This is a genomic window from Thalassococcus profundi, assembly GCF_003344785.1.
GTDB lineage: Bacteria > Pseudomonadota > Alphaproteobacteria > Rhodobacterales > Rhodobacteraceae > Puniceibacterium > Puniceibacterium profundi.
The window spans coordinates 1-98,362 of the sequence record NZ_QPMK01000018.1 but is presented as its reverse complement, the minus strand read 5'-3'; the positions used below and the strand labels follow the sequence as shown (position 1 = coordinate 98,362).

Annotated in this window: 97 protein-coding genes, 5 pseudogenes and 1 riboswitch; of the genes and pseudogenes, 66 read left to right on the top strand and 36 right to left on the bottom strand. The window is 66.2% G+C overall.

The window, feature by feature from the left end; all coding sequences use genetic code 11:
• The 4 genes from DU478_RS18815 to DU478_RS18800 all read left to right on the top strand — a co-directional run.
• A partial coding sequence (locus DU478_RS18815; RefSeq protein WP_114512501.1) for a formate--tetrahydrofolate ligase occupies positions 1 to 1,334 on the top strand: 1,334 nt, incomplete at its 5' end.
• Positions 1,335 to 1,702: 368 nt separating this feature from the next.
• Positions 1,703 to 2,605 (top strand): bifunctional methylenetetrahydrofolate dehydrogenase/methenyltetrahydrofolate cyclohydrolase FolD, encoded by a 903-nt coding sequence (gene folD, locus DU478_RS18810; RefSeq protein ID WP_114512500.1) that lies wholly within the window; start codon positions 1,703 to 1,705, stop codon positions 2,603 to 2,605.
• 110 nt (positions 2,606 to 2,715) lie between these two features.
• Positions 2,716 to 2,946 carry a type II toxin-antitoxin system CcdA family antitoxin gene (locus DU478_RS18805; RefSeq protein ID WP_114512499.1) on the top strand — a complete coding sequence of 77 codons (231 nt, stop codon included), beginning with the start codon at positions 2,716 to 2,718 and terminating at the stop codon, positions 2,944 to 2,946.
• Positions 2,947 to 2,967: 21 nt separating this feature from the next.
• On the top strand, positions 2,968 to 3,249 hold the full coding sequence (locus DU478_RS18800; RefSeq protein WP_147276385.1) for a CcdB family protein: 282 nt from the start codon (positions 2,968 to 2,970) through the stop codon (positions 3,247 to 3,249).
• 6 nt (positions 3,250 to 3,255) lie between these two features.
• Here DU478_RS18800 and DU478_RS18795 read toward each other — a convergent pair whose 3' ends face one another.
• Positions 3,256 to 5,982 (bottom strand): phosphoenolpyruvate carboxylase, encoded by a 2,727-nt coding sequence (locus tag DU478_RS18795; RefSeq protein ID WP_114512497.1) that lies wholly within the window; start codon positions 5,980 to 5,982, stop codon positions 3,256 to 3,258.
• 453 nt (positions 5,983 to 6,435) lie between these two features.
• On the bottom strand, positions 6,436 to 7,791 hold the full coding sequence (locus tag DU478_RS18790) for a formimidoylglutamate deiminase (protein WP_233501424.1): 1,356 nt from the start codon (positions 7,789 to 7,791) through the stop codon (positions 6,436 to 6,438).
• An 88-nt stretch (positions 7,792 to 7,879) separates the two neighbouring features.
• Between DU478_RS18790 and hutI the strand changes: the two genes are divergently transcribed.
• From hutI to hutU, 4 genes are read left to right on the top strand one after another with little or no spacing between them, the layout of a single operon-like run.
• Complete coding sequence (gene hutI / locus DU478_RS18785; protein ID WP_114512495.1) at positions 7,880 to 9,088, top strand: imidazolonepropionase; 1,209 nt, start codon at positions 7,880 to 7,882, stop codon at positions 9,086 to 9,088.
• Positions 9,085 to 10,623, top strand: a complete 1,539-nt coding sequence (gene hutH, locus DU478_RS18780) for a histidine ammonia-lyase (protein WP_114512494.1) — start codon at positions 9,085 to 9,087, stop codon at positions 10,621 to 10,623. Before hutI ends, hutH begins: the two co-directional genes overlap by 4 nt.
• A complete protein-coding gene (gene hutG / locus DU478_RS18775) occupies positions 10,620 to 11,417 on the top strand; it encodes an N-formylglutamate deformylase (protein WP_114512493.1) in 798 nt (265 codons plus the stop codon). Before hutH ends, hutG begins: the two co-directional genes overlap by 4 nt.
• Positions 11,417 to 13,081 carry a urocanate hydratase gene (gene hutU, locus DU478_RS18770; RefSeq protein ID WP_114512508.1) on the top strand — a complete coding sequence of 555 codons (1,665 nt, stop codon included), beginning with the start codon at positions 11,417 to 11,419 and terminating at the stop codon, positions 13,079 to 13,081. Before hutG ends, hutU begins: the two co-directional genes overlap by 1 nt.
• A gap of 40 nt (positions 13,082 to 13,121) precedes the next feature.
• On the opposite strand, the gene DU478_RS18765 is transcribed toward hutU, so the two are convergent.
• Positions 13,122 to 13,811, bottom strand: coding sequence for a GntR family transcriptional regulator (locus DU478_RS18765; RefSeq protein ID WP_114512492.1), 690 nt, complete (start codon positions 13,809 to 13,811; stop codon positions 13,122 to 13,124).
• A gap of 137 nt (positions 13,812 to 13,948) precedes the next feature.
• Between DU478_RS18765 and DU478_RS18760 the strand changes: the two genes are divergently transcribed.
• The 3 genes from DU478_RS18760 (at position 13,949) to DU478_RS18755 (ending at position 15,986) form a co-directional block, all read left to right on the top strand.
• Complete coding sequence (locus DU478_RS18760) at positions 13,949 to 14,905, top strand: ABC transporter permease (protein ID WP_114512491.1); 957 nt, start codon at positions 13,949 to 13,951, stop codon at positions 14,903 to 14,905.
• A 61-nt stretch (positions 14,906 to 14,966) separates the two neighbouring features.
• Positions 14,967 to 15,065, top strand: coding sequence for a hypothetical protein (locus DU478_RS23745; RefSeq protein ID WP_267897117.1), 99 nt, complete (start codon positions 14,967 to 14,969; stop codon positions 15,063 to 15,065).
• A 42-nt stretch (positions 15,066 to 15,107) separates the two neighbouring features.
• Positions 15,108 to 15,986: an ABC transporter permease subunit gene (locus DU478_RS18755; protein WP_199488375.1), complete on the top strand. Its 879-nt coding sequence runs from the start codon at positions 15,108 to 15,110 to the stop codon at positions 15,984 to 15,986.
• Positions 15,987 to 16,097: 111 nt separating this feature from the next.
• Here the strand turns inward: DU478_RS18755 and DU478_RS23590 are convergent.
• Positions 16,098 to 16,271, bottom strand: a pseudogene (locus tag DU478_RS23590) (alpha-ketoacid dehydrogenase subunit beta); the annotation flags it as partial.
• Between the two features lie 78 nt (positions 16,272 to 16,349).
• On the opposite strand from DU478_RS23590, the pseudogene DU478_RS18745 reads away from it, so the two are divergent.
• Positions 16,350 to 17,178, top strand: a pseudogene (locus tag DU478_RS18745) (transposase).
• A gap of 63 nt (positions 17,179 to 17,241) precedes the next feature.
• Here the strand turns inward: DU478_RS18745 and DU478_RS18740 are convergent.
• From DU478_RS18740 to DU478_RS18720, 5 genes and pseudogenes are all read right to left on the bottom strand, one after another.
• Positions 17,242 to 17,892 (bottom strand): energy-coupling factor ABC transporter ATP-binding protein, encoded by a 651-nt coding sequence (locus tag DU478_RS18740; RefSeq protein WP_114512490.1) that lies wholly within the window; start codon positions 17,890 to 17,892, stop codon positions 17,242 to 17,244.
• The gene (cbiQ, locus tag DU478_RS18735; protein WP_114512489.1) at positions 17,889 to 18,665 is read right to left on the bottom strand and encodes a cobalt ECF transporter T component CbiQ; all 777 of its coding nucleotides are present in this window, start codon (positions 18,663 to 18,665) and stop codon (positions 17,889 to 17,891) included. Before cbiQ ends, DU478_RS18740 begins: the two co-directional genes overlap by 4 nt.
• Positions 18,602 to 19,249, bottom strand: a pseudogene (locus tag DU478_RS18730) (cobalt ABC transporter permease). Before DU478_RS18730 ends, cbiQ begins: the two are co-directional and overlap by 64 nt.
• Positions 19,246 to 19,857, bottom strand: coding sequence for a cobalt transporter CbiM (gene cbiM, locus DU478_RS18725; protein WP_114512488.1), 612 nt, complete (start codon positions 19,855 to 19,857; stop codon positions 19,246 to 19,248). Before cbiM ends, DU478_RS18730 begins: the two are co-directional and overlap by 4 nt.
• Before the next feature lie 3 nt (positions 19,858 to 19,860).
• Entirely contained in the window at positions 19,861 to 20,646 is a 786-nt protein-coding gene (locus DU478_RS18720) for a DUF4198 domain-containing protein (protein ID WP_114512487.1), read from the bottom strand.
• Positions 20,647 to 20,777: 131 nt separating this feature from the next.
• A riboswitch (cobalamin riboswitch) is annotated at positions 20,778 to 20,976 on the bottom strand.
• A gap of 602 nt (positions 20,977 to 21,578) precedes the next feature.
• Between DU478_RS18720 and DU478_RS18715 the strand changes: the two genes are divergently transcribed.
• The gene (locus DU478_RS18715; protein ID WP_114512486.1) at positions 21,579 to 23,576 is read left to right on the top strand and encodes a TonB-dependent receptor domain-containing protein; all 1,998 of its coding nucleotides are present in this window, start codon (positions 21,579 to 21,581) and stop codon (positions 23,574 to 23,576) included.
• Between the two features lie 93 nt (positions 23,577 to 23,669).
• On the opposite strand, the gene DU478_RS18710 is transcribed toward DU478_RS18715, so the two are convergent.
• Positions 23,670 to 23,960, bottom strand: coding sequence for a DUF2218 domain-containing protein (locus tag DU478_RS18710; RefSeq protein WP_114512485.1), 291 nt, complete (start codon positions 23,958 to 23,960; stop codon positions 23,670 to 23,672).
• Between the two features lie 103 nt (positions 23,961 to 24,063).
• On the opposite strand from DU478_RS18710, the gene DU478_RS23405 reads away from it, so the two are divergent.
• From DU478_RS23405 to DU478_RS18665, 9 genes are all read left to right on the top strand, one after another.
• Positions 24,064 to 24,972 carry a siderophore ABC transporter substrate-binding protein gene (locus DU478_RS23405; RefSeq protein ID WP_114512484.1) on the top strand — a complete coding sequence of 303 codons (909 nt, stop codon included), beginning with the start codon at positions 24,064 to 24,066 and terminating at the stop codon, positions 24,970 to 24,972.
• A gap of 5 nt (positions 24,973 to 24,977) precedes the next feature.
• On the top strand, positions 24,978 to 25,922 hold the full coding sequence (locus DU478_RS23400) for an iron chelate uptake ABC transporter family permease subunit (RefSeq protein WP_114512483.1): 945 nt from the start codon (positions 24,978 to 24,980) through the stop codon (positions 25,920 to 25,922).
• Positions 25,915 to 26,859, top strand: coding sequence for an iron chelate uptake ABC transporter family permease subunit (locus DU478_RS18695; RefSeq protein WP_114512482.1), 945 nt, complete (start codon positions 25,915 to 25,917; stop codon positions 26,857 to 26,859). The genes DU478_RS23400 and DU478_RS18695 overlap by 8 nt, the downstream gene beginning before the upstream one ends.
• Positions 26,856 to 27,617 (top strand): ATP-binding cassette domain-containing protein, encoded by a 762-nt coding sequence (locus DU478_RS18690; RefSeq protein WP_114512481.1) that lies wholly within the window; start codon positions 26,856 to 26,858, stop codon positions 27,615 to 27,617. The genes DU478_RS18695 and DU478_RS18690 overlap by 4 nt, the downstream gene beginning before the upstream one ends.
• Positions 27,618 to 27,948: 331 nt before the next feature.
• A complete protein-coding gene (locus DU478_RS18685) occupies positions 27,949 to 28,386 on the top strand; it encodes a hypothetical protein (protein ID WP_114512480.1) in 438 nt (145 codons plus the stop codon).
• Positions 28,383 to 29,039, top strand: coding sequence for a MotA/TolQ/ExbB proton channel family protein (locus DU478_RS18680; RefSeq protein WP_114512479.1), 657 nt, complete (start codon positions 28,383 to 28,385; stop codon positions 29,037 to 29,039). The genes DU478_RS18685 and DU478_RS18680 overlap by 4 nt, the downstream gene beginning before the upstream one ends.
• Entirely contained in the window at positions 29,032 to 29,409 is a 378-nt protein-coding gene (locus DU478_RS18675; RefSeq protein ID WP_114512507.1) for a biopolymer transporter ExbD, read from the top strand. Before DU478_RS18680 ends, DU478_RS18675 begins: the two co-directional genes overlap by 8 nt.
• Positions 29,409 to 29,795, top strand: coding sequence for an ExbD/TolR family protein (locus DU478_RS18670; protein ID WP_114512478.1), 387 nt, complete (start codon positions 29,409 to 29,411; stop codon positions 29,793 to 29,795). Before DU478_RS18675 ends, DU478_RS18670 begins: the two co-directional genes overlap by 1 nt.
• Positions 29,792 to 30,904, top strand: a complete 1,113-nt coding sequence (locus DU478_RS18665; protein ID WP_114512477.1) for an energy transducer TonB family protein — start codon at positions 29,792 to 29,794, stop codon at positions 30,902 to 30,904. The genes DU478_RS18670 and DU478_RS18665 overlap by 4 nt, the downstream gene beginning before the upstream one ends.
• A 317-nt stretch (positions 30,905 to 31,221) precedes the next feature.
• Here the strand turns inward: DU478_RS18665 and DU478_RS22985 are convergent, their stop codons facing one another.
• The gene (locus tag DU478_RS22985; RefSeq protein ID WP_158545812.1) at positions 31,222 to 31,407 is read right to left on the bottom strand and encodes a hypothetical protein; all 186 of its coding nucleotides are present in this window, start codon (positions 31,405 to 31,407) and stop codon (positions 31,222 to 31,224) included.
• A 76-nt stretch (positions 31,408 to 31,483) separates the two neighbouring features.
• Positions 31,484 to 32,857 (bottom strand): aminotransferase class III-fold pyridoxal phosphate-dependent enzyme, encoded by a 1,374-nt coding sequence (locus tag DU478_RS18660; protein WP_114512476.1) that lies wholly within the window; start codon positions 32,855 to 32,857, stop codon positions 31,484 to 31,486.
• Positions 32,858 to 33,694: 837 nt separating this feature from the next.
• Here DU478_RS18660 and DU478_RS18655 point away from each other — a divergent pair.
• The 14 genes from DU478_RS18655 to DU478_RS18585 all read left to right on the top strand — a co-directional run bounded on the left by DU478_RS18655 (position 33,695) and on the right by DU478_RS18585 (position 50,539).
• Positions 33,695 to 34,048, top strand: coding sequence for a cupin domain-containing protein (locus tag DU478_RS18655; protein ID WP_114512475.1), 354 nt, complete (start codon positions 33,695 to 33,697; stop codon positions 34,046 to 34,048).
• Between the two features lie 86 nt (positions 34,049 to 34,134).
• On the top strand, positions 34,135 to 35,283 hold the full coding sequence (locus DU478_RS18650) for a DSD1 family PLP-dependent enzyme (protein WP_114512474.1): 1,149 nt from the start codon (positions 34,135 to 34,137) through the stop codon (positions 35,281 to 35,283).
• 485 nt (positions 35,284 to 35,768) lie between these two features.
• Positions 35,769 to 37,232 carry an aldehyde dehydrogenase family protein gene (locus DU478_RS18640; protein ID WP_114512472.1) on the top strand — a complete coding sequence of 488 codons (1,464 nt, stop codon included), beginning with the start codon at positions 35,769 to 35,771 and terminating at the stop codon, positions 37,230 to 37,232.
• Between the two features lie 578 nt (positions 37,233 to 37,810).
• Positions 37,811 to 38,107, top strand: coding sequence for a cupin domain-containing protein (locus DU478_RS18635; RefSeq protein WP_114512471.1), 297 nt, complete (start codon positions 37,811 to 37,813; stop codon positions 38,105 to 38,107).
• A 265-nt stretch (positions 38,108 to 38,372) separates the two neighbouring features.
• A complete protein-coding gene (locus DU478_RS18630; protein ID WP_114512470.1) occupies positions 38,373 to 40,100 on the top strand; it encodes a dipeptide ABC transporter ATP-binding protein in 1,728 nt (575 codons plus the stop codon).
• Entirely contained in the window at positions 40,097 to 41,764 is a 1,668-nt protein-coding gene (locus DU478_RS18625) for a peptide ABC transporter substrate-binding protein (RefSeq protein WP_114512469.1), read from the top strand. Before DU478_RS18630 ends, DU478_RS18625 begins: the two co-directional genes overlap by 4 nt.
• Positions 41,765 to 41,845: 81 nt before the next feature.
• Positions 41,846 to 42,796 (top strand): ABC transporter permease, encoded by a 951-nt coding sequence (locus DU478_RS18620; RefSeq protein WP_114512468.1) that lies wholly within the window; start codon positions 41,846 to 41,848, stop codon positions 42,794 to 42,796.
• Positions 42,797 to 42,817: 21 nt separating this feature from the next.
• Positions 42,818 to 43,699 (top strand): ABC transporter permease, encoded by an 882-nt coding sequence (locus DU478_RS18615; protein WP_114512467.1) that lies wholly within the window; start codon positions 42,818 to 42,820, stop codon positions 43,697 to 43,699.
• 8 nt (positions 43,700 to 43,707) lie between these two features.
• On the top strand, positions 43,708 to 45,018 hold the full coding sequence (locus DU478_RS18610; RefSeq protein WP_114512466.1) for an NAD(P)/FAD-dependent oxidoreductase: 1,311 nt from the start codon (positions 43,708 to 43,710) through the stop codon (positions 45,016 to 45,018).
• Positions 45,015 to 46,013 (top strand): ornithine cyclodeaminase family protein, encoded by a 999-nt coding sequence (locus tag DU478_RS18605; protein ID WP_114512465.1) that lies wholly within the window; start codon positions 45,015 to 45,017, stop codon positions 46,011 to 46,013. The genes DU478_RS18610 and DU478_RS18605 overlap by 4 nt, the downstream gene beginning before the upstream one ends.
• A 13-nt stretch (positions 46,014 to 46,026) precedes the next feature.
• The gene (locus DU478_RS18600) at positions 46,027 to 47,016 is read left to right on the top strand and encodes a threonine ammonia-lyase (protein WP_114512464.1); all 990 of its coding nucleotides are present in this window, start codon (positions 46,027 to 46,029) and stop codon (positions 47,014 to 47,016) included.
• Positions 47,013 to 48,110, top strand: coding sequence for a phosphotransferase (locus DU478_RS18595; RefSeq protein ID WP_114512463.1), 1,098 nt, complete (start codon positions 47,013 to 47,015; stop codon positions 48,108 to 48,110). Before DU478_RS18600 ends, DU478_RS18595 begins: the two co-directional genes overlap by 4 nt.
• Positions 48,110 to 49,444, top strand: coding sequence for an aspartate aminotransferase family protein (locus DU478_RS18590; protein ID WP_114512462.1), 1,335 nt, complete (start codon positions 48,110 to 48,112; stop codon positions 49,442 to 49,444). The genes DU478_RS18595 and DU478_RS18590 overlap by 1 nt, the downstream gene beginning before the upstream one ends.
• Positions 49,445 to 49,666: 222 nt before the next feature.
• Entirely contained in the window at positions 49,667 to 50,539 is an 873-nt protein-coding gene (locus DU478_RS18585) for a GNAT family N-acetyltransferase (protein WP_114512461.1), read from the top strand.
• Between the two features lie 114 nt (positions 50,540 to 50,653).
• Here the strand turns inward: DU478_RS18585 and DU478_RS18580 are convergent, their stop codons facing one another.
• Together DU478_RS18580 and DU478_RS18575 are read right to left on the bottom strand one after the other, a co-directional pair.
• Positions 50,654 to 51,943 carry an NAD(P)/FAD-dependent oxidoreductase gene (locus DU478_RS18580; RefSeq protein WP_114512460.1) on the bottom strand — a complete coding sequence of 430 codons (1,290 nt, stop codon included), beginning with the start codon at positions 51,941 to 51,943 and terminating at the stop codon, positions 50,654 to 50,656.
• A 3-nt stretch (positions 51,944 to 51,946) separates the two neighbouring features.
• Positions 51,947 to 52,612 carry a haloacid dehalogenase type II gene (locus DU478_RS18575; protein WP_114512459.1) on the bottom strand — a complete coding sequence of 222 codons (666 nt, stop codon included), beginning with the start codon at positions 52,610 to 52,612 and terminating at the stop codon, positions 51,947 to 51,949.
• A gap of 201 nt (positions 52,613 to 52,813) precedes the next feature.
• Here DU478_RS18575 and argE point away from each other — a divergent pair, with 201 nt between their 5' ends.
• The 3 genes from argE to DU478_RS18560 all read left to right on the top strand — a co-directional run bounded on the left by argE (position 52,814) and on the right by DU478_RS18560 (position 55,910).
• Entirely contained in the window at positions 52,814 to 53,938 is a 1,125-nt protein-coding gene (gene argE, locus DU478_RS18570; protein WP_233501421.1) for an acetylornithine deacetylase, read from the top strand.
• 122 nt (positions 53,939 to 54,060) lie between these two features.
• Complete coding sequence (locus DU478_RS18565; protein ID WP_158545811.1) at positions 54,061 to 54,897, top strand: GNAT family N-acetyltransferase; 837 nt, start codon at positions 54,061 to 54,063, stop codon at positions 54,895 to 54,897.
• 104 nt (positions 54,898 to 55,001) lie between these two features.
• The gene (locus DU478_RS18560; protein ID WP_114512457.1) at positions 55,002 to 55,910 is read left to right on the top strand and encodes a 2-hydroxyacid dehydrogenase; all 909 of its coding nucleotides are present in this window, start codon (positions 55,002 to 55,004) and stop codon (positions 55,908 to 55,910) included.
• Between the two features lie 2 nt (positions 55,911 to 55,912).
• Here the strand turns inward: DU478_RS18560 and DU478_RS18555 are convergent, their stop codons facing one another.
• Positions 55,913 to 56,407 (bottom strand): Lrp/AsnC family transcriptional regulator, encoded by a 495-nt coding sequence (locus tag DU478_RS18555; protein WP_114512456.1) that lies wholly within the window; start codon positions 56,405 to 56,407, stop codon positions 55,913 to 55,915.
• A 169-nt stretch (positions 56,408 to 56,576) separates the two neighbouring features.
• Here DU478_RS18555 and DU478_RS18550 point away from each other — a divergent pair, with 169 nt between their 5' ends.
• From DU478_RS18550 to DU478_RS18540, 3 genes are read left to right on the top strand one after another with little or no spacing between them, the layout of a single operon-like run.
• Positions 56,577 to 57,902 (top strand): NAD(P)/FAD-dependent oxidoreductase, encoded by a 1,326-nt coding sequence (locus DU478_RS18550; protein WP_114512505.1) that lies wholly within the window; start codon positions 56,577 to 56,579, stop codon positions 57,900 to 57,902.
• Between the two features lie 18 nt (positions 57,903 to 57,920).
• On the top strand, positions 57,921 to 58,973 hold the full coding sequence (locus DU478_RS18545) for a tartrate dehydrogenase (RefSeq protein ID WP_114512455.1): 1,053 nt from the start codon (positions 57,921 to 57,923) through the stop codon (positions 58,971 to 58,973).
• A complete protein-coding gene (locus DU478_RS18540; RefSeq protein ID WP_114512454.1) occupies positions 58,970 to 60,400 on the top strand; it encodes an NAD-dependent succinate-semialdehyde dehydrogenase in 1,431 nt (476 codons plus the stop codon). The genes DU478_RS18545 and DU478_RS18540 overlap by 4 nt, the downstream gene beginning before the upstream one ends.
• 85 nt (positions 60,401 to 60,485) lie before the next feature.
• Here the strand turns inward: DU478_RS18540 and DU478_RS18535 are convergent, their stop codons facing one another.
• Positions 60,486 to 61,280, bottom strand: a complete 795-nt coding sequence (locus DU478_RS18535) for an amidohydrolase family protein (RefSeq protein WP_114512453.1) — start codon at positions 61,278 to 61,280, stop codon at positions 60,486 to 60,488.
• 81 nt (positions 61,281 to 61,361) lie between these two features.
• Here DU478_RS18535 and DU478_RS18530 point away from each other — a divergent pair, with 81 nt between their 5' ends.
• The 4 genes and pseudogenes from DU478_RS18530 (at position 61,362) to DU478_RS18515 (ending at position 64,761) form a co-directional block, all read left to right on the top strand.
• The gene (locus tag DU478_RS18530) at positions 61,362 to 62,093 is read left to right on the top strand and encodes a GntR family transcriptional regulator (RefSeq protein WP_114512452.1); all 732 of its coding nucleotides are present in this window, start codon (positions 61,362 to 61,364) and stop codon (positions 62,091 to 62,093) included.
• A 33-nt stretch (positions 62,094 to 62,126) separates the two neighbouring features.
• Positions 62,127 to 63,077 (top strand): annotated as a pseudogene (locus tag DU478_RS23740) (tripartite tricarboxylate transporter substrate binding protein).
• Between the two features lie 3 nt (positions 63,078 to 63,080).
• Positions 63,081 to 63,530, top strand: a complete 450-nt coding sequence (locus tag DU478_RS18520) for a tripartite tricarboxylate transporter TctB family protein (protein WP_114512451.1) — start codon at positions 63,081 to 63,083, stop codon at positions 63,528 to 63,530.
• Between the two features lies 1 nt (position 63,531).
• Positions 63,532 to 64,761 (top strand): tripartite tricarboxylate transporter permease, encoded by a 1,230-nt coding sequence (locus DU478_RS18515; RefSeq protein ID WP_114512450.1) that lies wholly within the window; start codon positions 63,532 to 63,534, stop codon positions 64,759 to 64,761.
• 634 nt (positions 64,762 to 65,395) lie between these two features.
• Here DU478_RS18515 and repC read toward each other — a convergent pair.
• From repC to repA, 3 genes are all read right to left on the bottom strand, one after another.
• Positions 65,396 to 66,607, bottom strand: a complete 1,212-nt coding sequence (gene repC, locus DU478_RS18510) for a plasmid replication protein RepC (protein ID WP_114512449.1) — start codon at positions 66,605 to 66,607, stop codon at positions 65,396 to 65,398.
• Between the two features lie 182 nt (positions 66,608 to 66,789).
• Positions 66,790 to 67,788, bottom strand: coding sequence for a plasmid partitioning protein RepB (repB, locus tag DU478_RS18505; protein WP_114512448.1), 999 nt, complete (start codon positions 67,786 to 67,788; stop codon positions 66,790 to 66,792).
• The gene (gene repA, locus DU478_RS18500) at positions 67,785 to 68,972 is read right to left on the bottom strand and encodes a plasmid partitioning protein RepA (protein WP_114512447.1); all 1,188 of its coding nucleotides are present in this window, start codon (positions 68,970 to 68,972) and stop codon (positions 67,785 to 67,787) included. The genes repB and repA overlap by 4 nt, the downstream gene beginning before the upstream one ends.
• A gap of 217 nt (positions 68,973 to 69,189) precedes the next feature.
• Between repA and DU478_RS18495 the strand changes: the two genes are divergently transcribed.
• Positions 69,190 to 69,417 (top strand): AbrB/MazE/SpoVT family DNA-binding domain-containing protein, encoded by a 228-nt coding sequence (locus DU478_RS18495; protein ID WP_114512504.1) that lies wholly within the window; start codon positions 69,190 to 69,192, stop codon positions 69,415 to 69,417.
• On the top strand, positions 69,407 to 69,811 hold the full coding sequence (locus DU478_RS18490) for a PIN domain-containing protein (protein ID WP_114512446.1): 405 nt from the start codon (positions 69,407 to 69,409) through the stop codon (positions 69,809 to 69,811). Before DU478_RS18495 ends, DU478_RS18490 begins: the two co-directional genes overlap by 11 nt.
• Before the next feature lie 356 nt (positions 69,812 to 70,167).
• Here DU478_RS18490 and DU478_RS18485 read toward each other — a convergent pair whose 3' ends face one another.
• Positions 70,168 to 71,283, bottom strand: coding sequence for a tyrosine-type recombinase/integrase (locus tag DU478_RS18485; RefSeq protein ID WP_114512445.1), 1,116 nt, complete (start codon positions 71,281 to 71,283; stop codon positions 70,168 to 70,170).
• Positions 71,284 to 71,439: 156 nt separating this feature from the next.
• On the opposite strand from DU478_RS18485, the pseudogene DU478_RS18480 reads away from it, so the two are divergent.
• Positions 71,440 to 71,622: pseudogene (locus DU478_RS18480) on the top strand (DUF1403 family protein); the annotation flags it as partial.
• Between the two features lie 326 nt (positions 71,623 to 71,948).
• On the opposite strand, the gene cobS reads toward DU478_RS18480, so the two are convergent.
• The 14 genes from cobS to DU478_RS18420 all read right to left on the bottom strand — a co-directional run bounded on the left by cobS (position 71,949) and on the right by DU478_RS18420 (position 81,330).
• Complete coding sequence (gene cobS, locus DU478_RS18475; protein WP_114512444.1) at positions 71,949 to 72,692, bottom strand: adenosylcobinamide-GDP ribazoletransferase; 744 nt, start codon at positions 72,690 to 72,692, stop codon at positions 71,949 to 71,951.
• A gap of 176 nt (positions 72,693 to 72,868) precedes the next feature.
• Positions 72,869 to 73,042, bottom strand: a complete 174-nt coding sequence (locus DU478_RS23395; protein ID WP_233501418.1) for a tripartite tricarboxylate transporter substrate-binding protein — start codon at positions 73,040 to 73,042, stop codon at positions 72,869 to 72,871.
• On the bottom strand, positions 73,033 to 73,314 hold the full coding sequence (locus DU478_RS23390) for a type 2 periplasmic-binding domain-containing protein (RefSeq protein WP_233501416.1): 282 nt from the start codon (positions 73,312 to 73,314) through the stop codon (positions 73,033 to 73,035). Before DU478_RS23390 ends, DU478_RS23395 begins: the two co-directional genes overlap by 10 nt.
• Before the next feature lie 234 nt (positions 73,315 to 73,548).
• Positions 73,549 to 74,358, bottom strand: coding sequence for an Ldh family oxidoreductase (locus DU478_RS18465; RefSeq protein ID WP_233501415.1), 810 nt, complete (start codon positions 74,356 to 74,358; stop codon positions 73,549 to 73,551).
• Positions 74,345 to 74,782 carry an NAD(P)-dependent oxidoreductase gene (locus DU478_RS23385; protein ID WP_446307359.1) on the bottom strand — a complete coding sequence of 146 codons (438 nt, stop codon included), beginning with the start codon at positions 74,780 to 74,782 and terminating at the stop codon, positions 74,345 to 74,347. The genes DU478_RS18465 and DU478_RS23385 overlap by 14 nt, the downstream gene beginning before the upstream one ends.
• Positions 74,701 to 75,243, bottom strand: a complete 543-nt coding sequence (locus tag DU478_RS23805) for a hypothetical protein (RefSeq protein WP_446307333.1) — start codon at positions 75,241 to 75,243, stop codon at positions 74,701 to 74,703. Before DU478_RS23805 ends, DU478_RS23385 begins: the two co-directional genes overlap by 82 nt.
• A 26-nt stretch (positions 75,244 to 75,269) precedes the next feature.
• The gene (locus DU478_RS18455) at positions 75,270 to 75,767 is read right to left on the bottom strand and encodes a hypothetical protein (protein ID WP_325048107.1); all 498 of its coding nucleotides are present in this window, start codon (positions 75,765 to 75,767) and stop codon (positions 75,270 to 75,272) included.
• A gap of 13 nt (positions 75,768 to 75,780) precedes the next feature.
• Positions 75,781 to 76,905 (bottom strand): pyrroloquinoline quinone biosynthesis protein PqqE, encoded by a 1,125-nt coding sequence (gene pqqE, locus DU478_RS18450; protein ID WP_114512443.1) that lies wholly within the window; start codon positions 76,903 to 76,905, stop codon positions 75,781 to 75,783.
• A complete protein-coding gene (gene pqqD / locus DU478_RS18445; RefSeq protein ID WP_114512442.1) occupies positions 76,905 to 77,177 on the bottom strand; it encodes a pyrroloquinoline quinone biosynthesis peptide chaperone PqqD in 273 nt (90 codons plus the stop codon). Before pqqD ends, pqqE begins: the two co-directional genes overlap by 1 nt.
• Positions 77,177 to 77,926, bottom strand: coding sequence for a pyrroloquinoline-quinone synthase PqqC (pqqC, locus tag DU478_RS18440; protein WP_114512441.1), 750 nt, complete (start codon positions 77,924 to 77,926; stop codon positions 77,177 to 77,179). The genes pqqD and pqqC overlap by 1 nt, the downstream gene beginning before the upstream one ends.
• Positions 77,923 to 78,819, bottom strand: a complete 897-nt coding sequence (gene pqqB / locus DU478_RS18435) for a pyrroloquinoline quinone biosynthesis protein PqqB (RefSeq protein WP_114512440.1) — start codon at positions 78,817 to 78,819, stop codon at positions 77,923 to 77,925. Before pqqB ends, pqqC begins: the two co-directional genes overlap by 4 nt.
• A gap of 22 nt (positions 78,820 to 78,841) precedes the next feature.
• Positions 78,842 to 78,931, bottom strand: coding sequence for a pyrroloquinoline quinone precursor peptide PqqA (gene pqqA / locus DU478_RS18430; protein WP_114512439.1), 90 nt, complete (start codon positions 78,929 to 78,931; stop codon positions 78,842 to 78,844).
• Between the two features lie 113 nt (positions 78,932 to 79,044).
• Positions 79,045 to 79,734 carry a response regulator transcription factor gene (locus DU478_RS18425; protein WP_114512438.1) on the bottom strand — a complete coding sequence of 230 codons (690 nt, stop codon included), beginning with the start codon at positions 79,732 to 79,734 and terminating at the stop codon, positions 79,045 to 79,047.
• A gap of 9 nt (positions 79,735 to 79,743) precedes the next feature.
• Positions 79,744 to 81,330, bottom strand: a complete 1,587-nt coding sequence (locus tag DU478_RS18420; RefSeq protein WP_114512437.1) for a sensor histidine kinase — start codon at positions 81,328 to 81,330, stop codon at positions 79,744 to 79,746.
• A gap of 183 nt (positions 81,331 to 81,513) precedes the next feature.
• Between DU478_RS18420 and DU478_RS18415 the strand changes: the two genes are divergently transcribed.
• From DU478_RS18415 to DU478_RS18345, 15 genes are all read left to right on the top strand, one after another.
• Positions 81,514 to 81,717: a hypothetical protein gene (locus DU478_RS18415; RefSeq protein ID WP_114512436.1), complete on the top strand. Its 204-nt coding sequence runs from the start codon at positions 81,514 to 81,516 to the stop codon at positions 81,715 to 81,717.
• Positions 81,718 to 81,939: 222 nt separating this feature from the next.
• A complete protein-coding gene (locus DU478_RS18410) occupies positions 81,940 to 82,878 on the top strand; it encodes a hypothetical protein (RefSeq protein ID WP_114512435.1) in 939 nt (312 codons plus the stop codon).
• Between the two features lie 83 nt (positions 82,879 to 82,961).
• Positions 82,962 to 83,918, top strand: coding sequence for an AAA family ATPase (locus DU478_RS18405; protein WP_114512434.1), 957 nt, complete (start codon positions 82,962 to 82,964; stop codon positions 83,916 to 83,918).
• Positions 83,915 to 84,820, top strand: coding sequence for a DUF58 domain-containing protein (locus DU478_RS18400; protein WP_114512433.1), 906 nt, complete (start codon positions 83,915 to 83,917; stop codon positions 84,818 to 84,820). Before DU478_RS18405 ends, DU478_RS18400 begins: the two co-directional genes overlap by 4 nt.
• Positions 84,821 to 84,823: 3 nt before the next feature.
• Positions 84,824 to 85,168, top strand: coding sequence for a hypothetical protein (locus DU478_RS18395; protein WP_114512432.1), 345 nt, complete (start codon positions 84,824 to 84,826; stop codon positions 85,166 to 85,168).
• Positions 85,161 to 86,114 carry a VWA domain-containing protein gene (locus tag DU478_RS18390; protein WP_114512431.1) on the top strand — a complete coding sequence of 318 codons (954 nt, stop codon included), beginning with the start codon at positions 85,161 to 85,163 and terminating at the stop codon, positions 86,112 to 86,114. Before DU478_RS18395 ends, DU478_RS18390 begins: the two co-directional genes overlap by 8 nt.
• On the top strand, positions 86,111 to 87,013 hold the full coding sequence (locus DU478_RS18385) for a vWA domain-containing protein (RefSeq protein WP_114512430.1): 903 nt from the start codon (positions 86,111 to 86,113) through the stop codon (positions 87,011 to 87,013). Before DU478_RS18390 ends, DU478_RS18385 begins: the two co-directional genes overlap by 4 nt.
• The gene (locus tag DU478_RS18380; RefSeq protein WP_233501414.1) at positions 87,010 to 87,696 is read left to right on the top strand and encodes a hypothetical protein; all 687 of its coding nucleotides are present in this window, start codon (positions 87,010 to 87,012) and stop codon (positions 87,694 to 87,696) included. Before DU478_RS18385 ends, DU478_RS18380 begins: the two co-directional genes overlap by 4 nt.
• Positions 87,693 to 88,889 carry a BatD family protein gene (locus DU478_RS18375; RefSeq protein ID WP_114512428.1) on the top strand — a complete coding sequence of 399 codons (1,197 nt, stop codon included), beginning with the start codon at positions 87,693 to 87,695 and terminating at the stop codon, positions 88,887 to 88,889. Before DU478_RS18380 ends, DU478_RS18375 begins: the two co-directional genes overlap by 4 nt.
• 84 nt (positions 88,890 to 88,973) lie before the next feature.
• Positions 88,974 to 89,609 (top strand): S-(hydroxymethyl)glutathione synthase, encoded by a 636-nt coding sequence (gene gfa, locus DU478_RS18370; RefSeq protein ID WP_114512503.1) that lies wholly within the window; start codon positions 88,974 to 88,976, stop codon positions 89,607 to 89,609.
• A gap of 124 nt (positions 89,610 to 89,733) precedes the next feature.
• Positions 89,734 to 90,453: a response regulator gene (locus DU478_RS18365; RefSeq protein WP_114512427.1), complete on the top strand. Its 720-nt coding sequence runs from the start codon at positions 89,734 to 89,736 to the stop codon at positions 90,451 to 90,453.
• Positions 90,454 to 90,472: 19 nt separating this feature from the next.
• On the top strand, positions 90,473 to 91,630 hold the full coding sequence (locus DU478_RS18360) for an FIST N-terminal domain-containing protein (protein ID WP_114512426.1): 1,158 nt from the start codon (positions 90,473 to 90,475) through the stop codon (positions 91,628 to 91,630).
• The gene (locus DU478_RS18355) at positions 91,627 to 93,879 is read left to right on the top strand and encodes a PAS-domain containing protein (RefSeq protein ID WP_114512425.1); all 2,253 of its coding nucleotides are present in this window, start codon (positions 91,627 to 91,629) and stop codon (positions 93,877 to 93,879) included. The genes DU478_RS18360 and DU478_RS18355 overlap by 4 nt, the downstream gene beginning before the upstream one ends.
• A gap of 46 nt (positions 93,880 to 93,925) precedes the next feature.
• The gene (locus tag DU478_RS18350) at positions 93,926 to 94,576 is read left to right on the top strand and encodes a hypothetical protein (protein ID WP_114512424.1); all 651 of its coding nucleotides are present in this window, start codon (positions 93,926 to 93,928) and stop codon (positions 94,574 to 94,576) included.
• Positions 94,576 to 94,929 (top strand): hypothetical protein, encoded by a 354-nt coding sequence (locus DU478_RS18345; protein ID WP_114512502.1) that lies wholly within the window; start codon positions 94,576 to 94,578, stop codon positions 94,927 to 94,929. Before DU478_RS18350 ends, DU478_RS18345 begins: the two co-directional genes overlap by 1 nt.
• A gap of 165 nt (positions 94,930 to 95,094) precedes the next feature.
• On the opposite strand, the gene DU478_RS18340 is transcribed toward DU478_RS18345, so the two are convergent.
• A complete protein-coding gene (locus tag DU478_RS18340; RefSeq protein WP_114512423.1) occupies positions 95,095 to 95,907 on the bottom strand; it encodes a quinoprotein dehydrogenase-associated SoxYZ-like carrier in 813 nt (270 codons plus the stop codon).
• A 126-nt stretch (positions 95,908 to 96,033) separates the two neighbouring features.
• Between DU478_RS18340 and DU478_RS18335 the strand changes: the two genes are divergently transcribed.
• Positions 96,034 to 97,071 carry a quinoprotein relay system zinc metallohydrolase 2 gene (locus DU478_RS18335; RefSeq protein ID WP_114512422.1) on the top strand — a complete coding sequence of 346 codons (1,038 nt, stop codon included), beginning with the start codon at positions 96,034 to 96,036 and terminating at the stop codon, positions 97,069 to 97,071.
• Between the two features lie 4 nt (positions 97,072 to 97,075).
• Here the strand turns inward: DU478_RS18335 and DU478_RS18330 are convergent, their stop codons facing one another.
• Positions 97,076 to 97,690, bottom strand: a complete 615-nt coding sequence (locus DU478_RS18330) for a hypothetical protein (protein WP_114512421.1) — start codon at positions 97,688 to 97,690, stop codon at positions 97,076 to 97,078.
• 152 nt (positions 97,691 to 97,842) lie between these two features.
• Between DU478_RS18330 and DU478_RS18325 the strand changes: the two genes are divergently transcribed.
• Positions 97,843 to 98,362, top strand: a 520-nt coding sequence (locus tag DU478_RS18325) for an alcohol dehydrogenase catalytic domain-containing protein (RefSeq protein ID WP_158545810.1), incomplete at its 3' end; no start/stop codon positions are given.

Genomic DNA, 98,362 nt, shown 5'->3' with positions numbered 1-98,362 from the left:
ATGCGCAGGTGGTGCCGATGGAGGACATGAACCTGCATTTCACCGGCGATTTCCACGCCATCACCAGCGCGCACAGCCTTCTGAGCGCGATGATCGACAACCACATCTACTGGGGCAACGAGGCGCAGATCGATCAGCGCCGGGTCACTTGGCGCCGGGTCGTCGACATGAACGACCGCAGCTTGCGGCAGATCACCAGTTCCCTCGGCGGCGTCGCCAACGGCTTCCCGCGCGAGGACGGGTTCGACATCACCGTGGCCTCCGAGGTCATGGCGATCCTCTGCCTGGCGCGCGATCTCAAGGATCTCGAGCGTCGCCTGGGCGACATGATCGTCGCCTACCGCCGCGACAAGACGCCGGTCTTCTGCCGCGACATCAAGGCGGCGGGCGCGATGACGGTGCTGCTGAAGGACGCGATGCAGCCCAATCTCGTGCAGACGCTGGAAAACAACCCGGCCTTCGTGCACGGCGGTCCCTTCGCCAACATCGCGCACGGCTGCAACTCGGTCATCGCCACCACGACGGCGCTGAAGCTCGCCGATTACGTGGTGACCGAGGCGGGCTTCGGCGCCGACCTGGGCGCCGAGAAGTTCATGAACATCAAGTGCCGCAAGGCCGGGATTTCTCCGGATGCGGTGGTGATCGTGGCGACGGTGCGGGCGATGAAGATGAACGGCGGCGTCGCCAAGGCCGACCTCGGTGCCGAGAATGTGGAGGCGGTGCAGGCGGGCTGCCCGAACCTCGGACGGCACATCGCCAACGTGAAAAGCTTCGGCGTGCCGGTGATCGTGGGCATCAACCACTTCGCCGGGGACAGCGAGGCCGAGGTGCAGGCGGTGAAGGACTACGTGGCCGAGCAGGGGTCCGAGGCGGTGCTCTGCAAGCACTGGGCCGAGGGCGGCGCCGGCATCGAGGAGATGGCGCGCAAGGTGGCGGATCTCGCCGATTCGGGGGCGGCGCGGTTCCAGACGCTCTACCCGGACGAGATGCCGCTGTTCGAGAAGATCGAGGCGATCGCCAAGGGCATCTACCACGCCGACGGGGTGGATGCGGACGGCAAGATCAAGGCGCAGCTGAAGGACTGGGAAGAGCAGGGCTACGGCACGCTGCCGATCTGCGTGGCCAAGACGCAGTATTCCTTCACCACCGACCCCACCCGCCGCGGCGCGCCCACCGGCCACCGCCTGCCGGTGCGCGAGGTGCGGCTGTCGGCGGGGGCGGGGTTCATCGTGGCGATCTGCGGCGAGATCATGACCATGCCCGGCCTGCCTCGGGTCCCGGCATCCGAGAGCATCCGGCTCAACGACGAGGGGCTGATCGAAGGGCTGTTTTAAGGCGCCTTCGCGCACGAAGGCGCCGAACCGGACAGAGCGGGTTGGCAAAGCCAACCCGCGGAGTCCGGCCCGGTGGAAATGGGGCGGGGTGGAAAGACGCACCGGTCCCGCCACCCTGCGACACCCCGCCCGGCCGAGAGACCCCACGCCGAACCGCCGCGGCCCAAGGCCGCGCCGGTGCCTCCGGCGGAGGTTTTTCGAAACCGGAGAAGGGGCGGGGTCGGTCCTTTGATCCTTTCGTCCCGCGAAAGGTGGCGCGGTCGGGGGGATGCCCGGAACGGTCGCGGTCGGGGCAGCGATGGCGCTTCATGCGCGGATAGTTTGGAACCAGAGACGCCCGGCTTCGGGTGCAAGACAAGGAACGCGAGATGACAGCAACGATCATTGACGGCAAGGCCTTCGCCGCATCCGTCCGGGACAAGGTCGCGGCCCGTGTGGCCGAGATCAAGGAACAGAACGGCATCACCCCCGGCCTCGCCGTGGTGCTGGTGGGCGAGGACCCTGCGAGCCAGGTCTACGTCCGATCCAAGGGCAAGATGACCGTCGAGGTGGGCATGAATTCCTACGAGCACAAGCTCGATGCCGACACTTCGGAGGAAGACCTGCTGGCCATCGTCGAGAAGCTAAACAACGACCCGGCTGTGCATGGTATCCTGGTGCAGCTGCCGCTGCCCGATCACCTGAATTCGGACCTCATCATCAACGCCATCGATCCGGCGAAGGATGTCGACGGGTTTCATATCTCCAACGTCGGCCTGCTGGGCACGGGGCAGAAGAGCATGGTGCCCTGCACGCCTCTGGGGTCGCTGATGATGTTGCGCGATCATCACGGGTCGCTGTCGGGCATGAACGCCGTGGTGCTGGGCCGGTCGAACATCGTCGGCAAGCCGATGGCGCAGCTGCTGCTGGGCGACAGCTGCACCGTGACGATCGCGCATTCGCGCACCAAGGACCTCGCGGACGTGGTGCGTCGTGCCGATATCGTCGTGGCCGCCGTGGGCCGTCCGCAGATGGTGCCGGGCGACTGGATCAAGCCGGGGGCGACGGTGATCGACGTGGGCATCAACCGCATCGACGCGCCGGAGAAGGGCGAAGGCAAGACCCGGCTGGTGGGCGACGTGGATTACGACAGCTGCGCCGAGGTGGCGGGGGCGATCACCCCGGTGCCGGGCGGCGTCGGGCCGATGACCATCGCCTGCCTGCTGGCCAACACGCTGACCGCCTGCTGCCGGGCCAACGGGCTGGAAGAGCCCGAGGGGCTGACGGCCTGAGTCGTCGGCGCCGCCGCGACCGGGCGGCGCGCGTCCGCCCGACGTCGGGCCGCTGGACGCTGCCGCGAATATGCGGTAGGTTTATACCGCTAACTGACAGGACCCAGCCGATGCCGGACCGTGCGCGCAGCTCGACCAGCATGAGCCTCGACCGCTCCGTCCTCGACGAGGCGCGAGCGCTGGGGATCAACCTGTCCCGCGCGGCAGAGCAGGGGCTGGTCGCGGCGATCCGCGCCGAGCGCGCGCGGCGCTGGAGGGCCGAGAATGCCGCCGCCATCGACGCCTACAACGGCTTTGTCGAGGCAGGCGGCATCCCGCTCTCCGAACACCGGAAATTCTGAGATTTGGCGGCGCAGTACGACGTGTGCACCGCTCCGGGCGGCATCCGTGTCGTGGTGGTGCAAAGCGATCTGCTTGACGGGATGACGACGCGCGTGGTGATCCCGCTGTTGCCACCGGCCGCCGGTCTTGTCCCGATGATCCCGCTGAATCCGGTGCTGACATTGGGCACCGACCGGCTGGTGTTGATGCCGCAGCTTATGGCGACGCTGAGCCTGCGCGATCTGAGCCCGCCCGAGGCCTCGCTTGCGGTCTACCGGGACGAGATCACGCGGGCGCTGGACATGCTATTGTCCGGCATCTGAACGGCCTCAGCCGGTCCAGCCCAGGCCGCTGGAAATCACGTGGATCGACATCAGCAGCCCGTCGACATCCGTCGGATCAGCCTCGGCCGCGCCACCGGCCCCGCGCACCTTGTCCAGCAGGTCGATCTGCATCCGGTGCACGCCGTTCATCTGCGGGCGGATCGCCTCGGCCAAAGCGCGGAATTCGGGAAAGCGCGCGGCGAGGCTGCGTTCACCGGTGACCGACAGCAGCATGTTGCGGGTGAGGTCGTGCTCGGCCTCGATCTTGGCGAAGATCGCATCGCGATGCGCGCCGTCGCGCACGAGCCCGGCATAGGCACGGGCGATTTCCATATCCGCCTGGAACAGTACCTTTTCGGCTTCATCCACCACCAGCCGGAACAGCCGCGAGCGTTCGAACATGCGGCGCAAGAGGTCGAGCCCATCGTCGCCGCGCACCCTCGTGAAGGACGAAAGCGCCGAACCGATGCCGTACCAGCCGGTCATCATGTGTCGGTTCTGGCTCCAGGCAAAGACCCAGGGGATCGCGCGCAGGTCGCCCAGGTCGCGCGGCGCGGTGCCGAAACGCTTGGCGGGGCGCGACCCGATCTTGAGCAGGGCCAGTTCGTCGACGGGACTTGCCTCGTGGAAATAGTCGATGAAGCCGTCCGAGCCGACAAGATCGAGGTACTTGACCTGGCTGAGACCCGACAGTGCCTCGAGCGCCTCGTTGAACTCGGGCGCGTCGGAAGATTGCCGCGCTGTCGGGGATTCCAGCGTGTGGCGCAGCACGGCGGCAGCGAGGAATTCGAGGTTGCCGAGCGCGGTACCACGATTGGCGAACTTGGCCGAGACGATCTCGCCCTGTTCGGTGACGCGCAGGCGGCCGTCGACCGTGCCTTCGGGCTGGGCGGCGATCGCGCGGCCGGCGGGGGCGCCGCCGCGGCTGACCGACCCGCCGCGGCCGTGGAAGAAGCTCACCGAGATGCGGTGCTTCTGGCCGATGCGGCGCACGGCGGTCTGGGCCTTGGACAGCTCCCAGTTCGAGGTCAGGAATCCACCGTCCTTGTTGCTGTCGGAATAGCCCAGCATGATCTCCTGCACATCGCCGTTTTCGCGGATGGCGCGGCGGACGGTGCGGTTGGAAAACAGCGTTTCGAGAATGTCGGTCCCGGCGCGCAGGTCGTCGATGGTCTCGAGCAGCGGCACGACCTCGACCGGCAGGGGCGTGTCCTGGGCTGCGGCCTCGTCCGGCAGGGTCCAGCGCGCCAGCAGGTAGCAGGCCATGATGTCGGCCGCCGAGGTCGTCATCGACAGGATGAAGGCGCCGATGGCGCGGCGTTCGCGGGCGCGGGTTTCGGCCATGAGCGAAAAGAGGTCGAGCGTTTCCGCAGCCTCTGCCGGCAGCTCGCCCAGGGCGGTGCGGTCCAGCGGCGCGTCGTGCAGCAGGGCGTCGTTCAGGGCTGCGGACCATTCGGGCGTGTTTTCCTCGGGAACCGTATCGCCGCGTGCCTTGAGAACCGCGGCGACAGTGCGGTTGATGACTGTGGCGTTCTGGCGGATGTCCAGCGACACCGTGTGAAAGCCGAAGGTCTCGATCCGCCGCAGGAGCGGCCCGGTGCGGCGCGCGGCGGTCTGCATCGCGCCGACCTTTCGCAACGCTTCGTGCATGTGCGCCACCACCTGCCGGAACTCCTGCGCGTTGCGGAACGGCTGCGCCAGGGTCTTTTCGCCGCGATCCGCCGCCAGCGTCGCCTCGAGCCGCAAGAGCAGGGCCGTGGCGCACTGGCGAAACGGTTCGGCACTGTTGTGTTCGCGCGTGTGATCGGCGGCGGCAGCGCAGAGGTTCAGCTGGTTCGACACCTCGTTCAGGAAATCGTCCGGCACGTCGGCCACCGACAGGCTCAGCGACAGGTCGCGGCCCATCTCGGCCAGCGCCGTGCGATAAGAGGCGAGCGCGGCGCGGCGATACTCGGCCAGCGCGGCGCGGGTCACGTCGGCGGTGACATGCGGGTTGCCGTCGCGGTCGCCGCCGATCCAGCTCGAGAAGCGCAGGAACGGGCCAGGCGTCACGTCGGCGGGGAAGTCGCGCAGCGCGTGGGACAGCGTGTCGTGCAACGCGGGCACGGCGTTGTAGAGCACCTCGCCGAAGAAATAGAGCCCCCAGGCAACCTCTTGCGGGACGGTCGGTTTCTCCAGCCGCAATTCGCCGGTGAGCCAGAGCAGCTCGATCTCGGCGGTCAGCGCGTCGAGATAGGCCTGCTCTTCCCGCGGAGCCCAGTTGCGGCCGACGAGGTCGGTCAGCCGGCGATAGATGCGTCGGTGATTCTCCAGCACCGTGACGCGTTTGGTTTCGGTCGGGTGGGCGGTCATCGTCGGAACGACCCGCAGGCGGCGCAAAGTGTCGGAGACCTTTTCCGGATCGGCGCCGGAGCGGGCGGCCTGCGACAGCACCTCGGCGAAGGAGCCGTCGATATCGGCGGCCGATCCCGCGCGTTCGGCGGCGCGGCGGTTCTGCACGGCGTCGAATTCGCGTGCGATCGCCAGAAGCTGGTGCCATGTGCCCAGAACCTGCAGCGCGCCAAAGCGGTCTTCGGGCGCCACGCGGTCCAGCGTGCGCACCCCGTCGAGCAGTTGCACCACATCCGGGATCTGCTGCCGGGTCACCTGGATCAAACAGGATTTCAGCACCGCGCGCAGGTTCGAAAGATCGGGACGGTCGGCGATGTCGGGCAGTTGGCGTGTGACGAGCATGGAATGCGGCCTCCGGATTGGTTACCGCTATCATCCACGGGATCGCCCGAGTCCGACAGCACCGTCCGGCTAGGTTTCCTCCACCGTTCGTGGAGAATTTTCTTACCCGTTAGGGGATCGAAAGGTGGGCTGTTTCCACGACATTTCATCCCTGCCGTCGTGCCAGGCCGCTTCAGGATGCCGGTTCGGGTAAGCGCATCCCACCCCATCCGGGTCAGAAGGCGTGTAATCCGTCTTATGTAATGTGTAGCGTGTCGTGTTGCGGTCGATCCGGAACGCCTCTGCGGTGATCGGGCTGCGACACCCTGCGCCTTCATTCCGGTGCGCGCGACCTGTGCGATCCGTAACGAGGCGTTGGAGCGTCGCAGCTGAAGATCGGCTCATTACCAAGCACGCAGCCGTTCCGAAAAAGCGTTGCGCGAGCTCGCAAAGCAGGTCTGCGGGCTTCAGATCCTAGCTGTCCAGCAAATCCCGGATCGCCGCACGGTATGTCGAAAAGACGGCGTCACGTGCAACGTGCCGGCCGCCGGACACCATGTGCCGTCCGGCAGCCCAGACATCGGTCACAACGTCATCCTTGGCCGCGAAGGCGAACCCGTCGAGCAGGCTGTCACCGGACAAGGCGCAAAGCGCCGGCCTCTGGCTGTCGATGGCCACGAGGTCGGCCAGTTTGCCCGTCTCGATCAAACCGGCGTCACGGTTCAGGGCCTGTGCCCCGCCGCGCGCCGCCGTGGTGTAAAGGAACGCCCCCACGGAGCCTTGTCCGGCGGTCATCACGTTGCGGCTGGTGTCGCGCAGACGCTGAGAATATTCCAGCGTGCGCAGCTCTTCGGTCAGCGAAATGTTGATGTTCGAATCAGAGCCGATCCCGAACCGGCCCCCCGCGGCCGCATAGCCGGGGCCATTGAACGGCCCGTCGCCGAGGTTGGCTTCGGTGACGGGGCAAAGACCGGCCACCGCGCCCGACCGGGCCATGGCCTCGGTTTCCTCCGGCGTCATATGCGTCGCATGGATCAGGCACCAGCGCGTGTCGACAGGCTGGTTGTCGAGTAACCAGGCGACGGGCCGGGCGCCAAGCCAGGCCTCGATGTCGCGCACCTCCTGCGGCTGTTCTGCGATATGGATGTGGATGGGCCCCTGCCCCTGCGAGGCCACGATCCGGGCCAGGTCTTCGGGGCGTGTGGCGCGCAGGGAATGCGGCGCGATGCCGATGCGCGCGTCCGGCGGCAGGGCGCGCAGGGCCGACGCCGCAAGCTCGGTCAGGCGCGCGAAGCCGTCGACGTCATTGCCGAAGCGCCGCTGCCCGGCGGTCAAGTCGGCCTGTCCTGCCCCGCCATACGAGTAAAGCACGGGCAGATGGGTCAACCCGATCCCCGTTTGCGCGGCGGCGGCAAAGATCCGTTCCGAGAGTTCGGCGCGGTTATCGTAAGGCGCCCCGCCCGGCTGGTGATGGACGTAGTGAAATTCACCCACACTGGAAAAGCCCGCCTCCAGCATCTCGACATAGACCTGCGCGGCGATGGCTTCGATCTGGTCAGGCGTCATGCGGTCCATGAAGCGGTACATGAGGTCCCGCCAGGTCCAGAAACTGTCCCGGCCCGCCTGCCGAAATTCGGTCATGCCCGCCATGGCGCGCTGAAAGGCGTGGCTGTGCAGGTTGCCCAAAGCCGGCAGCAGCGTGTCGACGCGGCTGTCGCTCGTCTGCGGACCGGCATCCTTTTCGATGTGCATGATGGTTCCGGCGTCGACGGTCAGTCGGACATTGCCGGCCCAGCCCTCGTCCAAAAGGGCCTGCTTTGCATGTATCACGGCCTTATCTCCACGCTTATAGATTTTATGTCTAGACATATAGCCGAGCCGGCGCTAGGAGAAAAGCAGAATTTGGAGGGATGCCCGGATGCCGGACGCGATTCAGCTGATGACCAATCTGACCGCCGCCACACTGACCGGCGACACCCCCTACGGGCTGATCGAGGATGCGGCCATCGGGGTCGCGGACGGCAGGATCGCCTGGGTCGGACGGCGCGAAGACCTGCCGGAGGATTTGGCAGGCGGCACGTCTCGCGACATGGGCGGCCGCATGGTCACCCCGGGGCTGATCGACTGTCACACCCACCTTGTGCACGGCGGCAACCGCGCGGCCGAGTTCGAGATGCGACTGAACGGCGCCAGCTACGAAGAGGTGGCGCGGGCGGGCGGCGGCATCGTCTCGACCGTCCGGGCGACCCGCGAGGCCGGCGAAGAGGTGCTGCTGCGCGAGGCGCTGCGCCGCGCCGATGCGCTGATCGCCGAGGGGGTCACGACGCTGGAAATCAAGTCGGGCTATGGCCTCGACATCAAGACCGAGTTGCGGATGCTGCGCGTCGCGCGCGCGGTCATGGCGCACCGGCCGGTTCGGGTAAAGACGTCTTTCCTGGGCGCGCATGCCGTGCCGGCCGAGTACAAGGGCCGAGACGATGCCTATATCGACGAGGTTTGCATCCCCGCCCTGCGCGCCGCCCATGCCGAGGGTCTGGTCGACGCGGTCGACGGGTTTTGCGAGGGCATCGCCTTTTCCCCAGCCCAGATCGCCCGCGTCTTCGACGTGGCGCAGGAGCTGGGCCTGCCGGTCAAGCTGCACGCCGAACAGCTGTCGAACCTCGGCGGCGCGGCGATGGCGGCGGGATACGGCGCGCTCTCAGCCGATCACATCGAGCATCTCGACACCGCCGGCGTGGCCGCGATGGCCAAGGCCGGAACCGTGGCCGTGCTGCTGCCCGGCGCCTTCTACACGTTGCATGAAACGCAGATGCCGCCGGTGCAGGCACTGCGGGACCGCGGCGTGCCCATCGCCCTGGCCACCGATGCCAACCCCGGCTCCTCGCCGCTGACTTCGCTGCTGCTGACCATGAACATGGGCTGCACCCTCTTCCGCCTCACGCCCGAAGAGGCGCTGCGTGGTGTGACGGCCAACGCCGCCGGCGCTCTGGGCCTGTCCGACGTCGGCACGATTGCGGAGGGCCAGCGCGCCGAACTGGCGGTCTGGAACATCGCGCACCCGGCAGAACTGTCCTACCGCATCGGCTTCAACCCGCTGCACTCGCGCATCTTCGGAGACCTCGCATGACCGCTCTGACCCTGACCCCCGGCGCCGCCACGCTGGCCGACCTGGCCCGCGTCTATCGCGAAGAGGCGGCCGTCCGCCTCGATCCCGCCTGCCATGACGGCATCGCGCAGGCGGCGGCGCGGATAGATGCGGCGGCCAAGGGGGACACCGCCGTTTACGGGGTAAACACCGGCTTCGGCAAGCTGGCTTCGGTCAAGATCGCGGCCGCCGACACCGCGACGCTGCAGCGCAACCTCATCCTGTCCCATTGCTGCGGCGTGGGCGATCCGATCTCGCGGCGGCACGCGCGGCTGATGATGGCGCTCAAGCTGTTGTCGCTGGGGCGCGGTGCCTCGGGCGTGCGGCTGGAGCTGATCACGCTGATCGAAGAGATGCTGGCGCGCGGCGTGACGCCCGTGATCCCGGTGCAGGGATCGGTCGGGGCCTCGGGCGATCTGGCGCCGCTGGCGCATATGGCCGCGGTGATGATGGGCTATGCCGAAGCGGAATACGAGGGCGAGACGCTGCCGGGCGCAGAGGCGCTGAGCCGCGCCGGGCTGGCACCGGTGGAGCTGGGGGCAAAGGAAGGACTGGCACTGATCAACGGCACACAGTTCTCGACTGCCTTCGGGCTGGCCGGGCTGTTCGATGCCTGGTCGGCGATGCAGGCGGCGCTTGTGACCTCGGCCATGTCGACCGATGCGATCATGGGGTCGACCGCCCCGTTGCAGCCGGAAATCCACGCCCTGCGCGGCCATGCCGGGCAGATCGAAGCGGCGGCGGCCATGCGGGCTCTGCTCGATTCCAGCGAAATCCGCGAAAGCCACCGCGAAGGCGACACCCGCGTGCAGGACCCCTATTGCATCCGGTGCCAGCCGCAAGTCACCGGCGCGGCGACGGACATGCTGCGCATGGCGGGCCGCACGCTGGAGATCGAGGCCAACGCCGCCACCGACAATCCGCTGGTGCTGAGCGAGGCCGGGCTGATCGTCTCGGGCGGCAACTTCCATGCGGAGCCCGTGGGCTTTGCCGCCGACATGATCGCGCTGGCCGTGGCCGAGATCGGCGCCATTGCGCAGCGCCGTGTCGCGCTGATCGTGGACCCGACGCTGAGCTTCGACCTGCCGCCGTTCCTCACGCCCGATCCTGGGCTGAACTCGGGCCTGATGATCGCCGAGGTCACCACCGCCGCGCTGATGAGCGAGAACAAGCATCTCGCCAATCCCTGCGTGACGGATTCGACCCCCACCTCGGCCAATCAGGAGGACCATGTGAGCATGGCCGCCCACGGCGCCGTCCGGCTGGGCCGGATGGTCGCAAACCTCGAACGCATCCTCGGGGTGGAGCTGATGTGCGCCGGTCAGGGCATCGAGTTCCGCGCACCGCTGAAGACCAGCGCGCCGCTGGCCGCGGCCCTGGGCCGGCTGCGCGAGGCCGTGCCCTCGGTGGTCGAGGACCGCTACCTGGCTCCCGATCTGGAGCGCGCTGCCGCGCTCGTGAAAAGCGGCGCCCTGAACGAGGCGACTGGAGTCGACATGCCGGAGCTGAGCGCATGACCCCGGTCGAAGTAACCCAAGGCACCGGCCCCGTCGTTCTGGGCCTGCCGCACACCGGCACCTGGCTGCCCGACGAAGTCCTCGCCCAGCTTAAAGCGCGCGGGCGCGAGCTGGACGATACCGATTGGCATATCCACACGCTCTATGAGGGGCTGTTGCCCGGCGCGACCACGGTGCGCGCCGCCTTCCACCGCTATTTGATCGACGCCAACCGCGACCCTTCGGGGCAAAGCCTTTATCCCGGCCAGAACACCACGGGCCTCGTGCCGATGACCGATTTCGACGGCCATCCGATCTGGGAGAGCGAGCCGACGCCCGATGAGGTCGAGGCGCGGCGCGCCACCTACCACGCGGCCTATCACGCCGCCTTGTCAGCCGAACTGGAGCGGGTGCACGCCGCGCATGGCGTCGCGATCCTTTACGATTGCCATTCGATCCGCAGCCGTATCCCGTTTCTTTTCGATGGCGTCCTGCCGGATTTCAACATCGGCACCAACGGCGGCACGACCTGCGATCCGGCTGTAGAGGCGGCGGTGCGGGAGATCTGCGACCGGGCCGAAGGCTATACATCGGTTCTCAACGGACGCTTCAAGGGCGGCTGGACCACCCGGCACTATGGCCGACCGTCCGAGGGTTACCACGCCATCCAGATGGAGCTGGCGCAATCTGCCTACCTGACCGAGGAGGCCGCGCCGTGGGATCATGACCCGGCCAAATCCGACCGGCTGCGCCCCCACCTTTCCGACATTCTGACCACACTGGCCGATCTGGCCCCGACCCTTGGAGTCAAATGATGACCAATTCCCGCCACAACATCCGCGACGTCTATCCCGACACGGGAACCGAGATCACCGCCAAGAGCTGGCTGACTGAAGCACCGATGCGGATGCTGATGAACAACCTGCACCCGGATGTGGCCGAAAATCCGCATGAGCTTGTCGTCTACGGCGGCATCGGCCGCGCAGCGCGGACGTGGCAGGATTTCGACACCATCGTCGCCAGCCTGAAAGCGCTGGAAGACGACCAGACGCTGCTGGTCCAGTCCGGCAAGCCCGTGGGCGTCTTTCGCACCCACAAGGACGCGCCGCGCGTGCTGATCGCCAACTCCAACCTGGTACCGAACTGGGCCAATTGGAAGCATTTCAACGAGTTGGACCGCAAGGGTCTGGCCATGTACGGCCAGATGACCGCCGGGTCCTGGATCTATATCGGGTCGCAGGGGATCGTGCAGGGCACCTATGAAACCTTTGTCGAGGCCGGCCGCCAGCATTACGACGGCAGCCTCAACGGGCGCTGGATCCTGACCGGCGGGCTGGGTGGCATGGGCGGTGCGCAGCCACTGGCTGCCGTCATGTCCGGCGCTTGCTGTCTGGCGGTGGAATGCGACGAGACCCGCGCCGACTTCCGCCTGCGCACGCGCTATGTCGACGAAAAGACCCATTCCATCGACGAGGCGCTGGAGATGATCGCGCGCTGGACCAAGGCGGGCGAGGCAAAGTCGGTCGCGCTGATCGGCAACGCCGCGGACGTCTTCCCCGAATTGGTCAAGCGCGGCGTGCGCCCGGACATCGTCACCGACCAGACCTCGGCCCACGATCCGATCCACGGCTACCTGCCGCAGGGCTGGACCGTCGCGGAGTGGCGCGAGAAGCAGGAAAGCAACCCCGACGCGGTGGAAAAGGCCGCTCGCGCCTCGATGAAGGTGCATGTGGCGGCGATGGTGGATTTCTGGAACGCCGGCGTGCCGACGCTGGATTACGGCAACAACATCCGGCAGGTGGCACTGGAAGAGGGGCTGGAGAACGCCTTTGCCTTCCCCGGCTTCGTCCCCGCCTATATCCGCCCGCTGTTCTGCAAGGGGATCGGGCCGTTCCGCTGGGCCGCCCTGTCCGGGGACCCGGAAGATATCTACAAGACCGACGCCAAGGTGAAAGAACTGGTTGACGACCCGCATCTTCACAACTGGCTCGACATGGCCCGCGAGCGGATCAGCTTTCAGGGCCTGCCCGCGCGGATCTGCTGGGTCGGTCTGGGCGTGCGCCACAAGCTGGGCCTCGCCTTCAACGAGATGGTTCGAAACGGTGATCTGAAAGCCCCTGTCGTGATCGGCCGCGATCACCTCGACAGCGGCTCGGTCGCCTCGCCCAACCGCGAGACCGAGGCGATGCAGGACGGCTCGGATGCCGTGTCCGACTGGCCGCTGCTGAATGCGCTGCTGAACACCGCCTCCGGCGCGACATGGGTGTCGCTGCACCACGGCGGCGGCGTCGGCATGGGGTTCAGCCAGCATTCCGGCATGGTGATCTGCTGCGACGGAACCGAAGACGCCGACCGCCGGCTGGCCAATGTGCTGTGGAACGACCCCGCGACCGGAGTCATGCGCCACGCCGACGCGGGCTATGACATCGCAAAGGACTGCGCCAGAGAGCATGGTCTGAACCTGCCGGGCATCCTCTGACATTCGAATTGGCCTGCCGCGGCGCCCTTGCCGCGGCGGGTCAGTATTTGGTCGTCATCCTGTGGCCGCGCCGATACGTCAGCCTGACCAAGGTGATCGCCCGTTCCCTGAGCCAAGTCGTACGTTCGGTGCGGAACAGGGCATTTCCGGCAAAGCATCCCATGTGATCGGCAAGATCCTGGGTCGCCTCCACCGCCATGAAGCTGATTTCGGCATTGGAGAACGGGATCTCGGCGAGCAGCCATTCGTTCGGACCACTTGCGGAGAAGTCGGCCCTGAGCACCGACGGAACGACCTCGGGATTGATCCAACGCTCCTCATGCTGATACGGCATGCCGTCGGCCCAATGCATGCAGACCACGCGCACGACCTGTTGCCCCGGCGTCAGAGCAAGACGCCCGCGCAGCCAGTCCGGCACCTCCGCAACCGTCCTGTCGATCAGCGCATAGCGGTACTCCGCCCCCTGCGCCTCGATTTCTTCGCGCACGATCGGAATCGAAAAGCGGGCCTGCCGGATCGGTGCCTTGCGAACCCGCGTGCCCGCCTTGCGCTTGCGCTCGACGATCCCTTCGTCCGCCAGTTCGCGCATCGCCCGATTGACCGTGGCGCGGGCGCAGCCGTAGGTTTCCGCAAGGTCCATCTCGTTCGGCATCAGCGTGCCAGGAGCCATGACGCCGCGCGCGATCTGATCGAGAAGGTCCGCTTTGACATCCTTGAAGGTCACGGTCATTGGCGTTGTCCCTTTGTTTCTTCAGCCAATCTAACCAATAGACCAACCCAGCTATCCGAACTTCGGGTGTACAGGAGACTGTAGACCTCGATAATGGTATACATAATGAAATAAGAGTGGACAATAGGATCGAGCCCTTGTCGCCCATTCTCAAGATCATACTGTCCCGGCTCGGCATGGGGATCCTGACGCTGCTGATCGTCAGCGTGCTGATCTTTTCGGCCATCGAACTGCTGCCCGGCGACATCGCGACGGAAACGCTTGGACAATCGGCCACCGAGGAAACCATCGCCGCATTCAAGGAGCGTTTCAACCTGAACGGGCCGGTGCACATGCGCTACCTGGACTGGCTTGCCAACGCCGTTCAGGGCGATTTCGGCGTGTCGCTGTCCAACCAGCGACCGATCTCGGAACTGATTGCGCAACGCGCCGGGAACACCTTCTTTCTGGCCGGGTATGCCGCGCTGATCGCCGTGCCGATCGCCATCATCCTGGGGATGCTGGCGGCGCTCTACCGCAATTCGGCTTTTGACAAGACGGTCTCCGGCGCCACGCTCGCGGCGATCTCGTTCCCGGAATTCTTCGTCGCCTACATCCTGGTACTGCTGTTTTCGGTCATATTCGGCTGGTTCCCCAGCCTGGCCAGCGTCGATGCGTCGACGGGGCTCGGCGAACGGCTCTACCGCACCTTCCTGCCCGCCCTGACCCTGACCTTGATCGTGGTGGCGCATATGATGCGGATGACCCGCGCCGCGATCATCAACCTGCTGGCCCTTCCGTACATCGAGATGGCGCATCTCAAGGGCATGCGGCGCTGGCGGGTGATCTCTGTCCATGCCCTGCCGAACGCCGTCGCGCCGATCATCAACGTGGTGGCGCTGAACCTCGCCTATCTCGTCGTCGGCGTGGTGCTGGTCGAAGTGGTCTTCGTCTATCCGGGCCTCGGGCAGCTGCTGGTGGATGCGGTCTCGAACCGGGACATGCCGATCGTGCAGGCCGCCTGCCTGATCTTCGCCGCCACGTACATCCTGCTGAACATGGCCGCGGACATCCTGTCGATCATCGCCAACCCCCGCCTGCTCCACCCGAGGTAATCGCCGATGACGCTGTTCCTGAAAAAAACTCGGCGAGGCGCCGCTTTCGGCCTGGTTCGGCATCGTCATCGTGACGTTGATCGCCCTGATCGCCATCTTCGCACCGGTTCTTGCCCCCTACCCCGAATTCGAGGTGGTCGGCCCGCAGTACAGCCCCTGAGCCGCACCCTATTACCTGGGCACGGATGCGCTTGGCCGGGACGTGCTGTCGCGTATGATCTACGGTGCGCGCAATACCGTCGGGATCGCCCTGCTGACGACGGCACTCGCCTTTCTGCTGGGCGCGACCTTCGGCCTGCTGGCCGCGACCTTGGGCGGCTGGTTCGACATGATCGCCAGCCGGGCGGTCGATGTTCTGATGGCCATTCCGTCGCTGATCTTCGCGCTCCTGGTCCTGACGATCACCGGCACTTCCGTCAGTTCGCTGATCCTCGTTATTGCCGTTCTGGACAGCACCCAGGTCTTTCGCCTGTCCCGCACCGTCGCCCAGGGCATCGCCACGGCCCTGGCCACACTGGCCGTCCTCAGCATCCTGAAGTACCGCTCGCGCTACAAGGCCGCCATTCTCCTGCTCTTCGTCGCCCCCCTCTTCGTGGCCGACGTCCTGATGGGCATCTCGACGCTGATCCTGAACGGCCTGTTCCTCGACATCCCGGGCAACCTCTGGTCGGCGATCCTGGCCAATGCCGTGTGCGCCTTTACCTATGCCATGCTGATCATCGCCACCCGGCTATTTCGCTACAATTGGAAGCTCGACGACGCGGCCATGGTTTTCGGCGCGGGGCCGGTACGCACCTTCTTGGAGATCACCTTGCCCAACATCTGGCCGGCGCTGCTGGGCGCCTTCATCGTCACCTTCATCCTGTCGTTCAACAACCTGGACATCTCGTTTTACACGCTGGGCGCGGTACCCACGATGCCGTCCGTGGCCTGGGGCTCGCTGCGCTTCGGCATAAAGCCGGAACTCTACGCCATCGCTGCGCTGGTGAACGCGGGGGTTCTGTTCTGCCTCGCACTGATGTTCGCCCTGATGCGCACCGGCAAGGTCGGCTTCGGATACAAGGAGGGCCGGGACAGCTAGGTCGGAAGTGCGCCGCCATCCACATGAATGCACTGGCCGCCGGTGTTGCAGGCGCCAGGCGAACTGACAAGTACGACGAGCGCCGCCATGTCCGCGGTCTATTGCGTGCCTGGCGGCGGCCCGCATCCCTGTTCCGCCCATGGTGCGGATCACCATCGGCGTGCGTGCCCTGTCGCCGAACATGTAGCCGAACCTGGTTGCCTGGTGGTAGATCTGGTTCAGGCAGACGCCGATGAAATCGACGAACATCAGCTCGGCCACCGGATGGAGCCCGGTCAGCGCCGCTCCCGCCGCCGCACTGTTTGGCCAGCTGCCGGGTTCGTGGACACCGAGATAGGGTGTTCATGAAACTGGAGACTCTACATGACGAGAAGAACATTCAGCCGCGCGTTCAGGCAGGGAGCGGTAGGGTTGATGACGAAGCGTGGCGTCAGCACGGCGCAGGCTTCGAGGGATCTTGGAATACATGCCACTTTTCTTCTCCGTTGGGTTCGGGCATCTGAGACAGACGGGTCAGCTGCCTTCCCCGGTCACGGCAAGCTCACCCCGGAACGGGAAGAGCTCGGGAACCTGCGGCGCGAAGTGTCGAGACTGAAGGCGGAGCGGGACATTCCAAAAAAGGCCGCGGCCTACTTCGCCAGGGACCAGTTGTGATGTTTGGGTTTGTGGCGAAGCACCGAGGGGGCTGGCCGGTCAGTTGGATGTGTGACGCGCTCGGTGTGTGTCGGAGCGGTTTCCATGCCTGGCTGACGCGGGCACGCAGCGACCGGTCGATCCGCGACGAGGAGCTGTCGGCGGCGATCCGTGCGCGCTTTCTGCGATCGGACCCGACCCATGGTGCTCGACGGATCTGGCACGATCTTCTTGAAGAGGGCTATTCCTGCGGGTTGCATTGAGTCGAGCGATTGAACCCGCCCAATACACCAGCGAGCCGTTCCAAAGGCTGATGGCTGATCACGGCATCACCCGTTCAATGAGCCGATCGGGAAATGTCTGGGACAACGCCGCGATGGAGAGCTTCTTCTCTTCGCTGAAAACCGAACGGGTCAGGCGGAAAACCTACCGCACGAGGAAACAGGCACGCGCAGATGTCTTCGACTGCATTGAGCACTTCTACAATCTGCAGCGTCGGCCCTCGACCATCGGCTATCCAAGCCGCATCACGTTCGAGGAGAGAGCTGTGAAAGCTTAAACTGCCGTCCATGAAACAGGCAGCAGGCCATATCCCCCCAGGGGGGTTATCAAGTCAAGCCCGTCACGTCCGGATCAGACGCCCGTCCTGAACCTCCAGCCGGTCCGGGGCAAGCGCCTCGCGGAAGGCCGGCGAATGGCTGACCAGCAGGATGGCTTGCGGCAGGGACTGCAGGAAGTCCAGCAACCGCGCCTCGTTCTTCGTGTCCAGCGCATTTGTCGGCTCATCCAGCAGCAAGACGTCGGGAGCCATCGCCAGGACGGTGGCCAGTGTCACAAGCCGTTTTTCACCGCCCGAAAGCTTGTGCGTGATCCGATCCTTCAGGTGCAAAAGGTCCAGATCCCCCAGCACCCGGTCGACGATGGCCAAGGCCTCGTCCCGCGTCCTTCCAAGGTTCCGGGGGCCAAAGGCGATGTCCTCGGCGACGGTGGGACAAAAGAGCTGATCGTCGGGATCCTGGAAGACCAGTCCGACGCGCCGGCGCACCTCTTGGAAATCGGCCTCTGCGCGACGCGGCGCTCCGAATAGCGTCACGGTGCCCGATGTCGGACGCTGCAACCCCAGCGTGATCCGCAGCAGGGTGGACTTGCCCGATCCGTTCGGCCCGGTCAGCGCCAGCCTTTGCCCCGGCTTCAATTGCAGGTTTGCACCATTCAATACCGGCGGCTGACCCGGATAGGCGAAGCAGATGTCATGCAGAGCAATCAGCGTCATGACAGATCGAACGCCAGCAACGACAGGCAGATCGCCGACAGCCCGGCGGCAAAGACGATATCCGGCCGGGTCAGAGAATATTCCTGCAATAGAAGCATACGCCCGGTGTACCCCCGGCATTTCATCGCTCCCAGGATCCGCTCGGATCGTTCGATGGCCCTAACCAGCATCATCCCGACGAGATACCCGAAGCTGCGATAGGTGTGCCAATTGGTGCCGGGCCGAAACCCGCGCACCCTCATCGCGCCGCGCAGGCGCAGGTATTCCTCGCGCAGAACCTCGATGTAGCGCACCGTGAACATCAACAGATTTACAAGCGCTTCCGGGCAGCGCAGCCGGTGCAGCGCATGGCCCAGCGTCACCGATTCCATCGTGCCGACCAGCACCATCAGGGCAAGGATCACGGCGTTGGCCGTCAGGGCAATCTCGACCGCTTGCCAAAGCCCCTGCCAGGACGCCGCAAAGCCCCAAACGGTCAGAATGGGATCGCCCGGAATCGAGAACGGCAAGAGCACCAGCATAAGGACAATGAACCCGTCCATCATCGCCATACGCTTGAGGGTCTGGCGTGGCGGCAGGCCCGAGACCGCCATCAGGCTCAACGACACCGCCAAAGCTGCGGCCAGCGCGGCAATCGAGGACAAGGCCACGGTGACCACGCCGAACACACTGGCCATGACGATGCGCATGCGCGGATCGAGCGGAACGATCAGGCCGGATCGGCCGTCCCGCTCGGACAGCGTCTTTTCCCGGGGTCCCAGAGCGTGCGCCACCAGACGGCCAGCCTGCGCCGCGCGGCCAGATAAAAGCCCAGTCCGAACAACCCGACAATATAGCCGATCCCACCGAGGATTGTCTGGAAATCGTTGTGCTCGCGATAGGCGGCGATCTCCCGGCGGAGCGGGCGCATCTCGTCACGCACCGCTTGGGCAATGGCCTGGCGCTCCGCGTCGGTCAAGGCGGCGACAGTGATCCCGCCCTTGGCGGCGGGTTCGTCCGGGACCGGCTCGGGCGTGGCCGGGGTGGTTGAGGCGACGCCCATGATCCGCGCCACGTCCTCGGCAGGCATAAAGACCTCGGCCACGTGCCCCGCGCCCAGGTCGGCAAAGAAGGTATGCGCGACCGGCGCCGTCGGCGTGTAGACAAAGAAACCGTCGGCATCAGTCACCGCCCGGCCCAGTTCCGCGCCATCCGGCCCGGTGACAATCACCTACTGGTCCGTCGCCATGTCACCGTTGGAAAACCCGATCTCGCCTTCGATCGAACTCCCCGACGCGAAGACCCCGGCAATCAGCTTGTGCGCCATGGCGGGCAGCGGGGCGCAAAGAACCATCAGAATGAGGGTCAAACGTCTCATGCTGCGGTCTCCCTCGTGAAAAGCTCAGGTTTGACCTTGCGGGCCAGCAATACGGCAAAGCCGGTCAGAAAAGCCTCGATGACCATGACCGGGATATGTGCGAACAACACAAGCTTTGCGGCGGGCAGAAACTGGTCTCCGGACAAAGCCAGCGATGCACCGACCATGATCGTCGTTGCCGCGATCGCGAAGACGCCGCCAAGGCCACCCCAGACGGCACCCGCGACGGGCACTCCGCGCCCGATCATCGGACGGAAGAGCAGTCCGGCCATGACGGCCGGCAACGCGATGTTCAGGGTGTTGATCCCGAGCACCGTCAGCCCGCCGAAGCCGATGAAGACGGCCTGAAGCAGCAGCCCCACGAACAACGCCGGGAAAGCGGCCCAGCCGAGCAGAAGCCCGGCCAGACCGTTCAGAATCAGATGCACCGAAGTCGGGCCGATCGGCACATGGATCAGCGAGGCCACGAAAAAGCTGGCCGAGAGCACCCCGGCGGTCGGAATGCTCTCCAGGTCGAGCGATCTCAACCCCTTCGCAACGCCCCCGGCGGCAGCCAGCGCGCCGCCGATGACAACCGGGTTGGACAAGGCGCCGTCGACGATGTGCATGGATTATTCCATGTTCCAGGCGCGGATCCAGATCACCGCATCCTGGCTCAGCTCCTTGCCCTCATGTTCCGTCGCCGGGCCAGACCCCAAAGCCGCGAAGCCCCAGTAACCCGCCTTGGGTACGCCAAAGGTGAAGTAGCCATCGGCGTCAGACACGGCCACGACAGACCCGCCCGCCATGGGCGAAACGGTCGGCGCAGAGGATGCGGCGCTGTCCATGTCGGGCTCCGCCGCCATGTATTCGATCTCGATTTCTGCGCCGGCGACCGGTTCACCATTCGCGACCACCAGCCCGGTGAAGGTGCCACCTGCGATGACGTTGTAGGGCTTGTTGAGCGGGATGATCTCGGTCGGCAGACCAACGGAGTTCATCCAGTCGGTCGGCAGTTCGTTGCGGTTCAGGAAGGCCTTGGTGATCTGCTGGATATAGATATCCTCTGAGGCCTCGTAATAGGGGACCGGCACAGTCGCCAGCACGTAGTCGCCCGACCGCTTGACCGGAACGGACCCCTTGAAAGCCGCGCCCGAGTTTTCTCCGCCGGTGAATTCGACAGGCTCCAGAGTGCCTTTCAGATCCGTCTTTTCGCCATTATGGATCATGTAGAATTCTTCTGGCAGCTCGAGATCCATCACATGGCCATTTTCGAACGGGTGCCAGAAGATCAGCTTGACCGGAACATCGCCGGGAGCGTCGATCATCGTGTCCGTGGTGTATTCGAGCAGGAAGTGTGCCTGTGCCATCGCCGGAATGGCCAACGCGGCCGTGGCCGCCAAAAGCAGGTTTTTCATGGGTCTTCGTCCTAGTCCCGTCGTGCCAACCCCGGCACGAGTTGTCAGTTGACAACAGGACATGCGACACTAACCGACCAGTGGGACGATCAGGTCTGGCGCACACCCCGACGCCGTGGAATCACGCCATTTCCAAGGGCGCCTGTCCGGCAGGTTTCCTGAGTTGCGGGTCAAAGCGTGGGGCTGGCCTTCCCGGTTTCCCAGTGGCGTTTCAGCCTTGCTCACCGCCTACAGTTGCGGGGGCAGTTGCGGCATTGGGCCAAAAGACAGCCCGCACCGCATTCCCTATTTCTTTCGGGTCATCCCGAAACCAGACATGCGCGTTCGGTGCCAGACTTCGCGTATTGCTGTCAACGGAAACTCGAATCCGCCTCAGAAAAGCCGTCGCGCAAGCAGATCCATCGAAACCACAAGACCTGTATGACCGCCTTGCTCTCGGGATCGCGACAGGACGGTCGGAACGCGCCTGAAATCGCGACCGCCTCCGTTGCAATCGACATGGACATGGCGGCGGCTTCGATAACCGCACGCGGCGGAGCGCCCGGCCGACGCACCGCGCCCACGGGGATTTCCGCGTCGACGACAACGGCGCAGAGGGCAGCCGGCGGCTGGCCGAGCGGCCCGCGCCCGTGGGCTTGGCGGCCCTCGCAGCGGGAATCGTGACGCTCCCGCAACAGGCGGCGATCCGCGCGTGTCCGGGCATTGCATCTCCCGTATATCCGACGTTTTTTGTCAGGCGGACCCGGTTGCGCAATTGCTTTCGGACAGGACGCGCCTGAACGACCGGTCCACCCTGATCGTCGTCCCCGCCCGGAGCCGTTTCGGCCTCTGTCGAACCGACCGGACCCGCGAAGACGCTTTGCCCGGCCAAGGGCGCAAACGCCAGCCGACGTGCCAGCCAGAAAACTTCTGTTTCACTGAGAAGGAATGACATGCACAGGTCATCTCTGGCGGTTTCCGCCATCGCACTTCTGTCAGCAACCCAGGCCGCGGCCCAGGCCACCGGGCCGCTGGATATCGGCACCATCGTCCTGGGGTCTGATGCGACCACCGCCGAAGCCCTGGAGGGCGACGACCCTGCCGCCGGCGGCGCGGACATCGGCATCGACAACGAGGATCTGACGCGGATCAACCCAAGCGATCTGCAGGACGTCTTCAAGTCACAGCCGTCGATCCAGGTGGGCAGCTCGCTGCCGATCTCGCAGAAGATCTACGTGAACGGCGTCGAGGAAAACAATCTCAACGTCACCATCGACGGCGCGCGCCAGAACAACCGGATCTTCCACCACTCCGCGACCACCTATGTCGATCCGGAATTGCTCAAGGCGGTGCGGGTCGATCCGGGCGTTGCCCCCGCGGACGCGGGGCCGGGCGCGGTGGCAGGCGCCATCGCCTTCGAAACCAAGGATGTGGACGACCTGCTGCTGCCGGGCCGCGATGTCGGCGGGCGGGTGTCGAGCGAATACCAGAGCAACGGCGATACCTGGACCAACACGCTCGGTGTCTACGGCCGCAACGACGGTTTCGAATACCTGCTGTTCGGCAAGGCCGCAAACGGGGACGACCGTGAAGACGGCTCTGGCACGACCGTTCCCGGTTCGACCACGGCGCTGAGAAGTGGGCTGGCAAAGCTGGCGTATAACGGCGCTGACGGCAGCCGGATCGAATTTTCCTACGAAAGCGTTGAAGACGACGCCGACCGCAACGCCCGCGCCGACTTTGCCGGAATGCGCGGCGTCTACGACGAGCGCCGCTGGCGTTTGCGGCGCCAGAACGTCGTGCTGACCTTTACCGGCGGCAACACCTCCGAATTCTGGGATCCGACCTTTCAGCTGGCCTACAACAGGAACGAGATCGAAACCGGGCCCTGGTCGCGGGACCCCGGCACCTCGCTCGGCGAGACGACAAGCCTGACCGGCAAGGCGCAGAACCGGTTCAGCCTGGCCAATGGCACGATCACCGCCGGTCTCGATTTCTACATGGATGAAGTCAACTATGCCGAAAAGGGCAATCCGGCAGCCTATCGCGAGGAATCGGCGAACAACATCGGTCTCTTCGCCCAGGGCCGCTTTGACCTGACGGATCGCGCGCGCCTGTCGGCAGGGCTGCGGTACGATTACCAGACCTTCACCGGGACCGACGGCACGGACTATGCCAACGGCGGGTTTTCGGCGAACCTGGCCGGCGATTACGACGTGACGGATGCGGTCACGATCAGCGCCGGCGCGTCGCGCGTCTGGGGTGGGATCGCACTGGCGGAATCCTACCTGTTCTTCAGGGACTGGGATTATCCGGACAGCATCGAGCCTGTCACCTCGGACAACGCCTTCATCGCCGCGACTGCAGAGCTGGGCTCCGGTTTTTCGATCAAGGCCAAGCTCTTTGGGTCGAACATACGCAACGCGCGCACGCTGTTCGACGGTCCCGCATCCGAAAGCTTCGGGCTGGATGCCGGGGATACGTCCGACCTTGAAACGCGCGGCTTCGAGATCGGGGCAGGCTACACATGGGGCGCGGGCTTTGCCCGTATCGCCTATGCCGAAGTCGATGCCGAAATCGACGGGGTCGAGGCGGACAGCTACACAGGTCGCTACCTCACGACCCCGATCGGCAATACGATTGTCCTGGAAGCGGCGCACAGGTTCGACAATATCGGGCTGACCATCGGCGCCGACGCCCAGCACACAATGGGCCAGGAGATCGAGTATCTGGGGGCGCCGTCGGGCGAAACCGACGACTACACGGTCGTCAACGCCTTTGCGGAATGGACGCCGCGCCGGGTGGACGGCCTGACGATCCGCGCCGGTGTCACGAACCTCTTCGACGAGCAATATGCCGACAGCGCCACCTACGGGCAGGAGTTTGGAACGATCGACCCGCTTTACGAACCGGGCCGCTCCGTCACCCTTAAGGCGACATACCGGTTCTGATGACCGATGAGCGCCGCCCGATCCCCGAGGGACGGGCGGCGCGTGGACATGGTTGCGCCTGGCCCGTGTGTCGGACGGCGATCCCGGCCGCAGTCAGGTCCAAGACATGGTTGTGAAGTCTTCGCGGAACGCGAAGCGTTCCAGGTGGCTGTCGACGATGCGCTTGGCCTGGTCGAGCTCTTCGGCATCCGGCGCCATCACTTCGACCCGCAATTCGGAGGCATTGGCCCAAAGACGGCAGGGACCGGTCCCCAGGGCCACCTCGCCGCTGCGGTCATCGCAGCGCGCCTGGACCTTGTGGGCAAAGTGCTTGCAGAGTTGTTGCAGGTATTTGCTGGCATTCTCTGTCTCGAAGCGTCCGGTGGCCGCGAGTCCCGTTTGCATGATTCAATCCTTCGCGTTAAAGCTCGCAAATAGACTGACAAAAACACTCGGACATGTCCAGCCACGGTTAGCCACGGCCTGTCCCCGCATCCGGGAATGGATCATGAAAACGGCATTCGTGGCAGCTTTTCTGTCGTTTGCGCCGATTGCGGCGCTCTGTCAGACCGTGACGGTCGAGACATATGCAGGACCCGCAGAGGTGCCGCAGAGGCCCGAAACGGTGGTTGCGCTGGACCTTGCGGCCATAGACACGCTGCACGCTCTCGGCATCGCCATCGACGGCGTACCGGCCCTTGTGCCGCCGGCCTATCTGAGCGCCGCCATGGAGGGCGCGAGCCCGGTCGGCAGCCTGTTCGAGCCCGACTTCGAGGCGCTGGCGGCGATGGCGCCGGACCTGATCGTTGCGGGCGGCCGGTCGCAGCCGCAGATCGCGTCGCTGAGCCGGATCGCGCCCACCATCGACATGACGATCTGGGGCGACGACCTGATCGGTCAGGCCCGAGAGCGTGTCAGAGCCTACGGCGCGATCTTCGACCGTCGCGCCGAGGCCGACGCACTTCTGGCAAAGCTCGACGCTGCGTTGGTCCGGGCACGGGAGGCGATCGACGGCAAGGGCGACGCGCTGATCCTGCTGAGCAACGGCGGCACGGTGTCGGCCTATGGCGACGACAGCCGCTTTGGCTGGCTGCACCGGGCGCTGGACCTTCCCGAGGCGTATCCCGACATCACCGCAGAGACGCATGGCGAATCGGTGTCCTTCGAATTCATTGCCGAAACCGATCCCGATTGGCTGATCGTGATCGACCGCGGTGCCGCCATCGGCCAGGAGGGCGAGGCCGCGGCCGTAACGCTGGACAATCCGCTGGTCATGGGCACCAAGGAGGGCCGGGCCGGGCAGATCGTCTATCTCGACAGCGCGGCAATCTACCTGGCCGGCGGCGGCATCCAGTCCATGCAGATCCTGCTGGACCAGATTGCGCAGGCGTTTCAGGACGGCGCGTCGAAAGGGTGACGGTCGTGAGCGACACGCACCGGGGACTTGCCGTGCTCGTGCTGTTGTCAGCGGCGAGCCTTGCGGTCGGCGCCGCCGACCTTTGGGGCGGCGGTCTGGACACAGGACTGCTGCTCGCGGTCAGCCGGGTGCCGCGGACCTGCGCTGCGCTGTTGGCCGGCGCGGGATTGGCGCTGGCCGGCGTGGTGATCCAGCAGACGGTGCAGAACCGCCTGGTGGAGCCCGGTTTGACCGGCACGCCCGAGGCGGCGATGATCGGCCTGTTGGGCGTCACGCTCGCAGCGCCCGGGGCGGCGCTGCCGATCAAGATGGGTGCCGCGTCGGCGGCGGCGCTGGCCGGCACGGCGGGCTTTTTCCTGCTGGCGCGGCACGTCCCGCGGCGCGATCCGATGCTCCTGCCGCTGGTGGGGTTGATCTATGCCGGCATTCTGGGTGCCACCGCCTTGTGGATCGCCTGGAGCGCGGACCTGGTGCAGTTCATCGGCATCTGGCAGACGGGCGAGTTTTCGGGCGTGCTGCGCGGGCGCTACGAGTTCTTGTGGCTGATCGCGGCTCTGGCTGTGGCGCTGTACCTGCTGGCCGACCGGATCACGCTCCTCGGCCTTGGCGAGGATCGGGCGCGCAGCCTCGGGCTCGATTATCGCGGCACCGTTCTGGCGGGGCTTGCCATCGTGGCCCTGTCGGTGGCGGTAGTGGTCGTGACGGTGGGCGCGATGCCCTTTGTCGGTCTGGTTGTGCCCAATATCGTCTCGCGGTTTCGAGGCGACAACCTGCGGCGCAACCTGCCGCTGGTCGCAATGCTGGGCGGCAGCCTGGTGCTGGGCGCCGATGTGATCGGGCGGCTGGTGCGCTGGCCCTACGAAATCCCTGCGGCGACCGTCTTTTCCATCGTCGGCGCGGCGCTTTTTCTTTGGCTTCTGAATGCGAAGGGCGGGCGGTTGCGTGGCTGAACGGCGACTCATGGCGCTTGGAGGGCTGCTGGTCCTGGCAGTCGCGCTGTTCCTGCTCTGGGGGCTCAGAGCGCCGGTCGCGTTCATCCTGTCGCTGCGGTCAGAGAAACTGGCGGCGCTCGTTCTGGTGGGCGCGGCGACGGGGGCGGCAACGGTGATCTTCCAGACCATCGCCGCGAACCGGCTGCTGACCCCCGGAATCGTCGGCTTCGACGCGCTCTTCATCTTCATCCAGACGACGCTGGTGATGATCCTGGGCGGGGTGGGGTACGCTGACTTGCCGGAGACGCCGAAATTCCTCGCCGAGGCGGCCGGCCTGACGGCAGCGGCCATGGCGCTTTTCGGGGTGCTGTTCCGAAAGGGGGCGGAGGATGTGATCCGCATGATCCTGACCGGCGTGATCCTGGGCGCGCTGTTGCGCGGGCTGGCGGAATTCGTGCAGCGTCTGCTGGATCCGTCAGAATTTGCGGTCGTGCAACAGGCGAGCATCGCCAGCTTCAACAGCGTGGACGAGGGGCAGCTTGGCATCGCGGCGGTGGTGCTGGTGCTGGCGCTGCTGGCCGCGTGGCGGCTGGCACCGGCGCTTGATGTCGCGGGCCTTGGCCGGGCCAAGGCGCGGACGCTCGGGCTGCCGCATGACCGGCTGGTGCTGGCGGCCCTTGGCATCGTGGCGCTGCTGGTGTCGGTCTCGACGGCGCTGGTCGGTCCGATCACGTTCCTGGGGCTGCTTGCCGCGAGCCTCGCCCATGCCGCGCTGCGCGATTTCCGGCACACGGTCCTGATCCCTGCGGCGGCGCTGATCGGGGCGTCGATCCTGGTGGCGGGGCAGGCGGTGTTCGAGCGTGTGCTGGGGCTGCAATCGGCGCTGGCCATCGTGGTGGAGTTCGCCGGCGGGCTGCTGTTTCTGGCACTGGTTCTTGCGAGGCGAAGGACATGATCGAGGTTGAGAACCTGACCCTTGCGCGCGGCGGGGCCGCGGTGCTGCGCGACCTCACGTTCCGTATCCCCGCACGCGGGATCACGGCCGTCATCGGTCCGAACGGCGCGGGAAAATCGACCCTGCTGCACACGCTGGCAGGTCTGATGCGGCCCGATGCCGGGAGCGTAACGATCGCCGGCACGGACATCCACCGGGCGCGGGAGGACGAACGGGCCCTGATCCTGTCGCTTCTGACCCAGAGCGCGGGCACCGTCCCGCGTCTCAATGTGCGCGATCTGGTGGGTTTCGGACGCTGGCCGCATCACCGGGGCCGGCCGACGCAGGCGGACGCGCGGCTGACAGATGAGGTGCTGGAGCGGTTCGACCTGACCGACCTCGGTGGCCGAGAGGTCGAAGAGCTGTCGGGCGGGCAGAAGCAGAGGGCGTTCCTCGCCATGGCCTATGCGCAGGCGACGCCCTGGATGCTGCTGGACGAACCGCTGGCGGCGCTCGACCCGAAATACACCCGCGACATCATGGAGCGGCTGCGTGCCATCGCGTCCGACCCCGACGATCCACGCGGCGTGGTCCTGGTGCTGCACGACCTGTCGATCGCCGCAGACCATGCCGACTGGTGCGTGGCGTTGAAGGACGGTCGCCTGCATTGCGCCGGGCCCTGGCGCGACTCGATGACCTCCGACCGTTTGAGCGCGCTCTACGACACACCGCTACGGATGGTGTCGGTCGAAGGGCGGACGGTGGTCATGGATACCTGAGGGCTGCGGATGCACCGCGCGCTCGGCCGTCGGGTCATCGACGTGACACAGGTGCGGTGATGCTTTTGCACCCGTCCTGTTTCGGGCCGCAAATGGCGTCGGCAAGATCTGACAGACACGCCGTGTCGACCGCACCCGGTCTACGGCGGGCCTGTGTGCGGCGGCAGGACGGCCCACCGCTTTCCCCGACGGCGCTCTGTTGTCGACTATTTCAGTCAACAATCGTCTTGACCCCGGTGCCAGTGCTGGTAAATGCTTGGGTCGGCGCAGCCCGTCCTGGAAATGCCACGACCAGCCCCGCCTGTTTGTCCGACATCTGCAGGAGGTTCCGTTGCCCCGCCTTGCCCTTCTTCTCGCCGTGTGCGGCGGTCTCTCAATCGGCATCTCCGCCACGTCCCTTGCCGCTCAGGAAGACGCCACTGGCGCGCTCACCATCGAGCTGAACTCGGTCGAAGCGCAGGACACCGGCTGCCGGATGAGCTTTCTGGTTCTCAACGGCCACGAGAGCGATCTCAAGTCGGCGGTGTTCGAGGCGGTGCTCTTCGATGCGGCGGGCAGCGTCGACCGCCTGACGCTCTTCGATTTCGGCGCGCTGCCGGCGGGCCGTCCGCGGGTGCGGCAGTTCGTGGTGCCGCAGCTTGGCTGCGATCAACTTGGTCAGGTGCTGATCAACGGGGCGCAAAGCTGCGAGGCAGAAGAGGCCGCGCGCGATCTGTGCAGCGACGGTCTGATGCTGCGGTCGCGGATCGACGTCGAGGTGATCGGATGATCGGGACGGTATTCGACGCGCTGCGGCGCATTGCCGACCTGGGCGGGCCGGTCGTCCTTCTGCTGGTCGGGCTGTCCGTCGTCGTATCGACGGTGGCGGTCTACAAGCTTTGGCAGTTCGCCGCGGCGGGTGTCGGGCGGCACAGGGCGCTGAGCCGTGCCATCGTGGCCTGGGACGCCGGCGACCGCACCGAAGCCCGCGCAGAGCTTGACCGGTCCAAGAGCTACCTGCGCCCGGTGATCGACATGGCGATCTCGGGACAGACCGACGCCGCCCGTCTGGACGCCGAGGCCGAGACCCGCTTTGCACGGCTGGAACGCGGGTTTCGGGTGCTCGATTCGATTGCGCAGCTGGCGCCGTTGCTGGGGCTCTTCGGCACGGTTCTGGGGATGATCTCGGCGTTCCAGGCCCTGCAGGAAGCTGGCAGCCAGGTCGATCCCTCGATCCTGGCCGGGGGCATCTGGGTGGCGCTGCTGACGACGGCCGTGGGCCTGGCCGTTGCGATGCCTGCGGCACTGCTGCTGAGCTGGTTCGAAGCGCGGATGGACGCCGAGCGCGTGCTGGCCGGAAAGGCGCTGCGCACGATCCTGTCCCCGACCGGCGGCGCACGTCGCGCATCCGACGCCCGCGCGGTCGGTGGGCTGCATGCGTAAGCGCAGCCGCCGCAGACGCCTGTCGATGACATCGCTGATCGACGTCATCTTTCTGCTGCTGCTGTTCTTCATGCTGAGTTCCACCTTCACGCGCTTTGCCGAGGTCGAACTGTCGGCCGGGGGCGCGGGCGGGGCGGCTGCCCTGTCATCCGGCACGGCGCCGTTTTTCCTGCGGCTGAGCCAAGAAGGCGTGACCCTCAACGGGCGCGACGTCGCGTTGGCCGCCCTGCGCGACGGTATTGGCGACAATGATGCCCCGGTGGTGCTGGTGTCCGTGCGGCCTGCGGTCACGTCGCAGCGGCTGACCGACCTGCTGGTGGCGCTGCGGGCTGTGCCGGGTGCGCAGGTCACGGTACTGGCGCGGTCGTGATGCTGCGTGTCAGGCGGAAGTCCGAACGAGAGCCCACCACGGCGCTGATCAACATCGTGTTCCTGATGCTGATCTTCTTTCTCGTTGCCGGCACGCTGGCGGTTCCGCTGGACGGCGATCTGACCCTCGTGCGGACCGCCGAACTGGAGCGCACGGCGCCCGGAGACGCGCTGGTGGTGCATGCGGACGGACGGATGAGCTTTCGCGGGCAGGTTATCGGCGCACCCTCCGACTATCTGGCGCGGCTGGACGCAGAGAACCGCGAACGGGTGCGCATCGTGCCGGATGCGGAATTGCCGGCCATCGAGCTTGTGGCCATAGGCCGCGCGCTGCGCCGGGCCGGTGCAGAGGCCGTCGTGATCGTCACGGAAAGGGGGCTGGAATGATCGCGACATCCCGCCCGATGAAGCTTGCCGCGCTGATGATCGCCGGCAGCGCCCATGCGGCGCTGGCCCTGGCGCTGCTGTCGAGCGATCCGGTCGAGGTCGAAGGGGCTGCCGGTGGCGCCGACGTCATGCTGGGATCCTCCTTTGCGGACATGGTCGCCGGCGTGACGACAGCCGAATCGCCGCCCGACACGGCAGAGCCGGAAACGGCGACGGAAACCGCTCCCCCCGCCACCGTGGAAACCGCCCTGGACGTCCGGCCAGACCAAAGCCCCGCGCCGGAGCCAGAGATGGCAGAGCCGATCCAGGCGGACGCGACCGACCGGGCCGAAGCCGATGCGGCAGAGCGTGCCGATCCCGCAGAGCCCACCGCGCCCACGGGCATGGCCGTTCCGGCAGACCCGCAGAGCGCCGCGCCGATTGCCCCGCTTGAAAGCGCGGCCGCAGAGGCCCTCACCGCCCTGCCGGCGGCGCGTCCCGAGCCTCTGGAAGCGGCCCCGACCAGGGCCATAGCGACGAAGCCATCGCGCTCCGAAACCAGCGAACCGGATGTGGTCGCCGGGGAAGAGCCAGAGTTCGCCACGCCCGCGCGATCCTTGCGGCCCGCCGCGCGTAGTCCTGAATTCGAGGCGGCCATGCAGGCCGAGGCCGCCGCGCGCGCCGCAGAGCGGCAACGCCAGCGAGCCGCCGAGCAGCAGCGTCATCGCGCGGCCGAGCAGCAACCGCGCCCCACCCAAACGCGACAAGGCAATGCCAACCGCAACGCAAGTGCCGGCGCCGCCAGCGGGTCGCGGGCGGCCACGTCGCGGTCGAGCGGCTCGGGCGGTCGCGCGAACCAGGCCGGCAACGCCGCGGCAAGCAACTATCCGGGTGTCGTCATGGCCTGCCTGTCCCGCGCCGGACGGCCCAATGTGCGCGGCGGCGGCACGGCGCGGGTGTCCTTCAGCGTTTCCGGCAACGGGCGAATCACCGGTGTGGCGCTTGCACGGCGCTCGGGCAATGCCGCGCTCGACAATGCGGCGGTCCGTCTGATCGCCCGGGCGGGAACATGCCCGCCGCCACCGCCGGGCGCACAGCGCAGCTTTTCGATCGGGGTGCAGGCGCAGTGACGTCCGGGTCTGTGCAACGCCGCTCCATGGCGGGGCGTGGGCAAGCCTGAGCCTCCTTGCCTGTGAGGGTGATTTCGGACGTGCGGACTTGCCGTGGATGTCCGGATCATCGTCGAGACATCATTTAAGCACCTGACGACACGGACACCGCGATGCTGCCCCGAGTATGCAAGCGTATCGAGGTGCATCAACCCGCCCGACCGGCCCACGACGACGTCCCCAGCGTCGACGCGAGCGATGACCGCTATCGGACGCTTCTCCTGCCGAAAGGACGGGACAAGGCACAGGCCGATCCGCATCCCCTAAGGCGCGTAGCGTCAGGCTCGGCGAAGGCGGGTAGGTTCACGGTCGATGCGAGACCGGGCGTGTTCCGCGCCTTCGGCTTCGACGGCCATGGCTTCCAGCTCGCGCCGGGCGTGGGCGACGTGATGGTCGCGTTCATGGTCTCGGGCCGAGAACTCGTGCCGCTGGATCACGTCGGGGTCGACCGCTTTGCGGCCCATGCCGAGGCCGCTGCCGCCCACGTCTCCGGCACGGTCTGTAACCGTGTCGGACCCTTGCCGGGACAGACCCTGCCCGTCACGCCATGGCGGCGCGGACGTCCGGGTCCGCCAGCGTCTGGTCCAGTGTCAGGCGGGTCAGGTCCACGATCCGGTCGATTTCGTCGGTCGTGCAGCAGAGCGGCGGCGCATAGCCCAGCACGCCCTGCGTGAAGGCGCGGATGATGAGCCCGTTCTGCCACGCCCTGTCGAAGATCCGGGTGCCGGGCGCCGCCGCTGCGGGCAACGGCGTCTTCTTCGCCTTGTCGGTGACCAGTTCGACCGCCGCCAGCATGCCCCGGCCGCGCACCTCGCCCACCAGAGGATGATCCGCCAGGCCCTGCAGCCCCGCCATCAGCCGCGCGCCCATCGCCGCGCCATTCTCCAGCAGGCCGCCTTCGTAGAGATCGAGCGCCGCAAGCGCCACCGCCGCGCTGACCGGATGGGCGGAATAGGTCTGGCCGTGACCGACCATCGCCAGCCCGGCCCCGTCGGCGATGGTCTCGTAGACATGATCCGACAGAAAGGCCGCGGACATCGGCACATAGCCTGAGGTCAGGCCCTTGGCCGTGGTCATCATGTCGGGAACGATGCCCTCGTCTGCACAGGCGAACATCGGGCCGGTACGGCCGAAGGCGGTGATGACCTCGTCGGCGACAAAGAGGATGTCCATTTCCTTGCAGACCGCGTGCATGGCCGCGACCCAGCCCGGCGGCGGGACCAGAACGCCGCCGGAGCCCTGGATCGGTTCGAGGTAGAAGGCCGCCACGCGCTCTGCGCCGATCTCGGCAATCTTGCCGCGCAGATCCGCGACGGAAGCGGCGATGATGGCCTGGGCATCCTCCCCCACCGGATTGCGGTAGGGGTAATGCGAGGGGATCTTGTGCTGCCAGTCCAGCGGCACGCCGAAATTGGTGTGAAAGACCGGCAGCGCCGTCAGCCCGGATCCCACTGCCGAAGAACCGTGATAGCCCTGTGCCACCGAGATGAACTGGTCCCGCTCCGGCGCGCCCCTGGACTGCCAGTAGTGCCGGACGAAGCGGATCGTGCTGTCCACGGCATCCGATCCGCCGAGCCCGAAATAGACATGGTTCAGATCGCCCGGGGCGTGATCCGCCAGCCGCCCCGCCAGTCGTGCGGCGGATTCCGAGCCGAGCCCGAAATAGCCTGTCGCATAGGGCAACTCGCGCAGTTGGCGGGTGGCGGCCTCGATCAGGTGGTCCTGACCGTACCCGGCGTTCACGCACCAAAGTCCGGCAAATCCGTCCAGCAGGCAATGTCCCTCTGCGTCAATCACGGTCGCGCCCTTGGCCGACGCCAGAAAGCGCGCGCCTGCCTGTTCATGTGCGCGCCACGAAGCGAGGGGGTGGACGAGATGTCTCCGGTCGAGTTCGGCGATGGAATTGCTCAGCATGGTGTCCCTTTCTCTGTCAGCCGAAGGCCCGCATCCCGCGCAGACCGCCGCGGCCGCGCTTGGGCGCCGTTGCGGCCCGGCGGCTCTGACCCCAGCGCGCGCATTGCCGGCGGTGCAACGGCACCTCGGCCCTGCCGGGCCTCGGCGGTTCGGATATGGTCTGCCCCGGCGCGGGGTAGGATCGGGGTCATGGCAGGCCTCACGGATGATCTGCCGCCCATTTTCCCTCCTTGCGGAATTAGAAGTCGCTGGATGCGGCGGCCCAGCAGCAATCTTCGACCGTTGATGTGCCAGCCGGCGGCATGAAATAGGGCGCTGTCCTCCGCCGATCCCCGCTTGCCGATGAAATCGGGACGACGGAAAGCCTCGCCGGTCAGCCAGCCTCCCGCGTGAAGATGGAAAAGCGCGTGGTCTCAATCCTCGCCCCCGTCATCCCCGAAATCGGAGGGCCTCCCCCAACTTCCCCAGGTCGATTCAGGAAGAGAAGCCGGGGGTACGCTCTACCGCCTTCCGTCCCTTCACGCGCATCAGCCAGGGCGACAGCGGCAGTCCGGCCGCATCGGCAGGCCGGAAACCGGTGATCCGCCCCTTCGCTACGGCGGCACGACGGGACGACGGCAGCGCGACGAGCAACCGGTCATGCCCGGCTTCCCGGCCGGATCCGGTTGAAGATCCGGCCGTCGGGACACGACAGAGCTTTCGCGGTGGGCCGCGCATCAAATTCCGTCAGGTCCGGATGAAACCGCAGGGCCTGCGGCGCCGTCCCGAAGAATGGCGCCTTTGGTCTGCGCCGGGGCGGTAAGCTAAGGCCATCCCGTCCCTAAAGAGGCCATCTCAATGACGCTTATCGTTCCCCTTGAAACCAGTCCCGACTTCGAGCCGCGCAATGTATCGGCTCCCCCCGACCGCGTGCTGGCGGGTAGCCCGGTCTGCAAAGCCTGGGACCTCGACACATCGAAAGACGGCCTTGTGCGCACCGGCATCTTCACCGGGAGCGAGGGGACCAACAAGTCGATCAAGGGCGAAAAGTTCGAATTCTGCCACATCGTTGAAGGCGTCGTCGAAATCACCGAGGATGGCGGCGCGCCGACGGTGTTCCGCGCCGGCGACAGCTTTGTGATGAAACCGGGCTTCGTCGGTCAATGGCGGACAATCGAGCCCTGCAAGAAGATCTTCGTGATCGTCGAGTAAGCCCCCGGCGGCGCCCGCAGACGCCCCACCCTCTCGACCACCTTGGGCGGACGACGACGCAGATCAAGGCAACAGAGGACAGACGCATGCACGATCCGAACCCGGGCCTGGACCGGCTGACCACGCCCTGCCTGGTGCTGGACGAAGCGCGCATGACGCGCAACATCCGGCGGCTGGCAGCAAAGGCGGAGGCGCTCGGCGTCACGCTGCGCCCCCATCTCAAGACCGCGAAATCCGTCGACGTGGCGCGCCGCGTGCTGACGGGCGGGTCGGGCCCGGCGACGGTCTCCACCCTGGCCGAGGCCGAGGTCTTTGCCGCAGCCGGGGTGCAGGATATCCTCTATGCGGTGGGCATCGCGCCGCAGAAGCTGCCCCGCGTGCTGGAACTGCGCGCCCGCGGCTGCGCCCTTGTCATCCTGATCGACAGCCTTGCGCAGGCGCAGGCGGTTGCCGAAGCGGCGCAGGCCGCGGGCCAGCCGATCCCGGCACTGATCGAGATCGACAGCGATGGCCACCGCGGCGGCCTGCGGGCCGGCGATCCCGAACTGATCGAGATCGGCCGACGTCTGCACGACAGCGGCGCAGAGTTGCGCGGGGTCATGACCCATGCCGGCGAAAGCTACGGGGTCGATGGATCAGCCGCCCATGCCGTATTCGCGGGAAAGGAACGTGACGCGACCGTAGCCGCCGCCCGGGCGCTGCGCGAAGCCGGTCTGCCCTGCCCGGTCGTGAGCGTCGGATCGACGCCGACGGCCCATGCGGCCGAGGACCTTTCCGGCGTGACCGAACTGCGCGCCGGTGTCTACATGTTCTTCGATCTGGTGATGGCCGGCATCGGGGTCTGCGACACGAACGATATCGCGCTGTCGGTGCTGACCACGGTGATCGGCCATCAGCACGATCGCGGCTGGGTGCTGGTCGATGCGGGCTGGATGGCGATGTCGCGCGATCGCGGCACCGCGGCACAGACCGTCGATCAGGGCTATGGTGTGGCCTGCGATCTGGGCGGCAGGATCTACCCCGATCTGATCATGCGGCAGGCCAACCAGGAACACGGTATCCTGGCGCTGCGCCCCGGCTCGACCGAACGCCTGCCGAACCTGCCGGTCGGCACCCGGCTGCGGATCCTGCCGAACCATGCCTGCGCCACCGCCGCCCAGCACGACCGCTATCACGTCATCCCGGAAGACGGGTCGGGAGCCCTGATGGAATGGAACCGCTTTGGCGGCTGGTAGGTCATGCACCCCGACGGGGAAGGAGCTGCTCTCCTCGTCACCCGCAAACCGTCCGCCGACGCGATCCGCACAGCGCTGCGCGGCACCCATCACGACGGCGGTGGCTCGGTCTCGATGCCTTCTTCCGCCGAAGCCCGTCCATTCCTGCCAGAAAGGGTGAGGAATTCACTCGTTTATGCTGCGGACACCGAAAGCTTCCGCAAATTCGTTCTGTCGATGCCGCTAGCCTTGCAGGCAGGTCGAACGAGGAACCCCGATGGCACCCATCTCACCGATATCCATCGCGTCGACGGCTTCAGCAGCCTGACCAGCTGCGACATGTGCATCCGCAACAGGGTCCGGGTCGACCGCGGATACGAGCCGGCCAACCCTTTTTCGACGACGCCGATACGCGCCGCCTGGCCACCCTTGTCCGGCTGTAACGTCCCCATTCCGCTGCCTGTCCTCCCATCCGGTCGGCCGTGCAGCAAACGAAGGAGCCAATCATGAGCAACGCTGCCGAAATCGAAGCCGCCAAAGCGCGCTTGCATCAGTTCTACATCGACGGCGCCTGGGTCGATGCGTCGGGCGCGGAGCGGTCCGGTGTCGTCAATCCGGCGACCGAAGAGGTGATCGCAGAGGTTGCACTCGGCTCTGTCGAAGACACCGACAAGGCCGTTGCGGCGGCACGTGCGGCCTTTTCCGGATGGGCCGCGACAGCGCCCACGGAGCGCGCCGGGAAAATCGCGCGGCTGCGCGAGCTGATCCTTGAAAACACGGAAACGATCGCCCGCGCCATCACTGCCGAAATGGGGGCGGCGACGAGCTATGCGCAGGCCGCGCAGGTGCCGCTGGCCGCGGAACACCTGCGCGCCGCCTGTGAAGTCGTACGCGACTACCCATTCCTGACACGCCGGGGCCAGGCCGGCATCCTGCGCGAGCCCATCGGCGTCTGCGGCCTCATCACGCCCTGGAACTGGCCGCTCTACCAGATCACCGCCAAGGCGGGAGCGGCCCTGGCGGCGGGCTGCACGGTGGTGCTGAAGCCCAGCGAGCTTTCGCCGCTCAGCGCGGCGCTCTTCGCCGAGCTGGTCGATCGGGCGGGGTTTCCGGCGGGCGTGTTCAACCTTGTCAACGGAACCGGCCCCGTCGTGGGTGCGCGGCTGGCCGGACATCCCGATGTCGATATGGTCTCGATCACCGGATCGACCCGGGCCGGCGTCGCCGTGGCGCAGGCCGCGGCTCCCACGGTCAAGCGGGTCGCGCAGGAACTGGGGGGCAAGTCGCCCAATGTGATCCTGCCCGATGCCGACCTGTCGAAGGCGGTGCCGCCGGGCGTGGCCTCGGCGATGCGCAATGTCGGCCAGTCCTGCAGCGCGCCGACCCGGATGATCGTGCCCCGTGCCCGGCTGGCAGAGGTCGAGGCGCTGGCGGTCCGGGCGCTCGAGGACATGCGTGTCGGGGATCCGACCGATCCGGCAACCACGCACGGCCCCTCTGCGAACCGGACACAGTATGCCCGCGTCCAGACCATGATACAGACCGGCATCGACGAAGGTGCCAAGCTGCTGTCCGGCGGCCCCGGACGCCCCGAAGGTCTGATGCGCGGTTTCTTCTCCAGACCGACGATCTTTTCCGAGGTCGCCACCGATATGGCCGTCGCGCAGGAAGAGATCTTCGGCCCGGTACTGGTCATCCTGCCCTATGACGATGTCGAGGAGGCGATCGCCATCGCCAACGATACGGTCTTCGGGCTCGGGGCACAGGTCCAAGGTACGGACCTGGCACTGGTGCGCAGCACCGCGGCGCGCATCCGGGCGGGGCAGGTGCATCTGAACTACCCGGCCTGGGACCCGCATGTGCCCTTCGGCGGCTACAAGCAGTCCGGCAACGGGCGCGAATACGGCGTCGAGGGGCTGGAAGAATATCTCGAGACCAAGTCCATCCTCGGCTATTTCGACGGGGAATGACCGTATCAGCCAACGCATCGGCGCGACGTCCGCTGTTTTCGCAAGTGGGCTGATCGCGACAGGATCGCGCCGGTGGCATCTCATCGAACCATGGCCGGAACGCATCAAGCCCGTCTGACGCGCTGGCGCAGGATCAAGGCGACGCACACTGGACGTAAAGACCGAGCATCGATGGGATCGTCGTGCGCGCCATTCCCGCAGTTTCCTGTACCGCGCGGTGGCGCCCAATGCCGATGAATCGTGCCGATGACCGATGCGCTTTCCGTTGAGGGGAACGCGCCTCTCTGCCAGCCGCGAGATCTTGGCAAACCCCGCCACCGGCGTGAATCGATGGGACGATTGTCCGCCCGGAACTCTACCGCCCCCTCCGGCAGATTCATCTACCTCCGCCCGCCGTGCGCAATCATCCACTGCGCAGACACGAAAATCGGCACGTAACGCTCCGGCACGCGCGGCAGACTGAAGTCAACAGAAGGCCCGAAAACGAGGCCCGGACCGCATTCCCGACAGGAGCCGACATGACGAACCTGATTGCCATCGACCCCAAACCCTAAGTCCCGCCCCAGGACTCTCTTCCGATGCCCGAACGCCTGATCTCGGGCAATCCGGCTTTCAGGACCTGGGCGCAGGACGACTCCCGCAACGGCACGGTGCTGACCGGGGTCTGGGAGGCGACGCCGGGCGAGACCCATTCGATCAAGGGGACGACCTTCGAGTTCTGTCACATCCTTTCCGGCTCCATCGAGATCGAGGAAACGGGCGGGGTGACCCATCGCTTCGGCGCCGGCGACAGTTTCGTGATGAAGCCGGGGTTTGTCGGCGTCTGGAGAACGCTGGACACGGTTCGGAAGATCTATGTCTGCGCCCAGGTCTGAGCGCGCCCTGGCCGGACGCGGACCGGCGACGAATGTGTCTGCTCGCCAGAACGATATGCCTGACGGGACGGCAAGTGCAGCGTTTCCTGCCGACACGTCACCGCAAAACGACACCATCTCGCCTCCGGAGCGATCAGACTTGATCCAATGGCGGCGCGTCTTTCCCGCCTCGTTCCACGCGGACTTAAGGCACGACGCAAGAGCAACGTCCCGGTCCGGCGGCACGCGCCCCGGTCCAGCCCGCAGCAGAGAGGTCCTAGAGCCCATGGTCGGAGGTCAATCCGCATCCTTATCCGATACATCCGTCGCGCTGTCCGTGCGCGGCCTGACCGTCACCCTGCCCGACGGGATGGAACGGAGCCACGCGATCGAGGATGTCTCCTTCGACCTGCATCGCGGCCAGATCCTCTGTGTGATCGGCGAATCCGGATCGGGGAAATCGGTCACCGCCAGCACCGTGATGGGCCTGCTGCCCCGGGCGATCCAGGCCACCGCCGGGTCGATCACGCTGGAGGGCCGCGAAATCATCGGCATGGGCCGCGAAGAGCTTCGCGACCTGCGTGGACGCGTCGTGTCGATGATTTTCCAGGATCCGCTTTCGGCGTTGAACCCGCTGATGACAGTGGGCGCGCAGATCGACGAGGCCATGGCGGCCCATGACGAGGGCACGCCGCAGTCGCGCCGGCAACGGGCGATCGAGCTGCTGACCGAGGTCGGCCTGCCCGACCCGGCGCTCATGTATCACCAGTATCCGTTCCGCCTGTCGGGCGGTCAGCGCCAGCGCGTGATGATCGCCATGGCGCTGGCGCTGGAACCCACCATCCTCATCGCCGACGAGCCGACGACCGCGCTCGACGTCACGACCCAGGCGCAGATCCTCGAGCTGATCCGCGACATCCAGCGCCGCAAGGGCATGAGCGTGATGTTCATCACCCACGATTTCGGCGTGGTTGCAGAGATCGCCGACAGCGTCGTCGTGATGGAAAAGGGCCATGTCGTCGAACGCGGCAGCGCCGCGCAGGTGCTGAATGCGCCGGAACATCCCTACACGAAACGGCTCATCGCCGCGGTCCCGCACCTGCGCCAGGACGACCGCGAACGCGCCGCCCACACCGACGCCTCGGGCGCCCCGGCAAAGCCGCTGCTGAAGGTGCGCAACTTGGTGAAAACCTACCGCAGCGGCAGCGCGTTCTTCCGCACGCAGCGGATCGTGCCGGCGGTGCAGGATGTCTCCTTCGATGTATTGCCCGGCCGTACTCTGGGCGTTGTCGGCGAAAGCGGATCGGGCAAGTCCTCGCTCGGGCGTCTGCTGATCCGGCTGATGGAGGCCGACTCGGGCCAGATCCTCTTTCGCGACCAGGACATTGCCGGGCTGACCGAACCCGCTTTCCGCAGCCTGCGGCCCAAGATCCAGATGATCTTTCAGGATCCCTTCGCCTCTCTCAACCCGCGCAACACCATCGGACGCAGCCTGACGGTCGGCCCGATCGCGCATGGGGTTCCGGCCGCGAAAGCGCGCGAGGACGCCAAGGCGCTGCTCGATCTCGTGGGCCTCGATGCGCGGGCGTATGGCCGCTATCCGCACGAATTTTCCGGCGGTCAGCGTCAGCGCGTCGGTATCGCGCGCGCGCTGATGTTCAAGCCGGAGTTGTTGGTCGCAGACGAGGCAGTCTCGGCGCTCGACGTGTCGATCCAGGCGCAGATCCTCGAACTGCTCGACCGGATCCAGCGCGAGACCGGCGTTGCCATGATTTTCATCACCCACGACCTGCGGGTCGCAAGCCAGATCTGCGATGAGATCGCGGTGATGCAGAAGGGCCGGATTGTCGAGTTCGGCCGCCCCTCTCGGATCTTCTTCTCGCCCGAGGCCGACTACACACGCGAGTTGGTCTCGGCGATTCCGGGGGAACAACTCGACGACAAGACCGCGGCAGCGGCCACGGGTGGCCGCCAAAGCACCCAACAGACTTTACAACAGGGAACACAGACATGACCAAAGAAAAGTCCCCGAAATCCGGTTTCACGCGCCGGGCAACGCTGCGCATGATGACGGCCGGCGGCGCGGTCGGCCTGCTGGCACCGGGCCTGCTCGGCAAGCCCGCCTTCGCCCAGACCGCCCCGGCAGAGCCGACCGGCCGCGTCGTCGTCGGGCTCTCGCAGGAGCCTACGGTCTTCAATCCGCTGATGCCGCATATCGAGGTCGACGACGGTGTTGCCTTCTCGATCTTCGACACCCTCTTCCGCATCACGCCCGACGGCGACGTGGTGCCCAACCTCGCCACGGAGGTGCCCACGGTCGAGAACGGCGGCCTGTCCGAGGACGGGCTGAACTGGCGGATCAAGCTGCGCGACGACGTGACATGGCACGACGGCGAGAAGTTCACCGCCGAGGACGTGAAGTTCACCCTCGAACTCATCACCGATCCGAACTTCCGCGCCTGGCGGACGGCGGGCCATGACCTCGTGCGCGATATCGAAGTCGTGTCCCCGACGGAAATCACCTGGCGGATGGAAGAACCCTTCGCGCCCTACGTGTCGTTCCTGTGCGAAACCTTCATCCTGCCGGAGCACATCCTGGCCACCGCCGAGGATCCCAACGAAGCGCCGTTCAACCGGGCCCCGGTCGGCACCGGCGCGTTCAAATGGGGCAGCCGTCAGGCGGGCGACAACCTGATCCTGGAAGCCAACCCCGACTACCACGGCGACGGCCCCTATATCGAGCAGCTGGTGTTCAAGTACATTCCGGACATGACGGTGCTCTATACCCAGTTCCGCAGCGGCGAGATCGACCTCGTCGGCCAGGCCTACATCACCCCGGACAACTACGAAGAGGCCAAGACCCTCGACGAACGCGTGGTGACGCTGGAGCCGCGCGGCACCCTGGAGTCGATCTACCTCAATCAGGCGCTGCCAGTGTTCCAGGACAAGGCCGTGCGCGAGGCGCTTTACCTTGCCATCGACCGCAAGTCGATCATCGACCTGCTTTACTTCGGCGTGCCCGGCGAGGCCGAGACCTTCATGCCGGAGACCTCGGCTTTCCACAATCCGGACCTGCCCGAGCACGAATTCGACCTCGAAAAGGCCGCGAGCCTGCTGGACGAGGCGGGCTGGACGCCCGGCGCGGAGGGAATCCGCGAAAAGGACGGCGTGCGGCTGAGCTTCGCCAACTCGACCACCACTGGCGCGCATCTGCGCGAACAGGCGCAGCAGTTCATCCAGCAGACCTATGCTCAGATCGGCGTCGAGATGACGATCGAGAACCTGCCGCCTGCGGTCATGTGGGGCGAATTCTGGGGCCAGTCGCAATTCGACTCCGCCATGGTCGGCATCACCTACCTGATCGGCGCCGACCCGGATGTCACCAACCGGTTCCACAGCAACGCCATCGCCGCCGAGAGCGGCAGCGGCTCGAACAACGCGCAGTATTCCAACCCCGAGGTGGACCGGCTGCTCGAGGACGGCGCGCGCACCTTCGACGTGGAGAAGCGCAAGGAAATCTACAGGGAGATCCAGGCGATCATCCGCGAGGACCTGCCGTTTCTGCCGCTGTTCCGCTACACCAACGTCTTCGGACGCAAGGCGGGGCTGGAAGGGTTCGAGGCCAACTCCAACACCCGCACAGAGTCCTCGCACGCGGCACTCTGGTACTGGGGCTGACGCCTCGACCCTGCCGCCGCCCGTCCCTCCCTGCGGGCGGCGGCACCCTGACACGACACACCCGACACGGAGCAGCGCCCTATGGCCGCCTTCCTATTCAGCCGTTTCCTTCAGAGTGCCGTTCTTCTGGTGATCGTCTCGATCATCGGGTTCCTGGTCCTTTACCTCATGCCCGGCGGACCGCTGTCGCAATATGCGCTCGATCCCGGCATGACGCAGGAAGACATCGCAAGGATCACCGAGCAGCTGGGGCTGAACCGTCCTGTCCACGTTCAATACCTCGACTGGATCTGGGGCCTTGTTCAGGGCGACTGGGGCACGTCCTTCCGCGATGGCAGCCCGGTCACCCAGGTGATCGCCCGGCACGTGCCTGCGACGCTCCTCTTGATGGGCTCTTCGACCGTGATCGCCGTCGCCATCGGGACCTGGATCGGCATCCGCGGCGCGACGCACCGCTATTCCGGCTTCGACTACATCGCCACCGTGGGTGCGATGATCGCCCTGTCGATCCCGACCTTCTGGTTCGGCCTCATCGGCATCTACGTCTTCGCGCTGCGTCTCGACTGGCTGCCCGCGGGAAACATGTACACCATCGGCGACGGGTCGGTGCTGAACTACCTGCATCACCTCATTCTGCCCTCGATCGTTCTGGCGCTGGTCCATATCGCGATCTGGAGCCGCTTCATGCGCACCGCGACGCTGGATGCGATCAGCCAGGATTTCGTCAAGACCGCCCGCGCCAAGGGCGTGTCGGAGCGGCGCGTCGTGATGAAACACGTGGTCGGCAATGCGCTGCTGCCGATGATCACCCTGGCGGGTGTGCAGGTGCCGTCCCTGCTGACCGGCGCGCTGGTGACGGAAACCGTCTTTACCTGGCCGGGCATGGGGCGTCTCTTTCTCGACAGCCTGGGTTACAGCGACTACCCGGTCGTGATGGGGCTCCTGATGTTCTCCGCCCTCCTGACGATCGTCGCAAACCTCATTGCCGACATTACCGTGGCCCTCGTCGATCCGCGCATCCGTCTGGCCTGATACCACAGGAAGGATTTTCCCATGAGCACGACCGACTTCACCGTGACGCCCCTGCCCCGCTGGTGGCAGAACCGCGTCGTGCGCAAATTCTTCGGCCATCGCCTGGCGCTCCTGGGCCTGGTGATGATCGCGCTGCTGACGCTGGCCTGCATCTTCGGGCCCTATCTGCTGCCCTATGACTCGCTCTACATCGATCTGCGCGCGCGTTTTGCGCCACCGCTGACCGGCGATCACTACTTCGGCACCGATCCCCTGGGCCGCGACATTGCCGCGCGCCTGCTCATGGCGGGCCGGATTTCGCTGTTGGTGGGCTTTTTCGCCATGCTGCTGGCGACGATCCTGGGCACGTTCATCGGAGTCGTCGCCGGGTACGGCGGCCGCGTCGTGAACGCCGTGCTGATGCGGCTGGTCGACGGGTTCCTGTCCTTTCCGACGATCTTCATGCTGCTGGCGCTCGCCGTGGCGCTGCAGCCCAGTCCGATCATGATCACGATCATCATCGCCCTGACCGGCTGGATGGAGGTCGCCCGCATCGTCGAGGCCGAGGTCCGGTCGCTGCGCGAACGCGAATTCGTGCTGGCGGGCCGTATGCTGGGTCTGAGCCAGGCGCATATCATGATCCGCGAGATCCTGCCCAACTGCATGGGCCCGATCATCGTCGCCGCGACGCTGACCGTGGCCCGGGCGATCCTGCTCGAGGCCTATATCAGCTTTCTCGGCTTCGGCATCCAGCCGCCGCTGCCCAGCTGGGGCAACATGCTGAACGGCGCCCAGCAATATTTGGGCTCCGCGCCCTGGCTGGCGATCATTCCCGGCGCGGCCATCACCATCGCGGTGACGAGCTTCAATTTCATCGGCGACGGGCTGCGCGATGCGCTCGACGTCCGCAACGACAACTTCTGAGGTCGATCATGTCCCAAGATGCGCGCGCCGCCCGGAGCGCAACGCCCTACTGGTGGGAGGCCGCGCCGCCGGCGGCCCTGCCGCAGACACCTGTCCCCGCCAAGGTCGACGTGGTCGTCGTCGGCGCGGGCTTCGCGGGCCTCTCTGCGGCGCTGGTGCTGGCACGCGCCGGCCGGTCCGTCGCGGTCTTCGACGCCATGCGCCCGGGCGAAGGCGCCTCGTCGCGCAATGGCGGTATCACCAGCGGCAACATCCGGCCCAGCTTTGCCGCGATCTCCAAGCGGTTCGGTGAGAAGGTCGCGCTTGGCATCGAGGCCGAGGGCAAGACCGCGCGGGAGTTCCTGCGCGCGTTCATCGCCGATGAGGGGCTGGAGTGCGACTATCAACCCGTCGGCAATTTCAAGGGCGCGCTCGGCTATGACCAGTACGACACCATGGCCCGCGCCGCCGAAACCCTGAGCAAGCGGCTGGGGATCGAGGCCTACGCCGTGCCCCATGCCGAACAGACGGGTTATATCGGGACGGATTTTTACCGCGGCGGCACGGTGCGAAAGGATATCGGCGGGCTGCACCCCGGCAAATTCCATGCCGAGATGCTGCGGGTTGCGCTGGCGGCGGGCGTGGACGTGCATGGCGAGACGCGGGTCAGCGGGATCAGCCGCGACGGAACCGGGTTCCGCGTCGCCACGGCGCGGGGCGAGATCGCAGCACGCCAGGTGCTGGTCTGCACCAACGGCTATACCGACCGCGCGACCCCCTACCTCCAGCGCCGACTCATTCCCGTCCGCAGCCGGATCATCGCCACCGACGATCTGCCCGCCGATGTCATGGACCGCCTGATGCCGCGCCGCATGATGATGGGCGAGAACCGGCAGTTGGGCTTTTACTACCGGCCTTCGCCCGACGGCCGGAAGATCCTGCTGGGCGGACGCGACGCCTCCCGCCGGGGCGATCCGCTGGAACCCACCCTGCGCCTGCGGGCCGGGCTGGCCCAGCTCTTTCCCGAGTTGGAGAACGTCACGCTGAGCCACAGCTGGTTCGGTAACGTGGCCATGAACCGCGACATGCTGCCCCGGCTCTTCGAACATGACGGCATTCGCTATGCCAGCGGCTTCTGCGGCTCCGGCGTGGTCTGGGCGCCCTGGGTCGGCAGCCGCGCGGCCCACCGTCTGCTTGGCGCCGAGGCAGGCCACAGCGCCTTCGCATCTCGCGCGCCCGCGGCCGTCCCGCTCTACCGTGGCGATCCGTGGTTCGTGCCTGCGATCATCAAGGGCTATGCGTTGCAGGACCACCTGGCGTTTCGCAGAGCCCGGCGATGACCGGCACGCTGCTGCTCACAAAGGAGGAGGTTCGCGGCCTCCTGCACATGCCCGACGTGATCGCCGAGGTCGAGGATGCCTATCGCGCCTACAGCGGCGGCGATGTGGACCAGCCTCCCTACATGGGCATCCACCTGTCCACCGAGGCGGCCGAGATCGACTTCAAGGCGGGCTACCATCGAAGCGGCGAACTGGTGTCGCTCAAGGCCTCTTCGGGCGGGTTCCGGGACAATCCGGGCCGCTTCGGCCTGCCCAACGGCATGGGCACCGTGCTGCTCTTCGACGGGTCAAGCGGCGCGCTGACCTGCGTGATGGACGGCAGCCTGCTGACCGGGTTCCGCACCGGCGCCTCGGGCGCGGTGTCGGTCCGGGCGCTGGCGCGGCCCGGCGCGCGCAGGCTCGCCGCAATCGGAACCGGACATCAGGCACGCATGCAGATCCGGGCGATCCGCGAGGTCATGCAGATCGACGCCATCGACGCCTGGGGCCGGTCCCCCGAGGGCGCCCGGGCTTTCGCCGCTGAGATCGAGGCCGAGTGCGGCATTCCCGTCACGGTCGCCGGGACGTCGCAGGAGGCCGTGGCAGAGGCCGATGTCGTCGTCGCCACGACCCGCGCCAGCGGCGTGGTTCTGCGGGCAGGCTGGCTCCGCCCCGGCACCCACATGGTCGCCATCGGCGCCGATCAACCCGGCAAGCAGGAGCTGGACCCGGAGCTCTTCCGCGATGCCCGTGTGGTGGTCGATGCCGCCGCGCAATGCTGCGAGAAGGGCGAGGTGCAACACGCGCTCAAGGCCGGTATCGTCACCGGCCCGCTGGACGAAATCGGCGAGGTGCTGCTGGGTCGCAAGCCGGGTCGCGAGACCGAAGACCAGATCACCATTTTCGACAGTACCGGAATGGCGATCCAGGACAACACGACCGCCGCCGCGCTGCTGTGCGAGGCCAAGGCGCGCAGGGTCGGCACATATTTCGACTTTCTGGCCCCGGCGGGATGAGGAGACCCCAAGGATGCAAGACCATCCCACGATAGAGGACATTCAGGACGCCCGCCCGCGCATCGCGCCCTATATCCGGCACACGCAGATGCTGCGCGCCGACCGGATCGAACCGGCCGTCGGATGCGAGCTCTACCTCAAACCCGAGACGTTTCAGGTCACCGGAGCGTTCAAGATCCGCGGCGCGCTCAATACCGTGCTGCAACTCTCGCCCGAACAGCTCGCGCGTGGGCTGATCTCGTCGTCTTCCGGCAACCATGCGCAGGGCCTGTCCTGGGCCGGGCGGATGCTGGGGGCGAAGGTGGTGCTGGTGCTGCCCACATCCTCTCCGCAGCAGAAAATCGACAATACCCGCGCGCTTGGCGCGGAAGTCATCCTTTACGACGGCGACACCGCCGCGCGCTGGAAACAGGTCTACCGCATCGCCGAGGAAAAGGGTTACGAGACCGTCCACGGCTTCGAAGACCCGCGCGTCATGGCCGGACAGGGCACAATCGGTTGCGAAATCCTCGAGGATCTGCCCGATGTCGACACGGTCATCGTGCCGCTCGGCGGGGGCGGTCTGATCTCGGGCGTCGCCACGGCGCTCAAGGCGCTCAAGCCTGGCGTCCGCGTCATCGGAGCCGAACCGGCGTTGACCCCCAAATATTACCAGAGCCGGATCAGGGGCGAACGCGTGTCGCTGCCGCTGCGCGACACCATCGCCGACGGGCTGCGCATCAGCGTGCCCGGCCAGAACCCCTGGCCCATCATCGAACGCCACGTCGACGAGATCGTGACCGTGGAGGATGCGCATATCGTCGCCGGCATGAAAGCGCTGGCGCGCGATGCCAAGCTCCTGGGCGAACCTTCTGCCGCCATCGGTGTGGGGGCCTTGCTGGCCGGCTCGATCAGGCTGCGTCCCGGTGAAAAGGTCTGTACAATCCTCACAGGCGGCAACTGGGGCCTGACCGACCTCGCGGCAGTCTACGCGCGGGCGGAACCGGTGGCCGGAGCAGCATGACCACCCTGCCCGATCTCCGGCACGTGTCCGGTTCGCTTCCGGACGGCTGGTTCCGGGCGGCGCTCGCGCCGCTGGGCGAACGGCCGGAACACGGCGGCCCGGACCGGCCTGCGGCCTTCCTTGCGCGGCATTACGGCATCGCGGCAGAGATCGTCCCGCTCGCCTCGGAGGTGGAGCGGACCGACGAGGTCCGCACGACAAGCGACCGGCGCCTGATCCTCAAGACCTCTTCGCGGCTTGAGGCGCGTGAAAGCTTTGCCTTTCAGGCAGGGGTGCTGGCCGGGCTCGAACCCGACGCCACGGTGATCGCGCCCCGGCTGATCCCGACGCAGGGCGGCAGCGCGATGTTCCACGACGGGGAAACCTGCGGCTACCTGCAGACCCGGCTGGACGGCACGCCGCTGCATGACGCGGCGCAGACGGCGGCCACGGTCTTCGGCACCGGGCAGTCCCTCGCCCGGCTGTCCCTTGCGCTGAGCCTATGCAACCCGCCCGGTGCACGGCGCGCGGTCCTGTGGCATGTGGGATGCTGGCCGGAGCTTTCCGCCCTCTCCCGTCATCTCGAACCGGGCCCGCTCTCCGACCTGGTGCGCCGCGCCATGGCGGACCACGCAGAGCAGGTCGCGCCGCATCTGGGCGCGCTCGACTGGCAGATCACCCACAACGACCTCAGCCCGCACAACATGCTGCTGACCGACAGCGGCACAGGTTTTATCGATTTCGGCGACGGCGGCTGGAACCCGCGTCTCCAAGACCTGGCCATCGCCGCGGGCCACATGGTCACCGATTCAGGGCAGCCGCTGGGCGGGGCGGAGGCGCTGATCGCGGGCTATGCCAGCGTCATTCCGCTCTCCGCGCTCGACCGCCGGGTTCTGGTCGGGCTGATGCGGGCCCGGCAGGCGGCGCTTGTGCTCATCAATGCCTGGCGGTCCCATCTGTTTCCGGATCAGGCCGCCTATATCAACAAGAACATCGCGCGGGCGGAACGCGGACTGGCGATCCTGTCGCGGCTTGACACGCGGGACGCACAGTCTGCAATCGAGACGGCGCTGGTCTCCCCGCTGCCCGCACCAAACCAGGAAGACGCAAGCTGATGACCACGGATCTCATGCCCAACCGCTACCGTCCCGGCGAAACCGCGCTGCCGGAGCGCGAGGCGGCGCTGATCGCCCGCCGCGACGCGGTGCTGGGCGCCTCCTACCGGCTGCAATACCGCACCCCGGTGCATGTCGTGCGCGGCGAGGGCATGTGGCTCTACGATCCCGATGGCCGGGCCTATCTGGATTTCTACAACAACGTACCCTCGCTGGGTCACTGCCACCCCGAGATCACCGCCGCCATGGCCGACCAGGCCGCGCGGATCAGCGCCAACACCCGCTACCTGGAACCCCGGCTGGTCGACTATGCCGAACGGCTCGTCGCGACCTTTCCAAAGGCGATGGACCGCGTCGTCTTTACCTGCACGGGCAGCGAATCGAACGACCTGGCGCTCAGGATCGCCCGCCATGTCAGCGGCCACGAGGGCGTCATCGTTTCGTCCTATGCCTATCACGGCACCAGTGCCGCGGTGGCGGAGGTGTCGCCGAACCTGGGTGACGCCGTCCGGCTCAGCCCCTCGGTGCGGATGATCGACCTGCCCGGACCGGCCGGCGTTCCCGCCGGGGAGGCACAGGCGCATTTCACCGCGCAGGTCACGGCGGCGATCCACGATCTGGACCGGCGCGGCATCGGTGTAGCCGCGCTGCTCTTCGACAGCATCTTTTCCAGCGACGGCGTCTGGATCGACCCGCCGGGCTTCATCGCGGGCGGCGTGGACGCCGTGCGTACGGCCGGCGGGCTGGTGATCGCGGACGAGGTGCAGCCCGGCTTTGGCCGCACCGGCGCACATATGTGGGGGTTCGAGCGGCACGGGATCGTGCCGGACCTCGCCACGCTGGGCAAACCGATGGGCAACGGCTTTCCCATCGGCGCGGTCGTGGGCCGGCGCGACCCGATGGAAAGTTTCGGACAGACGGCGCGCTATTCCAACACCTTCGCCGGCAACACGGTGGGCATCGCCGCCGCCGACGCGGTGCTCACCGTTCTGCAACGCGATGACATCCCCGGCCAAGCTACTCGGATCGGCGCGCGCCTGCGTGACGGGATCGGGGCGCTGGCGAACCGCCACGAAATGCTGAGAGCGGTCCGTCAAGCCGGGCTCTTTATCGGTGTCGATATCGGTACTTCGGACAGCCCGGCCCAGCAGCGCCGGCGCATGGCGCTCGATGTGGTCAACGGGATGCGGGACGAGGGCGTGCTGATCAGCACCACGGGGGCCAACGAGGATACCCTGAAGATCCGCCCCCCGCTCGTCTGCCAGCCGGATCACGTCGACCGGTTCATCGAGACCCTGGACAGGGTTCTCGGCCGAGTCTCGAACGAACGATGACCGAAGGCGTTCCGATATCTTTGCGGCGCGCAAGAAATGGGCATAAACTACCGAATATCAGTCGAAAATGGGTGAACCTGCTATGCGTCTGCCGTTAGGGTTCGGGAAGGTCGGCTGTTGCAGCCCGGAACGGATGCGCCGACCTTGAGCAGAACTGGCGCGCGCAACGCGCCGCGATGTATTTACCGGGTCGCAGACTCGGCCGGACCGGAGGCGGCGGATTTGAACGACACTCTTCGCATCGACGCTTACGAGGCGCAGGTGGCACGGATCGCCGCCAGGGATCGGGCACTGCTGCACGAGTTGACCGTCAGCGTTTTCTGGCCGCACCGGGACAGCGACCTGGAACTGCTGATGCAGCTTGGCGAAGGCTATATCGCCCTGGACGAAATCGGCCGCCCGCTCGGTTCTGCCATGCATTTCCCGACCGGCGAGGATTTCGCCATGCTGGGCATGATGGTCACACCGCCGCGTCTGCAGGCGCGGGGTGGTGGGCGTTTCCTGCTTCAGCGGATCATGAAGGATTGCGAGGGGCGCGACATGCGCCTGAACGCGACCCGCTCAGGCTACCGCCTGTATCTGAACGCCGGGTTCCGCCATGTGATGACCGTCTACCAGCACCAGGGCCATGTCGTTCGCGTACCGGAGGTGCCCGCGATCCCAGGGCTCGAACTCACAGAGCTTTCGCCCGAGGATCACGACACGGTCCGCGAGATGGACAGGACGGCTTACGGGCTGGACCGCAGAGCGGTAATCGACGCGCTGCTGGGGGTGTCCGCCGGTGTGGTGGCCTGGCGCGCCGGACGGCCCTGCGGATTTGCCCTGCGGCGGCGCTTTGGCAAGGGCGATCTGATCGGCCCGCTGGTGGCCGACACCGAAGAGACCGCGGTGCAGATTGTCGCCCAGCTTCTCCGGCAGGCGCGGGGCGGCTTCGTGCGGATCGACACCCCCGGAGAGAACGAGGCCCTGCGCGGGCTGGTGACCGCCGCCGGTATGCGGCAGTTCGATACGGTGACGGAAATGCACCTGGGGGCGAATCGCCGCGCGACCGAGGGGCTGGTCTATTACGGTCTCGCGGCGCATTCGCTCGGCTGAGGCCTGTCGCGCAAGACCGGCCTCACCCACGCCGCCGACGGAATCCGCAAACGCGGCCTCGGCGGTGTCGATGATGCCCCGAACCCGACCGGGCGCAACACGGTCCAGGCCCCCTCAGGACAGCCGGTCTTTCAATCCGAACCAAAGCCCTGCCAGCGGCAGGAACCACGGCTTGCCGTTGAGCGCGGGCACGGCCGGCCAGTCCAGCCCTTCAAGCGGATTGGTGTCCTTGCGCCCCATCGCCAGATCGGCCAGCACCTGCCCCAAGAGCGTCGACAGCTGCGCGCCGTGGCCGGAGTAGCCCATACCGTAGATCATGCCGTCGGCCTCACCGGCGCGGGGGAAGCGGTCGCGGGTCAGACCGACCAACCCGCCCCAGCAATAGTCGACCTCCACCTGGGCCAGATGCGGGAAGATGCCGGTCATCGCCGCGCGCAGGATCTCGCCCGAGGCGGCGTCGGATTTCTGGTCGGACCGGGCAGAAAAGCGGGCCCGCCCACCGATGATCAGGCGATTGTCGGGCGAGAGGCGGAAGTAGTTGCCGATGTTCAGCGACGTCACGCAGGTCCGGTTGCCGGGCATCGTCTGCGCCACCTCGGCATCGGTCAGCGGCCGGGTGGCAATCACGAAGGACGCGATGGGAATGATGCGCTTGCGGAAATGCTTCAGCGGCGCCCCGGGCACCCGCGCCGAATAGGCCCCGGTCGCAGCGATCACCGTGTCCGCGTGCAGGGTCCCGCGCGGCGTCTCCAGCGTCCAGCCGTTCCGCGTCCTGCCGCGCCCGGTGACCGGCGCGTTTTCCCAGATCTCTCCAGCGTGGCGCGTGACGGCAGCCGCGAGGCCGGTCACGTAGCGGCCCATGTGCATCATGGCGGATTTCTCGAACAGGATGCCGCCGTGGAATCCGGCGGAGCCGATCTCGTTCTTCAGACCGGCCCGGTCGACCCAGCGGGTGGCGGGATCGACCTCGCGCGCGACCAGGTCCTGATTGGCGCGCAGACCGGCGACGTGGCTTGGCTTCGACGCCAGCTTGAGCTTGCCCGAGCGGCGAAAGTTGCAGGAGATGCCTTCCTCCGCGATCACATCCTCGATCATCTCGATCGAGCGGTCGAACGCGCGGTACAGGCGCCGCGCCCGCTCTGCCCCGAGATGGGACTGGGCATCGGCATAGCCATGGGCGATGCCGTTGTTCAGATGCCCGCCGTTGCGGCCCGATCCCCCTGCCCCGACATGTGCGGCCTCCAGCACCGCGACGCGCAGACCCTCCCGGGCCAGCTTGCGCGCGGCATTGAGCCCGGTGAAGCCGGCACCGATGACCGCGACGTCATACCGGCCCTCGACCGGACCGGTGCGCCCGCCGTCGAAGACCGGCGCCGTGTCGTGCCAGTAGGATGCGAACTTCATCGCTCAGAGGCCCAGAACCGCGGGCAGGTGCGACACGTCCGGCACCTCGGTGTAGCCGTAATAGGGGTTCGCGGGCTCGTGACCGCGATTGACCCAGACCTTTTTGGTGATGCCCAGGTCATGCGCGGTCATCAGGTCGTAGCGGAAGCTTGAGGAGACGTGCAGCACGTCTTCCGGCCCGCAGCCCAGGGTGTCGAACATATACTCGAAGGCCTGCATGTGCGGCTTGTAGGCGCCGGCGCTTTCCGCCGTAAGCACATGGGCGATCGGCGCGCCGAGCTTGGCGATGTTATCCGGGATCTGTTCGTTCATCGAATTCGTCAACGCCACCAGCGGGAATTCTTCCGCCACGCGGGACAGGCCAGCGGGTACGTCGGGGTTGGGTCCCCAGGTGGGCACGCGGTCATAGATCTCCGCAGCGACCGCCGGATCGAAGGCCACGCCGTTGCGCTTGCAGGTGCGTTCGAGCGCGTTGTGAACAACCTCGGCGTAGGGTTTGAAATCCTGCAGGACCTCGTCCAGCCGGTAGGCCGAGAAATCGCGGATGAAGACGTCCATTTGCTCGGGCGACAGCTGCGCGCCGTAATGGTCGCGCGCCGCCCCGGCCATGTCGAAATAGATCATGGTGCCGTGGCAGTCGAAACTGATGAACTTGGGGCGGAAGGTCATGGGTATCTCCGATGTGGTGTCCTCCCTTCAGCATCGACACTCTCGGCCCAAAGAGGTGCTGGCTTCGCCCGGCCAGAGGCATGAAATTGCGTTTGCATCGTGCCTTGCAGCAGAGCGTGCCGGACGCCGCCGGAAGTCGGCTCCGCCGCCCGACCGAAATCGCGCATGGTGTCCGCGGCGATGCAACCGAGGAGAAATGGCATGACGAATGACCCCCTGAGCGTGGATGAGATGCTGGCCAGGCTGGTCGGTTTTGACAGCGTGGTCGGTCGGCCGAACGCCCCGATCGTGGAGTTCGTCCGCGACTGGCTGTCCGCGCAGGGGATCGTCGCGCATGTGCTGCCCGGTCCCGAGGGCGACAGGTCCAACCTTTTTGCCAGCATCGGGCCGGTCGACAGGCCGGGCTTCGTCCTCTCGGGCCATCTTGATGTGGTCCCGGCGATGGAACCGGGCTGGCAGGCCGATCCCTTCGTCCTGCGAGAGGACGCGGGGCGGTTGATCGGACGCGGAGCCTGCGACATGAAGGGCTTCGTCGCCGCCGCGCTTTTCATGGTGCCCGAACTAGCGGCGATGAACCTGCCGGTGCCGATCCACCTGGCGCTTTCCTATGACGAAGAGGCCGGATGCCGCGGCGTGCCGCATTTGCTGGCGGCGCTGCCCGATCTTTGCGCGCCGCCGCAGGGCGCGATCATCGGTGAGCCGACGGACCTGGTTCCGGTGCTGGCGCACAAGGGAAAGTCCGCGATCCGCGTCACCGCGTCGGGAACGGCGGGCCACTCATCCCGGTCCGATCTGGGAGAAAATGCCATTCACGCGCTGGTGCCGGTGCTCGAGGCCGCTGTCGCCCAGGCCGCCGCGCTGACACAGGGCGCGCAGGACACGCGCTTCGCGCCACCCTGGTCCAGCCTGCAGATCGGCACGCTTTCCGGCGGGCAGGCGCTCAACATCATCCCCGACACCGCGGTGGCCGAGATCGAGGCCCGCGCCATCGCCGGGGTCGATCCGATGGCGCTGCTTGCACCCGTGCGCGACGCGGCAGAGGCGGCAGGTGCCCGCTGCGACACGATTTCCACCTATCCCGCCCTGGCACTCGCGGCCTACCACCCTCTGGCGGAACGCCTTGCCGACCTCACCGGTCAGCGCCCGCTGGATGCTGTCAGCTTCGGCACCGAGGCGGGACTTTTCCAGGCGGTGGGAATCCCGTCCATCGTCTGCGGTCCGGGTGATATCTCGCGCGCCCACAAGCCGGAAGAGCACCTGCACCGCGACGAGTTGCAGGCCGCCTGCGCGCTGATCCGGCAGCTGGGGGAAAGCCTCGCCGCGTGACGGCATTTTCTGCGGCCTTGCCCGGCGCAGTCTGACCGAAACTGCCGCCGCCCGCCGCGATCAAGCCAATGATGCCACGGCCGGACCGCTACGCTTCGGGGGAACGAAGCAGGACCGCTACCATGACCAGAGGTGACACCCCCTCCCCCGCCCTCTCCGCCGTCGAGATCGTCGCATTCACGCCGGCCCATCTGGAGGCCGCGCAGGCGCTTTCCACGGCCGTGGGCTGGGCGCATCGGGTGGAGGACTGGGCGCTGAACCTGTCGGTCTCCCGCGGCGTGATCGGCCTGGCCGACGGACAAGTGGTCGCCACGGCCCTGTGTTCGCTGCATGGCCCGGTGGCAACGCTGAACATGATCATCGTCGACGATTCCATGCGCGGCCGCGGCCTGGGCCGCAAGGTGATGGAAGCGGCGATGGCGCAGGCGGAAGACCGCGAGATGCGCCTCGTCGCGACGCCGGAGGGCACGCCGCTCTACCGCAAGCTCGGCTTCGTCGAAAGTGGCGGGATCATCCAGATGGGCGGAACGGCCCGGGCGGCAACGCCCGAATGCGACGTGCAGGTCGGACCGGCCGATCCGCAGCGGCTGGCGGAGATGGATTTCGCCGCAAGCGGCATGGAGCGCGGCGCGCTGCTCGCGCGGATCGCCGAGACGGGCGAGACGCTGACCGCCGAGGGTGGCTTTGCCATGCTGCGCCAGTTCGGCCGGGGTCATGTGCTGGGTCCGGTGGTGGCTCGCGACGCGGCCGCGGCCCGGGCGCTGATGGCGGCGGCGTCCTGCCGGATGGCGGGGCAGCCCTTGCGCATCGACGTCTACGAAGATCTGGGGCTGGTGCCCTTCATCGAGGGGCTCGGCCTCGCCGTCACCGGAACCGGGACGCCCATGGTGCGCGGTGTGAAGGCGCGCACGACGTCCGAATACCGGACCCATGCGCTGGTGTCCCAGGCCCTCGGCTGAGCGGATGCGCCGCTCTGCCACCCGGCATCTTCGCGCCTGACCGGCGCGGCGAACTGCCCAATTCTCACGCCCGTCTCTCGGGCAGTGCGCAAGGAGACGCTCTGATGGCCCTGCTGTTCACCTCCACACCCGCCCGGCTGCCGGTCTGGCAATCGCTCTTTGCCGCCGAAGGGCTGCCCCTGATCCCCGGAGAAGAGGCCGTTACCGATCCGGCGCAGGTGACGGCGATCGCCTGCTGGGTGCCGCCCGCCGATCTGTCGCGCTATCCCAACCTGCGCGCCGTGATCTCCGTCGGGGCGGGTGTCGACCATCTTCCGCCCCTGCCAGACGGCGTGGCGCTGTCGCGCACCCTGGCGCCGGGGATCGAGGCGATGGTCCGCGACTGGGTGGTGATGGCCACGCTCATGCTGCACCGCGACATGCCGCGATACCTGGATCAGGGCCGGGCGGGCACCTGGCAAAGCCACCCTGTCGCTCTGGCCGGGTCGCGCCGGGTCGGCATCCTGGGCATGGGACGGATCGGAACGCTGACCGCCGGTAGCCTGCAGGCGCTCGGCTTCGATGTGGCAGGGCTTTCGCGGTCCGGCACAGACGGCGCGGTGCCGATGTTCGCGGCTTCCGACATGAAGAGGTTCCTGGCGCGGTCCGATGTGCTGATCTGCCTGCTGCCGCTGACGCCCGAGACGCGAGGCATCCTGAACGCCGAGACACTTTCGGCCCTGCCCCGGGGCGCCTGCGTCGTTCATGCGGGCCGTGGCGCGCATCTCGATACCGACGCGCTGCGCGCGGCGCTGGACGCAGGTCAGATCTCGTCCGTCATGCTGGATGTGACCAATCCCGAACCGCTGCCCTCGGACCACTGGATGTGGCTGGATCCCCGCGTGATCGTCACCCCGCATGTGGCGGCCCAGACCGATGCCACCGAAGGCGCGCGGCATGCGCTGTCGGTCATGCGGGCGCTGCGCGACGGCACACCGGTTCCGGGCCTCGTCGACCGGGCGCGCGGCTATTAGGATCAGTCGAGATCGCTGAACAGCCGGGTCAGATCGATATGCTGGCGGGCGAAGGGCGTTTTGAGCACCACGAAGCTGAAATACATGTCGACGCCCACCTCGCGGTCGATCAGACCTTCGACGATCGACTGGTAGTCGTCGATCCCGCTGGTGACGAACTTCACCAGGTAATCGTAGCCACCCGACACCAGGTGGCATTCCACGCAGCTGTCGATCTTCTCCAGCGCCTCCTGGAAGCGCGCGAAGTCGATCTGCCGATGGTTCTTCAGCGTGAATTCCGTAAAGACGGTCATGGTCGAGCCCAGGCGCGCCAGGTCGATCTGCGCCGAATAGCCAGAGATATAGCCCGCCTGCTGCAGCTTTTTCACCCGCATCAGGCAGGGCGAGGGCGAAAGGTTCACGGCATCGGCAAGCTCGACATTGGTGATGCGGCCATTGCGTTGCAGCACCGCAAGGATTTTCACGTCGATCCTGTCGAGCTTGTAGGCCGGCTTCATTGCGTTTCCTTGGGTCGGGATCAGGGAGGCGGACTGCCCGTCCGGAATGGTGTGCTACGACACCTTATTTACCACCGTGTTTCAAAAGGAAATGCCGTTTGCACGGGCGATTGCAGAAGAACGCGCTGCCGGGCCCCGGCTAGGGTCCATCCAAATGAAAGGTCTGCCCATGTCCGCGCCGCGCCTCGCCGTAACCACGTCCGACACCTTGCCGCCCGAAGCCGATTGCGTCGTGATCGGGGGCGGGATCGTCGGCGTCTGTACCGCTTACTGGCTGGCACGCGCGGGCCATAAGGTCGTCCTGCTCGAAAAGGGAGTGATCGGGGGCGAACAGTCCAGCCGCAACTGGGGCTGGTGTCGCCAGCAGAACCGGGACGCCCGCGAATTGCCGCTCTCGACCAAAAGCCTCGACCTCTGGGAACGCATGGGCGCGGAGATCGGGGACAGCCTGGGGTTCCGCCGCTGCGGATTGCTTTACCTGTCCAATGACGAGGCAGAGATCGAAGGCTGGGCCAAATGGGGCCGCTTCGCACGCGGCGAAGGCATCGACACCCGCATGCTCGGCGCCGAAGAGGCCGCGACACGCGGTGCGGCCACCGGCCGGCGCTGGAAGGGCGGTGTCTGGTCGCCCACCGACGGCACCGCCGATCCGGCGCGGGCGGCGCCGCTGATCGCACAGGCGGTCGAAAAGCTGGGCGGCCATGTGGTGCAGAGCTGCGCCGCGCGGGGCATTGAACGCAGCGGCGGCCGCGTTTCGGCGGTTGTGACCGAACGCGGCACGGTGCGCACGCCTTCCGCCGTGGTGGCGGGCGGCGCCTGGGCGGCAAGCTTTCTGCGCCAGCTTGGCATCTTCTTTCCGCAGGCTTCGGCGCGCAGCTCGATCCTGTCGGTCGCGCCGGGCGTGACGGGCCTGCCCGACGCCCTGCATACCAGGCCGGTGACGGTCACGCGCCGGGCCGATGGCGGCTATACGCTGGCCACCTCGGGGCGCGCGAACCTCGATCCGACGCCGGGCGCGATCCTGGGCATGCGACATTTCCTGCCGATGTTCGCCCGGCGCTGGCGCGTGCTGCGCCCCGGCGGCACCCAGGCCTGGGCCGCGGGTTTCGAGACGCGCAAACGCTGGGCGCTGGACCGGCCCACGCCGATGGAGCGCACGCGCATCCTCGATCCGAAACCGGATGCCACGGTCATCGCCCAGACACTTGAGCGCGCCCGCGCCCTGATGCCCGAACTGAAAAAGGCGGAGGTTCAGGCCAGCTGGGGCGGCTATATCGACAGCACCCCGGACGGCGTGCCGGTCATCGACGCCGACATCGGCATTCCCGGCCTCGTGCTGGCGGCGGGCTTGTCGGGCCATGGCTTCGGCATCGGTCCGGGCGTCGGCCATCTGGTCGCCGACATGGTGCTGGCCCGGACCCCCGTCACCGAAACAGCCCAATACCGGCTGGCCCGTTTCGGGCAAAGCCAGTGGGGCAAGGTTTCCGATTTCTGACCATTGGCGGAGCGACACATGCAAACCTACAATCTGGCCGTGATCCCCGGCGACGGGATCGGCGTGGACGTCACCGCGGCCGCGATGACGGTCATTGAAGCCACCGCCCAGCGGCACGGTTTCGCCGTCACCTCGCAGCAGTTCGACTGGTCCTGCGCGCATTACCTTGAAACCGGTGCGATGATGCCCGAGGGCGGGATCGACACGCTCCGGACCTTCGACGCGATCCTGCTGGGTGCCGTGGGCTGGCCGGAAACGGTGCCCGATGCGGTCTCTCTGCACGGGCTGCTGCTGCCGATCCGCAAGGCGTTCAACCAATATGCCAACATCCGCCCGCACCGGCTGCTGCCCGGTGTCGAGGGGCCGCTGAAGGCCAAGGATTTCGACATCCTGTGCATCCGCGAGAACACGGAAGGCGAGTATTCCGGTGCGGGCGGCCGGGTCCATCAGGGCATGGCGAACGAGGTGGCGGTGGAAACCGCGATCTTCACCCGCACCGGCGTCGAACGCATCCTGCGCTTTGCTTTCGATCAGGCCCGGGCGCGGCGCGGGCATGTCACCTCTGTCACCAAGTCCAACGCTCAGAAGCATTCGATGGTCTTCTGGGACGAGATGACCCGCCACGTCGCGCAGGATTATCCGGATGTGACCATGGCCATGATGCATGTCGATGCCATGGCCGCGCGCATGGTGATGGCGCCGGAAAGCCTCGACGTGGTGGTGGCCTCAAACCTCTTCGGCGACATCCTTACCGACCTGGGCGCCGCGATCCAGGGCGGGCTGGGCTTTGCCGCTTCGGCCAACATCTGCCCCGACCGCAGTGGCCCCTCGATGTTCGAGCCGGTGCACGGCTCGGCCCCTGATATCGCCGGACGAGGCATCGCCAACCCGATCGCGGCGATCTGGTCGGCGGCGATGATGCTGGACCATCTGGGCGAGGCCGCGGCGGCGAAAGCCATCCTGACCGCCACGGAAACCGCGACCGGACAGGGCATCGGCACACGCCCGGGCCAGCAGTCCACCGATGACATCACCACAGCGATCCTCACCGCACTGGAGACCCAAGCATGACCCTCAAAAACCCCGACCTCTTCCGCAACGCGGCGCTGATCGACGGCGACTGGCGGGCCCGCCCCGGCCTGACCGTGACCAATCCGGCAACCGGAGAGCCGCTGGGCGACCTGCCCGACTGCACCGCGGCGGACACCGAGGAAGCCATCGCGGCGGCAGAGCGCGCGATGAAGGGTTGGGCCGCGCGCACCCATGCGGAACGGGCGGACCTGCTGATGGCATGGTATCGTCTGATCCTCGACAATACCGAGGACCTGGCGCAGATCCTGACCGCGGAACAGGGCAAGCCGCTGGCCGAGGCGCGCGGAGAGGTGGCCTACGGCGCCAGCTTCGTGCGCTGGTTTGCCGAAGAGGCGCGGCGCATCAACGGCAAGATCATCCCCTCCCCCACTGAGGGCAAGAAGATCTTTGCCTTGAAAGAGCCGGTTGGCGTCTGCGCGATCATCACGCCCTGGAACTTTCCCATCGCCATGATCACCCGCAAGGTGGCACCGGGGCTGGCGGCCGGCTGCACCATGGTCATCAAGCCGTCCGACTTCACGCCCTATTCGGCACTGGCCCTTGCGGTTCTGGCCGAACGCGCCGGGATTCCGGCCGGGGTGCTCAACGTGCTGACCGGCCGGCCGGAGGCCATCGGCGGCGCGCTGACCGGCAGCCCTGTGGTGCGCAAACTGTCCTTCACCGGGTCGACACGCGTGGGTGCGCTCCTGGCGGAACAATGCGCCCCAACGCTCAAGCGGCTCAGCCTGGAGCTGGGCGGGAACGCCCCCTTCGTGGTCTTCGACGACGCCGATCTCGATGCGGCGGTCGAGGGCGCGATGCAGTCGAAGTTCCGCAATGGCGGGCAGACCTGCGTCTGCGCCAACCGGATCATGGTGCAGGCGGGCATCCACGATGCCTTTGTCGCCGCGCTCGCCGCGCGGGTCGATGCGCTGCGCGTGGGCCCCGGCACCGAGGACGGGACGGACATCGGCCCCATGATCAACCCCGCCGCAATCGAGAAGATCCGCGCCCATGTCGCCGATGCGCTGGACCGTGGCGCGGCCCGCGCTACCCGCACGCGCGACCTGGCGGGGCAGTATGCCGATCCGGTCGTTCTGTCCGGTGCGACCGACGAGATGCGCCTTGCATCGGAGGAGACATTCGGCCCCGTCGCGCCGATCTTCCGTTTCGAGACGGAGGAGGAGGCGCTGGCCAATGGCACGCCCTTTGGCCTTGCGGCCTATTTCTACACCCGCGACATGTCCCGCGCCTTCCGCTTCGGCGAAGCGCTGGAGTTCGGGATGGTGGGGCTGAACACCGGCCTGCTGAGCATTGAGGTCTCGCCTTTCGGGGGCGTCAAGGCCTCGGGACTCGGTCGCGAAGGCAGTCAGGAAGGGATCGAAGAATATCTCGAAACCAAGGCGATGCATTTCGGCGGTCTCTGACCGAATCGTGCCCTGGCCGGCGGTTCGGACAGGGCACGTTCCGCCTCTTGCGATGTTCCGGCGGTTGCCGGCGGGGCTCTTGACTTTACCGCGCCGGATCGCCGCCAATACCGTATAGCCGTGTTGCGGCGCGGCGGTCCGAGAGGCCGCACCGCGCCCAGGCCGCAGCTTGGCCCTGACACTCCGCATAGCTTGTCCGGGTTTCATGCTGCGTATGCGGCCAATCACTGCCCCAGACGACATGGCCCGGGGGCAGCAGGTTCAGCAACGCCAAGCCATGCGGGCGGATGTCGAAAGGCCGCCTGTAGGGCGCCGCGAACTTGAAGAAAAGCGCCTCGCGGTCCGCAAGACCGGCCACGGCGCGGACCAGCGGGTCCTTCGACGCATCCGGCTCTGACGGGAGCCCGAAATGATCGACCACGAGATCGACGCCCAGGTCCGTCAGCGCGGGCAGAAGCGGCGCCAGGGCCGGCCCTTCCAGATGAATCTCTAGATGCAGGCCAAGCGCGCGTAGCTTTGCGATTAACCCCTGAACCGACGGGGCTTTCAGATCCGGCACGGGCGCGCCACCGACAAGGTTCCACCGGACGCCGCGCATGCCCGCGGCGGCCAGCCTCTCCAGCTCTTCGGCATTGGCATCCAGCGCGACAACCCCGACTCCGGCGAACCGTGTCCTGTCCAGCCCGGCCAGGGCCGAGCACATCTCGGAATTGTCGGTGCCCAGGAAACTGACCTGAACGATCACGCCGCCGCCGAGGCCGCGGGTCGCTTGGTGCCCAAGCCACTCCGACAGCGGCGCGGGGTGATCCGGCACGTATCTGGCGCCGGACACAGCGCGCACCGTTTCATAGACATGAGCGTGACAGTCGAACTGAATCATGGGCGCCTCCTCAAAATCATATATATGACTAGTTGACTGGAGGGGTCAATCTGGCTTATCGCTTGGAAAGGGAGGACAACGATGATTGATGGATTCGCAGCCGGCGACATGCGGCTTCCGGCCTACATCCGGCTCCGCGACAGCTTGTCTTCGCGCATCGCGCGGGGCGAATGGACGCCTGAGACGCCGATCCCGTCCGAAGGTCGGCTCGCGCGGGAGTTCAAGGTGTCCGTCGGCACCGTGCGCAAGGCGGTGGATGGGCTGGTTGACGAAGGTCTGCTGGAACGGCGCCAGGGCTCTGGCACCTATCTGCGCGGACCGTCCTTCAACGCCACCCTGTTCCGGTTCTTCGCGATGCGCGAGAGCGACGGCTCTGCCCCCTCGATCCCCTCGAGCCAGTTGATCCTGCGCAGCGCGGTCAAGGCGCCGCAAGCCGCGGCGGCCGCGCTCGGGACCGACGAGGTCATCAAGATCGTGCGCCTGCGCAGCCTGTCCGACCAGCCCGTGCTCTTCGAGGAGATCTACATTCCGACCGCGCGCTTTGAGGGATTCGAAACGCTGCCCGAACCGGCCCTGGGGCCCCTGCTCTACCCGCTTTACTTTGAACACTTCGGCGTGCTGGTGAAGCGCGCCACCGACGAAGTGTCCTTCGGCACGGCAAACGAAACCGTCGCGCAGCAGTTGCGCATTCAGCCGGGCGACCCGCTCGCCATCATCGAACGCACCGCCTTTGACATCGAGGATACACCGATCGAATGGCGCATCGCGAGCGGCAGTGCTCTGGGCTTCCGCTATCGCAGCGAAATCAACTGACCCAATACACCTGATCATCAAGGGAGAGAGATCATGACTATCAAGGCAACCTTTGTCAGCCTCGCGGCCGCCGCAACCCTGGCGACACCCGCATTCGCCGAATATCCCGAACGCACCATCGAATTGACGATACCCGCGGGGGCCGGCGGCGGCACCGACACCAGCGCCCGGAAACTGGCGCTTCTGCTGGAAGAAAAACTCGGCACGTCCATCGCCATCCTGAATGTGGGCGGCGGCGGCGGTTCGGTGGGCGCATCGCAGTTCATGCAGGCGAAACCGGACGGCTATTCGCTGTTCGCGACCTGGAACAGCCCGCTGACCACAGTTCCGCAGGTGCAGAACGTGGCCTATTAGCTCGACAGCTTCACTCCGATCGCTTCGACTTCGGAAACCGCCTACACGCTCTGCGTCAAGACTGACTTCCCGGCGACGACGGGCGAGGAATTCCTGGCGGAGCTCAAGGCGAACCCCGGCAAGTACACCTACGGCAACGACGGCATCGGCGGCACCATGCAACTGGCCGCGGAACGCATCTTCCAGGCGCAGGACATTCAGGCCGTGGCCATCCCCTTCGGCGGCGCGGGCGAGACACTTCAGAACTTTCTCGGCGGTCATGTCGACATTTACGGCGGTTCGATCTCGACCGTGCTGCCCTACGTCGAGAACGGCGAGGCGAAATGCCCACTGGTGACTTCTGCCGCCGACGTCCCCGCCCTCTCCGGGGCTTCGGGTCTCGAGACGCTTGGCATGGCCGACAAGGAAACGCTGCTGTGGCGGGCGATCCTGGGCCCGAAGGACCTCGATCCAGAAATCGTCGCCAAGCTGGCCGCGACCATCGACGAGGCCGTGAACGATCCGAGCTATGTCGAATTCCTCGCCACGAAGGGCGAAGTCCCGAACGTAGTCAAGGGAGACGCCCTCGGCGCCCGTCTGCAGTCGGAATACGACGCGCTGGCCGAAGTCTCCAAAGCCCTCGGTCTGTAAGCAATGGAAAAGCGTCAGGATATCGTCGTCGGTCTGATCTTCTCGGGGATCGGCTTGGGCGCCGCTTGGATGGCTACCGAGTACCGCGGCGCCAGCGGGAATTATCCAATGGCCCTGGGCCTGATCCTGACGCTTCTCGGCGCGGCGGTGGTGATCAAGGTGATCCGCTCCGCCCGCAACGAACCGCGCCCGCTGGTCGACGCGCCCGCACAGATGATCATAGCCACCGTGGTTGCCGCAGTCTACGTGGCGGCTGTGGTGCCGCTGGGGTTCTACACGGCCTCCTTCCTGGTGATGCTGGCCATGCCGCTGGCCCTGGGGTTCCGCAGGATCGTCTATGCGCTGGTCGTGGCGGCGGTCTTCATCATGCTCGTGTACCTCGTGTTCTCGGTTCTTCTCGACAAACCGCTTCCACGCGAAGCGATCCTGTCCCTTCTGACGGCAGGGGGATGACATGGACTTTTACGTGAACGCCTTCACCCAGGTCATGGCCTTCGGGCCGCTGACGGCCATGCTGGGTGCCACGCTGCTTGGCGTCTTTATCGGCGCGCTGCCGGGACTCAATCCGGTCATGGCCATCGCGCTGCTGCTGCCCCTGACCTATTCCATGGATCCGCTGGTGGCGCTGGCCATGGTCGCGGGTATTTATAACGGGTCGATGTACGGCGGCGCGATCCCTGCGATCCTGCTGCGTATTCCCGGCACACCCGCCTCCATCGCCACCACTTTCGACGGTTTTCCGATGGCCGACCGGGGCGAAGCCTCCAAGGCGCTCAAGATCGCCTGCTGGTCGTCGGCCATCGGCGGCATCGCCAGCGCCATCGCGCTGATGACCATGGGGCCGATCCTGGCGCGGCTGACGCTCTTCTTCGGGCCGGCCGAATATTTCTGGATCGCGATTTTCGGCATGGCCTCGGTCGGGGTCATGGTGGGGTCGGACCCAATCAAGGGCATCATGGCCGCGGTGCTCGGCCTGCTGATCGGCACCATGGGCATCGACAATCTCTCTGGCCAGGCGCGTTTCACCTTCGGGCAAACATGGCTCTTGGGCGGGCTCGACCTGATCGTGGTGCTTGTCGGCCTCTATGCCCTGCCCCCGGTTCTGCAGTTGGCGGAAAAGCGGGACCTGATGGGCCTGTCGGCGGCGCAGCTGAAGCTGGCTGATGCGCCCTTTGCGAAAGGCGAATTGCGCGGCCTGTTCCCCACATGGCTGCGCGCCTCGGGCATCGGCGTCGGCATCTTGCCGGGCGCGGGCGGCAACATCGCCGCTTTCCTCAGCTACAACGCGGTCAAGAACGCCTCGGACGATCCCGACAGCTTTGGCAAGGGCAACCCGCAGGGCGTGCTGCTGGTGCCGGCGATCCTGATCCTGATGTGCGTGGGAGTCTACGTCATCAATGGCAGGATGGTCGACCTCTGGGTGATGCTGGGGGCCGGATTGACGGGGTATTTCCTTGAAAAGGTGAACGTGCCGTTGGCGCCGATCATCCTTGGGATGATCCTTGGCCCCATGGCCGAACAAAGTATCCGCCGCGCGCTCCTCATAAGCCGGGGCGATCCGACGGAGTTGTTCACACGTCCCCTCTCCGCCGTGCTCGCGGTCCTCACGCTTCTGATCGTCATCTGGCCGTTGATCAGGGTGCTCCGCCGCCGTCGGAGCACCGACATTCCCCCGACCACCTGAGCGGCAGCGGCTCTGAAGCCGCTGCCCGCGCTCTTGCGCATCGACGGTCAGCGGCCAGGCCTCGAGCGTCTCCGTCGCCACGTCCGTCTCTTCCGGGCACGCGTGCTTGCCGGCGCATTCCTCTTCGAGCGCTCGGTGCCCGGCAAGTTGCTTGGCATGCGCCGCGCCTTCCTCATCCGTCATCGGCGCCGGGTCTCCGCCTTGTCGGCGCAAGCCTTGGCTGGCGTCAGGACGCGAGCCGAGCGAAATCTTGGTCCATTTGCTGCCCTCCGGTGTTGTGGCTTCGGCCGCAGCCTGAAGCTTTTCGGTGACAAGAGGTCCGAATGGGGCAAGGGCCGTTGGGAAAAATTTCCGGCGCTGCTTTACGAGGAAAGTCAGGGCCTGGGATCGGCGATGGCCAGCGGGGATTTCGAACTTGACGGTCACGGGACATTCAACATCCCGAACGGGCCGGGCACTCAGGCTCTGGATCGGCCCACCCCGGGCGCCGGAGGCCACTTTCCCGATCGCACATCCCGAGGCCCTCAAAACTCACCCCTTTCCCTGCCCTCGACCACGACACAATGGCGATAGTTCACAGCTGTGAACTCCGGCGCGGGATTGTCTTTACCGAGGACGTTCACAGCTGTGAACTTCATGCCGCGCTCCGTCTGCCAAAGAGCGCCATGACCATCGGTCCACAAGAGAATTCACCCGCTGCCGCCTTCGCCGATAGTGCCCGCAAGTAGCCGCCGGGCGATCTGATGTCCGCAAAGCGTTCCAGCATTGCCACTACAACGATAGATGCCTGTTCCGGCCCCATGCATCGCTGAGCCTCCTCCCAGACCGACGAGCTGATGCCCATGGCTGGCCGAATATGGCATGCCGCATCGAAGAGTTGGTGCCAGTGTCGGACCTCTCCGTCATAGAACGTCTTGAGCGAGGGGCAACTTGTGGTGACCAGATGCAGCGGGATCTTTGGCTTTGGCTGCCGATCAAGATCTTCAACGCTCGTCTCAGGCGTTCCGGTCGGGTCATCTGGAACGCCGCCTGCTTCCTTGCCTTTTTCCAAGCCGCGTTCAAATTCTAAAGATTCTTTATTTGAATTATGATGGTGATGCTCAATCCGGACATCACTGGTGATCATTTCTTCTGTTTCAGGGCCGTCGATGACGTTGCGTGCCTGGTCGAGCAGGGCTTCAAGCGCTTCTCGATACTGCTCCAGATCACCAAGCCGCAACTTGCGTCGAAGGGCGCGGGCGGTCAGGGCGGCGGTGTCGCGCAACTGATCCCACAGGCCGAGGCTCGGCTGCATCTGCTCACCGAATTCGGCCAGTGCCGCGAGGTCCCGGCGCATGAGGCTCACAACTTCCCGAAGCCGCCTGACACGGTTCTCCGCTTCGCGCACGGCTTCCGCCGCCCGCCCGATCTCTTCGGAGCGGCAATAGAGCGGGGAGAGGTCGAAACCGAAGGCCACGCGCTCGTCGCCATATTTGCGGACGTAGCGCTTTCCGTTTGGACTGTCGCGCCGCACAAGCAGACCGGCATCGATCAGCCGGCCGAGATGACGCCGCATCGTCGAGCACGGCATGCCGTTCAGCCGCTCGCAGATCGCCTTGTTGGACGGAAAGACGACCATCTCGGCATTTCCACCAAGCGCGTCGTCTGGAAAGAAGCTGAGAAGCCCCTGAAGCACCGTCAGATCGCGTTCGGAGACGCCAAAAGCGGCCTGGGCCTTGGACAGCTCCCGAAGAAGCTCCCACTTATTGATCGGCTTGCCCGGTGGCGATCCCTCGGGCGTCTCGATCACACTCAGATGGGCGTGCGAGATCGGCCGCATAAACGGCGAAATCGGTGTGTATTCCATGATTTCATTCACGAAGGCATAGAAAAACGGTTCCGCGAATCACATATGACTTGCGGTTTTTGCGCTGGCCCATTACCTTGAAAGTGCAAAGATCAAAGTCTGGGTCTCGTGGAGCGCAAGCTTTGCGGGACCTTTTCTTTAGCCTGTGTCGTGCCTCCTTTTCATTGCTGCTCTTCCTCTCCTCACGACTCGCGCTTCCAACGCGCGTGAAGCTCTTGAACGACGTCCTGCGCCTGGCTTTCGAGCCAATCTGCAAAGCCGTCGTCCACATGTGTCAGGTCCAGACGCACGCCTCGGGCTGACTTCTTGATCGTGCCTGCTGATACCCCGCCGATCATCAGCGCCTTTGCTTTAGAGCGCGATTCCCCGCCCCGCGCTTGACCGGCGGGTTTCCTGAGGCGGCGCGCTACGGCCTCGAACGCCGCCACCGATGGATCGGCTTGTGGTTCCTCGGCGTCATAAGGTTGTTCGCCGGCGGCGGCCTTGTCGCGCGCATTCAGAGCGATCTGACAAAGTTCACCCGGATCGATCCGACCGTCGGAAAGCTCTTTGGCCAGCGCCTCCCACCGCGGCCGACCGACCCCATGGGCCGGCCCAATCGCCTGAGCGAGTTCGGCACCAACTGCCTTGGCGACCGAGACCGACATCGACACCGCCGAGCGGGTCACATTCAGGACCTCCGCGATCTGCGCCTGGGAGCCAAAACCGCTGTCGAGGAGGTCGTGTGCGAAAAGCGCACGCTCGATATAACTGAGATCGCGCCGACCGGTGTTTTCCGACACCTGGGCGCGAAGGGCAGCGCTGTCATCGAGATTTGCGATAAGCGCGCGGACTTTGTGTACCTTGTCGGATCTGCGGATCGCCTCCAGCCGTCTGCGTCCGTAGACGAGAAGGTAGCGACCGCTTTCGGTGTGATGGCGCCGCACGAGGATGGGCACGGTCTGCCCGTTCTGTTCGATCGAGGTGCGAAGGTCGTGCACATCCTCGGGATCGAGCCGGTCGGCCACCCGGCCGTCTTCGATTTCGTCCGGATCTAGCTCCCAGACATGATGGGCATCGACGGCATCGCGGGCCGAGCGCAAGGCCCGGTTGGTTGACATCATGCTGCCCGGCGCAGCCGGTGTTCCCGCGGTTGCCAGACTGTCGAGCATGGACATGCGCTTTTTCTTGCTTGCCGTCATGGCCGTCCCCAAGTCTGTTGAATGAGATGAGAAATTTCGTCGTTTACCGCGTTCAGGCTTTCGATGGCCCGATCGTAGGTGCTGCGCGTGAATGCGCTGCGCTCGACTTCATAGAGGGTCTGCTTGGTCAATCCTGCGTCGGAAATCGCGGTGGATTTGAGCATGGGGGCGTTCAGAACCTTGTCGCCATACATCGTGCGCAGAAACGCCACGACGCGGTTCTGGGGCGCGTCGGTCGGCTCGTACCGCGTCAGGAGATAGCGCATCCAGTCGTGGGACATGTCGGCCCCGCTGTCCGCGATGACATCCATCAGATCGGCCGTCATCCGGAGGAACTGGCTCATCGACATGACGTCGAGCATTTCAGGGTGGATCGTCACCAAAACACCCGTCGCGGCCGACAACGCGGACATGGTCAGAAACCCGAGCTGCGGCGGGCAGTCGATCACGACGACATCGTATCGGTCATCGACCTGGGCCAGAGCTTCTTTCACGCGGAAGAAAAACAGGCCGGCGTTGCCTCGGGCGAGCGCGCGAGGCGTCTCGTGCTCGAACTCCATCAACTCGAGGTTGCCGGGGATCAGATCGAGATTCGGGATGTATGTTCTGCGGATGACGTCCGCGATCGGGACGGGGTCCTCGTAGCGGATCGCATCGTAGAGCGTGCCGCCGTCCAGCAAGTCAAATTCGGGCTGAACCCCGTGCAAGGTGGTCAGCGACGCCTGTGGATCGAGATCGATTGCAAGAACCCGGTATCCCTTGAGGGCAAGCCGCTGAGCCAGATGCGCCGACGAGGTCGTCTTTCCCGAGCCACCTTTGAAATTCATCACGCCGATGACCTGTAGGTGATCACCCGGACGGCGACCGGGAAGGTAGTCACCTGGCTTCCGCGCCGTCTTTTCCAGCAATGCTCGCAGGCTCTGAATGTCTTCTGCGGAGTAATGCCGCCGGTTTCCCGATGTAATCTCGGGCGAGGGCCCCTTGCCATCCAGGTGCAGCTTCCTGAGATAGGAATCGTTGACGCCCAACAACGCCGCAGCTTCACCAGAGGTGAATTTGCGCATAGACTTTGACGCATCGGGCGGAAACAGACTCTCGCGTTGCGAGTGCAGTTGGGCCGCGAGCAATTCGGAATGTTGTCGGATGACAGCATTCAGGTCTTCCTGTACGTCGTCTCTGCTCATCTGCCCTCTCGCGCCCGCGGCGTGTTCACGGATTTCGGCGTTTAGCCGCCCTTTTCCGTGACTATTGCCGAAGGAGTCAGATTCGTGCAAGCTTTTTCTAGGTTTAGTGCCCTTGCCCAGATCGAACACAAGTCACGGCATATCTGGTCAAGATGTTTGATTTAACCCCGGGAAGGATATACATATTAAGAAGTATATCATTTCCTTGGAGGTAAAGATGCAGGTTGCAAAATGGGGCAACTCCCTTGCTGTCCGCCTACCCGCGGACCTGGTGCGCAAGCTCGGACTGAAAGAGGGTGACCAGATCGACCTGCTGGCGGACAACGGTGCTCTGAGGGTGCAACGCCAACCCCGTGCTGACGAGGTGCTCGAAGGGCTGCGCCGGTTCCGGGGCAGGTTGCCCGCCGAAGAGCGGTTGAGCCGCGACGCCGCGCATGAGCGCTGAGTTCGTCGACACGAATATCGTCCTTTACCTGCTGGATGACGGACCCAAGGCAGATCGTGCCGAGGTGATCCTGGGACAGGGGCCGCGGATCAGCGTACAGGTCCTGAACGAAGCGATGGTGAATTGCCGACGCAAGGGGGGCCTCAGCTGGGATGAGACGGCCGCGTTCCTGGCGGGTGTCCGGGCATTATGTCAGGTCGAGGATCTGACCGTTCAGACGCACGAGGTCGGGCAAGCCTTGGCGGAACGTTATGGTTTCTCCGTTTATGACGCGATGATCGTTGCCGCGGCACTGATCGCGGGCTGCACGACGCTCTACACCGAAGACATGCATCATGGGCTTTTGGTGGAGGGGCAACTTCGGCTTGTGAATCCGTTCGCGGAAAACGCCTGACTTAGAGCAACTCGGACCTTTCGGCCCGTTCCAGCGGCATCCTGACCGATGAACGCTGCCGGCGTGTGCGTCGGCGCGACGTGGGTTCGTTCACGGTGCCCAGCAGGCGGCTTTGTGTGCAACGGTGGTGGCGGGGCAGGGGGCCATTGGCGACCGGCTCCGGGATGCGGGCAAGGACAAGCCGCGTGCGATTGCCGGCCAAGGCGTGCTCTTCGAAAATCCCGACGCATCCCGCAGAACGCAGGACCGGGGCAGGGGGCTGATCCTTGCATCAGATCCGCGCATTGCCGATCCGCCGGATAAAACCGGGAGCTGTGTTTCCGGGCCTCCGCGCAACAACGACCGTAGGCTGATGACTATAGACCGGCGGCCTTGGTCAGGTTCACCCGGAACCGGTCCCGGCGGCGTTGATAGCGGCGGGTCATCTCGGCCGAAGCGTGTCCGAGCTGCTTCTGGACATAGCGTTCGTCGACTTCCGCGGAACTGGCGAGACCGGCGCGCAGGCTGTGTCCAGAGAAGAGGGCGAGCCGGTCCTTCTCGGGCAGATCGGACCGGATGCCGGCATCGAGAACCGTGCGCTTGATCAGCCGCGCGACATGCTTGTCGTTCAGCCGGGTTTCCGTGACGCGCTTGCCATCCCGCGAGGTGCCGACGAAGACCGGGCCGAAGTCGATCTTGGCAAAGTGCAGCCATTGTTCCAGCGCGTGTACGGGACAGGTCTGTTCGGACGTGCCGCGGCCGATCTCGACCTCGCGCCAGCCTGTCTTGGCGTTCAGCGTCAGCAGGGCGCCTTTTTCGAAGATCTCGACCCATCCGCCCGAGTCCGGCGTGTCGTCCTTATGGACATCGAGGCTGACGATTTCGGACCGGCGCAGGCCTCCGGCGTAGCCGAGGAGCAGGATTGCGCGATCCCGCATCCCGCGCAGATCGTAGGGCAGGGTGGCGACCATCGCGCGGATGTCTTCCGCCAGGATCGCTTCCTTCTGAACCGGCGGTCGCGCGCGCTTTCGCTTGATTCCGGCCAGCACCGTGGCGATGTGTCGGTTCTTGCGATCAAGGGAAAGGCCGCGCTGTGCATAGTTCCAGGCGAGACCGGACAAGCGTCGGTCAATTGTCGAAACAGAGAGGGGTCGGGACGCCGACTGCGACGGGAAGGGGCCCGATCCGGAGGCCAGATCCGCGAGATAGAGCCCGATCATTTCCGGTGACGGAGGCAGCGCCTCCATGCCCTTCATCCGGCACCAGCGGGTAAAGTGCGCCCAGTCCTTCGCATAAGCTTTCAGTGTGTTGTCCGAGGCCGCGGCGCGTGCATAGTCGCGCGCCGTGTCCACCAGTCGATCGAGCGTCCCGGATCCGGCGACATGGGCGGGCAGGGCGATGTCATCGCCTTCTTCTTGATCTCTCTCGTCGATGCGAGCACCATCCGGCTCACCAGAGGGCGCTAACGTCGATTGCTCGGTCTCTGAGGGCATTTTCCAGTGACTCCGGCGGTGAAATTGAACTGTTCCGCAGTATATCCTTTGGTGTCCGATAAGGCAATGTTATTGGACATAAATAGATCCCGCAAGGCGGGGCGGTTTTTGTGCTATTTTCTGAAAGAAAGCGCCGCTGAAGCGTAGGCTTCGGGCATGACATTTGCAAAGCTGGATCACATCAGCGACCCCGGCACGTTATCCCGGATGCCTGCCTGGGTCACCTCCGCGCGTGCTGAAACCCTTGAAGATGTTGCGTTTTTGTCGGGCGCGGCGCTGAGCCACCTGCATGTTGTGGTAGGATGCGCGGACGTACCCCACGCCTTGTTGCGGGACCGCACGACCGGCGCCATCGGCCCCATGCACCTGAAACACATTCTTCGCCAGATCGGGCCCGATCGTGATAATCTCCGACATGGCCGTCCTCCTATGTGGATCGTTGCAGTCCCACCTTGGCACATCGATGCCGTCGGGGGGCTGTCACATCATCAAAGCCCCTTCGACGTCTCGTGTCCGGGTTGCAGGCTTTGGACCCGGAGCGCGAGTGTCGCCGGTCGTCCCGGGCGCCTGCGATATGCGACGGTCAAGGTTGCGAAGCGGGCTCCAGGGTCGGCAGGCGGCCTGTTCGGCTCGGTAATCTGTTGTGCGACGCTCTGGGGCAAGCTTCAACCGACAAGCAGCGCCGACACTGCAACCCATCCGACAGTCTCGGACACGCTCTGCACGGCGCCCAGGACATCTCCGGTCTGACCCTGGATGCGTTTATAGGCCAGCGATGCCAGCAGAGCCGCGGAAAGGGCCATGACCAGGAGACCGGGCAGGATGGATGGGCCCAGCATCAGCGCACAAAGCGCCGTTGCCAGCGCGCCGAAAACAAAGGCCTTCGCGGAAACACCGGATGCCGTCCGTCCAAGCCCGTCAGTGCGCGCCGGGGGCACCCAGATCAGCGTCGCCAGCATCAGCAGCCGACTGGCCAGCCCCAAAAGGACAAAGGCCGCCAGCGACGCTTGCGGGCCGAGCTGGGCCAGAGCGGCGGCCTTCATCGCGATCATCAGGACCAGCGCAACCACACCGTAGCTGCCGATACGGCTGTCGCGCATGATCTCAAGGCAATGGTCCCGGTCGCGCCCGCCGCCGATCCCGTCGGCGAAATCGGCAAACCCGTCTTCATGCAAGCCACCCGTGACCCAGGTCGCCGCCGCAAGTGCCAGCAAGGCCGCAAGAGCGGGCGCGAGCCCAAGCGCAAGACCGCCCTGCAGAGCGGCCCAGCCGACGCCGCCGGTCGCGATCCCGACGAAGGGAAACGCCCAGGCCGACGCCGCAAGCGTCGGAGCCGGGTCCGGCAGCCGCCCCATCGGCACCCGAGTGAGCATCATCATGGCCAGACGGACCTGGTGCAGGCGGTCCATGGCTATCGCCCACCCGCGCCAGAAAGCTTCGTTCCATTGGACCAGCGGCCAACGATGCACTAACAATCAAACCGGACCACCCGATGGGGGCAGACCACGGCCAGCTCATCGAACCTGACGGAGACGAGATGGTTGGCGGTGCCCTTGCCCGAGCCCGAGAACGTCACCCTGCGCGGTTATGCCTTGGCGGCGGCGATCAGGTCGTCGAGCGTCTGAAAGGGGCTGTCCGCTTTAACGACAATTGCGTCGGGCGTGTAGTGGAACATGTAGAAGTTGGTGATGTCTTCGGTTTCAAAGCCGACATTTCCCTGCTTGGGCTTCACGATGGTGTGGGGCAGGTTCACACCCATGATACCGATCCGTCGGCGGCCATGGAATTGAGTTGCGACCAGCCGACGGCACCACCGCCACCCGGCTTGTAGGATACCACGAGTTGCTCGCCGTAGAGCTTTTCGAAGAATGGCTGCTGGAAGCGCGCCGTGATGTCGGATTCGCCGCCCGGTCCGAAGGATATGATGTAATCCACCTTGCCCGGCGGAAAGTCCTGCGCCTCGACCGCGGGGGCCTGCAGGAGCCCGGCCGTCATGCCGATCATTGCGGCCAAAAGTGTCGTTTTTCTCATTGGTTTCCTCCCTGTCAATTGGGTGTGTCCGGCAGGCTCAGGCGCCTGCCATGGCCTCTATCTCCTCCATCAGGTGCCCTGGGACGGTCACGCAGTCTCCTCCACGCGATGCACGGCGTCCCTCCAGACGCCTCTGGCCAGGCAACCGGGTGCCCTTTTGTGACGAGATGGCGGCGATGAGTCCTTCTAGGCGCGCCGCGAAGTCCGGCGCGCGGCCGGTATCGAAGGCGAGGATCATCTGGCCGACACCGGGGGGGGCACCCTCGGCATCGAAAAGGATGTGGCTTCGTCGGATCGGTTGGCCCCGGTCAACGTCGCTGCAAGGATTTCGACGACCAGCGCCAGGACGGCGCCTTTCGCGTCGCCCGCGGGGACCATCGTGCCGTTCAACGCGGCGGCAGGGTCGGTCGTCGGGTTGCCGTCCGCGTCCAGTGCCCAGCCTGCGGGGATCGCTTCGCCGGCCTTGGCGGCGGCCATGATCTTGCCACGGGCGACCTTGGACAGCGACAGGTCGATGACCAGTGGCGGATGCCCGTCGCGCGGCGCGGCGAAGGCGATCGGGTTCGTGCCGAACAGGGCCGCGTTCCCGCCCCAGGGGGCCATCGCCTTGGGCGTGTTGGCGACCATGAGCGCGATGCATCCGGCTTCGGCGAGCTTTTCGACATGTGCGCCAAGCTGCCCGCAATGATGCGAACGCCGGATCGCTGCCATGGCCACGCCGTTGCCGCGTGCGAGCGCGGGAAGCGCATCGAGCGCCAGGTCGATGGCGGGAAAGGCCAGGCCGCAGCCTGCGTCGATGTCGATTCGCGCGCCTCTGATTTCGGTTGTCGGCACATGGGTGCCGGCGATCTTGCCGCTGCGCAGCTGTGCCGCGTAGGACGCCACGCGGGAGAACCCGTGCCCCTTCTGTCCGTCGATCTCGGCCGCGACCAGGGCGCGCGCCGTGCTCGCGGCGCTCTGTTCCGATGCCCCTGCCGTTTCAAAGACGCGGGCGACGATGGCCTCTGCCTCGTCTCGTGGCAGGGTCTTGTCAGGTCCGGGCATGCGCAAGCTCCTGGCGGACATTCTCGATCGTCACCGCGCTGACCCGGACATTGGCCTCTTGCGTGACGCCGGCGATATGCGGGGTCAGGACGAGATTTGGCACGCCGTCGAAGATCGCCCCGCTTTCGGCGGGCAGCGGTTCATCTTCGAACACATCCAGTGCCGCGCCGCCCAGGCGTCCGTCGCGCAGTGCGGCGGCCAGGGCCTTCTCGTCGATGATCCCTCCGCGCGCGGTATTGATCAGGATGGCCTTCGGTTTCATGCGGTCGATCGCCTCTCGGTCGATCAGGCCGCGAGTCCCTTCGGTCAGGGGTACATGCAGCGACAGGACATCTGCAGTCGTCAGCAGGTCCGGCAGCGTGCAACGCGTGACGCCCTGCCAATCGGGGTTGTCCCGGGCAAGAAAAGGATCGTAGGCGGCAATCTACATGCCAAGCGCGCGGGCCCGTTCGGCCACGGCGCGGGCGATCTCGCCAAAGCCGACCAGCCCCATGGTCCGGCCTGAGGCATCAGCGCGTTGCGGGGCGATTCTCCCGCGACCATCGCGGCGTTCGAGGTATAAGCTCCGCGCACAAGCATAAGCGTCGCGGAAATCACGTATTCCGCCACCGAAAGCGTGTTTGCTCCGGTCGCCGGTTTGACCCGCACGTTGCGGTCCTTGCAGGCGTCGAGGTCGATGTTATCGAGGCCGACCCCGAGCCGTCCCACGACACGCAGGTCAGGCGCTGCAATCAGCAGCGCCTTGTCGACCTGTGTCCGGTTTCGGACGATCAGTCCGCAGGCCCCCGCGAGCGCGCTGAAAAGCGCGTCGCGGTTGTCGACCAGCGTCGGATCGTACAGCATCTCCACGTCCGGCCCGACGCCCTGAAGCGCGGTTTCGTCCATGAATTCCGACACAACGATCTTCATGATCAGGCCGAACGGTAGAGTTTCGTCATCGAGAATTCATGGTGTCCCAGGGCCTCTGCCGCGGTGTTCCGGCCGTTGGCCGTGCGGATGATCATCTTGATCAGCGCGTCGCCCGCTTCTTCGATGGTTTGCTCGCGGGTCCGCACGCCCGTCACGTCCACGTCTATATGTTCGGACATGGTGCGCAGGGTGCGCGGGTTGCCCGAAATCTTGATCACCGGAACGATCGGGTTGCCGACCACGTTGCCCTGGCCCGTAGGGAAGGAATGGATGACATAGCCACCGGCAGCCATGAGCGTGTCGCATTCCGCCGCGGCCGACGAGCTGTCCATGAAGTAGAGCCCCGGCCCCTTCGACGGAGCTTCCGCAGGTCCCATGGCATCGATATAGCTCGAGGTCTTGCCGATCTTTTCGAGGTTGCCGAGCGACTTTTCCTCGATCGTGGTCAACCCGCCGAGGATGTTCCCCTTTGTCGGCTGACTGTCGGACAGGTCGGTCACGCGATGGTGCGCGTCAATCCACCGGTTCGACGACCGGCTTTCCGGGCGCCGAGCGGTAGACCAGCCGCGCCTCCACCGATGCGGCATGGGCATCGGCCTGCGCGACCAGCGCGCCATGATGCGGCGACTTGATGCATACCGGGTCGGTTGCCGAGGCATCGCCCACGATGGCCATGGCCTGGCACCGGCAGCCGCCGAAATCGACGGTCTTGCGCTCGCAGGATTTGCAGGGCTCCGACATCCATTCGGTGCCGCGATAGGCCTGGAACGCCGACCCCTCGTACCAGATATCGCGCAGCGGGGTATCGCGCACGTTGTCGAAGGTCAGGTGCGGGATCGACTCCGCCGCGTGGCAGGGCAGGACCTTGCCATCGGGCGCGACGTTGAGGCCGGTGGTGCCCCAGCCGCCCATGCAGCGTTTGGGATAGTCGGAATGGTAATCGGCGGGCACGTAGTCGATCACCAGCGTGCCCTTGAGCCGCGCCCGCGCCTCGGTCACGATCCGGTCGGCCTCTCGCGCCTGTTCGCGGGTGGGCATCAGCGTGTCGCGGTTCTTGAGCGCCCAGCCGTGGAACTGCACCGTCGCCACCTCGATCCGGCGGGCACCCATCTCGACCGCCATCTCGATGGCGCGGGGCAGCTGGTGCAGGTTACGCCGGTGCAGCACGGCGTTCAGCGTCAGGGGAAAGCCGATGTCGGCGATCCAGCCCGCGACCTTCATCTTGCGGTCGAACCCGCCGCGATAGCCGCCGATTTCGTCCGCCATGGCGGCATCGGTGCCCTGCAGCGACAGTTGCACGTGATCGAGCCCAGCCTCGTCCAGCGCCTTGAGACGCCGTTCGCTGAGGCCGATGCCCGAGGTGATGAGGTTGGTGTAAAGCCCGGCATCCCGCGCGGCGCCCACCAGCTCTTCGAGGTCGCGGCGCGACGCGGGTTCGCCGCCCGAGAGGTGCAGTTGCAGCACACCCAGATCGGCGGCCTGCCGGAACACGGATTTCCACGTCTCGGTGTCGATCTCGCGCTCCTGCAACGCCAGCTCGATCGGGTTCGAGCAGTAGGGGCAGGAGAGGGGGCACCGGTGCGTCAGCTCCGCCAGCATCGCGATGGGCGGGCGGATGGCAGGTGTTTCGGCGGTCATCAGCGTACCTCCAGAAAGCGTCTGTCCTTGAGCGCGCGCAGGAAGCCAGCGCTGTCCTGGGCGATCTCGTCAGGTGACGCGTTGTATTTCGCGGCAAGCGCTTCGGTGATCGCGCCGAAGCTGCGCTCGCCGTCCAGTTCGGTCAGGATTGCGTGGCCGATGGCGTCCAGCGTGATCGCCCGTTCGGGCGCCAGAAGGACCCAGGCATCGCGCACGCGGTCGCGGTGGACCCGCACGCCGCGCGGCAGGTAGGGGACGTCCTCGGGTTGCATCATGCGGCCTTTGCGCCGGCCAGACCCTCGCCCGGCTGCCAGGCGCCCGGCGGTATCCGCGCGGGCGTCACATAGGCGGAGTAAAGCGCGTCGAGCTGCGACCAGAGCACGTCGGTCTTGAACTCCAGCGCCTTGGCGGCAGCGTCCTGCTTTTCCTGCGTGTCGGCATGGTCGAGCACCCAGGCGAGGCCAAAGGCCACGTCCTTGGGGGCCTCTTTCAGGCGGTTCTGGAAGTACGACAGCGACGAGTCGTCGGCAAAATCGTAATTCTTCAGCAGTCCAGCGATACGGTCCTTGTGGATCTTCGGCGCGAATAGCTCGGTCAGCGACGCGGCGACCGCTTCGAGCAGGGACTTTTCCCGGACGAACCGCACGTAGGCATCCACGGCGAATTTCGTCGCCGGCAGCACGCCATCGGTCGAGGCGACATAGTCGCGGTCCAGCCCCACTGCCTCGGCCAGCCGCAGCCAGCGCTTGATGCCGCCCTCGTTCGTGTCGGTGCCGTCGTGATCCTCGATCCGGCTGCGCCATATCTTGCGCATCGCGGGATCCTCGAGACGCGACATGAAGGCCGCGTCCTTCATCGGGATCGAGTGCTGGTAGTAATAGCGGTTGATGACCCAGGCGCGCACCTGGTCCGGCGTGCAGTCGCCACCGTGCAGCATGTCGTGGAACGGATGCTTGTCGTGGTAGCGCTCGGCGCCGATCTGGCGCAGGCGGGCTTCGAAATCCTCGCGGGACTGGGTCATAGGGTGATCTCCATTCCATCCTGTCCGATGATCCACCCGGCGGCTTCGGCTTCGGCCCGTTCGGCCGAATCCGGGCACAGCACCGGATTGGTGTTGTTCATGTGCACATAGACACGTCGCGCTACGTCCAGATCCGCAAAGGCGGCGATGGAGCCGTCTTCGCCCGACATCGACATGTGGCCCATGCGCTTGCCGGTCTTCTGGCCCAGGCCGGCGCGGACCATTTCGTCATCCTGCCATAGCGTGCCGTCGAAGAATACGGTCGAGGCGCCGTTCAGACGGGCGCGCAGATCGTCGTTCAGCATCGCGCAGCCGGGGATGTAGTAGGCATCCTTGCCGCCCGCCTGCAGATGTACGCCCACGGTCTGGTCGCCGATCAGGTCGGTCTGCACCTCTTCGCCCTCGAGGTAGAGCGGCACCTTGCCCGGCACGGCAAAGAGCGTCGCGGTCAGCCCCGGCGCAATCTCGACCGGCTGGTCGAGGGCCACGGTCTGGCGCGGCACCACCGAGGCGTTGAGCGCGGCGAAGATCGGATTGGCGTCGAGCACCTCGTGTATTCCGGGCGTGGCAAAAACGGTGAAAGGCTGCATTTCCCGCAGCGTCAGCAGACCCGCGACGTGATCGATGTCACCATTCGTCACCAATACCGACCGCAGAGGCATCTCGCGCAGCCCGGTGGGGTGGAGTACCTCGGCATCGGCGAGCTGTTGGCGGATGTCCGGTGACGCATTCAGGATCGCCCAGTCGGTGCCATTGGCAGACACGGCGAGCGAAGATTGCGTCTGTGAGGGGATTGCGCCCGTCCGGGCCAGGTTGCAGTTGTCACAACCGCAGTTCCATTGGGGCAAGCCGCCACCAGCGGCTGCCCCAAGGATGCGCGCGCGGAATGTCATTCAACCCTCCGCGCGCAGCTTTTTAGAACAGCACGCCGTCGTCTTCGGGGCCGTACATGTTGATTTCCATGCCGCATTCGATTTCGCGGATGATGGGCTTGGTCCATGCCATGATGTAGTTCCTCCTCATAAGGGTGTCGTTTGACCTGACAAACATGGCAACGATACCGCGGAAAACCGAGTCTTATATTTTAAGAGTGGCACATACATTGGTCGCAATCCGGCCTAGACGAGCGTCGGGACCAGCCCGTCTATGACAAAGCCCTTGTTACGTATCGTCTTGATCTCGAAGCCGAATTCCTGCTCCGCGCCGATTTTCTTGCGCAGGTAGCCCAGGTAGACGTCGACCACGTTCTCGGAACTCGACCCGTCGCCGGCCCAGAGCGCATCGAAGATGGCGCCGCGTGACAGGGTCTCGTTGGCGTGATCGATCAGCAGCCGCAGCAGTGCGCATTCGCGCTCCGTGAGCTGCGCCTCGTGCGGCCCCAGCGTCAGCCGCCGTGCCTCGGCATCGAGCTGAGCGGGCCGGGGGCGCGCGGAGTCGGCGCGGCGCTCTTGCACCTTGAGACGCGCCACAAGCTCGTCGAAGGAGAAGGGTTTGACGATGTAGTCATCCGCGCCCGCCTCGAGCCCGCGAGCCCGGTCATCGACTTCGGAGAGCGCCGACAGCATCACCACCGGAAGCGTCTGACCCGCCGCCCGCAACGCGCGAACCAGGTCGATGCCGCTGTCGTTGCCGATCATGACGTCGACGATGGCGGCGGTCAGCGTCTCTTCCGATATGCGCGCCAGGGCGGCGTCGACGCGGTTCACGGTCACCGGATCGTAGCCGTGCAGCCGCAATCCGCGCGCAAGGGCCGAGGTGATCTCGGGGTCGTCGTCGACGATCAGGATGCGGGCGGCGCTGTCGGTCATGGGGTCTATCTAGTCGCGCGCCAGCGGCACCGCCACCGCGATTTTCGTCCCGGGCGCCGGTCCGACCGCCGCTTCGCGAGGCAGGGGGCTGGTGACGGATATCCGCCCGTCATGCTGGTCGATCACCCAGCGCGCCAGCGCCAGCCCGATGCCAAAGCCTTCGGATTTCGCGCTGCCGGTGCCCTGCCCGAACCTTTCGAAGATCCGGGACTGATCGGCTTCTGCGATGCCGGGGCCGTTGTCGATCACCTCGACGATGCCCATGTCGTCGTGCCGGCGGACATGCAGCGAGATCCGTCCTCCGGACCGGGCATGGCGCACCGCGTTCTGGATCAGGCCCGTCACCACCTGCCGCAGCCAGTTGCGGTCGCCATGCACTTGCAGCGGCGGGGCCTCGGCCAGCTCGAGCGTCATGCCGGCGCTGGCGATCTCGGCCGCGGCATCCTCGGCCGCGTCGCGTGCCACACCGCCCAGGTCGACGGCCCCGAACTCCAGCGCCAGTTGGCCGCTTTCCGACCGGGCGATCCGCAGCAAGTCGTCGATCCGGCGGTTCAGCCGCAGCGCCCGCGCCTCGATCGTCTGGAAACAGCCCTCTGCCGCCTCCGCACCCTTGCGGCCCAATTGCGCCTCCATGAGAATCACGGTCAGCGGCGTGCGCAACTCGTGGCTGATGTCGGCGAAGAAGCGGCGCCGGTTCTCGTCGGTCTGCGCCAGCTTGTCGTTGGCGCGCTGCAGCGCCTCGGTGCGCTCCTCGATGGTGGCGTTCAGGCGGCTCCATTCGAATTCCACTGCGTCGCGGCGCGCGGCGAGCGCCGCCGCCATGCGGTTGGTCTCTGCGAACAGCCCGCCGATTTCGTCGCGCGGCCTGTCGGGCAGGGTGACCGCGAAATCCTCCTGGCCGATCTGCCGCGCGGCATCGCGCAGAAGGTCAAGGCGCGAAACCTGCGGCCGCACGAGGCCAATATAAAACAGCCCCATCAGCAGAACCGTTGCCGCAGCGACGCCCAGAGCGGTCAGGTTCAGGGCCCGGCGCAGGTCGTCGATCCCCGCGAGGATGGCATTGCGGGCGCGGACCTCGTCGGTGATGACCCCGTTCAGGAGCGGATCGAAGCCCATGGCGAAGGTGTCGATAAAGCCCTGCAACCGCTCGCGGTCGGTTCCGGACGTCAGCATCGCGTCGCGGGTCGACACGAACAGCGCCTCCATCCGGGCGATGCCGATGCTTTGCGTGGCGCGGCGCGACTGTTCGTCGATGCCCAGCCGCTGCGCCTCGGCCACGGCCTCTTCGAGATCGCGGCGCAGCCGAGCGAAGGTGCGCGTGACGTTGGCCGCGACGCTGTCCAGGCGCTGGGTCCTTTGCTCCATCGGGATGCCTGACTGGATCGACTCCGCCGCGATGACGATGAAGGTCGAGATTTGGGTCGACAGCACGGAATACCGCTCGATCCGCGCCTCGGCCGCCAACGACGCCTCGATCCGGTCCGACACGCGCTGCATCGCCAGAACCAGCACGCCCGCCGTGACCAGCGCCGCGAGCGCCAGCACGAAGGCGCCGAGACCGAGCTTGACCTTGAGGGACGGGGCAGGGCGGAGCATGCAGCCTTTCCGTGAGATCCAGTTGAAGGCGCGGTCAATTCTTAAGCAGTTGCCGTAAAATTGCGCGCATTTTTTGATTTTTCTGCGCCGCAGCATTCTGCGCGCGCCGTATTTCGGGAACCTTTACCCTTTGTCAGATAGTTTCTGGATTACGACTAAAGCATCAGTTTATGCGAGGGAAACATGATCGAACTGCTTTTCGTGGCCTGTCTCAGCACAGCGCCGGGCACCTGCCGGGAGCGTAGCCTCCTTTACACGGACATCACTCCGATGACCTGCGCCATGGGCGCCCAGCCCGAGCTTGCCAAGTGGGTCGCGACCCATCCCAACTGGACCATCAGCCGCTGGAAGTGCCAGCAGGTGCAGACCGCCGAACGCGACGCCTGACCCGATTACGCGGCCCTTTACAGGGAGGTCCGGTCGCGTAATCGTTTTCCGACGTTCGGGCGATGCCCGGCGCTCTCCCGCCCCAACTCCATTTTATTCTCTGACCGACACGCTGCGCGACCACGATCAGAGCAATGCGCAGGCGCGACGGTCACGCAGACGTTTTTTGGAAATTCCCGCAGGCCCGCGCTACCTTTTGCGCAACGCCACGTGAGGAACGACATGACATCGCTTTTCAGGCTTTTCCTGGTACTGCTCAGCACCTGCATCCTGGCATCCCCCGCCGCCGCCGGACGGGCCGAAGTCCTGGCGCTGGCGAAAAAGGGCTGGGTCTACCAGTTGCGCACGACGATGATCGGTCGCGACATGTCGATCCCGGTGCGGATCAACGGCCGGTTCCTCGCTGGGGCCTCCATCTGCCTCGTTGGCGAACGGCCGCATCCGGAGACGCAGGAGGTTCTGGACCAGTTTCGCGCATTGCTGGCATCGGTGCACGGCAAGTCGGTGCCGATGCGCTACGCCGGACCGACGGCGCGGCTGTGCGGGGCGGGGCGCACCGTGGTCGTGCGGCTCTATTCGGGGCGTCCGCCCAACAGCGCGCTGACCGACGACCTATTCTGGCTCAGCGAATCCTATCAGCTTGGCCTGCCCCCCGACCGCGTCTACCGCGCTGCCTCTCCGGCTATGGCGCAGACCTTCTTTGGCAGGCTGGGTGCCGGAACCCACGTGATGGTCAAGCAGGCGGACCACGTCGATCTCACGCCGCTGGAACAGGCCTTCTACCGGTCGATCCTGATCGAAGAACTGTTTCAGACCTTCACCTTCGGCATGGATATCCTGCATTTCGACGCTTACGGCGCCTTCACGTCCAAGCTGCAGGAGCTGCCCTATGACCTGCGCCGCCTGCCGTGGGATTCCGAACCCTTCATGCGGCATCTCCTGCGCTCCAACCCCAGCGGGTTGTGCCAGTTCGATCTTTTCATGCTGCACGCCGTGGCCCGGGCGCCGGTGGAACGGACCAACTCCGACGCTTTCCTTGCCTATATCGACGCGCAGTACGACGACCTCGAGAGCCTGACCGCGGCGACCCTGGCGGATCCACGCTTTGCGACCCTCATCGACCCCGGCTGCGGCCGGCTGCTCGAGGCGCAGTCCGACTGATACCTTGCGCCATGTTTGACGCGCCGGTTTCCTGCAGTAGGCTTTTCGAAACGGGGCCGGAAAGCGCTTCGGAGGGAGGACATATGGACGCCACGACCGACACCGCTCTTAGCGGTCTTTCCGCGCTAGGCGCGCATCTGTCCGACGGGCTGATCGGTCACGAGACACTTGTCGAACGCCTGCTGATCGGGGTGCTGGCGGGCGGTCACCTGCTGATCGAGGGGGCGCCGGGCCTTGCCAAGACCCGCGCCGTCAAACGGTTGGCGGCGGCGATGGACGGCGGTTTCGCCCGCATCCAGTGCACCCCCGATCTCATGCCCGCGGATCTCACCGGCACCCCGGTCTTCCGCCCGCAGACCGGCGATTTCGAATTCGTGCCGGGCCCGGTCTTTCACAACCTCGTGCTGGTGGACGAGATCAACCGCGCTCCGCCCAAGGTGCAGTCGGCGCTGCTCGAGGCGATGGCAGAGGGGCAGGTGACCTCGGGCCGCGAGACCATGGCACTGCCCGATCCGTTTCTCGTGGTGGCGACGCAGAACCCGATCGAACATGACGGCACCTTTCCCCTGCCCGAGGCGCAGCTCGACCGCTTTCTTCTGCACGTGGTGCTGGGCCTGCCCGATGCGACGACCGAACGGCGGATTCTCGATCTGGTCGAAGCCGAGGGTCAGGCCCTGCCCGCCGCCCCCGCCCGGCTGGCGCTGGCGGACGTGCGCGCGGCGCGCAAGACGGCGATGGCGGTGCACCTGTCGGATCCGCTGCGCGACTATATCGTGCGGCTGGTCACCGCGACGCGCGCCGCGCCCTTTTCGAACGACATCGACCACCCGGTCAGCCCGCGCGGATCGCTGGCGCTGGCCGCGGCGGCCAAGGCGCGCGCCTACCTGCACGGCCGCGACTATGCCCTGCCGGAGGACGTGGCGGACGTCGCCCCGGACGCGCTGGCGCACCGGATCGTCATGACCTGGCGTGCGGTGGCCGAGGGCCGCACGGCGCGGCGGCTGATCGCCGATATTCTGGACCAGGTAGAGGCGCTGTGACCGCGGCGCTCGACGCTCCGGGCATTGCCCTGCGGGCCGAGGCTCTGATTGCGTTGCGCGGCCTGGTGGGGCAGCGGGCGGACCCGGCGGTGCTGTCGGCGCTCCCCGGCGGCTTCGTCACCAAGCGCCGGGGCCATGGCCAGGAGGTCGCCGACGTGCGCGAATATGTCGATGGCGACGACATCCGACACCTCGATCGCGGCAGCACCGCGCGCACCGGCAAGCTGCATGTGCGCCGCTTCCAGGAGGAACGCGACCGCGTCACCCTGCTTGTCGCCGATTTCCGTCCGTCGATGCTCTGGGGCACGCGCCGCGCCTTCCGGTCGGTCGCCGCCGCCGAGGCGCTGGCGATGGTCGGCTGGCGGGTGATCGAGGACGGGGGCCGCGTCGGGCTGCTGGCGCTTGGCGCCGGTACGCCGGTCGCGGTGCCGGTCCGGGGCCGGGCGCGCGGGATGCTGGGCGTGATCGGCGGGCTGGTGCGCGCGCATGACGCCGCGCTTCAGCTGGCGCTGGCCGGGGAACGCGCCGACCCGCCGCTCGACGCCGGGCTGGCGCGGCTGGCGCGCGTCGCGCCTGCGGGGGCGGAACTGGTGATCGCCTCGGGGTTCGACGCGCCGGGCAGCGGCTTTGCGCAGGAGCTCGGTGAACTGGCGCAGCGCCGAACCCCGCGGCTCTTGATGATCCGCGACGATCTGGCCGCCAACTTGCCGCCGGGCAGTTACCCGATCCGCGTGGGAGACGGGGGGCGCACGCAGGTCCGTATCGACGCGCGCACGGGACCCGACGCGCCGCCTGACCGCGATCTTGCCGGGTTCCCGGTGCTGGCGCTGGACGCGGGCGCGCCGCCGGCAGACACCGCGCGACTGGTGCAGGCAGCGTTCCCGGCGGACCGGGAGCCCTGAGCAATGGCCGACCGCGCCCTGACCGAAGAGGCCCTGATCGCCGGTCTGCGCGACATCCGCCTGCCGGAGCATGCGGCGGGCGGGTTACCGGCCGAACTGCTGGCCGCCGCCGCTATCGGTCTCTTGATCGCCGCGGTTCTTGGCCTTGCAGTGCGCGCGCTGAGTTTCGCCAAGGTCCCGCGCCGCGCCGCGCCCGCGGTCCCGCCCGGCGACGAACGGCTGGCGCTCTTGCGCCGCCTCAAGACGCAGGCGCCCGAGCGCTATGCGCAGCTTGCTAGGGACCTTTACCGTCCCGGCGGAGTGCCGGACCTCGACACGCTGCGGGCCGAGGTGGCGCGCCATGCTTGACCTCGCCGCCCCGCTGGCGCTGCTGCTATTGCCGCTTCCGTGGCTCGCGATGCGGCTCTTGCCGCCGCAGGCGGGGCAAGGGGCGGCGCTGGTGGTGCCGGACCGCATCGGCGCGGGCATCCTCGCTGGGGCGGGGCAGGCTGCGGGTCCGGCCTGGCGGCGGAGGCTCTTGCCCTGGGCGGTATGGGTGCTGCTGGTGGTGGCCCTGTCGGGTCCGCGCCAGCTCGAACCGATCCCGGCGCTCAAGGTCTCGGGCCGCGACCTGGCCATCGCGCTGGACCTGTCGGGGTCGATGGTGCGCGACGACTTCTTTCTCGACGGCGCACCGATCACCCGGATGGAGGCGGTGCAGCGCGCCGGCGCCGCCTTTGCCCGCCGCCGCGCAGGCGACCGCGTGGCGCTGATCGTCTTCGGGTCCGAGGCCTACTACGCCGCGCCGTTTTCCTATGACACCGAGGCCATCGCCCGCCGGATCGAGGAAGCGGTGATCGGTATTTCGGGCCGCGCCACCAACATTTCGGACGCGCTGGGTCTGGCGCTGAAGCGGCTGGACGGCAGCGAAGCGGCGAGCAAGGTGGTGATCCTGCTGTCCGACGGCATCAACAACGCCGGCGCCACGAACCCGCGCGGCGTCGCGGGGCTGGCGCGCGACATGGGCGTGCGGGTGCATACGATCGCGCTGGGGCCGAAGGACCTGACCGACTCCGCGCCGGGGGAAAATGGCGTGGTCGACGCCGCCACCCTGCGCGCGATCTCGAAACTGAGCGGCGGCACCAGCTTCCGGGTGCGCACGCTCGAGGACCTGGAGGCGGTCGCAGCGGAACTCGACCGGTTGGAGGCGACCGACAGCGACGGGCTGGCGGCAGAGGTCTTCCGCGAATTCTGGGTCTGGCCCGCGGCACTTGCGGCGCTGTTGTGCCTGGCACTGGCGTGGAGGGAGGAATGAACTGGGACGACCTGTCACTCCTCCGGCCGCTGTGGCTGGCGCTGATCCCGGCCCTGGTGGTTCTGGGATTTTTTCTCAGGCGGCGCCGCGCCGGGCTGGGCGACTGGGATCGCGTCGTCGATCCGGCCTTGATGCAGGGGTTGCGGGCCTTGGGGCGCGTCGATGAGCGTAGCGCCACTCGGCGCGGCCTCGTGGCTTTGTCGGCGGCGGCGATCATCGTGCTGGCGCTGGCGGGTCCGGCAATCGAGCGGCGCGACGCGGCGGCGTTCCGCAACCTCGACGGCGTGGTCTTCGTGCTCGACGCCTCGCCCTCGGTGGTCGAGTCGGACCGCTGGCCTGCCCTGCAGACCATGGGCCGGTTCGGCATCGCGGCGCTGGGGTCGCGGCCCGCGGGGCTGATCGTCTACGGCGGCGATGCCTACGTTGCGACCGACATGACCGGCGACACCCGGCAGCTTGGCCTGACCTTCGCGCTGATCGACGCAAGCACCGTGCCCAACCCCGGCAGCCGTCCCGAACGCGGGCTGGAACTGGCCGCGCGGATGCTGCAGGAGGCCGAGATCCTGGCCGGAGACGTGATCCTGCTGACGGACGGCGGCGGCACCGGCCCCGCGGCGCTGGACCAGGCGGCGCGGATCGCGGGGCACGGCGCGCGGCTTTCGGTCGTGGCGCCGACCCCCGGCGCCGAGCTGGAGGTGCTGGCGCAGACCGGCGGCGGGCAGGTGTTTGACCTGAACCAGACCGACGCGCTGGCGAGGTACTTGCAAGCCTCGGGCCGCGAACGGCTGGAACGGCAGGACTACCCGCTGCTCTTCTGGGCCGACTATGGCCGCTGGCTGCTGGCGCTGGCGCTGGTGCCGGTGCTGCTGCTTTTCCGTAGGAAGGGGGGCACGGCATGAGGATGCGCTGGCTTCTGTTGGCAGCGGTCGCGGCGGGCGGATTTTCCGCGTTGCTGGGTGGCACCGAACCGCTGGGCCGGGTGCTGCTGGCGGCCGGCGCGCCGAGGCTTGCGGCCGAAGTGCTGACCGATCCGGGATGGCGTGGCGCGGCGCAGTACCGAGCGGGCGATTTCGCCGGGGCCGAGATATCGTTCCGCGACGCGGGCGCACTGCTGAACCTCGGCAACGCGCGGGTGATGCAGCGCGACTACGCCGCCGCTCTCGAAGCCTACGACGCTGCGCGGCTGATCGGCGACAGCGACGCTGCGGCGAATTTCGACCTGGTGTCGGTCTATTACGCGGGCCTTGCGCTCGACCCCGAAACGCCGATCAAGTGGTCCGCCGACAAGGACGACGACGGCCCCGAAATGCTGGCGCCGGAGGCGGTGGGCAGCGCCCGGGCCGCGGGCAGCGGGGCCGAGACCACGAATGCCGGGGCGCTGGTCGGGCTGCCCGAGCTGACCAGCCGTGGCCGTCTGGGCGTGCGCAAGGTCTTCGATGACAAGTTCATGGTGGCCAATGACCGCTGGCTCGCGACCCTGTCCGACGTGCCGGGCGACTACCTTGCCGCGCGCATCAGTCACGAATTCAAACGCCGGCGCGAGCTGGGCCTGCTGCCGCCCGACCCGGAGGACCCCAGATGAGATGGTTGCTGTCTCTCGCCGCCCTGCTGCTCGCCGGACTTGCGCAGGCCCAGACGACGGAGGTCTTTCCGGGCGAGCTGAACCTGACGGTCACCGTCGCAAATGCCGATGTCGTGCCCTTTGAACAGGAAATGGTGCTCATCACCATCCACGGCAAATACCGTCGTCACATCACGCTGGAAAAACTCGAACAACCAGACCTGTCGGATTTCAACTGGATGCAGTTGGGCAACGACCAGTGGTACGACACCACCGAGAACGGCAAGAAGGTGAAGAACTTCAAGCGCCGCATGGCGCTTTACCCGGACAAGGCCGGGGAACTGACCATCGGATCCTTTACCCACCACCTGCACCTGACCGACGAAGGCGACGACTGGTTCCTGCACGACCTGAAATCCGAGCCGATCACGGTAAAGGTCAATCCCGCCCCCGCGACCGACGGCTGGTGGTTCCCTGTGCGCCAGCTCGAGGTGACGGATTCCTGGTCGAACGCGCCGGACCAGCTGACCCCGGGCGAGGGCGTGCTGCGCATCATCCGGGTCGAGGCGGTGGGCATCGGACCCGACATGATCCCGCCGATGCCCGAGCTGACCTCGCCGTCGGCGATGATCTTTCCGCATCCGGAAAAACGGCTGGTGGAACTGTCGCCCGAAGGGCCGGTGTCGGTGGCCTTCTGGCGCTGGACGATCCGGCCCACGAACGACACCTCGGCGATCATCGAGCCCATCGCCTTCGATTTCTATGACACGCGCAACCGGGTTCCGCGCAGTGTGACCATCTCGGCCCAGCGGGTCGCCTATGACGAAAGCACGCTGCCCGCCGTTCGCGCACCGGCCGCCTCCGCAGAGTTGCATCCGCTGGCGGTCTGGATCGCGGCGGGCGTGGCGGCGCTTCTGGGGCTGGCGGCGACGCTGGCCGGGCGGCGTTTTGGCGGATGGCAGGCGCTGCGGCGGTTGCCGCCCTTCGATCCGGCGCGCCGCGGACTTTGGGCCGCAGCCCGCCGGGGCGACCTGGCCGCGCTGCGCCGGGCGGCGGCGMGACTCATGCGGCGCGACGGGGCGACGCCGGGGCAGGGGGCCCTGCTGGCACAGCTCGACCGTGCGATCTTTGACCCGAAAGCGGGCGGTTTCGATGCGCGCGGCTTCGTCAAATCCTTCCTTGGCACGCGCCGGGAAACCGATACCATCGGTTAAATTGATCGCTTGCCGACCGGCAGGCACTCTTCTGACCACCAAAACACAATGAACCCGCTCGAATGGGTTCAGGGAGGGAAACTGATGGGACTGCTTTCTAGCCTGTTCGGCGGTGGGGATTCCGACTCGTCCGGCACATCCACGCCGCGCTATACCAGCGTGCGCATTCATCCGGCGGTCGACAACGGCGTGAAGCCCGGCTCGTCCAGCTTTGGCGGCGGCGAGCTGAAATGCCACTGCACCACCGACAAGGTGGTTGTCGAGGTCGGTGCACAGACAGCGCATAACCACGTTTGCGGCTGTTCGAAGTGCTGGAAACCCAAGGGCGCGCCCTTCAGCCAGGTCGCCGTGGTGTCGCGCGACAAGGTCAGCGTCAAGGAAAACGGCCGCAAGCTCGACCGTGTGGACGCCCATGCGGCGATCCAGCGCTATGCCTGCAAGGGCTGCGGGGTGCACATGTACGGCCGAATCGAGGACACCAACCACCCGTTCCACGGGCTCGACTTCGTGCATACCGAACTGTCGGGGGCGGATGGCTGGTCTGCGCCGGAATTCGCGGCCTTCGTGTCGTCGATCATCGAGCAGGGCCATGATCCCAGTAAGATGGACGCGGTGCGCGGCCGGCTGAACGAACTGGGCCTGCCGCCCTACGACTGCCTGTCGCCGGCGCTGATGGATGCCATCGCCACCCATATCGCAAAGGCCAACGGCAAGCTCTGAGCGGGGTCGCGGCCGGTGCCCTGTCCGGGCATCGGTCAAAGCTCGCCCAAGCCGGTCACAACCGCGTGGAACAGTTGCCACCCGCGCAATTTTGTTGCTACCTTCGGCGTGGGAGGAACCTGTCATGAAACACGATCCGGTGGCACAGCCGGCGGGGCGCATCAAGTCCGTGATGATCGTCGACGATCATCCGCTCTACGGCGATGCGCTGGCCTCGGCAATGCGGCATGTCTTTCAGGACTGCGCGATCGAAACCGCGCAATCGCTGCGCGAGGCGCTGGCGCTGCTCGACCGCGGCGTCGATCCCGACCTGGTGATGTTCGACCTCAAGCTGCCGGACGTCTCGGGCATCAGCGGCTTCCAGTCCTTGCGCGACCGCGTGCCCGGCACACCGATTCTGGTCATCTCGTCGCTGACTTCGGTCGATATCGTGCATGCGGTGATGGACGAAGGGGCCGCGGGGTTCCTGCCCAAGGACGCCTCGGCCCAGGTACTGCGGCAGGTGCTGACCGAGGTCAGCGCCGGGCGCAAGTATCTGCCCAAGGAATACCAGAAATCCGCCGGGCCGCGCGACGTGCCCTGTGCTCCTGGTAACCAGAAGCTCGCCGACCTGACACCGCAGCAAACCAAGATCATGAAGCTGATCTGCGCCGGCAAGCCGAACAAGCAGATCGCCTACGAACTCAATCTCGCGGAAGCGACGGTCAAGGCGCATATCACCGCGCTGCTGCGGCGTCTGGGCGTGCAGAACCGCACCCAGGCGGCGGTGCTGGTCGAAAGCGCCAATCTGGACAACGGACAGGTCATCGGAGACGCCGATGCTCGGGCGTTTCTGAGCCAGTGATCCCGTAAGGGGGCAGGCCATGCTCGACAAGCTTTCCACGCCCGCATCCGTCGGTGTCGGCGTGTCCTATGCCCGCGACACCGACGCGGCGGTGCGCGAGGCGGCGGCGCAGATCGCGCCGGCCGAAACCTGCTGCGCTCTGGTGCTGATCCCCGACGGGCTCGACCTCGGTGTTCTGGCCGGGGCACTCGACCGCGCGCTGGATGGTGTGCCGGTCTTCGGCTGCACCACGGCGGGACAGATCACACCGGCGGGATACGACACCGAGGCGCTGCAGATCATCGCGTTTCCGCGCCGGCATTTCCGCTGCGCCTCGCACCTGATCGACCCGCTCAAGCCGATGTCGATCAAGCAGATCGCCGCCGATGCCCGCCGCACCAACGTCCAGTTCCAGAAGACCGCCAACTGGAACCGGCTGGCGCTGATCTTTGCAGACGGCCTGTCCAAGCAGGAGGACATGCTGGTGATGGCGCTGGAGATGGGACTGGACGAAATGCCGGTCTTCGGCGGTTCGGCGGGCAACGGGCTGCATTTCCGCGAGACCTTCGTGCTGCACGGCGGCGCATTCCATACCAATGCGGCACTTCTGCTGCTGCTCGAGACAGATCTGGAATTTACCGGGCTGGGCTTCGACCACTTCCTGCCCACGGAAAAACAGATGGTGGTCACCGAAGCCATTCCCGAGGAACGGCTTGTGCTCGAAATCAACGGCGCCCCCGCGGCGGTGGAATACGCGCGACAGGTGGGCGTGACGCTCGACGACCTGTCACCGCGCGTCTTTGCCGAGAACCCGATCCTCGTGCGCAACAACATGAACTACCACGTCCGCGCCATCCAGGAAGCGCCGGGTGGCCATGCGCTGTCCTTCCTGTCGGCCATCGACGACGGGCTGCTGCTGACCCTGGGGCGCGGCAAGGAGATTTTGCGCACGCTCGAGGCCGGACTGGGCGTCAAGAGCGCCACCGGAGCGGCGCCCGATTTCATCCTTGGCTTCGACTGCGTGCTGCGCAAGCTCGAGATCGAGCAGAAGCAGCTGACCGACGACGTGTCCGAGATCTTTCGCCGCCACAAGGTGCTGGGTTTCAACACCTACGGCGAACAGACCTGCGGCGTGCATGTGAACCAGACCTTCGTCGGCGTGGCGTTCTTTGAACCGCGAAAGCGAGACCTGCATTGATCGACCCGACCGAACCGCTGGACGTTCAGGTGGCCCGGCAGGCCAAGATCATCGATGCGCTGGTGCGCCGGTCGAACCGCCAGCATGATGTCGGGCAAAGCGCCTATTCCGCCTTTCAATCCGCCATCGCCCTGCAGGGCCAGGTCTGGGCCAAGACCCGCGATCTGGAACGGACCAGCAACGAGCTGGAGCTGGAGCGCTACGACCGCGAACGCGCGCAGAAGAACCTGACAGATGCGCTGGCGGCGATGGACGGGGGCTTTGCGCTCTTTTCCGACGGCGAATTGATGGCTTGCAACGACCTGTTCCGTACGCTGCTGCCCGACATCAGCGACCGGATCACCCAGGGGCTCAAGATGCCGGAGTATTTCGAGCTGATGCTGGATTCCGCGCATCTGGCCGAGTCCGACACCCGGATGCGCGTCGATCTCAGAGAGGCGCGGTCAGGGCCCAAGGGCACGACGCTGCTGTCCTTCGTGATCGAACTTTCCGACGACCGCTGGTTCCAGATCAGCCAGCAGCGCACCTCGTCCGACAGCGTCATCATCCTGCAGACCGAGATCACCGATATCGTCCGGCAGAACCGGTCCGAGAAAGACAAGCTGATCGACATGCAGGCGCATTACCTGCAGGCGGCCTTCGACAACATGTCGTCGGGCATCTGCAGCTTTGGCCGAAATGGCGCGGTGATGTTCCACAACGACCGGTTCCGCGAATTGCTGGGCCTGCCGTTCACGCTGGTCAACAAGGGCACGACCTTTCCGCAGATCCTGAGCTTCGTGCAGAACAAGGGGCTGCTGATCGAACCCGATATTACCGACATCGACCGCTGGCCCTATCGGCTGCGCACCGAAGGCCGGCTGCGCAAGCGCCTGCGCCACGGCAATGGCCGGGTGCTGGACCTGCATGCCAACCTTCTGCCTGACCGGGGATTTCTTGTCGACATCAAGGACGTCACCCTGGAAAGCCGCGCCACCGAGATGCTGGAAAAGCGTGTCGAGGAGCGCACCGCCGAACTGACCCGCGCCAACAAGCAACTGACCGAGCAATACGAGGCCCAGGCCCGGGTCGAGGAAGAGCTGCGCATCGCCAAGGAAGCGGCCGAAGCGGCGGTGTCGTCCAAGACCCGGTTCCTGGCGGCGGCGAGCCATGACCTCTTGCAGCCGATCAACGCGGCCAAGCTGCTGATCTCCACCCTGACGGACATGGCCGCGGGGTCGAAGCTGATGCCGACGGTGGACCGGCTCGACGGGTCGTTCCGGTCGATCGAGTCGCTGCTGCACGCGCTCTTGGATATCTCGCGGCTGGAAAGCACCGAAAGCGCGCTGACGGTGACCGAGGTCTGCCTCGACACGCTGCTGCGCGGTATCATCGAGGACCAGGGACCGCTGGCGGAACAGAAGGGCATCCGCCTGGATGTGGTGCCCAGCTCCGCCTGGGTGCTGAGCGATCAGCGCTACCTGTTGCGGTCCTTGCAGAACCTGGTGGTGAACGCGATCCAGTACACCGAGACCGGCCGCGTTCTGGTCGGCTGCCGGCGCCGCGGCGACAAGGTGGTCGTCCAGGTCTGGGACACCGGCATGGGGATTTCCCACAAGGACCAGAAACGCATCTTCGAGGAGTTCACCCGCGCCGACAACGTGCCGCCGGGGTCGGGCATGGGGCTGGGCCTGTCCATCGTCGACCGCACCTGCCGGCACCTTGGCCACAAGGTGCATGTCCGCTCCAAGCCCGGCGTCGGGTCGACCTTCTCCATCGAGATGCAGTCCGCCCCCGACCGTGTTCGCGCACCGGTGTCGCCGCCCGAGGTGCGGGCGGTGCAGGACGGCGACATGGATCTGATCGCCATGGTGATCGAGAACGACGCCCACGTGCTCTATGCCACGACGCAAAAGCTCGAAAGCTGGGGCGCGAGCGTGCTGGCCGCCAGCTCGACCGAGGAAAGCCTCGCGCTGGTGCGCGACATCGGCATGGCGCCGGATATCCTTCTGGTGGATTACCAGCTCGACGGCGACGACACCGGCGTCAGGGCGATCCAGGCGATCCGCGCCCAGACCGGCGTGCATGTGCCTGCCATCATGATTACCGCGGAACGCGGACCGGAACTGGTCCGCACCGGCGAAGAGCTGGACTTTGCCGTCCTGACGAAACCGGTGCAGTTGGCGCGCCTGCGCCCGCTTATCGACTGGAAAACCCGCGGCGGCGCGCTCGAAGGGCGGCCCCCCGCCGCAGACAAAAGTATCGCATGACAGCGCGGTCCTGTGGCTTCAGGCTGCGCAACGGGAGGAATATAACATGCTGAGACACATCGGAGCCGCCTGCGTCGCGGCGCTTTTGACACTCTCGCCGGCGTCTGCGGAACTGTCGGGCACACAGACCTACGATCTGCTGTTCAAGAACGGCACGCTGGACGACATTTCGAACGACGCAGCACTGGTCTACGACCGCACGGTCAGCAACGCGCTGAACCCCGACGCGGACGCCCGCGATACCGGCGAGATCCGCCTGAGCTTTGACGAGGAGCGCGGCAGCCTGCTGGCCAGCCTGCAATTCACGCAAGGCGAGAAATACCGCAACCTGGGCAGCTTTCCTGCCAGCGTCGGCAACCCGATGATCATGTATTTCGTCGAGACCGTGACCCGCGACATGGGTGAATCCGCCGGCGGAAGCGTCTTCTACATCCGCAACCGCATCAAGGAGGCGCTGGTCACTCCGACCGAGGCCGTCGCCGGAGAGGCGGAGTTCCAGGGCCGCACCATCCCCACGACGACCGTGACCCTGCGGCCGTTCCAAGGCGACCCCAACGCTCAGGCGATGCAGGGCTGGGGCGAGCTCGAGATGATCGTGACCATGTCCGATGAGGTGCCCGGATGGTACCACACGCTGGCCGCGAAGGCGCCGGTCTATTCCTCGGTCCTGCGCTTCGACGAGGTGGCGCAGCCATGATGACCCGTCTGACCGTCCTCACCGCCGCACTCACGGCCCTGGCCCTTCCCGCCACGGCGCAGACCGTGGCCGAGCAGCTCAACGACTACCCGACCGTTGCGCGGGCGGATTACGTCTTTGGCTGCATGGCCACCAATGGCCAGAGCCGCACGGCGCTCGAGCAATGCTCGTGCTCCATCGACACGATCGCGACGATCCTGCCCTACGAGAGATATGTCGAGGCCGAGACGGTTCTGTCCCTGCGCCTTGTCGGTGGCGAACGGATGTCATTCTTCCGTTCGGCGACGATGGCCAACGACATCGTCGCCGAACTGCGCCGCGCGCAGGCCGAAGCCGAGATCGTCTGCTTCTGAGCGAGGGCCGGAAACCTCGAGGTTTCCGGTCCGTTTTCCTCGAGGAAAACGCCGCGGCGGGTCACGCGCTCGAACGAAAAACCCCCGCAGACCAAGGGCTGCGGGGGTGTCTGAAAACCTCGAGGTTTTCGGGTCCGTTTTCCGCGCGGAAAACGGTGCGTGAGGTCAGGACTGCACCGACTTCGGCAGCTCGCGTTCGAACACGTTGCCCTCGGTATCGGTGGCGCGCACCCGCAAGGACGTGGAGCCGTTGTCGTTGTATTCGAACCGGAACACCGGATTCTCCGAAATCGAGATCCCACCTTCCATGGTGAAGAGCATCTCGTCGCCCTGGTAGACCTCGATCGTGTCGATGAAATGCGCCGCGATGAACAGCTGGGTGATCTGGTCGCGCTGCAGCCCCGAGTAGTTGGGATGGCGGATCATGATCTGCGCCTCGCGCCGCGGCGTCGACATCTGCGCGGTCTCGTCGCCGAAGAGCTTGAGCTTCATCTGGCCCATCGACGCCAGCGCCACCTCGGGGTCGCGGCTCGCCGGGGCCGAACAGCCGCCCGATGCCTTGACGAAGCGCCCGGTCATCAGCGTGTCGCTCTCGGTCTCCGCGATCACCCGGACGTTGGAATACTGGTTGACCCGCAAGCGCATCTCGAAATCCAGCGGCGCCATGGCGTCGCCGAAGGTGAAGACCCCCGCGACCGGCGCCGGGTTCTCGTCGATCACCACGGTGGCCTTAAGGATATTGGCCGAAGGGTCCGTCTGTTCGATCAGGATCGGCACCGTCGCCGCGTCATGGGCGCGGTAGGGCGCCTCGACCGTGAAGACACCGGCGGCATCGCCCGGCTGGGTGTCGCCCAGCACGTCGAATTGCAGGTCCTGCCAGCTCGCGCTTTCGGTCAGCGGGTTCTTCGGCGCCTCGTCGGCGGCCCAGGCGGGGCCGGCGATCAGCGCCGCTAGGGCGGCGGCGTGAAGCAGTTTCATCGAGGTCTCCTCCTCATACTTTGCGCGTGTGTATGCCACAAAATCGGGCAAAAAGACATGCTTCTTGAGTCTCGGTGCATCACCGATGCGTGTAGGCTAGGCTGGCCGCACGAACCGGAGGACATCATGTTCGAAGCCTTGGTGACCCTGTGCCTCGCGGCGGCGGATGTGCCTTGTCGCGACGTCCTTCTGCCCGGTCACGAATCGGCGGAGCAGAGCCTCTGCGAAGCCAGCTTATCTGCTTCCACCGCAGCGGATTTCCCCGATCTCGCGGCCCGGGGTCCGGCGCGCTGCGCCCCCGCCGGGCCGGCCCTTTCCGTCGAAGAAGTCGCGCCCGGCGTCTTCGTACACATGGGTGCCATCGCGGAACCGGACACGGAGAACGGTGGCGATGTCGCCAATCTCGGTTTCGTGATCGGCGCGCGGTCCGTGGCGGTCATCGACAGCGGCACCACCCGCGCGGTGGGCGAATCGCTCTGGCGCGCGATCCGTGCCCGTACCGACCTGCCCGTGCGCCACCTGATCCTCACCCACATGCACCCGGATCATGTGCTGGGCGCCAGCGTCTTTGCAGAGGCCGGGGCAGAGATTGTCGGCGCCGAGGGGCTGGCCCGCGCGCTGCTCGACCGGCAGCAGAACTACATGCAAAGCATCGCGACGCTGGTCGGGCCTGCCGCGTTCATCGGCACCAGCGCGCCACGCCCCGATCGCATGGTCACCGACTGGGCCGAGATCGACCTGGGCGGTCGGGCGCTGGTGCTGCGGACCTGGCCGCTGTCGCACACTGGAACCGACCTGACCTTGCAGGACCGCGAAACCGGCGTGTTCTTCGCGGGTGATCTGGTCTTTCACCTGCACACGCCCGCGCTCGACGGGTCCCTGCTGGGGTGGCAGGAGGTGATGGCCGACCTTGCCGCCCTTCCGATCACGCGGCTGATCCCCGGCCACGGCGGTCCGGTGCTTGACTGGCCCGAGGGCGCCGCGCCGATGCGGCGCTATCTCGATGTGCTCGAGGCCGACACCCGCGCGGCGCTCGACCGGGGCGACAGGCTGGCCGAAGCGGTGCAGGAGATCGCCGAAAGCGAACGCCCTCACTGGCAGCTTTTCGATGCCTACAACCCGCGCAACGCCACCGCCGCGTTCACCGAACTGGAATGGGAGTAGCGCCTCAGTCCCTGGCGGCCGCGTTCAGCATCTGCGCCAGGGAATAGAGTCGCTGTTCCAGCAGCACCGGCGTCTCGCAGACATAGGTCAGCGACCGCTGACGGTCGGTATAGATGCGCTCTTCCCAGTCGAGCTGTTCTTCCAGTCGGTCGACCTCGTCGAAATCGGGTTCGTCGGCGGCCATCAGCTCGTCCATCTTGATCCGCGTCTCGTCGATGCGTTCGGAGCGGGCGATCTGGCTCAGCGAAAAATCCCCTATCCCCTCGATCAGCGCCGAGCGGCGGGTGTTCAAGGTCTTGAACACTTCGGAAAAGACATAGCCCATGAGCCGGTCATCGGCTTCTTGTGCGGCGGCGAAGTCGTCAACCAGCCCCTGTGCTGTCTCCAGATCGATTCGCCGCAGGGCGAGCGTGTCCGCCAGTTCGTCGGCGGCGGCCCGGACGGCCGGGTCTAGCTGCGGATCCTCCTCGACCGGGGCGGGCCACATCAGGCCGATGGACAGGGCGCCCACCTTGCGCTGAATGCAGGGCCAGGTGGGATCGGAATAGTCGGCGGCCGTCACCGGAGCGGACACCCCGGTACATACAAGGCATAGCGCCAGGAGTCGTGCTGTTTTCATGACCTCTCTCCCTTTGTCTTGAATATGGTTGAGGGCTCTATCCATGTCCACGTCTCGCAATACCAACCATTGTCGCAATTGTTCGGTGAGGTGTCGCTCGTAAAGTGAATTCAACACGCCAGAAGAGCGACGTCGTCTTGGGAGGAGAAGGCATGCGCACCCGTGCAGCCGTGGCCGTTGAGGCCGGGAAACCGTTGGAAGTGATGGAGGTGAACCTCGAGGGTCCGAAGGCCGGCGAGGTTCTGGTGGAGATCAAGGCGACGGGCCTGTGCCACACCGACGAATTCACCCGCTCCGGCGACGATCCCGAGGGCATCTTTCCCGCCATCCTGGGCCACGAGGGCGCGGGCGTGGTGATGGAGGTGGGCGAGGGCGTGACCTCGCTGAAGCCCGGCGATCACGTCATCCCGCTCTACACGCCCGAGTGCCGCGAGTGTGAATACTGCCTTTCCGGCAAGACCAACCTCTGCCAGGCGATCCGCACGACCCAGGGCAAGGGCCTGCTGCCCGACGGCACGACGCGGTTCTCGATGCTCGACGGCACGCCGATCCATCATTACATGGGCTGCTCGACCTTCGCCAACCACACGGTGGTGCCGGAAATCGCGCTGGCCAAGGTGCGCGAGGACGCGCCCTTCGACAAGATCTGCTACATCGGCTGCGGCGTCACCA

Coding starts and splice junctions, on each gene's coding strand:
- DU478_RS18680 (WP_114512479.1), top strand. CDS start 28,383: ATGATCGGGACGGTATTCGACGCGCTGCGGCGCATTGCCGACCTGGGC.
- DU478_RS18420 (WP_114512437.1), bottom strand. CDS start 81,330: ATGCTCCGCCCTGCCCCGTCCCTCAAGGTCAAGCTCGGTCTCGGCGCC.
- DU478_RS23390 (WP_233501416.1), bottom strand. CDS start 73,314: ATGAGAAAAACGACACTTTTGGCCGCAATGATCGGCATGACGGCCGGG.
- DU478_RS18605 (WP_114512465.1), top strand. CDS start 45,015: ATGACCGGCACGCTGCTGCTCACAAAGGAGGAGGTTCGCGGCCTCCTG.
- hutH (WP_114512494.1), top strand. CDS start 9,085: ATGACCGCTCTGACCCTGACCCCCGGCGCCGCCACGCTGGCCGACCTG.
- DU478_RS18410 (WP_114512435.1), top strand. CDS start 81,940: ATGACATCGCTTTTCAGGCTTTTCCTGGTACTGCTCAGCACCTGCATC.
- DU478_RS18535 (WP_114512453.1), bottom strand. CDS start 61,280: ATGATTCAGTTCGACTGTCACGCTCATGTCTATGAAACGGTGCGCGCT.
- hutU (WP_114512508.1), top strand. CDS start 11,417: ATGACCAATTCCCGCCACAACATCCGCGACGTCTATCCCGACACGGGA.
- DU478_RS18610 (WP_114512466.1), top strand. CDS start 43,708: ATGTCCCAAGATGCGCGCGCCGCCCGGAGCGCAACGCCCTACTGGTGG.
- DU478_RS18805 (WP_114512499.1), top strand. CDS start 2,716: ATGCCGGACCGTGCGCGCAGCTCGACCAGCATGAGCCTCGACCGCTCC.
- DU478_RS18635 (WP_114512471.1), top strand. CDS start 37,811: ATGCCCGAACGCCTGATCTCGGGCAATCCGGCTTTCAGGACCTGGGCG.
- DU478_RS18740 (WP_114512490.1), bottom strand. CDS start 17,892: ATGACGCTGATTGCTCTGCATGACATCTGCTTCGCCTATCCGGGTCAG.
- DU478_RS18640 (WP_114512472.1), top strand. CDS start 35,769: ATGAGCAACGCTGCCGAAATCGAAGCCGCCAAAGCGCGCTTGCATCAG.
- DU478_RS18540 (WP_114512454.1), top strand. CDS start 58,970: ATGACCCTCAAAAACCCCGACCTCTTCCGCAACGCGGCGCTGATCGAC.
- DU478_RS18530 (WP_114512452.1), top strand. CDS start 61,362: ATGATTGATGGATTCGCAGCCGGCGACATGCGGCTTCCGGCCTACATC.
- DU478_RS18615 (WP_114512467.1), top strand. CDS start 42,818: ATGAGCACGACCGACTTCACCGTGACGCCCCTGCCCCGCTGGTGGCAG.
- hutI (WP_114512495.1), top strand. CDS start 7,880: ATGCCGGACGCGATTCAGCTGATGACCAATCTGACCGCCGCCACACTG.
- DU478_RS18485 (WP_114512445.1), bottom strand. CDS start 71,283: ATGCCCTCAGAGACCGAGCAATCGACGTTAGCGCCCTCTGGTGAGCCG.
- DU478_RS18520 (WP_114512451.1), top strand. CDS start 63,081: ATGGAAAAGCGTCAGGATATCGTCGTCGGTCTGATCTTCTCGGGGATC.
- DU478_RS18550 (WP_114512505.1), top strand. CDS start 56,577: ATGTCCGCGCCGCGCCTCGCCGTAACCACGTCCGACACCTTGCCGCCC.
- DU478_RS18670 (WP_114512478.1), top strand. CDS start 29,409: ATGCTGCGTGTCAGGCGGAAGTCCGAACGAGAGCCCACCACGGCGCTG.
- DU478_RS18690 (WP_114512481.1), top strand. CDS start 26,856: ATGATCGAGGTTGAGAACCTGACCCTTGCGCGCGGCGGGGCCGCGGTG.
- argE (WP_233501421.1), top strand. CDS start 52,814: ATGACGAATGACCCCCTGAGCGTGGATGAGATGCTGGCCAGGCTGGTC.
- DU478_RS18590 (WP_114512462.1), top strand. CDS start 48,110: ATGACCACGGATCTCATGCCCAACCGCTACCGTCCCGGCGAAACCGCG.
- DU478_RS18595 (WP_114512463.1), top strand. CDS start 47,013: ATGACCACCCTGCCCGATCTCCGGCACGTGTCCGGTTCGCTTCCGGAC.
- DU478_RS18675 (WP_114512507.1), top strand. CDS start 29,032: ATGCGTAAGCGCAGCCGCCGCAGACGCCTGTCGATGACATCGCTGATC.
- DU478_RS18580 (WP_114512460.1), bottom strand. CDS start 51,943: ATGAAGTTCGCATCCTACTGGCACGACACGGCGCCGGTCTTCGACGGC.
- DU478_RS18495 (WP_114512504.1), top strand. CDS start 69,190: ATGCAGGTTGCAAAATGGGGCAACTCCCTTGCTGTCCGCCTACCCGCG.
- DU478_RS18395 (WP_114512432.1), top strand. CDS start 84,824: ATGGCCGACCGCGCCCTGACCGAAGAGGCCCTGATCGCCGGTCTGCGC.
- DU478_RS18360 (WP_114512426.1), top strand. CDS start 90,473: ATGCTCGACAAGCTTTCCACGCCCGCATCCGTCGGTGTCGGCGTGTCC.
- DU478_RS18630 (WP_114512470.1), top strand. CDS start 38,373: ATGGTCGGAGGTCAATCCGCATCCTTATCCGATACATCCGTCGCGCTG.
- repA (WP_114512447.1), bottom strand. CDS start 68,972: ATGAGCAGAGACGACGTACAGGAAGACCTGAATGCTGTCATCCGACAA.
- pqqB (WP_114512440.1), bottom strand. CDS start 78,819: ATGACATTCCGCGCGCGCATCCTTGGGGCAGCCGCTGGTGGCGGCTTG.
- DU478_RS18765 (WP_114512492.1), bottom strand. CDS start 13,811: ATGACCGTGACCTTCAAGGATGTCAAAGCGGACCTTCTCGATCAGATC.
- DU478_RS18350 (WP_114512424.1), top strand. CDS start 93,926: ATGCTGAGACACATCGGAGCCGCCTGCGTCGCGGCGCTTTTGACACTC.
- repB (WP_114512448.1), bottom strand. CDS start 67,788: ATGACGGCAAGCAAGAAAAAGCGCATGTCCATGCTCGACAGTCTGGCA.
- DU478_RS18545 (WP_114512455.1), top strand. CDS start 57,921: ATGCAAACCTACAATCTGGCCGTGATCCCCGGCGACGGGATCGGCGTG.
- DU478_RS18715 (WP_114512486.1), top strand. CDS start 21,579: ATGCACAGGTCATCTCTGGCGGTTTCCGCCATCGCACTTCTGTCAGCA.
- pqqA (WP_114512439.1), bottom strand. CDS start 78,931: ATGGCATGGACCAAGCCCATCATCCGCGAAATCGAATGCGGCATGGAA.
- DU478_RS18555 (WP_114512456.1), bottom strand. CDS start 56,407: ATGAAGCCGGCCTACAAGCTCGACAGGATCGACGTGAAAATCCTTGCG.
- DU478_RS18710 (WP_114512485.1), bottom strand. CDS start 23,960: ATGCAAACGGGACTCGCGGCCACCGGACGCTTCGAGACAGAGAATGCC.
- DU478_RS18340 (WP_114512423.1), bottom strand. CDS start 95,907: ATGAAACTGCTTCACGCCGCCGCCCTAGCGGCGCTGATCGCCGGCCCC.
- DU478_RS18385 (WP_114512430.1), top strand. CDS start 86,111: ATGAACTGGGACGACCTGTCACTCCTCCGGCCGCTGTGGCTGGCGCTG.
- DU478_RS23405 (WP_114512484.1), top strand. CDS start 24,064: ATGAAAACGGCATTCGTGGCAGCTTTTCTGTCGTTTGCGCCGATTGCG.
- folD (WP_114512500.1), top strand. CDS start 1,703: ATGACAGCAACGATCATTGACGGCAAGGCCTTCGCCGCATCCGTCCGG.
- DU478_RS18425 (WP_114512438.1), bottom strand. CDS start 79,734: ATGACCGACAGCGCCGCCCGCATCCTGATCGTCGACGACGACCCCGAG.
- DU478_RS18655 (WP_114512475.1), top strand. CDS start 33,695: ATGACGCTTATCGTTCCCCTTGAAACCAGTCCCGACTTCGAGCCGCGC.
- cbiM (WP_114512488.1), bottom strand. CDS start 19,857: ATGCACATCGTCGACGGCGCCTTGTCCAACCCGGTTGTCATCGGCGGC.
- cobS (WP_114512444.1), bottom strand. CDS start 72,692: ATGGACCGCCTGCACCAGGTCCGTCTGGCCATGATGATGCTCACTCGG.
- DU478_RS18515 (WP_114512450.1), top strand. CDS start 63,532: ATGGACTTTTACGTGAACGCCTTCACCCAGGTCATGGCCTTCGGGCCG.
- DU478_RS18620 (WP_114512468.1), top strand. CDS start 41,846: ATGGCCGCCTTCCTATTCAGCCGTTTCCTTCAGAGTGCCGTTCTTCTG.
- repC (WP_114512449.1), bottom strand. CDS start 66,607: ATGGAATACACACCGATTTCGCCGTTTATGCGGCCGATCTCGCACGCC.
- DU478_RS18565 (WP_158545811.1), top strand. CDS start 54,061: ATGACCAGAGGTGACACCCCCTCCCCCGCCCTCTCCGCCGTCGAGATC.
- gfa (WP_114512503.1), top strand. CDS start 88,974: ATGGGACTGCTTTCTAGCCTGTTCGGCGGTGGGGATTCCGACTCGTCC.
- hutG (WP_114512493.1), top strand. CDS start 10,620: ATGACCCCGGTCGAAGTAACCCAAGGCACCGGCCCCGTCGTTCTGGGC.
- DU478_RS23395 (WP_233501418.1), bottom strand. CDS start 73,042: ATGGGTGTGAACCTGCCCCACACCATCGTGAAGCCCAAGCAGGGAAAT.
- pqqC (WP_114512441.1), bottom strand. CDS start 77,926: ATGACCCAGTCCCGCGAGGATTTCGAAGCCCGCCTGCGCCAGATCGGC.
- DU478_RS18330 (WP_114512421.1), bottom strand. CDS start 97,690: ATGAAAACAGCACGACTCCTGGCGCTATGCCTTGTATGTACCGGGGTG.
- DU478_RS18335 (WP_114512422.1), top strand. CDS start 96,034: ATGTTCGAAGCCTTGGTGACCCTGTGCCTCGCGGCGGCGGATGTGCCT.
- DU478_RS18575 (WP_114512459.1), bottom strand. CDS start 52,612: ATGACCTTCCGCCCCAAGTTCATCAGTTTCGACTGCCACGGCACCATG.
- DU478_RS18365 (WP_114512427.1), top strand. CDS start 89,734: ATGAAACACGATCCGGTGGCACAGCCGGCGGGGCGCATCAAGTCCGTG.
- DU478_RS18795 (WP_114512497.1), bottom strand. CDS start 5,982: ATGCTCGTCACACGCCAACTGCCCGACATCGCCGACCGTCCCGATCTT.
- DU478_RS18600 (WP_114512464.1), top strand. CDS start 46,027: ATGCAAGACCATCCCACGATAGAGGACATTCAGGACGCCCGCCCGCGC.
- DU478_RS23805 (WP_446307333.1), bottom strand. CDS start 75,243: ATGGACGAAACCGCGCTTCAGGGCGTCGGGCCGGACGTGGAGATGCTG.
- DU478_RS18560 (WP_114512457.1), top strand. CDS start 55,002: ATGGCCCTGCTGTTCACCTCCACACCCGCCCGGCTGCCGGTCTGGCAA.
- DU478_RS18665 (WP_114512477.1), top strand. CDS start 29,792: ATGATCGCGACATCCCGCCCGATGAAGCTTGCCGCGCTGATGATCGCC.
- DU478_RS18380 (WP_233501414.1), top strand. CDS start 87,010: ATGAGGATGCGCTGGCTTCTGTTGGCAGCGGTCGCGGCGGGCGGATTT.
- DU478_RS18490 (WP_114512446.1), top strand. CDS start 69,407: ATGAGCGCTGAGTTCGTCGACACGAATATCGTCCTTTACCTGCTGGAT.
- DU478_RS22985 (WP_158545812.1), bottom strand. CDS start 31,407: ATGGGCCGCAAAGCGGTCGACCCCGACGTGATCCAGCGGCACGAGTTC.
- DU478_RS18625 (WP_114512469.1), top strand. CDS start 40,097: ATGACCAAAGAAAAGTCCCCGAAATCCGGTTTCACGCGCCGGGCAACG.
- DU478_RS18650 (WP_114512474.1), top strand. CDS start 34,135: ATGCACGATCCGAACCCGGGCCTGGACCGGCTGACCACGCCCTGCCTG.
- DU478_RS18345 (WP_114512502.1), top strand. CDS start 94,576: ATGACCCGTCTGACCGTCCTCACCGCCGCACTCACGGCCCTGGCCCTT.
- DU478_RS18720 (WP_114512487.1), bottom strand. CDS start 20,646: ATGAAAAACCTGCTTTTGGCGGCCACGGCCGCGTTGGCCATTCCGGCG.
- pqqD (WP_114512442.1), bottom strand. CDS start 77,177: ATGCAACCCGAGGACGTCCCCTACCTGCCGCGCGGCGTGCGGGTCCAC.
- DU478_RS18405 (WP_114512434.1), top strand. CDS start 82,962: ATGGACGCCACGACCGACACCGCTCTTAGCGGTCTTTCCGCGCTAGGC.
- DU478_RS18465 (WP_233501415.1), bottom strand. CDS start 74,358: ATGCCCGGACCTGACAAGACCCTGCCACGAGACGAGGCAGAGGCCATC.
- DU478_RS18415 (WP_114512436.1), top strand. CDS start 81,514: ATGATCGAACTGCTTTTCGTGGCCTGTCTCAGCACAGCGCCGGGCACC.
- pqqE (WP_114512443.1), bottom strand. CDS start 76,905: ATGACCGCCGAAACACCTGCCATCCGCCCGCCCATCGCGATGCTGGCG.
- DU478_RS18660 (WP_114512476.1), bottom strand. CDS start 32,857: ATGCTGAGCAATTCCATCGCCGAACTCGACCGGAGACATCTCGTCCAC.
- DU478_RS18390 (WP_114512431.1), top strand. CDS start 85,161: ATGCTTGACCTCGCCGCCCCGCTGGCGCTGCTGCTATTGCCGCTTCCG.